At 66.4% G+C, this 114,212-nt stretch carries 107 protein-coding genes (2 of these 107 cut by a window edge); 62 read left to right on the top strand and 45 right to left on the bottom strand.

Annotation, left to right across the window (positions count from 1 at the left end):
- Both JWS14_RS14950 and JWS14_RS14945 read left to right on the top strand, forming a co-directional pair.
- On the top strand, positions 1–205 hold the 3' end of the coding sequence (locus JWS14_RS14950) for a PAS domain-containing sensor histidine kinase (RefSeq protein WP_206013632.1). The gene continues 1,301 nt to the left of window position 1, outside the view; the window shows 205 of its 1,506 coding nt (coding positions 1,302–1,506); its start codon lies off the left edge, out of view; its stop codon occupies positions 203–205.
- Between the two features lie 97 nt (positions 206–302).
- A complete protein-coding gene (locus JWS14_RS14945) occupies positions 303–572 on the top strand; it encodes a hypothetical protein (RefSeq protein WP_083395744.1) in 270 nt (89 codons plus the stop codon).
- A 74-nt stretch (positions 573–646) separates the two neighbouring features.
- Here the strand turns inward: JWS14_RS14945 and JWS14_RS14940 are convergent, their stop codons facing one another.
- The 8 genes from JWS14_RS14940 to styD form a co-directional block, all read right to left on the bottom strand.
- Complete coding sequence (locus JWS14_RS14940) at positions 647–2,356, bottom strand: amidohydrolase (RefSeq protein ID WP_206013631.1); 1,710 nt, start codon at positions 2,354–2,356, stop codon at positions 647–649.
- A 34-nt stretch (positions 2,357–2,390) separates the two neighbouring features.
- Positions 2,391–2,912, bottom strand: a complete 522-nt coding sequence (locus tag JWS14_RS14935) for a DUF5134 domain-containing protein (protein ID WP_206013630.1) — start codon at positions 2,910–2,912, stop codon at positions 2,391–2,393.
- Positions 2,913–2,920: 8 nt separating this feature from the next.
- A complete protein-coding gene (locus JWS14_RS14930; protein ID WP_206013629.1) occupies positions 2,921–4,360 on the bottom strand; it encodes an APC family permease in 1,440 nt (479 codons plus the stop codon).
- On the bottom strand, positions 4,353–6,311 hold the full coding sequence (locus JWS14_RS14925) for a primary-amine oxidase (protein WP_206013628.1): 1,959 nt from the start codon (positions 6,309–6,311) through the stop codon (positions 4,353–4,355). The genes JWS14_RS14930 and JWS14_RS14925 overlap by 8 nt, the downstream gene beginning before the upstream one ends.
- Before the next feature lie 169 nt (positions 6,312–6,480).
- Positions 6,481–7,050: a TetR/AcrR family transcriptional regulator gene (locus tag JWS14_RS14920; RefSeq protein WP_087559832.1), complete on the bottom strand. Its 570-nt coding sequence runs from the start codon at positions 7,048–7,050 to the stop codon at positions 6,481–6,483.
- Positions 7,051–7,102: 52 nt separating this feature from the next.
- Complete coding sequence (locus JWS14_RS14915; protein ID WP_072937012.1) at positions 7,103–7,423, bottom strand: DMT family transporter; 321 nt, start codon at positions 7,421–7,423, stop codon at positions 7,103–7,105.
- Positions 7,424–7,488: 65 nt separating this feature from the next.
- A complete protein-coding gene (locus JWS14_RS14910; RefSeq protein ID WP_009475608.1) occupies positions 7,489–8,604 on the bottom strand; it encodes an NDMA-dependent alcohol dehydrogenase in 1,116 nt (371 codons plus the stop codon).
- A 40-nt stretch (positions 8,605–8,644) separates the two neighbouring features.
- Positions 8,645–10,132 carry a phenylacetaldehyde dehydrogenase StyD gene (styD, locus tag JWS14_RS14905; RefSeq protein WP_206013627.1) on the bottom strand — a complete coding sequence of 496 codons (1,488 nt, stop codon included), beginning with the start codon at positions 10,130–10,132 and terminating at the stop codon, positions 8,645–8,647.
- 171 nt (positions 10,133–10,303) lie between these two features.
- On the opposite strand from styD, the gene JWS14_RS14900 reads away from it, so the two are divergent.
- A complete protein-coding gene (locus tag JWS14_RS14900; protein WP_012689757.1) occupies positions 10,304–10,969 on the top strand; it encodes a helix-turn-helix domain-containing protein in 666 nt (221 codons plus the stop codon).
- An 82-nt stretch (positions 10,970–11,051) separates the two neighbouring features.
- On the top strand, positions 11,052–11,639 hold the full coding sequence (locus JWS14_RS14895) for a cupin domain-containing protein (protein ID WP_206013626.1): 588 nt from the start codon (positions 11,052–11,054) through the stop codon (positions 11,637–11,639).
- 67 nt (positions 11,640–11,706) lie between these two features.
- On the opposite strand, the gene JWS14_RS14890 is transcribed toward JWS14_RS14895, so the two are convergent.
- The gene (locus JWS14_RS14890) at positions 11,707–13,062 is read right to left on the bottom strand and encodes an ammonium transporter (protein ID WP_206013625.1); all 1,356 of its coding nucleotides are present in this window, start codon (positions 13,060–13,062) and stop codon (positions 11,707–11,709) included.
- Positions 13,063–13,243: 181 nt separating this feature from the next.
- Between JWS14_RS14890 and JWS14_RS14885 the strand changes: the two genes are divergently transcribed.
- Positions 13,244–13,792, top strand: coding sequence for a HutD/Ves family protein (locus tag JWS14_RS14885; RefSeq protein WP_206013624.1), 549 nt, complete (start codon positions 13,244–13,246; stop codon positions 13,790–13,792).
- Positions 13,793–13,835: 43 nt separating this feature from the next.
- Here the strand turns inward: JWS14_RS14885 and JWS14_RS14880 are convergent, their stop codons facing one another.
- The 5 genes from JWS14_RS14880 to JWS14_RS14860 are packed head-to-tail and all read right to left on the bottom strand — an operon-like array spanning position 13,836 to position 17,288.
- Positions 13,836–14,411, bottom strand: coding sequence for a TetR/AcrR family transcriptional regulator (locus tag JWS14_RS14880; RefSeq protein WP_206013623.1), 576 nt, complete (start codon positions 14,409–14,411; stop codon positions 13,836–13,838).
- Positions 14,408–15,397 carry a heme-dependent oxidative N-demethylase family protein gene (locus tag JWS14_RS14875; protein WP_206013622.1) on the bottom strand — a complete coding sequence of 330 codons (990 nt, stop codon included), beginning with the start codon at positions 15,395–15,397 and terminating at the stop codon, positions 14,408–14,410. The genes JWS14_RS14880 and JWS14_RS14875 overlap by 4 nt, the downstream gene beginning before the upstream one ends.
- Complete coding sequence (locus JWS14_RS14870; RefSeq protein WP_206013621.1) at positions 15,394–16,371, bottom strand: PDR/VanB family oxidoreductase; 978 nt, start codon at positions 16,369–16,371, stop codon at positions 15,394–15,396. Before JWS14_RS14870 ends, JWS14_RS14875 begins: the two co-directional genes overlap by 4 nt.
- Positions 16,368–16,886 carry a dimethylamine monooxygenase subunit DmmA family protein gene (locus JWS14_RS14865; protein ID WP_241031344.1) on the bottom strand — a complete coding sequence of 173 codons (519 nt, stop codon included), beginning with the start codon at positions 16,884–16,886 and terminating at the stop codon, positions 16,368–16,370. The genes JWS14_RS14870 and JWS14_RS14865 overlap by 4 nt, the downstream gene beginning before the upstream one ends.
- A gap of 18 nt (positions 16,887–16,904) precedes the next feature.
- The gene (locus JWS14_RS14860; protein WP_072937021.1) at positions 16,905–17,288 is read right to left on the bottom strand and encodes a cupin domain-containing protein; all 384 of its coding nucleotides are present in this window, start codon (positions 17,286–17,288) and stop codon (positions 16,905–16,907) included.
- A gap of 318 nt (positions 17,289–17,606) precedes the next feature.
- Between JWS14_RS14860 and JWS14_RS14855 the strand changes: the two genes are divergently transcribed.
- The 6 genes from JWS14_RS14855 to JWS14_RS14830 all read left to right on the top strand — a co-directional run bounded on the left by JWS14_RS14855 (position 17,607) and on the right by JWS14_RS14830 (position 24,467).
- Positions 17,607–18,800: an NAD(P)/FAD-dependent oxidoreductase gene (locus JWS14_RS14855; protein ID WP_095862091.1), complete on the top strand. Its 1,194-nt coding sequence runs from the start codon at positions 17,607–17,609 to the stop codon at positions 18,798–18,800.
- Positions 18,801–18,845: 45 nt separating this feature from the next.
- Positions 18,846–20,207 (top strand): type III glutamate--ammonia ligase, encoded by a 1,362-nt coding sequence (glnT, locus tag JWS14_RS14850; protein WP_072937023.1) that lies wholly within the window; start codon positions 18,846–18,848, stop codon positions 20,205–20,207.
- Between the two features lie 24 nt (positions 20,208–20,231).
- The gene (locus JWS14_RS14845) at positions 20,232–21,128 is read left to right on the top strand and encodes a class II glutamine amidotransferase (RefSeq protein ID WP_206013620.1); all 897 of its coding nucleotides are present in this window, start codon (positions 20,232–20,234) and stop codon (positions 21,126–21,128) included.
- Positions 21,116–21,814, top strand: a complete 699-nt coding sequence (locus JWS14_RS14840; RefSeq protein WP_072937025.1) for a GltB/FmdC/FwdC-like GXGXG domain-containing protein — start codon at positions 21,116–21,118, stop codon at positions 21,812–21,814. The genes JWS14_RS14845 and JWS14_RS14840 overlap by 13 nt, the downstream gene beginning before the upstream one ends.
- A 10-nt stretch (positions 21,815–21,824) precedes the next feature.
- Complete coding sequence (locus tag JWS14_RS14835; protein WP_206013619.1) at positions 21,825–23,141, top strand: FMN-binding glutamate synthase family protein; 1,317 nt, start codon at positions 21,825–21,827, stop codon at positions 23,139–23,141.
- A 96-nt stretch (positions 23,142–23,237) separates the two neighbouring features.
- The gene (locus JWS14_RS14830; protein WP_072937027.1) at positions 23,238–24,467 is read left to right on the top strand and encodes an allantoate amidohydrolase; all 1,230 of its coding nucleotides are present in this window, start codon (positions 23,238–23,240) and stop codon (positions 24,465–24,467) included.
- Positions 24,468–24,673: 206 nt separating this feature from the next.
- On the opposite strand, the gene JWS14_RS14825 is transcribed toward JWS14_RS14830, so the two are convergent.
- Positions 24,674–25,528: a mycofactocin-coupled SDR family oxidoreductase gene (locus tag JWS14_RS14825; RefSeq protein WP_095862095.1), complete on the bottom strand. Its 855-nt coding sequence runs from the start codon at positions 25,526–25,528 to the stop codon at positions 24,674–24,676.
- 36 nt (positions 25,529–25,564) lie between these two features.
- The gene (locus JWS14_RS14820; protein WP_072937029.1) at positions 25,565–26,392 is read right to left on the bottom strand and encodes a mycofactocin-coupled SDR family oxidoreductase; all 828 of its coding nucleotides are present in this window, start codon (positions 26,390–26,392) and stop codon (positions 25,565–25,567) included.
- Positions 26,393–26,543: 151 nt separating this feature from the next.
- Here JWS14_RS14820 and JWS14_RS14815 point away from each other — a divergent pair, with 151 nt between their 5' ends.
- Positions 26,544–27,161 carry an acyl-CoA-like ligand-binding transcription factor gene (locus JWS14_RS14815; RefSeq protein WP_072937030.1) on the top strand — a complete coding sequence of 206 codons (618 nt, stop codon included), beginning with the start codon at positions 26,544–26,546 and terminating at the stop codon, positions 27,159–27,161.
- A gap of 79 nt (positions 27,162–27,240) precedes the next feature.
- Here JWS14_RS14815 and JWS14_RS14810 read toward each other — a convergent pair whose 3' ends face one another.
- On the bottom strand, positions 27,241–27,837 hold the full coding sequence (locus JWS14_RS14810; RefSeq protein WP_072937031.1) for a TetR/AcrR family transcriptional regulator: 597 nt from the start codon (positions 27,835–27,837) through the stop codon (positions 27,241–27,243).
- An 80-nt stretch (positions 27,838–27,917) separates the two neighbouring features.
- Between JWS14_RS14810 and JWS14_RS14805 the strand changes: the two genes are divergently transcribed.
- Both JWS14_RS14805 and JWS14_RS14800 read left to right on the top strand, forming a co-directional pair.
- Complete coding sequence (locus JWS14_RS14805) at positions 27,918–28,304, top strand: DUF1304 domain-containing protein (protein WP_206013618.1); 387 nt, start codon at positions 27,918–27,920, stop codon at positions 28,302–28,304.
- A gap of 25 nt (positions 28,305–28,329) precedes the next feature.
- A complete protein-coding gene (locus JWS14_RS14800; protein ID WP_206013617.1) occupies positions 28,330–29,334 on the top strand; it encodes an NADP-dependent oxidoreductase in 1,005 nt (334 codons plus the stop codon).
- Between the two features lie 53 nt (positions 29,335–29,387).
- Here JWS14_RS14800 and xylB read toward each other — a convergent pair whose 3' ends face one another.
- Genes xylB through JWS14_RS14780 form a run of 4 tightly spaced genes read right to left on the bottom strand, consistent with a single transcriptional unit; the run spans position 29,388 to position 34,183 of the window.
- Complete coding sequence (gene xylB, locus JWS14_RS14795; RefSeq protein WP_206013616.1) at positions 29,388–30,770, bottom strand: xylulokinase; 1,383 nt, start codon at positions 30,768–30,770, stop codon at positions 29,388–29,390.
- Positions 30,767–31,690, bottom strand: a complete 924-nt coding sequence (locus tag JWS14_RS14790) for a carbohydrate kinase family protein (protein ID WP_072937035.1) — start codon at positions 31,688–31,690, stop codon at positions 30,767–30,769. The genes xylB and JWS14_RS14790 overlap by 4 nt, the downstream gene beginning before the upstream one ends.
- Positions 31,687–33,168 carry a mannitol dehydrogenase family protein gene (locus JWS14_RS14785; protein ID WP_206013615.1) on the bottom strand — a complete coding sequence of 494 codons (1,482 nt, stop codon included), beginning with the start codon at positions 33,166–33,168 and terminating at the stop codon, positions 31,687–31,689. The genes JWS14_RS14790 and JWS14_RS14785 overlap by 4 nt, the downstream gene beginning before the upstream one ends.
- 10 nt (positions 33,169–33,178) lie before the next feature.
- On the bottom strand, positions 33,179–34,183 hold the full coding sequence (locus JWS14_RS14780) for an NAD(P)-dependent alcohol dehydrogenase (protein WP_206013614.1): 1,005 nt from the start codon (positions 34,181–34,183) through the stop codon (positions 33,179–33,181).
- Between the two features lie 150 nt (positions 34,184–34,333).
- On the opposite strand from JWS14_RS14780, the gene JWS14_RS14775 reads away from it, so the two are divergent.
- From JWS14_RS14775 to JWS14_RS14730, 11 genes are all read left to right on the top strand, one after another.
- Positions 34,334–35,356, top strand: coding sequence for a sugar-binding transcriptional regulator (locus JWS14_RS14775; RefSeq protein WP_072937038.1), 1,023 nt, complete (start codon positions 34,334–34,336; stop codon positions 35,354–35,356).
- A 52-nt stretch (positions 35,357–35,408) separates the two neighbouring features.
- Positions 35,409–36,734, top strand: coding sequence for an ABC transporter substrate-binding protein (locus tag JWS14_RS14770; RefSeq protein ID WP_072937039.1), 1,326 nt, complete (start codon positions 35,409–35,411; stop codon positions 36,732–36,734).
- Positions 36,731–37,696 (top strand): carbohydrate ABC transporter permease, encoded by a 966-nt coding sequence (locus tag JWS14_RS14765; protein WP_072937040.1) that lies wholly within the window; start codon positions 36,731–36,733, stop codon positions 37,694–37,696. The genes JWS14_RS14770 and JWS14_RS14765 overlap by 4 nt, the downstream gene beginning before the upstream one ends.
- Positions 37,696–38,574, top strand: coding sequence for a carbohydrate ABC transporter permease (locus tag JWS14_RS14760; protein ID WP_072937041.1), 879 nt, complete (start codon positions 37,696–37,698; stop codon positions 38,572–38,574). The genes JWS14_RS14765 and JWS14_RS14760 overlap by 1 nt, the downstream gene beginning before the upstream one ends.
- A 51-nt stretch (positions 38,575–38,625) precedes the next feature.
- Positions 38,626–39,711: an ABC transporter ATP-binding protein gene (locus tag JWS14_RS14755; RefSeq protein WP_072937042.1), complete on the top strand. Its 1,086-nt coding sequence runs from the start codon at positions 38,626–38,628 to the stop codon at positions 39,709–39,711.
- Positions 39,695–40,009 carry a 2Fe-2S iron-sulfur cluster binding domain-containing protein gene (locus JWS14_RS51735; protein ID WP_420855136.1) on the top strand — a complete coding sequence of 105 codons (315 nt, stop codon included), beginning with the start codon at positions 39,695–39,697 and terminating at the stop codon, positions 40,007–40,009. Before JWS14_RS14755 ends, JWS14_RS51735 begins: the two co-directional genes overlap by 17 nt.
- An 81-nt stretch (positions 40,010–40,090) precedes the next feature.
- Entirely contained in the window at positions 40,091–41,644 is a 1,554-nt protein-coding gene (locus JWS14_RS14750) for an AMP-binding protein (RefSeq protein WP_095862101.1), read from the top strand.
- A 610-nt stretch (positions 41,645–42,254) separates the two neighbouring features.
- Positions 42,255–43,001, top strand: coding sequence for a FadR/GntR family transcriptional regulator (locus tag JWS14_RS14745; RefSeq protein WP_095862102.1), 747 nt, complete (start codon positions 42,255–42,257; stop codon positions 42,999–43,001).
- Positions 42,998–43,753 (top strand): PDC sensor domain-containing protein, encoded by a 756-nt coding sequence (locus JWS14_RS14740; protein WP_206013613.1) that lies wholly within the window; start codon positions 42,998–43,000, stop codon positions 43,751–43,753. Before JWS14_RS14745 ends, JWS14_RS14740 begins: the two co-directional genes overlap by 4 nt.
- Before the next feature lie 321 nt (positions 43,754–44,074).
- Positions 44,075–45,406 (top strand): flavin monoamine oxidase family protein, encoded by a 1,332-nt coding sequence (locus tag JWS14_RS14735; protein WP_206013612.1) that lies wholly within the window; start codon positions 44,075–44,077, stop codon positions 45,404–45,406.
- Positions 45,407–45,464: 58 nt separating this feature from the next.
- A complete protein-coding gene (locus JWS14_RS14730; protein WP_072937046.1) occupies positions 45,465–46,814 on the top strand; it encodes an MFS transporter in 1,350 nt (449 codons plus the stop codon).
- A gap of 70 nt (positions 46,815–46,884) precedes the next feature.
- Here JWS14_RS14730 and JWS14_RS14725 read toward each other — a convergent pair whose 3' ends face one another.
- The gene (locus JWS14_RS14725) at positions 46,885–48,024 is read right to left on the bottom strand and encodes a PucR family transcriptional regulator (RefSeq protein WP_206013611.1); all 1,140 of its coding nucleotides are present in this window, start codon (positions 48,022–48,024) and stop codon (positions 46,885–46,887) included.
- Positions 48,025–48,291: 267 nt separating this feature from the next.
- On the opposite strand from JWS14_RS14725, the gene JWS14_RS14720 reads away from it, so the two are divergent.
- The gene (locus tag JWS14_RS14720; protein WP_074933878.1) at positions 48,292–49,746 is read left to right on the top strand and encodes an amino acid permease; all 1,455 of its coding nucleotides are present in this window, start codon (positions 48,292–48,294) and stop codon (positions 49,744–49,746) included.
- A gap of 65 nt (positions 49,747–49,811) precedes the next feature.
- Here the strand turns inward: JWS14_RS14720 and JWS14_RS14715 are convergent, their stop codons facing one another.
- Positions 49,812–50,207 (bottom strand): WhiB family transcriptional regulator, encoded by a 396-nt coding sequence (locus tag JWS14_RS14715; protein WP_206013610.1) that lies wholly within the window; start codon positions 50,205–50,207, stop codon positions 49,812–49,814.
- A gap of 193 nt (positions 50,208–50,400) precedes the next feature.
- Between JWS14_RS14715 and JWS14_RS14710 the strand changes: the two genes are divergently transcribed.
- Positions 50,401–51,078 (top strand): GntR family transcriptional regulator, encoded by a 678-nt coding sequence (locus tag JWS14_RS14710; protein ID WP_206013609.1) that lies wholly within the window; start codon positions 50,401–50,403, stop codon positions 51,076–51,078.
- A 148-nt stretch (positions 51,079–51,226) separates the two neighbouring features.
- Here the strand turns inward: JWS14_RS14710 and JWS14_RS14705 are convergent, their stop codons facing one another.
- A complete protein-coding gene (locus JWS14_RS14705) occupies positions 51,227–52,738 on the bottom strand; it encodes an aldehyde dehydrogenase family protein (protein ID WP_072937063.1) in 1,512 nt (503 codons plus the stop codon).
- Positions 52,739–53,062: 324 nt separating this feature from the next.
- On the opposite strand from JWS14_RS14705, the gene JWS14_RS14700 reads away from it, so the two are divergent.
- Positions 53,063–53,752, top strand: coding sequence for a GntR family transcriptional regulator (locus JWS14_RS14700; RefSeq protein ID WP_072937061.1), 690 nt, complete (start codon positions 53,063–53,065; stop codon positions 53,750–53,752).
- 428 nt (positions 53,753–54,180) lie between these two features.
- Complete coding sequence (locus JWS14_RS14695) at positions 54,181–55,545, top strand: MFS transporter (RefSeq protein ID WP_072937062.1); 1,365 nt, start codon at positions 54,181–54,183, stop codon at positions 55,543–55,545.
- Between the two features lie 251 nt (positions 55,546–55,796).
- Here JWS14_RS14695 and yddG read toward each other — a convergent pair whose 3' ends face one another.
- From yddG to JWS14_RS14680, 3 genes are all read right to left on the bottom strand, one after another.
- Complete coding sequence (gene yddG, locus JWS14_RS14690) at positions 55,797–56,855, bottom strand: aromatic amino acid DMT transporter YddG (protein ID WP_072937064.1); 1,059 nt, start codon at positions 56,853–56,855, stop codon at positions 55,797–55,799.
- Between the two features lie 342 nt (positions 56,856–57,197).
- The gene (locus JWS14_RS14685; RefSeq protein ID WP_072937065.1) at positions 57,198–58,118 is read right to left on the bottom strand and encodes a polysaccharide deacetylase family protein; all 921 of its coding nucleotides are present in this window, start codon (positions 58,116–58,118) and stop codon (positions 57,198–57,200) included.
- A gap of 68 nt (positions 58,119–58,186) precedes the next feature.
- Positions 58,187–59,077 carry a carbon-nitrogen hydrolase family protein gene (locus JWS14_RS14680; protein WP_206013608.1) on the bottom strand — a complete coding sequence of 297 codons (891 nt, stop codon included), beginning with the start codon at positions 59,075–59,077 and terminating at the stop codon, positions 58,187–58,189.
- Positions 59,078–59,203: 126 nt separating this feature from the next.
- Between JWS14_RS14680 and JWS14_RS14675 the strand changes: the two genes are divergently transcribed.
- Both JWS14_RS14675 and JWS14_RS14670 read left to right on the top strand, forming a co-directional pair.
- Positions 59,204–60,793: a GAF domain-containing sensor histidine kinase gene (locus JWS14_RS14675; protein WP_206013607.1), complete on the top strand. Its 1,590-nt coding sequence runs from the start codon at positions 59,204–59,206 to the stop codon at positions 60,791–60,793.
- A 5-nt stretch (positions 60,794–60,798) separates the two neighbouring features.
- A complete protein-coding gene (locus JWS14_RS14670; RefSeq protein WP_241031671.1) occupies positions 60,799–61,437 on the top strand; it encodes a response regulator transcription factor in 639 nt (212 codons plus the stop codon).
- Between the two features lie 78 nt (positions 61,438–61,515).
- Here JWS14_RS14670 and JWS14_RS14665 read toward each other — a convergent pair whose 3' ends face one another.
- The 5 genes from JWS14_RS14665 to JWS14_RS14645 form a co-directional block, all read right to left on the bottom strand.
- Positions 61,516–63,165: an AMP-binding protein gene (locus JWS14_RS14665; protein ID WP_206013605.1), complete on the bottom strand. Its 1,650-nt coding sequence runs from the start codon at positions 63,163–63,165 to the stop codon at positions 61,516–61,518.
- Positions 63,166–63,354: 189 nt separating this feature from the next.
- The gene (locus JWS14_RS14660) at positions 63,355–64,155 is read right to left on the bottom strand and encodes an SDR family NAD(P)-dependent oxidoreductase (RefSeq protein WP_095862116.1); all 801 of its coding nucleotides are present in this window, start codon (positions 64,153–64,155) and stop codon (positions 63,355–63,357) included.
- Entirely contained in the window at positions 64,152–65,129 is a 978-nt protein-coding gene (locus JWS14_RS14655) for an acyl-CoA dehydratase activase (RefSeq protein WP_072937074.1), read from the bottom strand. The genes JWS14_RS14660 and JWS14_RS14655 overlap by 4 nt, the downstream gene beginning before the upstream one ends.
- Positions 65,130–66,470, bottom strand: coding sequence for a 2-hydroxyacyl-CoA dehydratase subunit D (locus JWS14_RS14650; RefSeq protein WP_072937075.1), 1,341 nt, complete (start codon positions 66,468–66,470; stop codon positions 65,130–65,132). It lies immediately after the preceding gene.
- Positions 66,471–66,498: 28 nt separating this feature from the next.
- The gene (locus JWS14_RS14645) at positions 66,499–67,671 is read right to left on the bottom strand and encodes a 2-hydroxyacyl-CoA dehydratase subunit D (RefSeq protein ID WP_072937076.1); all 1,173 of its coding nucleotides are present in this window, start codon (positions 67,669–67,671) and stop codon (positions 66,499–66,501) included.
- A 161-nt stretch (positions 67,672–67,832) separates the two neighbouring features.
- Here JWS14_RS14645 and JWS14_RS14640 point away from each other — a divergent pair, with 161 nt between their 5' ends.
- The 11 genes from JWS14_RS14640 (at position 67,833) to JWS14_RS14590 (ending at position 79,524) form a co-directional block, all read left to right on the top strand.
- On the top strand, positions 67,833–68,930 hold the full coding sequence (locus JWS14_RS14640) for a CaiB/BaiF CoA transferase family protein (RefSeq protein WP_206013604.1): 1,098 nt from the start codon (positions 67,833–67,835) through the stop codon (positions 68,928–68,930).
- A gap of 59 nt (positions 68,931–68,989) precedes the next feature.
- A complete protein-coding gene (locus JWS14_RS14635) occupies positions 68,990–69,880 on the top strand; it encodes a PaaX family transcriptional regulator (protein WP_206013603.1) in 891 nt (296 codons plus the stop codon).
- Between the two features lie 51 nt (positions 69,881–69,931).
- Entirely contained in the window at positions 69,932–71,278 is a 1,347-nt protein-coding gene (locus JWS14_RS14630; protein ID WP_206013602.1) for a PucR family transcriptional regulator, read from the top strand.
- 216 nt (positions 71,279–71,494) lie between these two features.
- Entirely contained in the window at positions 71,495–72,604 is a 1,110-nt protein-coding gene (locus JWS14_RS14625) for an ABC transporter substrate-binding protein (protein WP_072937080.1), read from the top strand.
- A 4-nt stretch (positions 72,605–72,608) separates the two neighbouring features.
- Positions 72,609–73,499, top strand: coding sequence for a branched-chain amino acid ABC transporter permease (locus JWS14_RS14620; protein ID WP_072937081.1), 891 nt, complete (start codon positions 72,609–72,611; stop codon positions 73,497–73,499).
- A gap of 7 nt (positions 73,500–73,506) precedes the next feature.
- On the top strand, positions 73,507–75,153 hold the full coding sequence (locus JWS14_RS14615; RefSeq protein ID WP_206013601.1) for a branched-chain amino acid ABC transporter ATP-binding protein/permease: 1,647 nt from the start codon (positions 73,507–73,509) through the stop codon (positions 75,151–75,153).
- The gene (locus JWS14_RS14610) at positions 75,122–75,880 is read left to right on the top strand and encodes an ABC transporter ATP-binding protein (protein WP_072937083.1); all 759 of its coding nucleotides are present in this window, start codon (positions 75,122–75,124) and stop codon (positions 75,878–75,880) included. Before JWS14_RS14615 ends, JWS14_RS14610 begins: the two co-directional genes overlap by 32 nt.
- 47 nt (positions 75,881–75,927) lie before the next feature.
- On the top strand, positions 75,928–76,926 hold the full coding sequence (locus JWS14_RS14605; protein ID WP_206013600.1) for a DUF7064 domain-containing protein: 999 nt from the start codon (positions 75,928–75,930) through the stop codon (positions 76,924–76,926).
- Positions 76,923–78,155: a phosphotransferase family protein gene (locus JWS14_RS14600; protein WP_206013599.1), complete on the top strand. Its 1,233-nt coding sequence runs from the start codon at positions 76,923–76,925 to the stop codon at positions 78,153–78,155. Before JWS14_RS14605 ends, JWS14_RS14600 begins: the two co-directional genes overlap by 4 nt.
- The gene (locus tag JWS14_RS14595; RefSeq protein WP_206013598.1) at positions 78,152–78,697 is read left to right on the top strand and encodes a hypothetical protein; all 546 of its coding nucleotides are present in this window, start codon (positions 78,152–78,154) and stop codon (positions 78,695–78,697) included. The genes JWS14_RS14600 and JWS14_RS14595 overlap by 4 nt, the downstream gene beginning before the upstream one ends.
- A complete protein-coding gene (locus tag JWS14_RS14590; RefSeq protein ID WP_206013597.1) occupies positions 78,694–79,524 on the top strand; it encodes a 5'/3'-nucleotidase SurE in 831 nt (276 codons plus the stop codon). Before JWS14_RS14595 ends, JWS14_RS14590 begins: the two co-directional genes overlap by 4 nt.
- A gap of 3 nt (positions 79,525–79,527) precedes the next feature.
- On the opposite strand, the gene JWS14_RS14585 is transcribed toward JWS14_RS14590, so the two are convergent.
- Genes JWS14_RS14585 through JWS14_RS14565 form a run of 5 tightly spaced genes read right to left on the bottom strand, consistent with a single transcriptional unit; the run spans position 79,528 to position 84,880 of the window.
- Positions 79,528–79,686, bottom strand: a complete 159-nt coding sequence (locus JWS14_RS14585) for a hypothetical protein (protein ID WP_206016313.1) — start codon at positions 79,684–79,686, stop codon at positions 79,528–79,530.
- A complete protein-coding gene (locus JWS14_RS14580) occupies positions 79,683–81,119 on the bottom strand; it encodes an aldehyde dehydrogenase (protein WP_206013596.1) in 1,437 nt (478 codons plus the stop codon). Before JWS14_RS14580 ends, JWS14_RS14585 begins: the two co-directional genes overlap by 4 nt.
- A gap of 38 nt (positions 81,120–81,157) precedes the next feature.
- Positions 81,158–82,264, bottom strand: coding sequence for an NAD(P)-dependent alcohol dehydrogenase (locus JWS14_RS14575; protein ID WP_206013595.1), 1,107 nt, complete (start codon positions 82,262–82,264; stop codon positions 81,158–81,160).
- A gap of 59 nt (positions 82,265–82,323) precedes the next feature.
- Positions 82,324–83,553: an NAD(P)/FAD-dependent oxidoreductase gene (locus JWS14_RS14570; protein ID WP_072937089.1), complete on the bottom strand. Its 1,230-nt coding sequence runs from the start codon at positions 83,551–83,553 to the stop codon at positions 82,324–82,326.
- Between the two features lie 4 nt (positions 83,554–83,557).
- Positions 83,558–84,880 (bottom strand): cytochrome P450, encoded by a 1,323-nt coding sequence (locus tag JWS14_RS14565; RefSeq protein ID WP_072937090.1) that lies wholly within the window; start codon positions 84,878–84,880, stop codon positions 83,558–83,560.
- Positions 84,881–85,215: 335 nt separating this feature from the next.
- Between JWS14_RS14565 and JWS14_RS14560 the strand changes: the two genes are divergently transcribed.
- Entirely contained in the window at positions 85,216–85,536 is a 321-nt protein-coding gene (locus tag JWS14_RS14560) for a 2Fe-2S iron-sulfur cluster-binding protein (RefSeq protein ID WP_206013594.1), read from the top strand.
- A gap of 20 nt (positions 85,537–85,556) precedes the next feature.
- On the opposite strand, the gene JWS14_RS14555 is transcribed toward JWS14_RS14560, so the two are convergent.
- Complete coding sequence (locus tag JWS14_RS14555) at positions 85,557–86,528, bottom strand: helix-turn-helix transcriptional regulator (RefSeq protein WP_206013593.1); 972 nt, start codon at positions 86,526–86,528, stop codon at positions 85,557–85,559.
- Entirely contained in the window at positions 86,521–87,645 is a 1,125-nt protein-coding gene (locus JWS14_RS14550) for a LuxR C-terminal-related transcriptional regulator (RefSeq protein ID WP_206013592.1), read from the bottom strand. The genes JWS14_RS14555 and JWS14_RS14550 overlap by 8 nt, the downstream gene beginning before the upstream one ends.
- A gap of 249 nt (positions 87,646–87,894) precedes the next feature.
- Between JWS14_RS14550 and JWS14_RS14545 the strand changes: the two genes are divergently transcribed.
- Together JWS14_RS14545 and JWS14_RS14540 are read left to right on the top strand one after the other, a co-directional pair.
- The gene (locus JWS14_RS14545; RefSeq protein ID WP_072937093.1) at positions 87,895–88,674 is read left to right on the top strand and encodes an enoyl-CoA hydratase/isomerase family protein; all 780 of its coding nucleotides are present in this window, start codon (positions 87,895–87,897) and stop codon (positions 88,672–88,674) included.
- A 108-nt stretch (positions 88,675–88,782) separates the two neighbouring features.
- Positions 88,783–90,465: an AMP-binding protein gene (locus JWS14_RS14540; RefSeq protein ID WP_206013591.1), complete on the top strand. Its 1,683-nt coding sequence runs from the start codon at positions 88,783–88,785 to the stop codon at positions 90,463–90,465.
- A 64-nt stretch (positions 90,466–90,529) separates the two neighbouring features.
- On the opposite strand, the gene JWS14_RS14535 is transcribed toward JWS14_RS14540, so the two are convergent.
- Together JWS14_RS14535 and JWS14_RS14530 are read right to left on the bottom strand one after the other, a co-directional pair.
- Positions 90,530–90,946 carry a MaoC family dehydratase gene (locus tag JWS14_RS14535; RefSeq protein ID WP_206013590.1) on the bottom strand — a complete coding sequence of 139 codons (417 nt, stop codon included), beginning with the start codon at positions 90,944–90,946 and terminating at the stop codon, positions 90,530–90,532.
- Complete coding sequence (locus tag JWS14_RS14530) at positions 90,943–91,395, bottom strand: FAS1-like dehydratase domain-containing protein (RefSeq protein WP_206013589.1); 453 nt, start codon at positions 91,393–91,395, stop codon at positions 90,943–90,945. Before JWS14_RS14530 ends, JWS14_RS14535 begins: the two co-directional genes overlap by 4 nt.
- A 62-nt stretch (positions 91,396–91,457) precedes the next feature.
- Between JWS14_RS14530 and JWS14_RS14525 the strand changes: the two genes are divergently transcribed.
- Both JWS14_RS14525 and JWS14_RS14520 read left to right on the top strand, forming a co-directional pair.
- A complete protein-coding gene (locus JWS14_RS14525; RefSeq protein ID WP_206013588.1) occupies positions 91,458–92,633 on the top strand; it encodes an acyl-CoA dehydrogenase family protein in 1,176 nt (391 codons plus the stop codon).
- A 2-nt stretch (positions 92,634–92,635) separates the two neighbouring features.
- The gene (locus tag JWS14_RS14520) at positions 92,636–94,591 is read left to right on the top strand and encodes an AMP-binding protein (protein ID WP_206013587.1); all 1,956 of its coding nucleotides are present in this window, start codon (positions 92,636–92,638) and stop codon (positions 94,589–94,591) included.
- 74 nt (positions 94,592–94,665) lie between these two features.
- Here the strand turns inward: JWS14_RS14520 and JWS14_RS14515 are convergent, their stop codons facing one another.
- Positions 94,666–95,427, bottom strand: a complete 762-nt coding sequence (locus tag JWS14_RS14515) for a FadR/GntR family transcriptional regulator (protein ID WP_174705440.1) — start codon at positions 95,425–95,427, stop codon at positions 94,666–94,668.
- 117 nt (positions 95,428–95,544) lie between these two features.
- On the opposite strand from JWS14_RS14515, the gene JWS14_RS14510 reads away from it, so the two are divergent.
- The 14 genes from JWS14_RS14510 (at position 95,545) to JWS14_RS14445 (ending at position 109,637) form a co-directional block, all read left to right on the top strand.
- Entirely contained in the window at positions 95,545–96,624 is a 1,080-nt protein-coding gene (locus JWS14_RS14510) for an acyl-CoA dehydrogenase family protein (RefSeq protein WP_206013586.1), read from the top strand.
- A 72-nt stretch (positions 96,625–96,696) separates the two neighbouring features.
- Positions 96,697–97,863, top strand: coding sequence for an acyl-CoA dehydrogenase family protein (locus tag JWS14_RS14505; protein WP_005250871.1), 1,167 nt, complete (start codon positions 96,697–96,699; stop codon positions 97,861–97,863).
- Positions 97,863–98,612 (top strand): SDR family NAD(P)-dependent oxidoreductase, encoded by a 750-nt coding sequence (locus tag JWS14_RS14500; RefSeq protein WP_072937101.1) that lies wholly within the window; start codon positions 97,863–97,865, stop codon positions 98,610–98,612. The genes JWS14_RS14505 and JWS14_RS14500 overlap by 1 nt, the downstream gene beginning before the upstream one ends.
- Entirely contained in the window at positions 98,612–99,805 is a 1,194-nt protein-coding gene (locus JWS14_RS14495; RefSeq protein ID WP_206013585.1) for a thiolase family protein, read from the top strand. The genes JWS14_RS14500 and JWS14_RS14495 overlap by 1 nt, the downstream gene beginning before the upstream one ends.
- A complete protein-coding gene (locus JWS14_RS14490) occupies positions 99,805–101,043 on the top strand; it encodes an acetyl-CoA hydrolase/transferase family protein (protein WP_206013584.1) in 1,239 nt (412 codons plus the stop codon). The genes JWS14_RS14495 and JWS14_RS14490 overlap by 1 nt, the downstream gene beginning before the upstream one ends.
- A gap of 19 nt (positions 101,044–101,062) precedes the next feature.
- Positions 101,063–101,986, top strand: a complete 924-nt coding sequence (locus tag JWS14_RS14485; protein WP_072937104.1) for a hydroxymethylglutaryl-CoA lyase — start codon at positions 101,063–101,065, stop codon at positions 101,984–101,986.
- Between the two features lie 38 nt (positions 101,987–102,024).
- On the top strand, positions 102,025–102,783 hold the full coding sequence (locus JWS14_RS14480; protein WP_072937269.1) for an SDR family NAD(P)-dependent oxidoreductase: 759 nt from the start codon (positions 102,025–102,027) through the stop codon (positions 102,781–102,783).
- Between the two features lie 104 nt (positions 102,784–102,887).
- Positions 102,888–103,745, top strand: coding sequence for a 1,4-dihydroxy-2-naphthoyl-CoA synthase (gene menB / locus JWS14_RS14475; RefSeq protein WP_072937105.1), 858 nt, complete (start codon positions 102,888–102,890; stop codon positions 103,743–103,745).
- A 116-nt stretch (positions 103,746–103,861) separates the two neighbouring features.
- Complete coding sequence (locus JWS14_RS14470; RefSeq protein WP_072937270.1) at positions 103,862–104,647, top strand: enoyl-CoA hydratase-related protein; 786 nt, start codon at positions 103,862–103,864, stop codon at positions 104,645–104,647.
- A gap of 5 nt (positions 104,648–104,652) precedes the next feature.
- Entirely contained in the window at positions 104,653–105,624 is a 972-nt protein-coding gene (locus tag JWS14_RS14465; protein ID WP_072937106.1) for an EamA family transporter, read from the top strand.
- Positions 105,625–106,815 carry a CaiB/BaiF CoA transferase family protein gene (locus tag JWS14_RS14460; RefSeq protein WP_206013583.1) on the top strand — a complete coding sequence of 397 codons (1,191 nt, stop codon included), beginning with the start codon at positions 105,625–105,627 and terminating at the stop codon, positions 106,813–106,815.
- 84 nt (positions 106,816–106,899) lie between these two features.
- The gene (locus JWS14_RS14455; RefSeq protein ID WP_095862145.1) at positions 106,900–107,709 is read left to right on the top strand and encodes an enoyl-CoA hydratase/isomerase family protein; all 810 of its coding nucleotides are present in this window, start codon (positions 106,900–106,902) and stop codon (positions 107,707–107,709) included.
- A gap of 5 nt (positions 107,710–107,714) precedes the next feature.
- The gene (locus JWS14_RS14450; RefSeq protein WP_072937109.1) at positions 107,715–108,566 is read left to right on the top strand and encodes an enoyl-CoA hydratase/isomerase family protein; all 852 of its coding nucleotides are present in this window, start codon (positions 107,715–107,717) and stop codon (positions 108,564–108,566) included.
- A 36-nt stretch (positions 108,567–108,602) separates the two neighbouring features.
- Positions 108,603–109,637: a phosphotransferase family protein gene (locus JWS14_RS14445; protein ID WP_095862146.1), complete on the top strand. Its 1,035-nt coding sequence runs from the start codon at positions 108,603–108,605 to the stop codon at positions 109,635–109,637.
- 78 nt (positions 109,638–109,715) lie between these two features.
- Here JWS14_RS14445 and JWS14_RS14440 read toward each other — a convergent pair whose 3' ends face one another.
- Together JWS14_RS14440 and JWS14_RS14435 are read right to left on the bottom strand one after the other, a co-directional pair.
- A complete protein-coding gene (locus JWS14_RS14440; protein ID WP_206013582.1) occupies positions 109,716–111,095 on the bottom strand; it encodes an SLC13 family permease in 1,380 nt (459 codons plus the stop codon).
- A 35-nt stretch (positions 111,096–111,130) separates the two neighbouring features.
- Entirely contained in the window at positions 111,131–112,315 is a 1,185-nt protein-coding gene (locus JWS14_RS14435) for a flavin reductase (protein WP_257015661.1), read from the bottom strand.
- Between the two features lie 345 nt (positions 112,316–112,660).
- Between JWS14_RS14435 and JWS14_RS14430 the strand changes: the two genes are divergently transcribed.
- Complete coding sequence (locus tag JWS14_RS14430; RefSeq protein ID WP_241031670.1) at positions 112,661–113,440, top strand: IclR family transcriptional regulator; 780 nt, start codon at positions 112,661–112,663, stop codon at positions 113,438–113,440.
- 107 nt (positions 113,441–113,547) lie between these two features.
- On the opposite strand, the gene JWS14_RS14425 is transcribed toward JWS14_RS14430, so the two are convergent.
- Positions 113,548–114,212 carry the 3' portion of an alpha/beta fold hydrolase gene (locus tag JWS14_RS14425; RefSeq protein ID WP_095862150.1) on the bottom strand. The gene runs 208 nt beyond the window's last position, so only the last 665 of its 873 coding nucleotides appear in the window; its start codon lies off the right edge, out of view; it ends in the stop codon at positions 113,548–113,550.

Below are 114,212 nucleotides of genomic sequence, written 5' to 3'. Positions count from 1 at the left end.
CGAGGACCACGGCAAGGGTCTCTCGCACGTCCCGGACGGCCGAATCTTCGACGGCGCGTTCACGTCGAAGTCCACGGGCCACGGAATCGGACTTGCGCTGAGCCACCGCATCATCACCCGCCAGGGCGGGACAATCACCGCACGCGAGAACGATCCGCACGGGGCGGTCTTCACGTTCACGCTGCCGGTCGACCCGAACCGCTGAGCGACCAACACTCACAGGGTAAAGGTTTCTTGGATTCCGTTGAGCACGATCCGGTTCTAGCGTTATGGGAAACCCACCGCGGCCCCGGAGGTACCTCGTGGACTATTCGCATCACCACCGCACATTCCTGACCTGCTACGCCGACACCCACCGCTACGGCTGGCATCACGTCGACCTGTTCGTGCACGACGAGCACGGCAATGAAGTGAACTGGGTGCACTGGCAGGTGAGGGAGGACGGACCCGACGGCGCCGACGTAGCCACCGCGCGCGTCGAGCCGAACCTGCGGCGGACCACCGATTGGCAACGCGGAATCAGCGCCGACGGAAGCGAGTACTGGATCGCGGAGGCGGCCTGGGCGCAGTGACGTGCCCGGACGCCGAACGGCCGGTTCACCCACAGCAGTGGTGAACCGGCCGTTCGGATGTAGCGGTGTCGGGCCTACGCGACGCTCTCCGTGACGCGCTCGAACACGACCTTCCCACCCAGCACGGTCGTGACGACCTGCATCGCGGGTATGTCGTGCGGATCGATGGTCTCGAGGTCGCCGTCGAGGATGCACAGGTCGGCCACCTTGCCGACCTCGAGTGATCCCTTCCAGTCCTCGGCGAAGTCCTGCCAGGCCGCGTTGATCGTGTAGGTCCGCACGGCGTCGGCGAGCCCGATGGTCTGGTCGGGTCCGCTCACCGCGCCACTGGCCTTGCTTTCCCGCAGGATCATCGTCGAGATGCCCTGGCGCCAGTCGGGTGGTGTGACCGGTGCGTCGGAACTGCTCATCAGGTGCACCCCGGATTCGACGGCGCTGCGGTACGGCCACTCGTAGGCGGCGCGTTCGGTCCCGACCACCCCCACCTCGAGGTCGGCGATCGTCCACTTGATCGTCGGGTTCATGTTGACGCCGATATCGTTCTCGGCCAGTCGCTTCAGGGTGGCTTCGCTGATGAAGTCGCCGTGGATCAGGTAGTGCCGGGCATCGTCGCGGGGGTGCGCGTTCTGTGCGGCGATGATCGCCTCGGCGACGGTGTCGATGGCACGGTCACCGGTGACGTGCACACCGATCTGGTAGCCGGCCTCGTGACCGATGCGGACCATTTCGGTCACCTCGTACACCTGCCGCTCGTCGGTGTCGCCGCCGACGCACAGGGAGCCGCAGCCGCCGCCGACGTACTCCTCGTGCATCCACGCGGTCTTGCTCGGCGGGATGCCGTCGGCGAACACCTTCACCCCGAGAACCCGGAACATCCTCGGGTCCACCGTGTCCGGGACCTCGATGTCGGCGAGGTTCTTCCCGAAATCCTCGGCGGATCCGGACATTCCGGTGGGCAGGAGGAGCAGGTTCACGCGGGCGCCCAGTTCTCCGCGGCGGGCGAGGTCGGTGTACACTGACAGGCCCTCCGCGCCCATTGCACCGCCGGCGAGGGCTTCGCCGCCGGGGCCGATCGCGGGGTCGGTGAAGCTGGTGATCCCTTCGCTCTGCAGGATCGAGATCGCCGAGCGGAGTGCTTCCTCCCGGCGCTCCCGGGTGAGGGCCGGCAGAACCCGCTGCACGAGGGCCTGCGCCCCCTCCATGACGATGCCGGTCAGCAGGCCGTCCTCGCCGGTGGGCATGAGGCTGCCGGGCGGCAACGGGGTCGTCTCGTCCACCCCGGCGAGGGCGAGCGCCGCGCTGTTCACCCACGACGTGTGCCGGGAGAAGTCCTGCAGGAACACGGGATTGTCCGGGGACACCTCGTCGAGGTCCCAACGGGTCGGTGTCCGCCCGTCCTCGGTGAGGCATTCGTCGAGATAGCCGTCGTCCCAGCCCGTTCCGATGATCCAGGCGCCGTCCTCGGCTGCCGAGGCGGCCTCCCGCACGAGTTCGCGGACGTCGGCGATCGACCGGACGGCCGGGAACGACACGTCGAGCGACAACGGCGGCGTGTCGAGTCCGTAGGCGATGGCGTGCAGGTGAGAATCGTTGATTCCCGGGAGGATCGTCCTCCCACCGAGATCCGTGACCACCGTGTCCGGTCCGATCAGGGTTTCGATCTCCGCGTCGGTGCCCACCGCGTGGACGAGTCCGTCGCGGACCGCGAGGGCGGTGGCGATCGTGAAGTCCTCGTCGACGGTGAAGACCTTGCCGCGGGTGTAGACGGCATCGGCGTAACTCATCGGTTCCTCCAGGGTGCTGTCGGTGGGAGGGCGGTCAGACGGCCATCGGGGCCATGCCCAGGATCATCAATGCGGAACCCGCCGCCGCGGTCTTGACGCCGGAACGGCGTTCGCGGCGCGGGGTGGAGCGGAAGAGATACAGCGTCAGCAGTGCCCAGCACACGAGCACCACGAGAGGAAGCCAGCCGGTCGAGATTCCTGCGCCACCGTGATGGTGGCCGGAGGGTGCCGGCGCCGACGCCGCCGGGGCGGGAGCGGACATCGGCGCCAGGAGCAGCAGCACCCCCATCGCCGTGAGGTCGACCGCGCAGGGAACCGCGGTCCGGCGGTGCATGGTCTCGCCGGTGACGAACACGGCGAGCGCGATGAGGACGGCACCCCCCAGCAGGTGAATCCCTGCCGGCACACCGGGGATCATCATCGCGAACATGGACAGCGCCATCGCACCGTGCGCAATCTGGACCCGGCAGTCCGTTCCGTGTGCCCGCCACATCGGGACGAGGGCCCCGACCGCTCCGATGAACATCGCCGCGTGCACGGCAGGGATCTCGAACATCGTCGGACTCAGATCGTGGGGGTGAGTTCGCGGCTCTGTCCGACATCGGCCCGGCTCTGCCGGGTGACCCGGGCGACGACCAGTCCGGCGACGAAGAACAGTGCGATCACGGCGAGCAGGATGTCCGCGAGCAGTTCCGACCCGCCGATCAGGGTGGTGAAGTTGTCGAGCACCAACCAGGTGACGGCCACCAGACCCACGCATCCGAGCACGGGGGCGATGCGGGTGTGCCAGAGCCGGGTGTCCAGCCGGGTGCGGGCGAAGAACGCGATGATCGCGACGCTGGTGAGCACCATCAGCACCAGGATGCTCACGGTGGCCAGACCCGCCATCCAGGTGAACAGTTGCAGCACCGGGTCCGCGCCGGCGAGTGCGAACACCCCGACGACCACCGTCGCGGAGATCGTCTGGGCGATCGAGCCGACGTGCGGGGAACCGTGCTTGGGGTGGGTGCGGGCCAGTGCCCGCGGGGCCGCACCCTTGCGGGCCAGGGCGAACACGTACCGGGAGATGGCGTTGTGGAACGCCAGCAGCGCGGCGAACAGACTCGTGACCAGCATGATCGCCATGACGTCGGCGGCGGGTCCGCCCAGGAACTGCGCGGCGGCGGCGAACGTCAGCCCGGCAGGGTCGGCGGCGGCCGCGTCGGACACGTTGTCGCTGCCGAACGCGAGCACCACGGCCCAGCTGGCCAGGGCGTACACCAGTCCGATGACGATGACGGCGGCGTACGTCGCGATCGGGATCGTGCGCCGGGGGTTGCGGGCTTCCTCGCCGTAGATCGCGGTCGCCTCGAAGCCGATGAACGACGCGATCGCGAACATCAATGCGACACCGGGGGATCCGCTGAAGAACGACGTCGGGGTGAACGACGCGAAGTCGATGCCCGCGGCTCCGCCCTTCACCAGGACGCCGAACGACAGCGCGAGGATGATGCCGATTTCGAGGACGAGGAGAACCCCGAGCACCTTGGCGCCCAGATCGATGCTGCGGTACCCCAGCACGGCCACGAGAGCGATGAGGACCAGCGCCCACATCCACCACGGCAGGTCGGGTCCGCCGTACTGGACCACCAGCCCCTGAATGGTCGCGGCGGCCAGGCCGTACACGGCGGCCTGGATGGCGGTGTAGGTCAGCAACGCGAGACCGGCGGCCCCGAGTCCGCAGGATTCGCCGAGACCCTTGGCGACGTAGGCGTAGAACGCGCCGGTGTCGACCATGTGGCTGCTCATCGCCGCGTATCCGACGCTGAAGACGAGCAGAACCAGCGCGGCGATGAGGTAGGCGGTCGGGGCGCCCGCGCCGTTGCCGATCGCGATCATGACGGGCAGGGCGCCGCCGATCGCCGTGAGGGGAGCGGCGGCGGCGATGACGAGGAAGACGATCCCGACGACGCCGATGGATCCGCGCAGCTTGCCGGGTCCGGAACCCGTGGTGGTGTCAGACATGAGTGCCTCCGTCCGAGTGGCAGCTGCTGCCTCCGGTCGAGCAGTGCTTCGACGTCGTGCGGGGCACATCGAGAGAGGGGTTGCGGTCGAAGAAGCCGTTGGGCTTCAACGTGAATCCGGTGTAGTCGACGGGCATGATCGGCCAGTCTTCCGGGCGCGGGAAGTGAGTGAGACCGAACGTGTGCCACACGACGAGGTCCTCGTTCTCCAGATTGCGGTCGCCGGCCACGAAGCTGGGCAGTCCGGCGCCGCCGGCGTGCTGGTTCACGAAATCGCCTGCCGCGTACCGTTCCTTCTCGTCGAACTGCGTGACCCACAGGTGCTTGGTGGCGAACGTCGCCCGCGCAGCGATCGAGGAGTCGTCGTCGGCCAGCAGGATCGGCTGTCCCTCCGGGTGCAGTGCGTACGCCACCGGCTTGCCCAGACGGTTCAGCTTGTTCGGGTTGCTGATGTGCCACACGCGTCCGACGCTGTTGTCCGCGAGGCGCTGAGCCTCGGATTCCTTCGTCAGCGGTGTGCGCTCGAGGGTGAACGCATTGCCGTGCAGGTTCCCGGGGCCCATCTTCACCCGCTTGGTCTGCACTTCCTCGACGGAGTTGCGGTCGCCGTCGATCATCATGTCGAGGCGGGCGCTGAACAGGTGCTGGTGGTACGGGGCGCCGAGGCCGGGGGCGATCTCCGAGGCGTACGGGTAGTCGCCGCCCGGGTGACCCGACGTGAAGACGACGCCGGTGGCCTTGACCTCGAATTCGATGGTGCCGTCGAGGTAGAGGTACCAGAAGAAGCCGTAGTCGTAGTTGCCGATCGTGGTGAAGAAGGAGACGACCAGGCGGCGCTGGCGGCGCGTCTCGGCCGAGCCGGCCCACAGGTCGGTGTGCTTCCACAGCACGCCGAAGTCTTCCTCGTGCATGCACACCGCGTTCTTCAGCGTCTTGGGGCTGCCGAACTCGTCGGCGATGACGGCGTCGAAGTAGGTGATGTCGCCGACGCAGTCGCAGCCGAGTTCGAGGGCGTTCGCGTAGCGACCGACCATGTACTCGCCAGTGTCGAAGTAGTTCTGCCACGACCGGACCGGCGAGGGGTCGCCGTAGGGCACGACCATCTCGGCGATGGACGCGCGGTGGATGATCGGGCGAACCCGGTCGCCGTCGGCGAATCCGAGCTGATGGAGGACAAGTCCCTCGCGGGCGTCGAAGCCGACGCGGAACGACCACTTCTCCCAGTCGACGCGGTTGCCGTCGACGACGAAGCTGGGGCCCTCGGGCTGGGTGATCTCGATCGGCTTCTGGGTGGTGCGCAGCGGGCCGGTGACGGCGAGGTCGTCGAAGTTGCCCGACTCCTCGGGGATCGGGACGGCGCCGAGGTCGAGGACGTCGGTGACGGTCCGGTTCATGACGTCGACGAAGCCGACGAGCCCGTCGATCGGGTGAGCCCAGGCGTGGTCCTTCGGGTGGTCCTGGCGGAACGCGAGCCCGCGGAGGATCCGCTTGCCGGTCTCGCCGGGGTAGTCGAAGACGCCGGCCGAGAGGGGAGCGACCCGGACGTCGGCGACGTCGAGTCCGCGCGTGGCAAGTGCGGCGAGCCAGCGTTCGTCGGCGGACAATACCTGCTCGACGAGTTCGAATTCCTCGTCCAGGACCGGCATCTGACCGTCCCGGGTGGCGTCGAGGGTGACCGAGCTGATCACCGACCGCCGGGTCACGGACACCACGACATCCACGGCGTTCGGGGACGAGATGTCGTGCAGCAGAACGCGGAATCGGCGATCGGTCTCGTTGGTCTCGGCCGGGTACAGGGTCGACTTGTCCGGTTCCTCGAGGCCGACGTAGACGAATCTCGTCTGCTCGGTCAGCGCGTCGGCGGCCTCGAGGATCTCGCGGAGGGATGCGATCTCTTCGACGGTCGGCAGCGACAGCGGGTGGTCGATACGCGCAGGGGAAAGGGTGGGCATGTCGCGATCCTTTGGTTCTACGGGTGTTGAATAAAAAGCTTAGTGACGTACGTTACAGCCGAGGTGCCCTCGTGTAAACAGTGAGTTTCCGACCCGGACATACTGGGCGTCCGGTCAAAGGTGCGCTAACGGATTCCACAGCAACGGAATTGGACGAGCGTACGAAAATTCAGAGAGTGGTGACGAACCGCTCGAGCATCTCCAGCTGACGCTCCGACGACGTCTCGCCCGGCGTGAGGACACCCAGAATCTGCATGCCCATCATCATGTTGAGCAGTTGCTCGACCACGATGGTGACGTCGATGTCGCCGACGGTGCCCTCCTCGCGGGCCTGCTCGAGGAAGATCGCCATCTGCTCGCGCCAGCGGTCCATCGTCCGCCGGTTGGTCGCGGCCATCTGCTCGTCGTACATGGCCCGCGGCCACAGGGAGGCGGCGATCCGGGCCTCGAGGAGTTTCTCCTCGTTGATCGGCATCACCTCGCGGCACAGGATGCGCAGGGCGTCGAGGCCGGTCGCGTCGCCGAGCGCCTCGGTGATCCGGCGATCGGTGGCCTCGGAGATGTGCTCGTACGATGTCCGGAGGATCTCGTCCTTGCCGGCGAAGTAGTGGCTCAGGGCGCCGTTGGTGTACCCGGCCTCGGTGGCGATGTCGCGCATGTTCGCGGCCTCGATACCGCGGGCGGCGATCAGCCGCCAGGCGGCTGCGGTGATGCTTCGCCGACGTTCGTCGTGATCCACGAGCTTAGGCACGACGTGTACCTGCTCCACCAGCGATCATGCGACCACGGTATCAATGAGCTCCGCCGAGATTGAGCACGACCACTCCGGAGACGACGAGACCCAGTCCGAAGATCTTCGTCGCGGTCAGCGGTTCACCGAGGAATGCGGCCCCGATCGCGACGATCGCCGCCGTCCCGAGCCCCGACCACATGGCGTAGGCGATCCCGACCGGCACCGTCTTGACCGCCTGCGACAGGAACAGGAACGCGACGACGTACCCGGCGAGGCACCCGACCGTCGGCCACAGCCGGGTGAAACCCTCGGTGGACTTCAGCAGGCTCGTGCCGAACACCTCGGCGGCGATCGCGGCGAGCAGGAACACGTACGGCATGGGGACAGGGAACCATGCCGGGAGCGGTGAGGCGTGCAGCGCCCCACCGCTCCCGACGGTGCCGTCTACGAGTACATGATGACGCCGCGGACGTTCTCGGCCTTTCGCATGGCCTCGTAGCCGTCGTTGATCTGGTCGAGTGTGTATGTCCTCGTGATCATCTCGTCGAGCTTCAGCTGACCCTCCATGTACAGGCGGAGCAGATGAGGGATGTCGAACCGGATGTTCGCGTTGCCGAACCACGCCCCCTTGAGTGTCTTGCGCATCGCCGTCAGATCGAACAGGTTCAGATCGACGTCGTTCTGCGTGACGTCGCCGACCGACACATGGACGCACGTGCCGCCCTTCGCCACCAGGCTCATCGCCGGAGCGATGATGCGGCCACTCGCATTCGCGACGGTGATGAGCACCTTGTCGGCCAACTGGCCCCACGTCAGGTCCTGGAGGAGGGGGAGTGCCTCGTCGATGCTCGCCGCGGTGTGGGTCGCGCCGAAGATCTTGGCCTGCTCCCGCTTGAACTCCGAGGGGTCGACGACCACGACGTGCCGGGCACCGGCGAGCGCCGCGCCCTGAACCGCCCCGCACCCGACGCCGCCCATGCCGATCACCACGACGGTCTCACCGGCCTGGACGCCGGCGGCGTACACCGACGACCCCCAGCCGGTCGTGACGCCGCAGCCGACCAGCGCCGCCTTGTCGAGGGGAATGTCCTTCGTGATCTTGACGCACGAGGCCTCGTTGACCACCGTGTACGGCGAGAACGTCCCGATCAGGCACTGGATGGCAGCGTCCTTGCCGCGAACGTGGTGCCGCGCCGTGCCGTCCGAGATCTGCCATCCTTCGAGCAGGTGAGCACCCAGGTCGCAGATGCTGGACTGTCCGGTCGCGCACTGCCGGCACCGCCCGCACGCGGGGATGAATCCGAGTGCGACGTGATCGCCCTTCTCGACGCTGGTGACCCCCGGCCCGACCTCGAGCACGACACCGGCGCCCTCGTGCCCACCGATGAACGGGTAGTACTCGAGCGGCAGGCTGCCGTCCCGGACGTGTTCGTCCGAATGGCACATCCCCGACGCCGCCAACTGCAGCAGCACCTCCCCGTGCTTCGGCGGGTCGAGTTCCAGTTCTTCGATCTGCCACGGCTGACCGGGCTCCCACAACACAGCGGCCTGGGTCTTCATGGTTCCTGCTCCTGTCCGACGACGTCGATGGTGTACGGGATCAGAGAATGATGGTGACGACCTTCTCCTCGGTGTTGGCTTCGATTCCGGCCCAGCCGAGTTCGCGTCCGGTGCCACTGGTCTTCATGCCACCCCAGGGCAGGGCGGGATCGATGGGTGCCCAGCCGTTCACCGCCACCGCTCCGGCCCGGACCTTGCCGGCGAGGGTGTGGGCGTGGGAGACGTCGCGCGTCCAGATCGAGGCTGCGAGCCCGTAGTCGGTGGCGTTGGCGATCGCGATCGCCTCGTCGGTGGTGTCGAACGCGATGACGGTGCCGACGGGTCCGAAGATCTCCTCGCGCGCGATCTTCATGTCGTTGTTCGCGTCGGCGAAGATGGTCGGCTGGACGAAGAACCCGTCCCCGTCCGGGCGGCCACCGCCGGCGGCGACCCGGGCGCCCTCGCTGCGTCCGGCCGCGATGTAGTCGAGGACGGTGTCGCGCTGCTTTGCGTTGACCAGGGCGCCCATCGTGGTGGCCGGGTCGAACGGGTCGCCGAGAACCTGGGCGGACGCGGCGGCGGCGAGACCGTCGACGACCTGCGAGTACAGCGACCGGTGTACCAGGATGCGGGTGCCCGCGGCGCAGACCTCGCCCTGGTTGAAGAACAGTCCCATGGCGGTGCCGTTGATGGCGGCCTCGAGGTCGGCGTCCGGGAGGATGATCTGCGGGGACTTGCCGCCCAGTTCGAGGGTGGTGCGCTTGAACGTGTCGGCGGCGCGCTTGGCGATGATCCGGCCGACGCGGGGGCTGCCTGTGAAGCTGATCTTGTCGACGCCGGGGTGGGCGGCGAGTGCGTCGCCGGCGATCTCGCCGAGGCCGGGCACGACGTTGACGGTGCCCGCGGGCAGTCCGGCCTCCTCGAGGAGCGTCGCGAGGTGCAGGATCGACAGCGGTGCGTCCTCCGGCGGCTTCACCACCAGGGTGTTCCCGGCGGCCAGCGCCGGGGCGATCTTCCACGCCGAGATCATCAGCGGGGTGTTCCACGGGACGATCGCGCCGATCACGCCGACCGGTTCACGGACGGTGTACGAGTGGGTGGGCTGACCGAAGTAGCCGGCGGTCGGGATGGACTGGCCGGTGATCTTGTCGGCCCAGCCGGCGAAGTGCCGGAACGTGCCCGCGGCCATCGGGATGTCGAGCATGGTGGGCTGGCCGACGGGCTTGCCGACGTCGAGGGCCTCGAGCCGGGCGAGGATCTCGCCGTCGCGCTCGATGAGATCGGCGACCTTGTTCATGATCCGTCCGCGGGCGGCGCCGGGCAGTGATCCCCATTCACCGTTCAGCTGGGTGCGGGCGGCCCGGACGGCGTCGTCGATGTCCTGCCCGGTTCCGGCGGACACGTCGACGAGGGGGCGTCCGGTGGCCGGGTTCAGGTCCGTGAACGTTCCGCCGTCCGAGGCCGGACGCCACTGCCCGCCGATGAACAGCTGCGTGGCGGTTCCATCAGGAAGCCCTGTGGCACTGACGTTCTCGTGTACTGCGGTCATGGCGTCAACTCTCCCGGTGGTGTTGTGATGGCTGTCACAAGCATGCGGGCGAGGGGGTGGCGTCGTCTTGCACGCACGCGCATGCTTGTTGCTCGTATGCGCACCGATTCGGCGTCCGGGGCCGCTGAGTCGCAGTTTCCTGACAGTAAACAGCGCTGTTACGATGCGGACGTGACGACTCGACCCGAGACCGAGGTTCACCGCGACACGGGAGACCCCGCGCCCGTCGAGCGGGAGGTGCCGTCCGACACGCCGACCGGGCCCGATCTCGAGAAGGTGATCGCCAGGCAGGTCCGGGCGCTCCGCAAGGCCAGCGGGCTGTCCGTCGGGGACATGGCGGCCAAGGTCGGGATCTCCAAGGCGATGCTGTCGAAGATCGAGAACTCGCAGACCTCGTGCAGTCTGTCGACACTGGCGCGTCTCGCCGCCGGGCTCGACGTGCCGGTGACCTCCCTGTTCCGGGGTGCCGACACCGCCCGCGACGCTGTATACGTCGAGGCGGGCCACGGCGCGGTCATCGTCGGACGCGGCACCCGGGTGGGGCACCACTACGAACTCCTCGGCGCCCTGCGCGGGCAGCACAAGCGACTCGAACCGGTGCTGGTCACGCTCACCGATGCCAGCGAGACGTTCCCGCTGTTCCAGCACGCGGGCACCGAACTGCTCTACATGCTCGAGGGCGTCATGGTCTACGGGCACGGCGAGGCCGAGTACACGCTGCGGCCCGGGGACTCGCTGCTCCTCGACGGCGAGGGCCTGCACGGTCCCAACGACCTCGTGCGGTTGCCCATCCGGTTCCTCGCCGTCACCGCGTACCCGGACCATCACGAGGAGTAACTCCTCCGACCGCGTTTTCGTCCTTCCTCCACGCCGGGTGCCGGGCGTAGAGTGGCGGGTGGTTCGAAAGGTCGTGGTAGCAATGTTGGCGACAGTTCAGATAGCGTCCGGCGGAAAAGCGGCGCTGCCCTTCGATCCTGCCGAGCCGGTCTACCTGGCCACCGTGGGCGCGATCGGGCTCTATTATTTCGATTACGGCACCGATGCGCGGATGAACGCGGACGATCACGGCGACTTCTACGTCGTTCAGATCCCGCTGTCGGGCACGGCCAGAATGACCTGTGGCGCAGAAGAGTTCGACTCGACCATGTCGGTCGCGTCGATTCTGTCGCCGGGACGCCCCGCAAGCATGGAGTGGCACGAGGGGCAGTCTCAGCTGATCATCCGACTGGCGCGCGGCACCCTCGAAGAGCACCTGCAGGAAATTCTCGGGAGTCCACTCGATCAACCCCTACGATTCGAGCCGCAGATGGAACTCGCAAGCCCCGCTGTGCGCGGGTGGCGTGAGGCGGTCGAACTGCTCGAACACGAAGTCGCGAATCATGCAGCGATCACGGGCGATTCGGCCGCGATGGAGGAATTCGATCGAATCGTGCTCACTCAGTTCCTGTCCGCCCAGCCGAACAACTACAGCGACAGGCTTCGGAGTCTGGCTCAGAGCCTGACGTAGTCGGCGACGAAGGCAGGGCCCTGCCCGCGGAATGCTGCGGACAGGGCCTGGTCTGTGTGGCGCTGGATCAGGCCTTCGCGGGGTCTCCCACCGCTTCCGCGGTGATGGCTTCCGCGCCGAGCACCGCGTCTGCGCCGTGCTTGGATGCGCCGGTGAGGCCGACGGCGTCGAGCACGTAGGCCGTCTCGCCGTGGACGGATACGTCGAGGCCGTCGTATTCGCTGTCCTGGTCGGCCCGGATGCCCATGAACTTCTTCAGTGCCGCGGCGATCACCAGGGTGACGACGAAGCAGTAGGCGAGAACGGCTGCCACGGCGACGCATTGGCGCCACAGCACGTCGAAGCCGCCGCCGTAGAGGAGTCCCGCTGCGCCGTTGGGTGCGGTCGGATCCGCGAGGAACCCGATCAGGACGGTGCCGAGGATGCCGCCGACCAGGTGCACGCCGACGACGTCGAGCGCGTCGTCGTAGCCGAGCCGGTACTTCCAGGAGACCGCGAAGCAGCAGACCGCGCCGGCCGCGCCTCCGACGACCAGTGCGCCGAGGGGCGAGACGGCGCCGCAGGCGGGCGTGATGGCGACCAGGGCAGCGATCAGTCCGGATGCCGCGCCGAGCGACGTGGCCCGGCCTTCTCGCAGCTTCTCGACGGCCAGCCACGCGCAAATGCCTGCGCATGCCGCGGCGACGGTGTTGAGGATGACGACGGACGCGCTGTTGCCGGCGGACAGTGCCGAGCCGCCGTTGAACCCGAACCAGCCGAACAGCAGGATGCCGGCGCCGAGCATCGTCAGAGGAAGGCTGTGCGGGCGCGGCGAGACGGGGAACGTCTTGCGGGCCCCGAGAACCAGGACGACGGCGAGGGCGGCAACGCCGGCATTGATGTGCACCGCCGTGCCTCCGGCGAAGTCGATGGCGCCGAGGGTGTTGGCGATCCATCCACCGATCACCGATCCGTCCTCCGAGTCGAACGCGAAGACCCAGTGGGCGACGGGGAAGTAGACGAACGTGGCCCACAGTCCGGCGAACAGCATCCACGCGCCGAACTTCATCCGGTCGGCCAGTGCGCCCGAGATGAGGGCCACGGTGATGCCGGCGAACAACAGCTGGAATCCGGAGACCAGCGCGGGCGGCAGTCCGGGTTCGGCGGGGGCGTCCAGCAGCGCACTGGAGCCGAAGAACTCGAGCGGGTCGCCCAGGAGGCCGAGGCCGCCGAGGGAATTGCCGAGCACGGCCGAGTAGCCGAACACGATCCACAGCACGCCGACGACGGCGAATGCGCCGAACGTCATCATGGCCATGTTGAGCGTGTTGCGCACGCTGACCATCCCGCCGTAGAACATGGCCAGGCCCGGCACCATCAGGCTCACCGCCGTGAAGGCCGCCAGAATCCAGGCGGTGTCGGCCGCAGCGACTGCTTCGTTCATAGTCGTCCACCTTGATCGAGGATGGCGGGACACTCGCAGTGTCCGCCGATGGGAATCAATGTCTATCGTCAGTGAACCAAAGTGGAGATTGCGAAAATAGTGCGTTGCGTGACGAATGCGTTAAGTATGGATCTAATAAACAAAGTATCTTGTTAGTGAACTTGATGAGTGAGGAGGACTGGTGACAACAGCTCGCGAGGCACGCCTCATCCGTCGCGCGGATCGTCGCGTCACGCGGTGGGCCAACGGTGCGGGGACGACCGCGGAGATCGCCGCCGGTGCCGCGTCCCGGTGGCGGTTCAGCGTCGCGACGCTCGACGGGAGTTCGACGTTCTCGCCGTTCCCCGAGGTGGACCGCATCTTCACGGTGATCGGCGACCATCCGGTGTCCCTCGACTTCGGCGGTGGCCCGACCATGATTGCCCGTCTCGGCCCGACCCCCTTCGCCGGTGAGGACGGCCCCGTCTGCGTGGCGGCCGGGGCGACCGAGGCGTTCAACGTGATGGTCCACCGGTCCACGACTGCCGCCTCGGTGGAGGTCGTCGAGATCGGAACGGCGCTCGAGACAGCCGCGGGCGGGCGGGTGGCCGTCCTTGTGCTGGTCCTGAGCGGAGGCCTCACGACGGACCTCGGGCCTCTCGAACCCGGCGACTGCCTGCTCGTCGAACAGGGGTCCGTCCACCTGTCCGGACCGGCGTCGGTCGTTCTCGCCCAGATCCTCGACAGGTGAGCGGCAAAGTGTGCCGGGGCACACTTTGCCGCTCACCTGGGGGTCACCTCGCGGTCGAGAGAATCCGGCGCAGGCGCTCGATGGCGCGCTCGGTGGCGGGGCGGTCCTTCGCGACCAGCTGGTGCATGATGAAACCCTCGATCGCCGAATACACCAGCAGGGTCAGATCTTCGTCGGCGGTGATGCCCAGGCGGGTCAGTGCCTGGGACGTCGCCTCGATGTACGTGGCGTACAGCAGTTTCACGTGTGGGTCGAGGCGCGGCGTTCGCCGGGATTCGAGCATCAGCTCGTACTGGAAGACCTGTAGGTCGGGGTCGCGGGCGACGAGGTCCGTGAGGTGCTCGACGAAATGGTCGAGTGACGACCCGTCGGCGATGTCGGCGAAGACGCTCGCGCTCTTGTCCAGCGCGTACCGGAGTGCGGCGTCGACGAGGGCATCCGTCGACGCGAAACTCTGCCGGACTTCCGCGTCCGTGATGCCCGCCTCCGCGGCGACGGCCCGGACCGTCAGCCTGCGCAGACCGTCGCGGGCGATCACGGAGACTGTCGCGAGGACGAGGCCGAGAGCCACCTGATCGCTGCAGGGGACTGCCCGCCGCCGCCCGTCAGCCAGCGTCACAGTTCCACATCCCCGTGGGCGGCAAGCCATCTCATTCCGGGCTCGCGGGTGCGGCTGATGCCCTTGTATTCGGCCATGTCCACCGGCAGGTCCTCGAGGACCTTGTACAGCCGTGCACCCCACTCCGGGACGGACGCGACGTCGCGGAGCGGAAGCAGGTAGGTGCGGATGAGGAACATGACGGCGCCGGAGTGGGCGAGCCGGATCAGGTGCTGCACTTCGGTTCTCAGGAACAGTCGGTCGCCGACCTCGGCGAGCGGTCCGTCGGCGAGGGTGCGACGGTCCTTCCCCCACTCCGGATAGGTCTCGGTGGACGTGTCGAGTTTGCCGTCGACGGTCAGCGTCCAGTTGGTGCGCCGGTAGCTCTGGCGGGGTTCGAGCCGCATCAGGAAGTTGTGGGCGCGGGTGATGATCTTCTCGGTGTGGATACGCGGGACGGGGCCGTGGATCTCGAGGAAGCTCATCCCGACGTCGAATCCGAAGGACCAGTCCGCCGCGAACGTCACCAGTCCGGCATCGCCCCACAATGCGCCCTCGCGCTGATCGAGCAGCACGACGTCTTCCTGGATCTGGCCGCAGATGTACACGAGCGGCGGCGCCGGCAGCGTGGTGAGGTCGCCGAACACGAAGCTGTGCTCGATCCCGAGGAGGTCGTTCCGCCAGAACCAGGTGTTACCGCGACGTTCGAGGGTCATGGTGTCGGGGTATTCGGCGGCGAGGGTACGCATCAGGGTGAGCATGGCGTCCCACGCGGCGGGGACCATGTGCGGCAGGCACTGGTGCCGCGACGGGTCCGCGGTGAGGATGCGTTCGCGCTCGGCGAGTTCGCGGTGGTAGTGGTCGTCGATGGCGATGCGGGTGTCACCCCAGCTGCCGGCGACGGTGTCGGTGGGGTTCCCGGCGGGCTCGACGTTGGTGCTGTAGCGGTACTGGTCGCGGGGAAAGGGGAAGGGAAAACGCGCGGTACGCGAGTCGGTCGAGGTCACAGTTCCAGCTCCAATCGGTCTCCTACGGCCCGTGACACGCACGGCATGATCGAATCTCCGGACGCCTTCTCCTCGTCGGTGAGGTACAGGTCGCGGTGCTCGACCTCGCCGCCGCGGACCGACAGCCGGCATTCGCCGCACACCCCCTGGCGGCACAGGTTCGGGACGGCGATTCCCTTGTCCAGCAGGGCTTCGAGAAGGCTGGTGCCCGAGGGGACGGGGACGATCATCCCGGTGCGTCCGAGCTTGGCGGCGAACGGGTTTCCTTCGGGCAGCGGGCCCGCGCCGAACGCCTCCGAGTGCACCCGGCCCGGCGGCCAGCCGCATTCGCGGGCCCACTCCGCGACCGCGGCGATCATCGGCGCAGGTCCACAGGTGTAGACGTGGGTGCCGAGTGGTTGATCGGCCAGTGTCGGGACGAGGCGGTCCGCGAGTTCCCCGGGGGTGGACACCGTGACGAGCCGGTCGCCGCACAGCGCCGCCAGTTCGTCGGCGTGCGCCCCCTGACGGTCGCGGAAGGAGTAGATCACCTCGAACGAACGACCCCACTCGAGGGCGGCCCGCATGTGCGACAGGATGGGGGTGACGCCGATCCCGCCCGCGACCAGGATGTGGTGCCGCGCGTTGAGGATCGGCGCGAACGCGCTGCGCGGACGGCTCACCCGGACGGGCTGCCCAGGCCGGAGGTCGTGGACCCAGCGTGAACCGCCGTGGCCGTTCTCGTCGAGCCGGACCGAGATCGCGTAGTGGTCCGGCTCGATCGACGGCCCCGTCAGCGAGTACGAGTTGTGCCTGCCCTCGGACCAGTTCACCGCGATATGGCTACCCGGGGTGAACGTCGGCAGCGCGCGGCCGCCCGGGTCCGCGAGCACGACGTGCCGGACACCCGGGCACAGTAGTCGGGCCTCGCGCACCATCAGGGTGAGCGCGCCGGTAACACCCTCGCCCGCAGCCGTTTCGAGCACCATGGTCATGGCAGTTCCTCCGCATCGGCTCGGTAACCCAGGTACGCGCTGTGGCGCCGGGAGAAGTGGTAGTAGACGGTCAGCTCTTCGGAACACCCCGTGCACGGGGTCTGCCCGCCCACGGCCACCGGAACGTTCGGCGACGTCGTGTGGCAGTGCGCGCAGTACACGTCGCGCACCCCGGTGTCCCCGTCGCTGATCACGGCGGCGATCTCCGCGGGCAACGCGCCCGCGGAGATCAGGCGGGAGCGCACCGCCCCCACCGTCCGCTCGGAACCCGCCACCACGAATCGCCACCCGATGCGCGCTTCGGACAGCAGGTCGTCGAGCCCGGATCCGTCGACGTTCTCGACGGCCAGCATGCGAGTCGGTACCGGGGCGACCCGCTCGGACAGCTCGCGCGGCACTCGATCGCCGACCGAACCGTCCGAGACGAGCACGTAGCAGGTGACGAGAGCGCCGGCCGCCAGGTCGTCGACGGCCGAGTAGTCGGACCGCCACCGTGGGACGCTCGTCGACCTCATCGAGACGGCCATCGCAGATCAGGGCGCGAAGGAACGGTGGCCGACGAAGTAGGCCAGCGCGCGGTCGGGGGTGGTGAAGCGGATGCGCGACCCCTTGGGGAAGAAGATCGCATCCTTCGCCTTCGCCACCTCGACCTGGCCGGTGTCGAGGTTCTCCAGGGTGAATTCGCCTTCGAGGACGACCTTCATCTCGTCGTACGCGTAGTAGTAGTCGAGCGGGGCGTCGGTGCGCTGAAGTTCGAAGTAGCCGGCCGACATCTCGGAGCCGTCCGGGTTGGCGAAGACGTCGTCGATGTATCCCTTGGTGCCCGGGTACTCCGCGACCGGCATCTGCGGCAGGTTCTCGTGGAATCCGGCGGTGACGCGGAACGGGACGGCGGTGGGCTTGTCGGTCGTGGTCATGGAGTCTCCTGTGAGAGGCGATGAGGGTGATGAAGAGCGAATCCCCTGTGTGAAACTCGGGGTAGCAACAGGAAACCACATCGCATATTTCCACGGCGTAAATCTCGTCGGCGGTCCGGAAAGTGTGCAGTTCAGGACCGCATTATCCTGCCGAAGCCTCAGTTAGGCGGGAGATTTTGGTGATTCGGCCACAACATTGCCGTAACGCGATGGACATAGTAGAACTGTTTCATAGTGAACAACAGCGATTCATGAGGTGAAACGAACCGCTACTCAAGCCACCAGAGCCCGACCGTCCGGCCGAATGAAGGAAGCAACGTGACAGAGACAGCAAAGTTCGTGATCGTCGGTGGAGGACTCGAGGGTCTCGCCATCGCGTGGTCGCTCGCGGACCGCGGCGAGACCGACGTCCTGGTCCTCGAGCGTGACACCTTGTGCTCGGGCATGACCGGCAAGTCGTCCGGTGTGGTCCGGTGCCACTACGGGACGCCGTCGCTGGCGGCGATGTCCTGGTACGGCGTCGACATCTTCACCCGGGCCACCGAGATCTTCGGCGACGACATGGCGTTCCGTCAGTGCGGGTACGTCGTCGGCGTCGGCGAGAACAACATCGACCCGCTGAAGGCGAACGTCGCGATGATGCAGGGCCTCGGCATCGACGTCGACTACATCGGCCACGACAAGATGGCCGAGCTGTGGCCGGGGCTGCACCTCGACGACTTCGCCGCCTTCGCCTACGAGCCCCTCGGCGGCCGCGGCGAGGCGTACATGGCCGGCATGGCGTTCGGCGCGTCCGCCCGCAAGCTGGGCGTCACGATCCGCCAGAGCACGCCGGTGGCGTCACTGCTGCAGAATGCCGACGGCCGCGTCTACGGCGTGACCCTGGGTAACGGCGACGAGGTGCACGCCGAGCACGTGATCCTCGCGACCGGCCCGTGGGCGCCCGAACTCGGTGCCGGAGTCGGCGTCGACATCCCGGTGAAAGCCCAACGCGCGCAACTCGTCCTGATCGACCAGGGAGTTCCGACGCCGGAGGTGCCGGTGCTGTCGGACCTTGCCGGACTGCAGTACATCTGCCGCGAACCCAACGGCGAACTGCTCGTCGGCAACAGCGACCACGCCGCGCCCGAGTACATCGACCCCGACAAGTACAGCAACCGCGCAGACGACAGCACGATCGAGAAGAACATCATGAAGCTCGGCAACCGGCTGCCGGACATGCCGGACCCGCGTATCACGTCCTCGTACGTCGGGGCGTACGACGTCACCCCCGACTACAATCCGATCATCGGGCCCGCGCCCGTCGACGGGCTGTTCCTGGCCACCGGGTTCTCCGGTCACGGTTTCAAGATCTCACCCGCGGTCGGGCGCCTCGTCGCCGACATGCTGCTCGACGACGGCAAGACCACCCTCCCGAACGTCGAGCCGTCCGACTTCCGCTACTCGCGCTTCGAGGAGGGCGACCTCCTCTTCAGCTTGCACCCCTACGAGGGTGCCGGCGAGATGCGCTGACCCACAGACCACCTCACCCGTAGACCACCAGTTCAGGAGCTCCCCATGGCTGTCGACACTGCTGACGCGTTCACCGCGCAGAACATCGTGACATCCCCACCGCAGACCTTGTCCGAGGTGGCCCGGGCCACCGGAACCACCTTCATTCTCGCCCTGTTCGTCACCCTGTCCGGGAAGCCGTGCGCCAAACTCGTCCCGATCGAGGCCGTCGAGCAACTTCAGGACGACGGCGTGGGCTTCGCCGGCTACGCGGCCGGGCACATGGGGCAGGAACCCAAGGATTCCGATCTCGTTGCCGTGCCCGATGTCTCGTCGTTCACGCCGATCCCGTTCGTGAAGCCCGGACTCGCGATCGTGCACTGCGACCCCCACGTGGAGGGCACGCCGTGGCCGTATGCGCCGCGGGTGATCCTGAAGGAGACCCTGAAGAAGGCGGCCGAACTCGGCCTGTCGGTCAACGTCGGGGCGGAGATCGAGTACTTTCTCGTCAACCGCACCGGCGACGGTCCCCTCACCACCGCGGACACCGACGACGTCAGCCGTCAGCCGTGTTACGACGCCCGCGACGTCACCCGGATGTACGACCATCTCACCGAGGTGTCGCAGGCCATGAACACGCTCGGGTGGGGCAACTACGCCAACGATCACGAGGACGGCAACGGGCAGTTCGAGCAGAACTTCGACTACGCCGACGCGATGACCACCTCGGACCGGGTGATCACCGCCCGGTACCTGTTGTCGGTGATCGCCGAGAAGCGAGGCATGAAGGCCACGTTCATGCCCAAACCGTTCTCCGACCGCACCGGGTCGGGCATGCACCTGCACCTGTCGCTGTGGAACGACGGCGGTTCGGTGTTCCCGGACGGTGACGACCCCAAGGGGCTCGGACTGTCGAAGACCGCGTACGCGTTCATCGCCGGCATTCTGGAGCATGCGTGCGCTCTGCAGGGCGTGATCGCCCCGACGGTCAACTCCTACAAGCGAACCGGCGCCACCTCGACGAGCAGCGGCGCCACCTGGTCGCCGCGGTACGCCACGTACGGTGGCAACGACCGCACCCACTACCTGCGGGTGCCGGACAAGAACCGGGTGGAACTGCGCGGCGGCGACGGCTCCGCCAACCCCTACCTCGCGGCCGCCACCGCGATCGCTGCCGGCCTGGACGGCATCGCCCGCGACCTCGACCCCGGCACCCCCGGATCCGGCGACAGCCCCAGCGACATGCTGCCGATGACGCTGCTGCACGCCATGGACGCACTGGAATCGGATCCGATCGTGACGGGCGCCCTCGACGTCGCGGGCCCCGGCGTCGCCGAGTACTTCGCGAAACTCAAGCGCGAGGAGTTCTTCGCCTGGCACAACACCGTTTCCCCCTGGGAACTCGACCACTACCTGACAGCGTTCTGACAGACCTCCCGAAAGGAGACATCCATGTGTGGAATCGTCGGACTTCACCTGCGTGAGCCGTCCCTCTACCCACAACTCGGCGCCCTGCTCACCGACATGCTCGCGCAGATGTGCGACCGCGGCCCCGATTCCGCCGGCATGGCCATCTACGGCGACCGGACCTGGTCGCCGGAAGGGGAGTCGACGGTCTCCCTGCTCGACTGCCCCATCCCCGCAGCGGATCTCGCCGCGACGCTGTCGTCCACCCTCGACACGACGATCACCGGACTCGACCTGGACCCGACCACGATCCTGCACGGGGTCGTCGGCGCGGAGGATCTCGCCGCGGCTGTGCGCAGCGTCGTCCCCACGGCACGGGTCATCGGCTTCGGCAACGATCTCACCGTCCTCAAGGGCGTCGGGAACCCCGTCGATCTGGCGAACCGGTTCGGGCTGCCCGCCGCCACCGGCTGGCAGGGCGTCGCCCATACCCGGATGGCCACCGAATCCGCCGTCACCGCCGAGGGTTCGCACCCGTTCTCCGTCGGCCCCGACGAGTGCCTGGTGCACAACGGGTCCTTCTCGAACCACATGAGCATCAAGCACCAGCTCGAGCGCGACGGTGTCGTGTTCGACAGCGCCAACGACACCGAGGTCGGGGCGCGGTTCGTCGCCAAGCAACTCGCCGAGGGCGTCGATCTGGAGAAGGCGCTCCTGATGCTGAACGAGACGTTCGACGGCTTCTACACCCTCCTCGTCTCGACCGCCGACTCGTTCGCCGTGGTCCGCGACGCCATCTCCTGCAAGCCCGCCGTCATCGCCGAGACCGACCAGTGGGTCGCGATGGCCTCCGAATACCGCGCCCTGGCGAACCTGCCCGGCGTCGAGAACGCCCGAATCTTCGAGCCCGAACCGGAAGAGGTGTACGTATGGCACCGGTAGCCACCACCGAAGCAACTGTCCTGGACCTCGCGTCGTCGAGCACCCGGGCCGTCAACGAGCGGCTCACCTCGCCCGAGGCGCCGAGGACGGTCACCGTCACCGGCCCCCAGGGTGCGCACGCTCTCGCCTGCGGCCTCGACTCGGACATCGACGTCACGATCGAGGGCCACGTCGGCTACTACTGCGCCGGCATGAACCAGCAGGCCACCGTGACCGTGACCGGCAACGCCGGCGTCGGGGTCGCCGAGAACATGATGTCGGGGACGGTGCACGTCAAGGGCGACGCGTCGCAGTCCGCCGGCGCCACCGCCCACGGTGGGCTGCTCGTGATCGACGGCAATGCCGCCGCCCGCTGCGGCATCTCGATGAAGGGCGTCGACATCGTCGTCGGCGGCAACATCGGGCACATGTCCGCGTTCATGGGTCAGGCCGGACGTCTCGTCGTCCTCGGCGACGCCGGCGAGGCCCTCGGCGACTCGCTGTACGAGGCCCGGATCTATGTGCGCGGCACCGTCGCCTCCCTCGGCGCCGACTGCATCAAGAAGGAGATGCGCGAAGAGCACCTGACGGAACTGCGGGATCTGCTGGATCAGGCCGGTTTCGACGCCGACCCGTCCGAGTTCACCCGCTACGGCTCCGCCCGCAAGCTCTACAACTTCCACGTCGACAACGCCAGCGCGTACTAGGAGACCCGTCATGAACACCCCGAACCCGGCCCTGCGCGAATCGGCGACCTTCGACCGCGGCGTCATCTCCGAGATCCAGCGGGCCGCCGAGACCGGCATCTACGACATCCGCGGCTGGGGCGCCAAGCGCAGGCTGCCCCACTTCGACGACCTCCTGTTCCTCGGGGCGTCGATGTCGCGGTACCCGCTCGAGGGGTACCGCGAAAAGTGCGACACGGACGTCGTGCTGGGTGACCGCAACGCGAAGTTCCCGCTGCACCTCGACATCCCGATCACCATCGCCGGCATGAGCTTCGGTGCGCTGTCCGGGCAGGCGAAGGAAGCCCTCGGCCGCGGCGCCAGTGAGGTCGGCACGTCCACCACCACCGGTGACGGCGGCATGACCCCGGAGGAGCGGGGACAGTCGAAGAACCTCGTCTACCAGTACCTGCCGTCGCGGTACGGGATGAACCCTGACGACCTGCGCAAGGCGGACGCCATCGAGATCGTCCTCGGTCAGGGCGCCAAGCCGGGTGGCGGCGGAATGCTGCTGGGGCAGAAGATCACCGAACGCGTCGCCGGGATGCGCACCCTCCCCATGGGTGTCGACCAGCGGTCGGCATGCAGGCACCCCGACTGGACCGGTCCCGACGACCTCGCCATCAAGATCATCGAACTGCGCGAGATCACCAACTGGGAGAAGCCGATCTACATCAAGGTCGGTGCCACCCGCACCTACTACGACGTGAAGCTCGCCGTGAAGGCCGGCGCCGACGTCGTCGTCGTCGACGGCATGCAGGGCGGCACCGCCGCCACCCAGGACGTGTTCATCGAGCACGTCGGCATCCCCACCCTCGCCGCGATCCCGCAGGCCGTCCAGGCGCTGCAGGAACTCGGGGTGCACCGCAAGGTCCAGCTCATCGTGTCGGGCGGCATCCGCAGCGGCGCGGACGTCGCGAAGGCCATGGCCCTCGGTGCGGACGCCGTCGCGATCGGCACCGCCGCCCTGATCACGTTGGGAGACAACAGTCCCCGCTACGCGAAGCAGTACGAGGAACTCGGCTCCGCCGCCGGGTTCTACGACGACTTCCAGGCCGGGAAGGACCCCGCCGGGATCACCACCCAGGACCCGGAACTGTCGAAGAACCTCGACCCCGTCGAGGGCGGACGGCGGCTCGCCAACTACCTGCGGGTCCTCACCATGGAAGCGCAGACCCTGGCCCGCGCCTGCGGCAAGTCGCACCTGCGCAACCTCGAACCGGAGGACCTCGTCGCCCTCACCGTCGAGGCGTCCGCCATGGCCCGCGTGCCCCTCGCCGGAACCACCTGGATTCCGGGAGCCCTGTAGGCGGCTCCGCCACCCGTGCGCCTTTTTGGTAGCTGGAACAACCAGAAAGGCGCACGGGCGCGAAGCGCCTATTCCTACGAGTAGAGGACCCAATACATGACTTCGTTCGATTCGCTGTGGGCGACCATTCTCGATGTCGGTCAGCACAAGTCGACGCGCGGGTACCGCCGCTTCGCGTGGAACGACTCCGACATGACGCTGCGCGAATGGTTCGGCGACTGCGCCCGGCAGCGGGGGATGAGCGTCGAGGAAGACCGCAACGGCAACCTGTGGGCCTGGTGGATGCCGGAGGGATGGGACGGCGATCCACGCGACAGTTTCGTCACCGGATCGCACCTCGACTCCGTGCCTGACGGCGGCGCCTACGACGGACCCCTCGGGGTCGTGTCGGCGTTCGCGGCGATCGACCTGGTGCGAGAACGGGGCATCGTTCCGACGCGTCCGGTGGCGGTCACGGCGTTCTCCGACGAGGAGGGTGCGCGATTCGGTGTCGCCTGCGTCGGCTCGCAACTGTCCACCGGGGCGGTGACACCCGCCCGTGCACTGGCTCTGCGAGACAACGACGGCATCAGCCTCGGCGAGGCACTGATCTCCGCCGGCCGCGACCCACACCAACTCGGCGAGGACCCCGACCTCGTCGACCGCGTCGGCGTGTACGTGGAACTGCACGTCGAGCAGGGGCGCGCTCTGGACCTGATCGACAGCCCCATCGCCGTGGCCTCGTCGATCTGGCCGCACGGCCGGTGGCAGTTCGTGTTCTCCGGGGAGGCCAACCACGCAGGCGCCACCCGGCTCGTCGACCGCCGCGACCCGATGCTCGCGTTCGCGTCCTCGGTCCACACCGCACGGTCCGCCGCGGCGCTGCACGAGGCGGTCGCCACGTTCGGCAAGGTGCGGGTACTTCCCAACGGTGCCAATGCCATTCCGTCGGAGGTGCGGGCGTGGCTCGACGCCCGGGCCGCCGACGAGGAGACGCTGACGAAACTGGTGCAGCAGATCACCGCCGAGGCGCAGGCCTACGCGGCCGCCGACGGCATCGGTCTCGAGGTCGACGCCGAATCGGTGACACCGATCGTCGACTTCCCGCACGACATCCGGGAGCGACTGCGCCGGTCCCTCGCTCACCTAGGCGACATCCCCGTCCTCCCGACCGCGGCCGGCCACGACGCGGGGATCCTGTCGGCGAAGGTACCCACCGCGATGATGTTCGTCCGCAACCCGACCGGTGTGTCCCACTCGCCCGACGAGTTCGCCGAAGCCGACGACTGCAACCGTGGCGCGGAGGCGCTGGCGGACGTGATGGCCGACTGGGTGACCGCCACCTGACCCCCATGTGAGTGGCAAAGCGTGCCGGGGCACTCTTTGCCACTCACGTGCGGCGCGCCCCTCGGGTCAGGGACGTGCCGCACGTGCAGCACCAGTAGGCGATTCGGAACGCTATCCGACCACGGCGGCCGGGCTGCGCCGCGGCACCCTTCCTTTGTCGGCGGTGAGCGTGGCGGGGTTTGCCACCTCTCGCATCATCCTGCTCGCTATCTGACAGGTGCGGGATTCGAGCCGGTCAGCAGCAGGTGGCCGGCGTCGACGGGGATGGTCACGCCTGTCACCGACGCGGCGAGGTCGGAGTTCAGGTAGAGCGCAGTATCCGCGATGACCTGCGGCGGCATGAACGTCGTGCCCTTGAGGGCGTGGAAGTGATAGCCGCCCTCGATCATGTCGGCCTCGGTCCCGCCCTCGTGGCCGGCGAACATGTCCCAGGCGCCCTGGTGGTCGGTCATCGGTGTCTTGATCGCTCCCGGGTTGATCGAGTTGCACCGGATCCCGTACGGCGCCAGCTCGAGCGCAATGTTCTTCATCAATCCGATCACGCCGTGCTTGGCCGTGACGTAGTGCGCGTAGTTCATGCCCGGCTCCAGTCCGTTGACCGAGGACGTGATGACGATGGACCCGCTTCGGCGCTCGATCATGTGTGGTGCCACGGCCTTCGCGGACTTCCACACGCCGGTCAGGTTGACGCCCATCATCTCTTCCCAGTCGTCTTCGCTGAGCTCCCAGAACGGTGCCTGTGTCCAGATACCCGCATTGGCGATCAGGATGTCGATCTTTCCGAACGTCGAGATGGTCTGGGTGACTGCGTCGTCGAGTGAAGCCTGCGACCGCACGTCAACCTCGAACGACAGCGCCCGGCGCCCGAGGGCCTCGACCTGCGCAACCGTCTCGGCGAGGTCGGATCCGTCCGCCATCTTGTACGGCACGGTGCCCATCTGGGCGGCGATGTCGATGACCACGACGTCCGCGCCCTCGCGCGCCGAGGTTACAGCGTGCGCGCGCCCCTGGCCGCGTGCTCCACCGGTGATGAATGCGACCTTCCCGTCCAGCATTCCCATGATTACCTCCTGATTGATGGAACGATTTCGCTGCTGTCAGAGTTGTCCGCCGGCGTCGACGGTGTGCGTGGTGCCGGTGATGTACCGGCCGGCGTCACCGACCAGGTACAGCACCGCATTCGAAATGTCGATCGACTCCAGTGCGGGGACGGGAAGCGCGTTGAGCGTGAGCGCAGCTTCCTCGAAGTCGGCACGCGTGGGGTGTCCGAGATCCGGTCGGAAGAGCTGGTAGGTGGGCTCGTTGAGGATCATGTCCGTCGCCACCGTGGTGGGATGAATGGTGTTGACCCGGATGCTCTGCGGGGCGAGTTCCTGCGCGAGCACGCGCATGAACCCGATCAGGCCCGCCTTGGCGGCCGAGTAGTGCGCGGTGTTCGCGTTGGCTTTGAGGGCCGCGAGGGAACTGGTGATCACTACCGAGCCACCGCGTCCTCCGGCGATGATGTGGGGTACCGCGGCAACACAGGTCTTCCAGACGCCGGTGAGATTGACGTCGATCATCGTCGACCACGTCTGTTCGGACATTTCCAGCGTGGGCGCGGGTACCGAGATTCCGGCGTTGGCGAGCACGATGTCGAGTCGGCCGAGTTGAGCGACCCCGTCGTCGACGGCTGAAGTGAGCGCGGCGAGGTCCCGGACGTCGACTTCGGCGGTCACGATCCGGCGGCCGAGGGCCTTGACCTGGCGCGCGGTCTCGGCGAGATCGTCCGGGGTGGCCGTCGCATACGGCACGGTCTCCACCGGGCGGCAGACGTCCACCGCGATGATGTCCGCGCCTTCCCGGGCGAGGAGCAATGCGTGACTGCGTCCCTGGCCGCGTGCGGCGCCTGTGATGAATGCGACCTGATTCTCGAGTTGTCCCATGACAGTTGACCTTCCGGCACATGCGGCGCCGATTCGAGCGGCATCGCGTCGTATCGAGCAGGTTATGTCATGCGGTGACAAAACATCGCGAATTGGGTGATTCGGTTGGGAAGTCGTCCGCCGGGCACTCGGCCTTTGAGATCATCGACGCGTGACCAGGATCGGCGACCGAACCCCCGCACCCTCCGACCGCGGTGGGCGTCCCGCGGCGACCAGTGCGCACGAGCTGGCAGCGGTGGCGCAGCGGCTGTTCCTCACCCATGGGTTCGAGCAGACGAGCGTCGACGACATCGCCGCGGAGGTCGGCATCAGCCGCCGCACCTTCTTCCGCTACTTCCCGTCCAAGGCCGATGTCCTCTGGGTCGAGTCGGACGCCGAACTGGCCAGGCTGTGCGAACAACTCTCGGCCGGTCTGCCGGCCGAGCCGTACCGGACGGTCGTCGCACGCGCGGTGATCGGGGCCCTGCACGTTCCCGAAGACCAGCACGAGTGGGCGCGGCACCGGGCTCAGTTGGTGCTCAGCGTCCCGGCGGTGCAGGTGCACGCCGCGGCCCGGCACGCCGCGTGGCGTGCTGCGGCCACCGAGTTCGCCAGCGTCCGATCGGGGGAGCCGGCGACCGCACTGTTCCCGACAGCGGTCGGGTACGCGGTGGTGGCGGCGGTTCACACCGCGCACGAGTTCTGGCTCACCAACCCTGGTGTTGACCTCGACGAGGCCCTCGCCCGGTCGCTCGATCTCCTGCTGCCACCGGAACCCGCCACCCGGTGAGGTCGCCGCGCTCGACGACACGGCGCGCCACCGTGACCCCCATGTGAGTGGCAAAGCGTGTTCGGGCACTCTTTTCCACTCACGTACGGGAGGGGCGCCATTCCTCCAGCTGTTCGACGGCGGTGTTCGCGACCGCGACGGCCTCGTCGCGGTCGACCCGCGACAGCAGGAGGGCGCTGACGGACAGGGACGTCAGGAGCCGGGCTCGGTGCTGCAGGGTGGCGGCCGGGGCGTCGGGGTCGTGGGCGCGGAGTGCGTGGGTGAGCGCCCCGGACAGTTCACGCTGGTAGCTCTCGACGACGGACCGTTGCGTGTCGTCGTGTGCGGCGAAACCGGCGGCACTGTTGAGCAGCAGGCAGCCGCGACCGGGGGTTTCGTCGGGGAGGGAGGCGAGGGCGCCGGCGAGGCTGCGGTAGTAGCGCGAGGCGGCGTCGGGGCGGGTGGGCTCGTCGGTCAGGATGCGGAGCCGAGGGCGCACCACCCGGTCCAGGTAGTCGTGCACTGCGGCGTCGTAGAGTCCGCGTTTGCTGGTGAAGGCGTTGTAGAGGCTCGACCGATTCAAACCGGTGACGCGCTCGAGGTCGGGTATCGACGTGGCTTCGAAGCCCTTGTCCCAGAACAGGTCGCGGGCGCGGCCGACCACCTCGGCCGTGTCGAAGTCCTGCGTGCGCGGCATGACGATCCTCACTCGTGGTTGTGAAACGGCCATTTCAGTATATATTGAAATGGTCAGTTCAGAACGAGGAGGGATTTCGTATGGTCGCCGCGGGTCTTGTTCTTGCCGCACTCGCCAGTGCGCTGCACGTGTACATCTTCGTGCTCGAATCCATCCTCTGGACCGCTCCGCGCACCCGCGCGACGTTCGGGACCGGCGTCGAAGAGGCCGCCGCCACCCGGGAGCTTGCCTTCAACCAGGGCTTCTACAACCTCTTCCTCGCGATCGTGACGGCAGTCGGAATCGTCGCCGTCGCCATCGGCGCCACCGCGGTCGGATCGGCCCTCGTGTTCGCCGGCGCGGGCTCCATGCTGCTCGCGGCGCTCGTACTCCTGCTGTCGTCGCCCGACAAGGCTCGCGCGGCGATCACCCAGGGGACGCTGCCGCTGCTCGCCGTCGTCCTCCTCGCGCTCGGACTGGCGCTGTGACCTCAGAAGTATCGAAAGGAACACCATGCCGTCGAGCACCCAGATTCAACTGATCAACCGGCCGGTGGGCTGGCCCACCCAGGACGACTTCCGCACCGCCTCCGTCGAGTTGCCCGCACTCGGGCCCGAGCAGGTGCGCGTGCACAACGAGTTCGTCTCGGTCGACCCCTACATGCGCGGCCGGATGAACGATGTGAAGTCGTACATCCCGCCGTTCGTGCTGGGCGAGACGATGACCGGCGGGGCCGTCGGTCGCGTCGTCGAATCCACCGCCGCCACCCATCCGGGCGGCTCGGTGGTCGTCCACGACCTCGGGTGGCGCGACGTCGCGCAGGGTGACGCCTCGGCGTTCCGCGTGGTCGAAGAGATTCCGGGAGTGCCGATCTCGGCCTACCTCGGGATTCTCGGACTGACCGGGCTCACCGCCTACGTCGGCCTCGTGCACATCGCCCACCTGAAGGCCGGCGACGCCGTGTTCATCTCCGGAGCCGCGGGAGCGGTCGGGACCGCCGCCGGACAGATCGCGCGACTCGAGGGCGCGTCCCGGGTCATCGGATCCGCCGGGTCCGCGGAGAAGGTCGCGCTGCTGACCGACCGGTACGGATACGACGCCGCCTTCGACTACAAGCAGGCGCCGGTGCGCGAGCAGCTTCGCGGACTCGCGGGCGACGGCATCGACGTCTACTTCGACAATGTCGGCGGCGATCACCTCGAGGCCGCCCTCGACGTCATGCGCCCCGGCGGGCGGGCCGCACTGTGCGGCGCGATCGCGGCATACAACGCCACCGAGCGCACTCCCGGCCCCGACAACATGGTGAACATCATCAGCCGCGGTCTCACCCTCGAGGGCTTCACGCTCGGCAACTACACCCACGTGTTCCCCGAGTTCGCCGCCAAGATGGGACCGTGGCTCGCGTCCGGCGACGTGGTGCACGACGAGACCGTCGTCGACGGCATCGAGAACTCGGTCGACGCGTTCTTGCAGCTCATGCGCGGCGCGAACGTCGGGAAGATGCTGGTGAAGGTGTAGCCACCCGTGCGCGGCTAAGGAGTCCAGAGACTCGTTAACCGCGCACAGGCGCGTCAGCGCCTCACGGAGGAGTACCGCTCGCGGACGTCGGGTGCCGGGTCGGCCTCGAAGCGCCGGGTGGACGTCTGGCTCCACTGCGGCGGCTCCGGGGTCCCGGCGAGGGTCCAGGCCGCTTGACGGCACGCGCCGATCGCGACGTATTCCGCCGGCTGCGGCACGAGGACCGGCGCCCCGAAGATGGCGGGCGCGAGTTCACACAGTGCCTGTGAGCGGGCACCGCCGCCGATCAAGAGGATCCGACGCACGGTGACGCCCTGGGCGATCAGGTGGTCGATGCCTTCCGCCAGACCGCACAGCAGCCCCTCGACGGCCGCGCGAGCGAGGTGGGCGGGCGTCGAATTCGCCAGCCGCAGACCGTGAACGGAGCCGGTGGCGTCGGGACGGTTGGGGGTGCGTTCGCCCTCGAAGTACGGCACCATCACCAGGCCGCCGCTGCCGGACGGCGCCGACAGCGCCAGCCGCGACAGCTCGTCGTGATCGACTCCCAGTAGCGAGGCGGTCGCGTCGAGGACCCGGGCGGCGTTCAGCGTGCACACGAGCGGCAGCTGGCGTCCGGTGGCGTCGGCGAAGCCGGCGACGAAACCGCCCGGATCGTTCGCCGGTGTCACGGACACCGCGGACACGACGCCCGACGTTCCCACGGAGACGACGACGTCGCCCTCCTGGGCGTCGAGGGCGAGTGCTGCGGCGGCGTTGTCCCCGGTGCCCGGTCCGACGGCGGCACCCCAGCGGGTCTCACCGATCCGCTCGGCGGGCCCGGCGACACGCGGCACGGCGGCCGTGCGCCCCCGCAGCGCCAGCGACAGCAGGTCGGTCCGGTAGGAATCCGTTGCGGCGGAGAAGTATCCGGTGCCGCTGGCGTCGCCGCGGTCGGTGGCCAGGGTGCCGAGGTCGGATCGGCCGGTGAGCTGCCAGGCGAGCCAGTCGTGGGGCAGGCACACCGCGGACGTCCGGTCGGCGTTCGCCGGTTCGGAATCGGCGAGCCAGCGCAGTTTGCTGACGGTGATCGCGGCGAGGGGCACCACACCCACCGCATCCGCCCACGCGTCCGGACCGCCGAGGTCCTCCACCAGTTGCGTGGCGGCGCCGGCGGAGCGAGTGTCGTTCCACAGCAACGCCGGACGCACGACCGCGCCCGCGTCGTCGAGACAGACCATGCCGTGCTGTTGCGCGCCGACCGACACTGCGGCGACATCGTCCAGGCCACCCGCCGCGGCGATGGCGTCGTCGAGGGCCGACGCCCACTCGCGAGGGTCGACCTCGGTGCCGTCCGGATGCGACGCCCTGCCCTCACGGACGAACTCACCGGTGTCGGCGTCGCAGACCATCACCTTGCACGACTGGGTGGACGAGTCGATGCCCGCGACGAGTGTCATTGCCGCACACCCGCCGCGCGGTCCAGTGTCTCGCGGGTAGGGAGGTCCGCCCCGGCGCGCGCGACCGTGAGGCCCGACATCAGTACGGCGTTGTCGAGCACGTTCCGCAGTTCGTCCGGTTCGATCGCGTGGAGGGCGGCGCGGCTCTCCGCGCCGAGGAAGCCGTGCGACCAGAATCCGTCGAGGAGTCCGGCCATGAACGCGTCGCCCGCTCCGACGGTGTCGACCACCTCGACGTGGCGGGCCGCGACCTCGACGAGTCCGGCCGCGCAGACCGCGAAGGCGCCCTCGGCGCCCTTCGTCACCGCGACCATCGCCGGACCGCGCGACAGCCACGCGCGGGCGATGTCGACGGGGTCCCGATCGGGGTCGTACCAGCGGAGGTCCTCGTCGCTGACCTTGACGATGTCGGAGATCGACACGAGGTGCTCGATTCGCTCCCGGGCGCGCGTTTTGTCGGTGATCAACACCGGTCGCACGTTGGGGTCGTAGCTGATCGTCGCGGCGGCGCGCCGGCGTTCGAGCATGTTTGCCACCACATCGCAGCCGGGTTCCATCACGGCGGCAATGGAACCGGTGTGGACGAGCGACGGGGCGGATGCCCCGCTGGGGGAGGGGAGGTCCCACTCGATGTCGAACTCGTAGGTGGCGGATCCGGCAGTGTCGAGGGTGGCGTGGGCCGTCGCGGTTCGCTGCGCGGTGACGCTGCCGGGCGCGACGCTCACCCCCGACTGCTCGAGGTGCCGGATGATCGACCGGCCCCGTGTGTCGTCGCCGATCCGGGTGACGAATTCGACCGGACGACCGAGCCTGCCGAGGCCGACCGCGACGTTGAGCGGGCTACCGCCGACGTATTCGGTGGTGGCGCCGTCGCTCGCCGTGACGATGTCGATGAGGGCTTCACCGATGACCAGACTCATGACTGCACCTTCTCACGCAGAGCCTCGAGTGTCTTCCGTGCGCCGACGCCGTGCAGTGAGTCCAGCGCCCAGAGGTAGGCGGTGACGAAGCGCGGGTTGTCGGCCAGATCGCCGAAGACGGATCGGTTCTCGATGAAGGCCGTGGGGTTCTCGTGCTGGCTGCGCGCGATCGGGACGAGGGAGTCCTTCAACTGGTCGACGACGTCGATGGGTTGTCCGTCCTCGTCGACTCCTTCGGCGTAGCGGGCCCAGCTCGCCACGATCGCGGCCGACAGTCGAATGTGCCGGTCGGCCACCAGGTTCTCGCGGATCACCGGCAGCAGCCACTTCGGGATGCGGTCGGACGATTCGGCACACAGGCGAGCGACGGTGTCGCGGATCTCGGGATTGGAGAAGCGTTCGATGAGCGTGCGCTTGTAGTCGTCGAGGTCGACGCCGGGGACCGGCGCCAGGGTGGGTGTGGCCTCGTCGTCCATGTATGCGAGCAGGAAGTCGGCGAACAGCGGATCCTGTGCGACGTCGTGCACCAGTCGGTACCCGGCCAGGTATCCGAAATAGCAGAGGCCCTGGTGGCTGGCGTTGAGCAGGCGCAGTTTCATCAGTTCGTACGGTTCGACGTCGTCGACCACCTGTACACCGACGTCCTCGAATGCCGGGCGTCCGAGCGGGAACGCGTCCTCGAGCACCCATGACGTGAACGGCTCGGCTGCGACGGGCCACCGGTCGTCGACGCCGAAGCGCGACGACAGCGCCTCCGTCACCTCGGGGGTGGTGACGGGTGTGATGCGGTCGACCATGGAGTTGGGGAACGACGTCTCGGCGCGCATCCACTCGGCGAGGTCCGGGTCCTTCAACTCCGCGTACGCCAGGAACATCCGGCGCGCCACGTCGCCGTTGCCCTGAATGTTGTCGCAGGACATGATGGTCGGTGACGGCAACCCGCGCGCGCGGCGCCGGGACAGGGCCTCGACGACGAGTCCGAACGTGGTCCGCGGGACGGCCCCGTCGGTGAGATCGTGCACGACGTCGGGGTTCTCGGCGTCGAACTTGCCCGTGTCGTGGGTGAAGTTGTAGCCGCCCTCCGTGATCGTCAGCGAGACGATCCGGGTGGTCTCCGCGGCGATCTTCTCGATGACCGCCTCGGGGTCGTCGAGGGCGAGAAGATAGTCGACGATGGACCCGATGACGCTCACGTCCCAGGTGCCGTCCGGGTGTCGCAGCGCCAGCGTGTACAGGCCGTCCTGGGCGTCGAGGGCGTCCTTCATGCGCCGGTCACCGGGCAGCACCCCGACTCCGCAGATGCCCCAGTCGCGCGCCTGACCGCGCCGCAACAGGCGGTCGACGTACATCGCCTGGTGTGCCCGGTGGAATCCGCCGACACCGAAATGCACTATGCCCACGGTGATGTCGCCTCGGTCGTAGTTCGGCACCTGCACGGTGTCGTCGAACTGCTGCAGTGCCTGCGCGCTCAGTTGCATCGGTCTCTCCTCATTCCTGGACGCGTACGACGGCCTTGAGGCTGCCCGGCGTCCGGTCTGCGTTCAGTGCTTGTTCCGCCTCGGCGAGCGGGAATCTTCCGGTGACCATCGAATCGAGGTCGACGCGCCCGGACCGCGCCAGCGCGATCGCCGTCGGCCAGGTGTTGGCGTAACGAAACACCCCGGTCAGAACCAACTCTCGGTTCTGGATGGTCTGGACGGGCAGCGTCATCTCGGGGGCGCCCATGCCCACCAGGACAACGGTTCCCGCAGGCCGGACCGCCTGGATGCCGGCCAGTACCGCGCTCGGGGCGCCCGACGCGTCGACGAACGAGTCCACGTGAAGTCCCGCGACGTCCTGCTCGCGCGGGTCGAGCACTGCGGTGGCACCGAATTTCGCTGCGACGTCGCGCCGCCGGGGGTCGAGGTCGGAGACGACCACCTCGGTGGCACCGAACGCGAGGACCGTCTGCACCAGTGCGATTCCGATCGGCCCCGCACCTGCGATCAGAACCCGCGAACCCGCCGTCACGCCGGCCTTGCGGGTGGTGGCGATGGCCACCGACAACGGCTCGCACAGTGCGGCCGCGTCCTCGGACATCTCGTCGGGAATCGGATGCGCGAACGCCGAGCCGATGGTCACGTACTCGGCCAGCGCCCCGTCGATCGGCGGGGTGGCATAGAACTGCATGTGCGGGCACAGGTTGTAGAGACCGCGCCGGGATTCGTCGGTGTCCGGGTCGGGGCGCTGCGGTTCGATGGAGACTCGCTGCCCGATGCGCTCCGCCGAGACGCCGGCCCCGACACCCACCACGGTGCCCGACGCCTCGTGTCCCAGCACGATCGGCTGATCGACCACGAACTCGCCGATGCGGCCCTCGCGGTAGTAGTGGGCGTCCGATCCGCAGACGCCGACCGAGGCCACGCGGATCAGGACGTCACCGGGGCCTGGAGTGGGCACGGACCGTTCCCGGATTTCGATCGCGCCCGGCTCGACGAGCACGCTGGCACGCATCGTCCTGGGGATATCCGATGGGAGTGTTGTGTGGGTCACACTTCGATGCTAGCGTATTGAGCAGATGAACGCATAGTGATCATTTGCTCACGGCTTCTCGAGGCTCCGAAGACACACTCGACGGGCTCGGGATCATGGCGAGGAGAACCAGTGACGTCCCCCAACTCGACGGCCCCGACGCCGTCTCCCATCGCGGCACCACCGCCGTCCACGACGGAGGATCTGCGCCTCGCGTTGCGCGCCGCAACGTTGTACTACCTCGACGGAATGACCCAGGCCGAGGTCGCCACGCGACTCGGTGTCTCCCGCCCGACCGCGGGCCGGCTGGTGGCGCGAGCCCGTGCCCAGGGCCTGGTGCGCATCGAGGTGCAGGCACCCGCGCATCTGCGGGATGCACTGCGCTCGGACGAGGAGCGCGCGCTCGAGGAGAAGTACGGCCTCGTCGAGGCGGTGGTGGTCGCCGACTCCGTCGACGCCGCCGGTGCGATCGACGACCACAACAGCTTCGCCGGTGTCGGGCGCGCCGCCGCATCCCTCCTCGTCCGCCGGATCCGGGAAGGCGACACCCTCGGATTCACTTGGGGGCCCGAAACGGTCGCCGTCGCGCAGGGGCTGCCGTCCGGTGCGGCCACGTGCGCATCCGTCGTCCAGCTCGACGGCTCGGTGAGTGCGATCAACTATCAGACCGGAACGGAGTACGTCCTGGGTAGATGCGCAGAGCAGCTGCAGGCCAACACCGTTCGGCTTCCCGTTCCCCTGTACGCGGACGCATCGACCGTGGTATCCATGCGGGGCGACTCCGTCATCTCCAAGGCGCTCGAGGCGGGCCGGACTGCGGAGATGATGATGTTCGGCACGGGCGCCGTCTCCACGTCGACAACGTTGTTCGAGGGCAGCTTCATCGACACGGACATGCTGTCCGTGCTCACCGGCCTCGGCGCGGTCGGTGAAGTCGGTGGACGCTTCTACCGGCTCGACGGAACCGAGGTCTCCGGACCACTGGACGAACGGGCCATGTCCGTTCCTCTCGACGACATCCGCGCGTGCGAGGGATCGATCCTCGTCACCGGTGGCGTCGCCAAACACCAAGCGGCACTGGGTGCCCTCCACGGCGGACTGGCCAAGATGCTGGTTTGCGACATCGAATGCGCGCGTTGGCTGCTCGATCAGTAGCACCACGCAAGAGAGGTGAAGATCGGTGAAGAAACACAGGAAACCGGCGACGATGCTGGTAGCGGGGGCAGGAGCACTCTGCCTCACGCTCAGCGGATGCGCGGGCGCCGGATCGCTGGGCGCATCGGACCAGACCATCACCATCGCGATGGTCTCCAACTCGCAGATGCAAGATGCGCAGAAGCTCGCCTCGCAGTTCGAGGAAGAAAACCCCGACATCGACCTGAAGTTCGTCACGCTGTCGGAGAACCAGGCGCGCGCGAAGATCACGGCATCCACCGCAACCGGTGGCGGCGAGTTCGACGTCGTGATGATCAGCAACTACGAGACCCCGCAGTGGGCGCAGTACGGCTGGCTGAAGAACCTGTCGGAGTACGCCCAGGCGACGGAGGGCTACGACGAGGCCGACTTCATCCCCACCCTGCGCGAGTCGCTGTCCTACGACGGGAGCATGTACTCGGTGCCGTTCTACGGCGAGTCCTCGTTCCTGATGTACCGCAAGGACTTGTTCGAGCAGGCCGGAATCACCCTGTCGGAGAAGCCGACCTGGACCGAGGTGGCCGCGGCGGCGAAGCAACTCGACTCCGAGGACATGGCCGGCATCTGCCTGCGCGGCAAGCCCGGCTGGGGTGAACTGCTCGCACCCCTCGACACCGTCATCAACACGTTCGGTGGCCGCTGGTTCGACGAGGACTGGAACGCTCAGCTGACCAGCCCCGAGGTGGAACGCGCGGTCCAGTTCTACGTCGACCTGGTGCGCGAGTACGGCGAGCCCGGCGCCGCGACGAGCGGTTTCGGCGAGTGCGCCACGCAGCTCGCTCAGGGTCAGGTGGCGATGTGGTACGACTCGACGTCCGCCGTCTCCACGCTCGAGGATCCGTCCTCGAGCGCCGTCGTCGGCAAGATCGGGTATGCACCCGCGCCCATCGAGGTGAAGGACAACTCCGGCTGGCTGTACAGCTGGGCGCTCGGAATCCCCGAGAGCAGCGAGAACCCCGATGCGGCCTGGAAGTTCATTTCGTGGATGACCGACAAGCAATACATACGCACGGTCGGTGAGGATCTCGGCTGGGAGCGGGTGCCTCCGGGCAGCAGACTCTCGACCTACGAGATTCCCGAGTACAAGGAGGCCTCGGCGGCGTACGGACCGCTGACGCTCGAGGCGATCGAGAACGCGACCCCGGAAGCTCCCACCGTGCAACCGGTTCCGTACACGGGCGTGCAGTTCCTGGCGATCCCCGAGTTCCAGGATCTCGGAACCCGCGTCAGCCAGCAGATCAGCGCGGCGATCGCCGGCCAGCAGACCGTGCCCGAGGCACTCGCCCAGGCACAGCAGTACGCCGAGGTCGTCGGCGCGACCTATCGGGAGGAAAGATGACCACCATCGCCGAGAAACCCACCGCGGACGGCACCGCCGACCGGGTGCGGGAACTGCGGGAGGCCAAGGACGACAGCGTCTCCCGGGCCGAGGGCTGGCGTCGCCGGGGGCCATTGCTGCCCGCCCTGATCTTCATGATCGTGGTGACGCAGATTCCGTTCCTGTTCACGCTGTACTACTCGACGCAGTCCTGGAACCTGGTGCGGCCCGGTTCCCGCGAGTTCGTCGGGCTGCAGAACTACGTGGACGTGTTCAAGGACAGCCAGTTCCGTGAGGTCGCGGTCAACACCGTGATCCTGATCGTCGGGACCGTGCTGATCTCGGTGGTGCTGGGTCTGCTCCTCGCGCTGCTGCTGGACCGAGCGTTCCTGGGCCGTGGCATCGTGCGTACTCTGCTCATCACGCCGTTCCTGGTGACACCCGTCGCCGGCGCGCTGCTGTGGAAGACGACGATGTTCGACCCGGTGTTCGGCATCGTCAACTTCGTGCTCTCCCCGTTCGGGGTGGGGCAGGTCGACTGGGTCAGCAAGTTCCCGCTGGCCTCGGTGATGGTCAGCCTGGTGTGGCAGTGGACGCCGTTCATGATGCTGCTGATCCTGGCCGGACTGCAGTCGATGCCGCGCGACATCCTCGAGGCGGCCCGGGTGGACGGCGCCAAGCCGTTCGCGATGTTCCGCGAACTGACGCTCCCGCATCTGCGCCGGTTCATCGAACTCGGTGCCGTCCTGGGTGCGATCTACCTGATCAACACGTTCGACGCCATCTACATGATGACCCAGGGCGGGCCGGGCACCGCCAGTGCCAACCTGCCCTTCTACATCTATCAGCGCGCATTCCTCGGTTTCGACATCGGGCAGGCCGCCGCGATGGGCGTCATCGTGGTGATCGCGACCATCGTCGTCGCGACCCTGGCGTTGCGCCTGATTTTCAAGAGCTTTACCGGTAACGAGGAGGCAGCGTAATGAGTACCGACACTGCGGCGGCGCCGGTGGAGTCCACTTCCACCGCTCCGGAGACCAAGCGGGCGCGCAAGCACCGCAAGTTCAGCCCGTGGAGTGTGGTGGCGTGGATCGTGGCGCTCGGCTTCTTCTTCCCGGTGGCGTGGATGGTGCTCACCGCGTTCAAGCAGGAGGGCGACGCCTACACGACCCCGCCGAAACTGTTCTTCACCCCCACCCTGGACCAGTTCAAGGCGGTCCTCGACAGCGGCATCGGCACCGCACTGCTGAATTCGGCGTTCGCGACCGCCATATCGACGATCCTCGTGCTGGTGCTCGGGGTGCCGGCGGCGTTCGCGCTGTCGCTGCGGCCGGTCCGCAAGACGAAGGACGCCCTGTTCTTCTTCATCAGCACGAAGATGCTCCCGATCGTCGCCGCGATCATCCCGCTGTACGTGATCGTCAACGACATCGGACTGCTCGACAACATCTGGGCGCTGATCATCCTGTACACGGCGATGAACGTACCCATCGCGGTGTGGATGATGCGTTCGTTCTTCCTCGAGGTTCCGGGCGAACTGCTCGAGGCCGCCAGCATGGACGGCGCGAGCCTGTGGACGTCCGTGCGTGAGGTGATCCTCCCGCTCGTGTCCCCCGGTATCGCGGCGACCGCGCTGATCTGCGTGATCTTCTCGTGGAACGAATTCTTCTTCGCCGTCAACCTCACTGCCGTTCAGGCGCAGACCATTCCGGTGTTCCTCGTCGGATTCATCACCGGTGAGGGCCTGTACTGGGCCCGGCTGTCGGCGGCGGCGACGCTGGCGGCGCTCCCGGTCATCCTGGCTGGTTGGGTCGCGCAGAACAAACTGGTTCGCGGCCTGTCCTTCGGCGCGATCAAATGATCACCCCGGCAACCACTTCCCCCACCGTTAGTACCCACCTGAGGAGCAATCATGGCTGACATCGCGTACAAGGGCGCCTCCTGCCTCTACGAGAACGCCGACACGCTGGCGGTCGATTCGCTCGACCTCGACATCGAAGACGGCGAGTTCATCGTCCTCGTCGGCCCGTCGGGTTCCGGCAAGAGCACGGCGTTGCGGATGCTCGCCGGCCTCGAGGACATCGACGAGGGCACCATCGAGATCGGCGGCAAGGACATGGTGGGGGTGCCGTCGAAGGATCGCGACATCGCGATGGTGTTCCAGAACTACGCCCTCTACCCCAACAAGACGGTGGGCGAGAACATGGGATTCGCGCTGAAGATGCGCGGGGTCGGTGTGGAGGAACGGAAGAAGAAGGTGGCCGATGCCGCCAAATTGCTCGACCTCACCGACTATCTCGACCGTAAACCCGGCAAGCTGTCCGGAGGTCAGCGTCAGCGGGTGGCGATGGGCCGCGCGATCGTGCGTGAGCCGCAGGTGTTCTGCATGGACGAGCCGCTGTCGAACCTCGACGCCAAGCTGCGCGTCCAGACCCGCACCCAGATCGCGGCGCTGCAGCGCCGGCTCGGCACCACCACCGTGTACGTCACCCACGACCAGGTCGAGGCCATGACCATGGGTGACCGGGTAGCCGTCCTCAAGAACGGCAAGCTGCAACAGTTCTCGGCTCCCACCGAGCTGTACGATCGCCCGAAGAACGCCTTCGTCGCCGGTTTCATCGGTTCGCCTGCAATGAATCTGATGACCATGCCCATCGTCAGCGACGGCGTGCGCCTCGGGAACTCGACGCTCCCGCTCGAACGCGAGCAGCTGTCGACGCTGCACGCGGCCGGCCTGGAGACCGTGACGGTCGGCGTGCGGCCCGAGCAGCTCGAACTGTCGACCGGGGAGGGCGGCATCGAGGTGATCGTCGACCTCGTCGAGGAGCTCGGGAGCGAATCGTACGTCCACACCCACATCGCCGGGGACGGCACCCAACTCGTCGCCCGGTCGTTGACCCGCACCCCCGCCCGGCTCGCCGACACCGTCTCACTGCGCAAGCGAGACGGAGCGGTGCACCTGTTCCACCCGGAGACGGGGGATCGGATCGGGGACTGACGTCGGGTTCCGGATTCGCCGTGCGGGCAGGGAAGTAAGACTCCCGCGCCCGCACGGCGATGCGCGCTTCGACCTCGAGGGCTACGACTCGCATCTCGACGCACACCTCGGCACAGGCAAAGATGTAATGACCTCGTGTGAGGAGGACACATGCAGAACATGCGAAGTTCGCGGCGTCGTCGGCGTGCCCGACCCCCGCGGAAGCGCCCATGCCGACTCCGAGCCGGGCCGGAACCCCCCAGCGGGGATGCAGTACGTCTCCGACACCACAGGTCGACACTGGTCTTCGAATGCGTAAAGAGGAACCTGCCCTCGTCCGGTAGCGACACCAGGGCAGAACCCTGGCATCACCGGCGTACGAACATCCGTAGGAGGAGTTGTGTTTGTCCCGTTCAGTGTCAACGATTTTCTCGACCGCGCGGAGACCGTGTACGGGGACAGGATCGGTGTGGTCGACGAACCTGACCAACCCGCCCCGTCCCAGGGGTCGCTGACCTACGCCGAGATCGCCGACCTGGCCCGCCGCCAAACCGCCAAGCTCGATGAACTCGGCATCGGCGCCGGTGAGCGGGTCGCGATCGTCAGCCACAACTCCAGCCGGTTGATGACCTCGTTCTTCGGGGTCAGCGGTTCGGGCCGGGTGCTGGTCCCGGCCAACTTCCGGCTGCGCCCCGACGAGGTCCGGTACATCGTCGAGGACTCCGGTGCCCGCGTCCTCTACGTCGATCCCGAACTCGAGGACGCGCTCGCGGAGGTCGACTGCGAGCACAAGTTCGTCCTGGGCTCGGACACCGACCTCTACGCCGCTCCCGGGGCGGTGCCGCAGCCGTGGGAGCCGGACGAGTCGGCCATCGCCACCCTCAACTACACCTCCGGGACCACCGCCCGCCCGAAGGGTGTGGAGATCACCCACCGCAACATCTGGGTCAACGCGGTCACGTTCGGGCTGCACGCCGGGATCGGTGACCGGGACGTGTACCTGCACACGCTGCCGATGTTCCATTGCAACGGCTGGGGTCAACCGTTCGCGCTGACCGGCGTCGGCGCCCGGCACATCGTCCTGCGCAAGGTCGACGGCGCCGAGATCCTGAGGCGGGTCCGCGACCACGGGGTCACGGTGCTCTGTGGGGCGCCGGCGGTCGCGTCCGCGGTCCTCGAGGCCGCACAGACCTGGGAGGGCGAGATTCCCGGCCGGGACCGGGTGCGGATCATCATGGCCGCTGCGCCGCCGCCCACGACGACCGTCGTGCGGGTCGAGGAGGAACTCGGTTGGGAGTTCATCCAGATCTACGGTCTCACCGAAACCTCCCCGCTGCTGACCGTCAACCGCACCCGCGCTGAATGGGACGACCTCGACCCCGAGGACCGCGCGGCGAAACTGATCCGGGCCGGCGCCCCGGCGCTCGGTGTCCGGCTGCAGATCGAGGAGGGCGAGGAAGGCGCGGGGGAGGTGCTGGCCCGCTCCAACGTCGTGATGGAGGGCTACTGGAACAAACCGGAGGAGACCGAGAAGGCGCTGGCCGGTGGCTGGTTCCACACCGGCGACGGTGGCGTCGTCGGCGACGATGGATATCTGACCATCGCCGACCGGAAGAAGGACGTGATCATCACCGGCGGTGAGAACGTGTCTTCGATCGAGGTCGAGGACTGCCTGTTTTCCCACCCGGCCGTGTCCGAGGTGGCCGTGATCGCGGTGCCGAGCGAGAAGTGGGGAGAGACGATCAAGGCCCTGGTGGTCCTGACCCCCGGCACACCGTCCGACAGCGGCACGGAGGCGGAGTTGATCGGCTGGTGCAAGCAGCATCTGGCCGGGTACAAGGCACCGACCTCGGTGGAGTTCCGCAGTGAGCTGGCCCGCACCGCCACCGGCAAGCTGCAGAAGTTCAAACTGCGCTCCCCGTATTGGGACGGACACGCACGTCAGGTCAACTGACATCGAGTTTTCAGTGTGGAACGTACCGGCCGTGCAGGTCGATACGTCTCAATTCCTGGGTGGAGGCGCCGCTGCGGTGGCGGACGATGGATGTCATCGAGGGCGGAGTTCTCCTGCCCCGCGCCACCGAGGGCACATCAGACCCCAGCCGGCCCCACGTCAGGCCGGCCAGTGGGCCAGCACGCGCTGCTCGAGCTCTTCCGGATAGCCCTGCTCGAACGAGGAGTTGACTTGTCACCCGCACGACGACCGACGGCAAGCAGGTGAGCGCGCGCGGATGCGACCACTGGGAGTTCCGGGACGACAAGATCGTCCGCAAGGACTCCTACTGGAAGATCGTCGACGCCCCCGCCTAGGACGGCAGCCGGGCTGCGCGGAATACCCCGTGTAAATCACTGCCTTCGATACTCGCTCAGCCGCACAGCCGAATCGACTTCCTGTGCGGCTGGGCGTCCCATTGGGTGGGGCGAGCCCGGTCGAAACCGGGCAGCAGGTACGGTGAGAGAAGATAAAGTATAGTTATGATGTTTAAGCGTGGGGTGGAGCCTCGGCGGACGCACCCTCCGGCTTCGTCAGACTCTCATCCGTCCTGAAGTGCGTTGGCGGGGATATGAATTCTGTGGAGAAAGACGTCTTCTCTGTCGATCTCGGTCGAGTGCGGGACGACTCCGTCTCGAAGTTGGTCGACGGCGTCGTGCATCAACTGGAGATGACGATCGCGGTCGGCCTGCTGGCCGGCGGGGAACGGCTACCCACGGAGGCCGAGTTGGCCGCCAAACTGCAGGTTTCGACGGTGACGTTGCGGCAGGCTCTGACCGTACTGAGGGACCGCGGTCTGATCGAAACCCGGCGAGGCCGGGGCGGGGGGAGCTACGTCCGCGACTTCGGCACCGCCGACCGCGAACGGGCGGACGCGCAACTTCGCACGACGAGTGCGGAGAAGTTGCGGGACCTCGGGGACTTGGTGGGGGCGTTGACGGGCGCGGCAACCCGCCTTGCGGCCCTGCGCGCTTTGCCCGAGGACGTCGATCGGCTGGAGGATCTCGCACGGAATTTTGCCGAGGCCACTCGTGCGGACGTTCGACGCCGCGCGGACAGCCGCTTCCACATCGAACTCGGCGCCGCGGCGCAGTCGTCGCATCTGACGACGTTGATCGTCCAGGCGCAGGCCCAGGTGGCCCCGCTGCTGTGGGACACGGACGTGCTGGATCCGCACGATGCGATCCGCGAGCACAGTTTGATCGTGGAGGCCATCCGCAATCGTGATCCCGACGCCGCACATCGCCATGCGCTGGAGCATTGTGCACGAGAAACCCGCGTTCTGGTCGATCGTCACCTCGCGTTGGCGGCGACGTGAAGAACGAGGACGGCCGCCGGCCCGCGCAGCTTCCGGATTTGGATCGGCTGACCGCAGAGATCACCAACTATCTGCGCGTGACACTGGACAGCCTCACTCGTGTGCGTGCCGACATGCGCGAGTTGCTCGATCGCGTCGAGCGGGACGGGCGTCGACCCGCCCGCTCCGATCTCGGCGGAATCCGCGAGAGTCTGCAGGCGTGTCTACGGAACCCCGAGTACGCGGTGGATCGCATCGGCGTGGCCACCGCCGTGGACTATCTGACGGACAGCCCGTACTGGATGGAGTGGTGGGGCTACGACGACCACGGGGATCTCGAGTTCATCGGCCACAGCGTCAACCCCGGACAGGTGTCCTTCTACGACTACTCCAGCCGGGGCTGGTTCTCCATTCCTCAGACCTGCGGCACCCCTGCCATCATCGGACCGTACGTCGACTTCGGCGGTATCGACTCCTACAGCTACACGGTCACGATCTCGGTGCCGGTCATCACTGCGGGTGGTTTCGCCGGCGTCGCGGGTGCCGATGTTCTGGCGCATCGGTTCGAGCGTTTCCTGTTCACGGGGGACCGGGGCCGAAGTCCCGTCGTTCTGGTGAATGCGGACTTGCGCGTCATCGCCTCCACGACGTCCGGATACCTACCCGGGGACCTTCTGCAACCGGACGACGTCACGTCGTGGTCCACGTCGGAACTGGCCGCGGACCTCTTCCCGAACGGCAGAAGCTGGCAGTTGGTGTCGCCTCTGCCCTGATCCCGGGGCCTCGGATCCGCGGTTACCCGTGTCCGGTAGCCCCTGACCTGGCACTTCGCGCTAGAACTTTAAAAAGTGAAAATATCTTCTATTGCTTATAGACTCTCCTTGTGCCACGATGATGTGGCGGGCGTCACAACTCCTGCGGCGCGCGGGACTACCGCCGGCGGTGGGAGCGAGCCTGGGCAATCGCCAAAGACGTTGTGACGCATGCAGCTTTGTGGACGTCCGCCGCCGTTGTCGGATTCCCAACTTCGAGGTCGAGCAAGTTGGCCTTCGCTGCAGCAGTCAACTTCACTACTTCGGTTTCAGGAGACATGCATGTACGACGTGATCGTCGTTGGTGGCGGTACAGCGGGAGTGGCCACGGCCTACTTTCTTCGAGACCTGAAATTGGATATCTGCGTGCTCGAGGCAACCGGTGAAGTGGGAGGAAGGTCGAACACGGTAGATCTCGCGGGGGCGAGTGCGAACTCCGGTGCACTGTTCATCTACAGGAACACCCGGACCGAAGAACTTGCCACCGAACTCGCGCTCGACGTCGTACCGTTCGAACCCGCGACGTACGGAATCCATGTCAACGGCAAGACGATCGTCGCCGAGACCAACGAAGACCTCGTCGCACGTCTGGATCTGACCGACTCCGAAAAGGCGGAGTTGAGCGAATTTTTCGACAGTGCCCTGCTCGAATACAACGAGCACACGAGCAACGGCGTGCTGGACCAGGACGATCAGGGTCTGGCTACCGAGACGATCGCCGACCGGCTCAGCGGACTGCAACCCGGCGTACGTCAGATCATCGACGCCGCTCTGCGCGGCGGGGCTGTCGGAGACCCGGCCAAGCTGTCGGCGAAGTACGCCCTCCGCTACTTCGCGAGCTACCTCGCGCGAGAGAAGCGCAACCGATCCTTCGCGCTCGGCGGCATGCAGGCCATCCCCAGGGCGATGCACGGCCACCTGCCTGCGGACACCGTTCGGTTCGACACCGTGGTCACCGGTGTCGCCTTCAAGGACGAGCAGGACGCTTACGAGGTCAGCTTCACCGGCCCGGAGGGAGTGGGAACACTCCTGACCCGTCATGTCGTATCGACGCTGCCTGCCCCTCTGGTTCCCACCGTCTTCAGTGATCTACCGACATGGAAGACCGACGCGCTCAGCAGCTTCGACACTCCCGGCAGCACCACGCTCAATATCGTCGCCGATATCGACGGCCTGTCCGGCATCGAAGACTGGGCGTTCATCGTGACCGCCGGAATGCCGTTCGACGCGATCATCAACCCGACCCCGGGCCGGGTAGGACCCAACTGGGCCGCGGGCAGAGTGCAATTCACCTGCTACGGGAATTCCACCGGGTTCCAGCCGGGGTTCGCCGAAGACGAGGCCCGCGTCGCCGACTGGGTGGAGAGCTTCTTGACCGTTGCGCCGCAGCTCAGAGGAAGGATCACCGGCGTTCACGCACGCACCTGGGAACACTGCTTTGCGCTACTCGGACCCGATCGCGCCGCGAATCTGGGCGAACTCCAGCGATCGGTGGGCTCGATCCACTTCGCCGGGGACTACACGTCCGAGACCGCGGGGACCCACGGGGCGTACACGGAAGCAGAACGTGTCGCTTCCTTGATCCGGGCCTCCGTTGCCTCCTCGAACAATTGACCGACGCTCGCCGGCCCGACACCGACTTCAGAACACCATCACTGACGAGGAGCTCGTTATGACGACGATCAACCCTTTGGACGATGCGCCACTGTCCAGATTCCACAAGAAGCTAGCGCTGTTCTCCTCGGGCGGACCGTTTCTCGACGGCTACGTCTTGTCGATCATCGGTGTCGCGATGGTGCAGTTCGCGGATCAGTGGAGCCTGTCGTCCGTCGAACAGGGCCTGGTAGGTGCCTCGTCGCTGATCGGAATCTTGCTGGGCGCCTATGCCGGTGGATGGCTGACCGACAAGTTCGGACGTGAGATTCTGTTCACGATCGACCTGGTCGCCATCATCGTGTTCTCCGTGGCTCAATTCTTCGTCCAAGACGTCGTGTGGCTGATCATTCTGCGCCTGCTGATAGGTATGGCCGTAGGTGCGGACTATCCGATCGCCACCTCCCTGCTGACCGAATTCACGCCGCGCAAGTACCGGGGTCCGTTCCTCGGCGCGTTCGTCGCGATGTGGTTCGTCGGCGCCGCAGCTGCTTACGTCGTCGGAGAATTCCTGGCACGAACGGGACACGAAGACGCGTGGCGTTGGATGCTGGCCAGTGCCGCAGTGCCTGCGACTCTGATCGTCCTCGCCCGGGTCGGAACACCCGAGTCCCCCCGCTGGCTGGCGAACAAGGGAAAGATCGACGAAGCGAACGAAGTGATGCGGAAGGTCTACGGACCCACCGTCAGCATCGCAGACCTCCCGAGGGAAGACGGCACCGTCAGCGTCAAGGATCTCCTGCGATCGGGATACGGAAAGCGGATGGCTTTCATCACGCTGTTCTGGACCTGCTCGATCGTGCCGCTGTTCGCTGTCTACGCGTTCGCACCCGCCATCCTCGGGGCACTGAAGCTCGAAGGCGATGCAGCACACTTCGGGTCGGCCGTGATCACGATCCTGTTCCTGGTCGGATGCGTCGTCGCGCTGCTTCTGGTGAATCGGATGGGCCGGCGACCCCTCCTCATCCACAGCTTCCTGTGGTCCGGACTCGCTCTCCTGATCCTCGGACTGTTCCCCGAAGCACCGAGCGTGATCATCATGGCGCTGTTCGCGATCTACGCGGTGGTCATCGGCGGCAGTCAGATCCTGCAGTGGGTCTACCCGAACGAGCTGTTTCCCACTGAGATCCGGGGTTCCGCGGTAGGAATGGCCTCCTCGCTCAGTCGCATCGGCGCCGCGGTCGGCACGTTCCTGGTGCCGCTGTCGCTCAGCGGTATCGGCATCGGCCCCACGATGCTCATCGCGGCCGCCATCACCCTCCTCGGCGCGGTCTTGTCACAGGTCATGGCACCGGAGACCCGCGGAATGGCACTGACGGAAAGCGCCGCACTGAGCACCACCACACGCACGACGCTACCTACCGCCTGACTCCCAGCCGGCAGGGCAGAGACGATTCGCAGGTACCCGGGCGCTCACCGAGCGTCCGGGTACCTCACGGCTACGAGCGATTCGACGTTCCCGGACCCCCGACGAGCCTTCCCAGCGCGAGGCCGACGTGCAACTCCAAGCGGTCCTGGCCGATCGACAGATCCAGCGTCGTGAGTTCCTGAATTCGACGTAGCCGGTAGTAGAGGGTCTGCCGATGAATGCTCAGAGCATCGGTCGTCGCGGCAATGTCGCCACCATTGTCGAAGAAGGTCTCCGCGGTGGAGAGAAGGTCTCGGTTCCGGTGCTCGAACAGCGCCCTGACCGCAGGGGTGATGACCGCTTCGGCGATGAGCTCCGCGGATGCGATTGCGGCCAGCCGATACACGCCGAGCTGATCCCAGTACGCCACCGGCCCCTTGGAGGGCTCGAGTGCGATGACGTCGAGGCACAGCCTTGCCTGCCGCCAACTCTTCCTGGCATCCCGAAGGTCCGAGTAGGTTCCCCCGACTCCGACGACGCTTCCCTCGGCGGTGTAGCTGTCGACAGCTGAGCGAAGTGCAGCAGACGGTGAATCACGGTGCGTTACAAATACTGCCGTGAGTCGTCCCATCGGCACCGCGGTGACGCCCGGCCGTCGATCGATCGCGTCGTGGTCCGTTGCGAGCATCGTGAATTCGGCGTCGGACACGTCGCCCGACGCCCGGAGATGCTCGGCGGCAGCCGAAGACCTGTCCGGATCGCCTTCGAGCAGGTCCGCAAACGCCCCTGCCAGGTGTCCGTTCCCCGATGCGTCGGCGGCGAGCAGCGCGCCCGCCTGGGCCGCGAGCGGCATCAATTCTTCGAGTTCATGGTCGGAGATCGATGCGTCGTCGTCCGGCAGGACGAACACGAACCCGTACGTTTTTCCTCCGTGCCGGACGGGGAGGCAGATTCGTGCCTTCGAGCCGGTATTCCTGTTCGCCGGTGTTCGAACCGGCCTGGTGGCGTAGGTGATTCCGCAATCGACGATCCAGTTGCGGGTGTCCGCATCGGTCGCTTGCCTGACGACCGACTGTGAGTGATCTTGTGACATTGCGATCGACCGGGCACTGTACGCGATCATCTCGAAATCGCTGTCGAGCAGCACTACGGACGCCCCCAGGTGCCGGCGCGTGCGTGCCATGAAGTCGTCGACGCTCGCAATGGCAACACCCCGGCCGATCTGATTCATAACTAATATATTAACATGCGGCCAGTTTGTTGATCATCCATATGTCTGACGTACACCTGCATACTTCTGGCATCTGTCGATAGTCGCGGAGCACCTCGGGGGTGTTATATGGATCACATCCAGACACGGGACGTGATCATCGCCTGGGCGGATGCGTTGCTGCCGCCAGGTTTGATCGAAGTCGCTGGGCGAGTGGAAGTCTCGCTCGGCGGATGCGGACAGACCTCCCCGCGTCCACGTGTGTCGAATCGATCGTGAGAGCTGCCGATGTCTGATTTGGATAAGAACCCGTCACCCGCCCTGCAGAAGAGCCTCAAGCAACGTCACCTGACGATGATTGCTATCGGCGGCGTCATCGGCGCCGGACTGTTCGTCGGTTCCAGCGCGCTGCTGAACTCCTCGGGCCCCGCCGCAATCTTCTCCTACGCGATCACCGGTCTCGTAGTCATTCTCGTCATGCGCATGCTCGGCGAAATGGCCGTGGCAGACCCGTCGACGGGGTCCTTTGCCGGATACGCGCGTAAGGCGTTCGGGCACCGCGCGGGTTTCACCACCGGGTGGCTGTACTGGTTCTTCTGGGTAGTCGTCGCCGGGGCCGAGGCCGTGATCGGCGGAAAACTCCTGCAGCGGTGGATAGATCTCCCCTCGTGGCCCATGGCGGCGGCGTTGCTGCTCGCCATGGTCGCCACCAACCTTCGGTCGGTGCGCAATTTCGGTGAGTTCGAGTACTGGTTCGCCGGCATCAAGGTCGCCGCGATCATCGCGTTCCTCGCAATCGGGGCGTGCTTCGTGGTGGGCCTGTGGCCGGGGCACAGCGCGGACGTCTCCAACCTGACCGATCACGGGGGATTCGCACCGAACGGATGGACGGTCGTTCTCTCCGGTGTCGTCGTCGCGGTCTTCTCCATGGTCGGCCCCGAGATCGCCACGATCGCGGCGGCAGAGTCCGAAGAACCCGAGAAGTCGGTTGCCAAGGCCGCGAACTCCGTGATCGGCCGTGTCGGAGTGTTCTATCTCGGCTCCGTCCTTCTCCTGGCGATCATCGTCCCCTGGACTTCCATCAAGGTCGGCCAGTCGCCCTTCGTCGACGCCTTGAACGTCATGGGTATCCCGGGCGGCCCGGACATCATGAACGCGGTGGTCCTGGTTGCGGTGCTGTCCTGCCTGAACTCGAGTCTCTACACCGCCTCGCGCATGATGTTCGTGCTGGCCAATCAGGGCGACGCACCGCGTTCGGTCGCTCGGGTGGACAAGAACGGAGTTCCCCGCGGGGCGCTGCTGGCCGCGTTGTGCGTCGGGCTGGGCTGCGTTGCGCTCGACTACTTCTCGCCGACGACGGCGTTCGCGTTCATCGTCAACGCGTCGGGCGCCACCATCTTGATGGTCTACCTGATGATCGCGCTCTCCCAGATCAAACTCCGGTCAATGCTCGGCCGGGAGAAGGCCCGCGAACTCCGCTTCAAGATGTGGCTCTTCCCGTACCTCTCGATCCTCGGGGTCGTCGGTATCCTCGCGGTCTTGATCTCGATGTTCTTCGTCGAATCCACGCGATCGCAGATCTCCCTCAGCCTGGGTGCCCTCGCCGTCACCCTGATCGCATACCAGGCTCGGCGCAAGTTCGGCCCCGGGCGTACGCCGGCCGGTTCCGTCGAAGGCGGAAACATCGATAAGGAACCAGACTTCGACACCGAGGCGTCGTACGCGCTGCCGAGCGACCGGTAGTCGCGGGATTCCTCTGGGCCGGAGCACGCTGCTCCGGCCCAGAGACATGCGCTACGTGACCCCGCCTAGTCTGCTGCGTTCTCGGAGGGCTCTTGCCGTCCGGGCCTCGGGTGGCGGGAGGATACGGTCAGACGTCGTGCGGCGCTTCCGGTTGCGGTGCTCGGTCGGGGCTGCTGCCGCGGCGTGCGGGCGGTCGAGAATCGGCGATCGGCCTCGGTCGCGCCGCCCCAGATCCCGTACGGCTCACGAACTGTCTGGGCGTACGTGTGGCACTCGGACACGACCGGGCAGGAGTGACAGATCTGGGTGACGAACTCTTCGCGATAGCGTCGAGCCTGCCGTGTTTCGCCCTCGGGGGAGAAGAACAGGTCGGTGTCCATGTCTCGGCAGCGGGCATGCAACTGCCAGTCCCACATTTCCGTCGAGGGTGCGTACGGGTGCGCTGTCAGAGACGCGCTCATGACTTCTCCGCTTCTATTCGGTCTTTCACGCTATCGATGACCGTAGCCGGGATCACACCCACCCGTCAATGGATTCGATCTGTGATCACAAGGGATGCTAGGGTGGGTGTAACCGTCGGTGACCTCTCTCCGGCGATCTCGCCACAACTCGGAGGTCCTCATGGGCAGGCCGAATACTCTCGTTCTACGGGAGATGAAAACGACTCCACCGCACAGTTCTTCGTCGAACTTGCTTGCGGACCGGGTATACGAGACCCTGCGCGGGCACATCGCGCAGGGTCACTGGGCGCCGGGGACGCAGCTGCGGATCCGGGAGGTCGCCGCGTTGGTGGGCACCAGCGTGATGCCGGTCCGGGAGGCGTTCCGGCGGCTCGAGCAGGCGGGTCTGATCGTCACGGAGCCCTACCGGGGAGCGTCGGTGCGGGAGTTGAGTATCGACGAACTCGAATACGTGTACGACGTGCGCATCATGCTCGAGCCCGATGCCGCGCGCCGGGGCGCCGTCCTGGCCGACGACGCGGCCGTCGAGACGATGAGACAGCACTGGCGGCTGCTGGAGAGCGCGGCTGCGCACGGCGACATCGCAGGAGCCGTCGCTCAGGACGAACTGCTGCTGTCGGCGTTGTACTCCGCCGGAAACAATCCGGTTCTCACCGGGCTGATCCAGGGCATGTGGGACACCTGCCGCCCCTACAAGAACCTCTGGGTGCGCGACGCCGTCGGGCACGGACTGTCCCGGTGGAGCTATCTCGCCGACCTCGTCGCTGCAGTCGAAACCCGCGACGGCGACAGCGCATTCCGCATTCTCGAGCACGTGTGCCGCACTTCTCGCTCCACCGTGCACGGAATTCTCGATCCGCTATCCACCTGATTTTCCGAGCACATCGACGGACCGCCACGGGATTTCACCGCTGGAACCCGGATCCAGGCACGAGCGTGCCGCCCACACGGATGACCGTATGGGCGGCATGGCAGGACTCGATCGGCACCGTCGACGTCGGTTCGTGGTGCCGATCGAATCAGCGACTGTGGTTGTGCATGACGTGCTTGGTGCGGGAGTAGTCGTCGAGGGCGTAGATCGACAGGTCGCGGCCGTAACCGGAACCCTTGAATCCACCCCACGGGACCTCGTTGGCCAGCACCAGGTGTGAATTGACCCAGACGGTACCGGAATCCAGCCGCGCAGCGATGTCGTGACTGCGGCGCGCGTTCTCGGTCCAGACCGACGCGGACAGGCCGACGGGTACGTCGTTGGCGCGGCGCACGGCCTCGTCCTCGTCGGTGAAGGTCTCGACGGTGACGACGGGTCCGAAGATCTCCTCACGGGAGCACTCGGCGCCGTCGGGGACGTCGACGAGCACCGTCGGTGCCACGAAGTAGCCGGTACCGGCCAGTGCCGTTCCGCCGATGGCGACCCGGATGCCCTGCTGGGCGGCGCGATCGAGGTATCCGACGACGCGATCGAAATGAGCCTTGGAGACCAGGGGCCCGATCTCGATGTCGTCCCCGGAGCCGGGTTCGCCGATGGCGAGTTCGCGGACCTGAGCGACGAAGAGTTCGACGAACTTGTCGGCGACCGACTCGTGGACCAGGACGCGGCACGCCGCGCCGCATTCCTGCCCGGAATTCCAGAAGCTCGCGACCCGCAGCGATTCAGCTGCCTCCTCGAGGTTGGCGTCGGCGAAGATCACGACCGGCGCCTTGCCGCCGAGTTCGAGGTGGACCCGCTTGAGGGTCTCGGCGGCGCCGCGGGCGACGGCGCGGCCACTGCCCACCGACCCGGTGAGGGCGATCATGTCCACGTCCGGGTGCTCGGCGAGCCGGGCGCCGACGACCGAGCCGCGGCCTGTGACCACGTTCAGCACTCCGGCGGGCAGCAGGTCGGCGACGAGTTCGGCGAACTTCAGGGTTGTCAGCGGGGTCTGCTCCGACGGCTTGATCACCAGGGTGTTGCCGGCTGCGAGGATGGGGGCGATCTTCCAGGCGGCCATCAGCAGGGGGTAGTTCCACGGGGTGACCACTCCGACCACTCCGAGGGGTTCGCGCAGGATCACCGACAGGTGGTTCTCGACGTAGTCGCCGGCGGCCATGGACGTGGTCGCGCGCAGAGCGCCGGCCATGAAGCGGAAGGTGTCGATGGTGCCGTCGACGTCGTCACGGGAGACGGCCAGGGGCTTTCCTGCGTTCGCGGATTCGAGCCGGGCGAGCAGGTCGGCGTTGGCTGCGAGCCGGTCGGCGATCTTGTGCAGCACCTCCGACCGCTCCTTGGGTACCACGCGTGCCCAGGCTTCCGCGGCCGCTGCGGCGGCGCTCACCGCACGGTCGACGTCCGCGGTGGTGCCTTGCGGGATCTGGGCGATGACGTTCTCCGCGCTGGGGTCGATCACATCGAACACGTCGCCGGGAGCAGCATCGTCGAAGGCGCCGTCGACGAAATGCGAGGTAGGGGGAAGATCGGCCGCCGTGATCAGCGGCGCCGAGCCGGGTGCACGGCGTACCGTCACGTCCTCGACGGGAGTAGAGATGGACATCAGAGGTACCTCCATGATCGTGGAACTCGAGCTGCAGGCCCGGTCCGTTGTGGATCCCGGGCCGATTACGGCGGGCATGAATAGTGCGGGTGCAATGGCGTGTATTCGGGGATCGCCTGAGGTGGGCGTGCTGCTGCGGCGTCTGCGTCTCGCACCAGACTAAAATGTAATCACAGATCACACAAGGGTGAGGCTGTTTTCGGTCGCCCGAAAACGCCCGGAAAGCGCCATGTGCTGCTGCTGCTCCGACAGCGCGTATTACCGATCCGAGGTCGCCGGCCGCCGGGGGAGGTCCGATCGCCGGTTAATATGTGATCTGTGGTCATGTCCAAGCGCGCCGAGCCGACACTTCTGACCGATCAGGTCTACTCGATGATTCACGAGTCGATCATGAACGGTGATCTGCCTGCCGGTGCCCGCCTGCGCGTGCGTGATCTCGCCGAGCAGGTGGGAACCAGCGTGATGCCGGTGCGCGAGGCGATCCGCCGACTCGAGGAAGCCGGCCTGGCCGAACGCGTGCCCCACCGGGGGGCGGTGGTCAAAGGCCTGACCCTCGCCGAGTTGGTGCACGTCTACGACGTGCGCCGGCTGCTCGAGGTGGAGGCCGCCCGGCTCGGCGCACAGCGGATCAGCGCCGAGGACTGCGACCGGATGCAAGCCGAGTTCACGCTGATGCGCGCCGCCGTCGACGAGGGACGCGTGGTCGCCCTTCTCGACCACGACGAGGCCCTGTTGTCGATCCTGTACGAGGCCGCCGCGAATCCTGTTCTTCTGCAGACGATCCGCAACCTGTGGAACCACTGCCGGGCCTACAAGATCGTGGGCGCGCAGGGAAGCCTGGACTCCGGGGGAGACGACCCGCTGTGGCGATTCCAGGAGCGCCTCGTTGCTGCTGCCCGGGATCGCTCGGGTGAATCCGCGGCCGCGGTCAACGAGGAATCGCTCCTCGACGCGACCGACCGCATCAAAGCGCTCCTGGCGACCGAGCAGGCCGCGTCGGCAGACGCCGGCTAGCGCGAAACACACCTCTACGCCGTCGGCGCGAATCGCCGTCGAGGAGTGCACCCTCGGGCCGGTATGACCCCCGAGTAACCACGGCCGGAAGGTCGCACCGCCGAAGGTGGTGGGCCCGCGGCCGGGTGAGCGATCGGCTGTCCCGCTGTGTCATCGGGGTGGAAGCACGCCCAGGGGTTGTGTGATCTGTGATTACATATTATTGTTCTGTGACGAGACGCACATCACACCAGCGGGTGCGGGAAGTAGTGAACGAAGCCAGCTCGTATCGCCGGGTCGCCGGCACGGCCTCGGGTCGAGAATCACGTGTTCTCGAATCGCTATGTGTCTCAACAGGAATTGAATCAACATCCGACCACCTCGATATCGCCACCGAGGAATGCCGCATCAGGTCCGGGTCGGCAAGGTATGTCAACAAGGAGTCCGAGATGACGACGACCAACCCGTTGGACGACGCGCCACTGTCCACATTTCACAAGAAGTTAGCGGTGTTCTCCTCGGGAGGGCCGTTCCTCGACGGTTACGCCCTCTCGATCATCGGTGTCGCGATGGTGCAGATCTCGGGCCAGTGGAACCTGTCGTCGGCCGAACAGGGCCTGATCGCCGCGTCCACGCTGATCGGCATCCTGCTCGGCGCCTTTGCCGGCGGTTGGCTGACCGACCGCTTCGGCCGGGAGGTCCTGTTCACCCTCGACCTGGTTGCGATCATCGCCTGCTCCGTGGCGCAGTTCTTCGTGGAGGGCGTCGTCTGGTTGATTGTTCTGAGGCTGCTCCTGGGCATGGCCGTGGGTGCGGACTACCCGATCGCCACGTCACTGATGACGGAGTTCGCGCCGCGTAAGTACCGTGGTCCGTTGCTGGGTGCCTTCGTCACCATGTGGTTCGTCGGAGCGGCGGCAGCGTACGTCGTCGGCGAGGTCCTGGCGCGAACCGCCGGAGACGACGCGTGGCGTTGGATGCTCGCCAGTGCCGCATTCCCCGCAGTATTGATCGTCGTGGCCCGGGTCGGCACACCGGAGTCGCCCAGGTGGCTGGTCAGCAAGGGGAAGATCGACAAGGCCAACGAAGTGCTGCTCAAGGTCTACGGTCCCGGTGTCACCGTCGCCGACCTTCCTGCGGACGAAGAGACCAACGTCGGCGTCAAGGAACTCCTCCGCTCCGGCTACGGCAAGCGGATGGCCTTCATCACCCTCTTCTGGACCTGCTCGGTGGTTCCGTTGTTCGCCGTCTATGCCTTCGCCCCGGCCATCCTCGGTGCCCTCAAACTCGAGGGCGACGCCGCACACATCGGATCCGCCGCCATCACCATCCTGTTCATGGTCGGTTGTGTCTTCGCGCTGTTGCTGGTCAACCGGATGGGCCGGCGCCCGCTGCTGATCCACAGCTTCGTGTGGTCGGGTCTGGCCCTGCTGCTGCTGGGAATCTTCCCCGGAGCGCCGAGCGCGATCATCATGGTTCTCTTCGCCGCCTACGCGGTCCTCATCGGCGGCTCCCAGATCCTGCAGTGGGTGTACCCGAACGAGCTGTTCCCCACCGAAGTCCGCGGTTCCGCAGTCGGATTGGCGTCCTCGCTCAGTCGCATCGGCGCTGCGATCGGCACGTTCCTGGTGCCGCTGTCCCTCAGTAGCCTCGGCATCGGCGTCACCATGCTGATCGCTGCCGGCGTCACCCTCTTCGGTGCCGTGATCTCCCAGATGTGGGCACCCGAGACCCGGGGGCTGTCCCTCTCCGAGAGCGCCGGGCTCGGTCAGACGGCCAAGTCGCCCGCCCCCGCGGAGACGATCTCCGTGTAGCAGAACCCCGGCACTATTCTCGTGTGCCTCATGGACTTTCCCGGCAGTGCCGCACCGTACAGGCCGGCACTCGACCGGCGAACGCTTGCTGCGGGATTCGGTGTCTCTGCGGTGACAGGGCATACGGCACCACTCCGACGGTCAACTTGCGAGCAGTCGGGAAGGCCTATCGCTTCGCCCTGACGACCAACGTCACCGAGCCATCGTCGCGGACGGCGACGATGGCTCGGTGACGTAAAGGTCAGCGACAGTCAGTGGGTGTCGATCGCGTCGGCTTCGTGCTTGCGCCGGCGAATTTCCAGCGCGCTCGGGCCTCGCGACGAGTGACGTCGACCGCTGACGCGCACTGACGCACGATCCCGCGGTCGTTCCTCTGTGACGGTGCTGTCGGACGTCGCCGGTGCTGGAGGAGTAATTTCGCCGGCCTTCTTCGGTTCGCGCGTTGCGACCCAGCACACCGTTGCTCCGACGCACACGATCGCGGTACCGACCCAGAAGGTGACTCCGAGCGCGGTAGCCAACATCAGCGAAGAGAACGCAGCCGACAGTACCGGTGTGAAGTAGGAAGCGGCAGCGAGCAAGGTCATGTTTCCGTGAAGAATGCCCACATTCCACAGGGCATAGCCGAAGCCGATGGCGCATGCCGCTACCAGTGTCGCTACCACCCCGGTCAGCGTCAGGTGGAGGGGTTCGGTGTCACTGAACAGGTACAGGACCCAGAACGATGCTGCGGTGAGCATGAAGAACGGAGTAATCCCGTTGTTGCCCTTGGCGAACAGCTTTGTCACGGTGCAATACGCGGACCAGATGACGGCACCCAGGAGTGCGAGGGCGTAACTGAGGGGATTCGTGCGAATGTTCTCGATGGTCCCGGGCAGGTCGAGTCCGGCGTCACCGCCGAGGACCAGTGCGATCCCGGCAATGGACAACCCGATGCCGGGGATGAACAAGAGCGAGGATCTCTGACCGGTGAACAGGATGGCGAACAGGACTGTCAGGCACGGCCACAGGTAGTTCACGATGCCGACCTCGATCGCCTGGCGCGCGTCGGTTGCCAGTCCGATCGCGAGAGCGAAGCACACTTCGTATCCGGCGAACATCAGCGCACCGGTCAGCAGATAGACGCGGTTGAACTCGCGAAGTTTGGGCCACCCGACGGTGAGGAACAACAAAACGGAGCAGCACGTGTAGATCATGGCCGCGCCGCCGATGGCGCCGAGACTCTCGGTGACCAGTCGGATCATGCCGACCATGGTGCTCCACAACACAATCGCTGCCAGGCCGGCCAAGGTTGCGTTCCGGCCAGTCATCGCCACTCTTGCCAAGATGATCCTCCTTCGTGCTGAGCTCAGGGATTGTCGAACCCGAACACCGTGACGTGCAGGCGAGGAGGGAGTTCGTCCCGCGGCACACCTGAGAGGTCTGTGGATCGAGTTGTCGTGGGCACCACGAATCGGCGTACATCGGCGCGAGGGAACCCGACCGTTACGCGATTCTTACCTGAATGTAATCTGTGATCACAAAATTGACAAGGTGACGTGCGCCGCAGTGGTCGGTAGGCGTGCAACCTGCAGGAATGATCAGCGGTGGCCATCACGGGAACGCCGTGTGGCCCGCTCGGGGAGCGGGCCACACGGAACTCTCGGTCGGAATCAGAAGTCGGGGTAGTAGCTCGGACGCGGCGCCGTGGTCCGAATGTCGGGAAGCTCCATGTTCCGCTTGTCCTCCTCGTCATCGACCCAGCAGTCGGCGATCTCGTCGGTGGTCGCGAACCAGACACCGTCGTGGGACACCATGTGCTCGATCAGCTTCTGGTACCACATCATGTGATGGGCCTGGCCGACGATCTGCGGATGCACACACGAGACGAACGCGGCACCCTCGACGTTCTGATAGCCGTAGTCGAAGATGTCGCGCCAGCGTTCGAAGACGGTACGACTGTCCTGCTGGCCGGCCTGTACTCCGGTGATGCAGGCGAGTGGCGGGAAGTCGTCGAGGTACCAGCTGACCGGCAGTTCGAGGACGTGGCTCGCCTTGCCGGGCTTGTTGCCGTTCTCCCAGTCGATGGCCCACCGCTGCGGACGGTATGCCTCGAGGTCGCGGCCCATCAGGGAGGAGTCGTACTTGAACCCCATCTTCTCGACGATGTCCAGGGTGTTGTCGGAGTAGTCCCAGTACGGCGAGCGATACCCCGTCGGACGAACACCGAGTTGCTTGTCGAAGGTGGCGAAGGCACGCTCGACCAGCTCCTCCTCGGTCCCGGCGTCGATCAGGGTGGGGTTCTCGTGGAAATACCCGTGGTGGCCGAACTCGTGACCCTTCTCGGCGATCTGTTCACATTCCTTCGTGAACGTGTCGACGGTGTGCCCGGGCGTGAACCAGGTGGTCTTGATGTCGTAGCGGGCGTAGAGATCGAGTAGGCGCGGGACGCCGACCTTGGCGCCGAACTCGCCGCGCGACATGAAGGACGGGCTGGGTTTGTTGAACCCGCCCAGCCAGAGTGACTGTGCGTCGAAGTCGGTTCCGAGATTGACTGCAATCTTCTTGCCCGCGGGCAGTTCGAGATGACCCATTGTCGCTTCTCCTGATATCGGTTGCGTGCTTGTGGTGGGGTGAGGCTCGTCGAGATCGGCGGAGCGTCCTAGCCGAGCTGGCGTGCGGTGGTGTGTGAAGGCCAGCGGCGGTAGGACTCCACGCGCCGGCGGCGATCCTGGAACGTGGTCGCGGCACCGTCGAGACGGTTCTGGCGCAGGACATCGAGATCGACGACGCCTGTGACGACATTCTCGGTGTTCGCTACGGGCGCTTGCGCCACGACCCCGGAGGGGGTCCACGGGAGGTCGCAGGGCGAGAGAATCGAACTCTGGGTCCACCCGCTGGGGATGGGGCCACCGGGTGCGCCGCCGGTGGCGCAGTGCGCGAAGTAGACCTGGTTCTCGATGGCGCGGGCCTGCGCGCAGTGCCGCACCCGCCAGTACCCGTACTCGGTGAAGGTGTACGACGGACAGAGAATTATCTCCGCGCCCTGTTCGGCGAGCGACGACGCACATTCGGGAATTTCGGTCTCGTAGCAGACGTTGAAACCGACCGTGGCGAACGGAAGTTCGAAGACGTCCATGTCGTCGCCCTCCCTCGTCGACCAATCCGCCTCCGCAGGAAAGATATGCGTCTTGCGGTGCTCGTACTGTTCCCCGTCGGGGCCGAAAATGTATGCGATGTTGTAGTATCCGTCTTCGCGATATTCCAGGTGCGATCCCGCCGCGATGAATTGATTGCGCTTGCGCGCTTCCGAACTGAACAAAGAACGGTATTCCCGGGTGTAATCACCGATACGCGTCAATTCGGTGACCGGATCGTCTTGCCACGAATCGGCGATGGTGAACAACTCCAGCGTGAACAACTCCGGGAAGAGAACCAGGTCGCTGCCGGCCGCCTGGTCGAGGAGTCCCCGTGAATGGTCGGCGAACTCGTCGAAACTACTCACCGGACGGATCGCGAAGCTCGCGGCGGAAATTGTGATCGAATCTGACATTGAACCCTGCCTCGGTTGTGACGACCATTACGGATGCATTCACGCTAACGACGAACGCGCCGTAAGGCGGCTAGACCTGGGCTAGCCATATGGCTAGCGACGCGAATCTCCGTAGTATTCGATGACATGGTCGGTCTCCCGGAAGATTCGCCTCGGTGGAAGCTCTCGATGCTCGCGGAGGAGCTCGCCGAGCCGCTGCGGCTTCTCCGTGTCTCGATGAAGGCGCGTGAGGCCGTCATCATCTACGCACCGAGTGGCGGGCCCCTGCGGGTGATTGCATCGGAGCCGTTGGGCAACTCGGTGTTCACGTCGGAGGAACCCGTGCGCAGCAACATCCAGTGGTCACCTGTCGCGGCCACGGCCCGGCACGTGCGGCTCACGTCGTTGATGCGCCCGGTCTCACTCGATTTCGACCGTGCACTGATCCTCCCGTTCGCGGACGGTCACGGGCACGGCGAGGTGATCCTGGGGTCGGCGGCCGCACTGGACGCGGAGACGCTCGCGACAGTCCGGCGATTTGCTCGGGATATCGACGCGCTCCGTACTCGTGTCCACGAGACCAGGCATCGCGACCTCGACCGTGCCTACCGGGTTGTCGCGCGCGCGGCAACGTCCGACGTCTCACTGGACCGCGTTTTCGACATCACTCTCGCCGCCGCGCGCAATCTGCTCGAAGGAGATGTCGCGTATCTGTCGTTGCCGGTCGATGACAATTACTTCGTCTTCACTCGAACGCTGGGGATCAACACCGACCCGTTCCGTGATCTCCGGGTCGGGTCGGGCGAGGGGCTCGGCGGGGCGGCGCGTGAGACCGGGCACCCCATTCGTTCGCTGAACTACGAGGAAGATCGCAACCTTCGCGCCGCCATGCGCGAGGAGACGCGTGGCGAGGGAATCAACTCGGCACTGGCGGTTCCCGTCCGTGACGGCGGCAACGTCGAGGCGGTGCTCTACGTCGCGAGCCGGCGGCCGCGCGCGTACAGCGAAGACGACGAACGCGTACTGGCGGATTTCGCGAACGCGGCACTGCTGGGTCTGGACCGGTCCAATCTGGACGAGAGCCGGCGGGAGGTCGTTCGAGACCAGGAACGTGCCCGGCTCGCGCAATCACTCCACGACGATCTGGTACGCCGGTTGACCCAGATCGGTTTCGCGGCAGAGGAACTCGAATACCAGTCGACCGGTGACAGTCGATCGCGTGCAGCGTCCATCAGCGCGAGTTTCGACGAGTGCATGTCGTTGGTGCGTGACGAACTGCGTCACCTCCTGCAGAGCGAACGGGCGAGTGAGTGCACCCTCGAAGACGTCGCGGAGCGAGTGTTCGCTGTGCCGAGTGTGTCGGGCATGAGCCGAACTGCCGACTTCTCGTCGGGCGGTGTCAGCGGGGCGGGCATGCACGTGCGGGTGCCTGCAGACATCGGCGAGGCGATGTGCAAGGTGGGCCAGGAAGCTGTCTTCAACGCCGAGAATCATTCGAAGGGAGACCGATGTTCGATGTCCTTCGAGGTCCACCCCGGGGTGTGCGTCATGTCGGTGAGCGATGACGGTCGATCCTTCGACGCACACGAACCCTTCGAGGGCCACTACGGAATCGAGTTCATGAAACGTGAAGCGCGCAAGGTCGGCGGCGAGGTGAGGTTCGATCGCACCCCGTCGGGAGGACTGTCCGTCACGGCCAGCTTCCCGATCGGCTCCGATCAGGCGGTATCAAGTTGAGCGACGTGCCGGAACCGCGCCGGATCGGTGTCTTCTCGATCGACGACCACGAGATAGTCCACGCCGGCCTCGAGCGGTTGGCGGAGAGGGAACCCGACTTCGTCTTCCTCGGAGCAGCGGCAAGTGTCGCGAGCGCGGAGAAGGACGCCCTGCGCTGCTCCCCGGATATCGTCATGCTGGACCTCTTCATCGGCGAAGAGCAGGGGTGGTCGTTGTGCCGCGACCTACTCGCCGCCTCGCCCACCACCAAAGTGGTGTTCTACACCGGATACGGCAATGCCCAACTCGTGGACCGGGCAATGCTGTTGGGCGCATCGGGATACATCCTCAAAGCGGCGAGCATGTCGGCGCTCCCCGACATGCTGAGAACAGTCGTCCGCTCCGGCCAGTACATCGATCCCGCACTCCTGAAGGAGTGGGTGGACGCACGCCGGGTAACCACCGAGAAACCGGCGTTCAGCGAGCGCGAGCTCTCGATCGTGACCATGATCGCCGCCGGGCTGGACAACTACGCCATCGCGGAGCGCATGAACCTCACGTTCCACACGGTGAAATTCCACATCGGGAAGATGCTCAAGAAGACCGGAGAATCCAACCGCGCCGGGCTGGTTCGCTACGCCAAGGAGCGGTTCCTCCTCGAGTAGGGCTGTACCGGAAGGTCGCCAGTTGACCGGATTGCCGGTCGACTGGCGATAGATCCGTCGCGGAGTAGGTTGTAGGTGTCAGCTGTTGGGCAATGGCTCCGGAGCCGGCTGGGTCGCGAGATCTGCGGCGGTGAGCGCTCCGGACGCAATTTCCTGCTGCACACGGAATTTCTGGATCTTCCCGGACGGTGTCATGGGGAGTGTGTCGGTGAAGTACCACAGCGACGGCGTCTTGTGGGCGGCGATTCGGTCGCGACACCAGGCTTTCAATTCGGTCGGGTCCGGTGGATTGGCGGGGTCCGCCGGTCGCACGACGGCGCCGATCTGCTCGCCCCATCGGGTGTCCGGAACCCCGACAATCGCAACTTCGGCCACGTCGTCGTGGCGGAACAGCAGTTCTTCGATCTCGCGCGGATAGATGTTCAGGCCGCCTCGAATGATCATGTCCTTGAGGCGGCCGGTGATGCGGAGGAAGCCTCGTTCGTCCATCGTCGCGAGATCACCCATGTGCAGCCATCCGTCGGCGTCGATGGTGGCGGCGGTTTCGTCCGGCATCTCGGAATAGCCGAGCATCGTCTGGTAGCCGCGACAGCATATTTCACCCTGTTCACCGATCGGGACAATCTCCTGGGAGACGGGGTCGATGATCTTCACTTCCAGTTCCGGCAGCGGCTGTCCCACCGTGGTGGCCTGATCGGCCGGATCGTCGGTGACTCGGGTCTGGCTGATGACGCCGTGCATCTCGCTCTGCCCGAACAGGATCGTGACTTGGCAGTCGAGTTCGTCGAGCACCCGTTCGACGAGTGCCTGGGGAACTGCTGCCGCACCGGACAGTACGGTGTGGAGGCTCGACAGGTCGCGTGTTCCACGGTCCGGGTGCTCGAGAAGCGCGATGAGCATCGTCGGAACCATCAGCGAGTGCGTTCCGCGGTAGGCCTCGAGCATCTCGAGCATGAGCGCGGCGTCGAAGCCGGGTAGCACCACATAGGTCCCGTGTGCCGCGAACGTCCCGAGTTCGGTGACGGCACCGCCCCCGATGTGGTACATCGGCATTGCGTTGACGCAGACGACGTGGTCCACCAGCCCGGCCCGCTCGAACACGAACGTGGCTTCGTTGACGATTCCTTTGTGATGCAGCAGTGCACCTTTGGGGAAACCGGTGGTTCCGGAGGTGTATTGAATCTGCACCGGGGCGGTGGGTGCGACAGCGGGAAACTCCAATGCCGGATCGCCGGTCGCGATGAAGGACCGCCACTCGCTGGGTGCGATCACCATGCGGAGTTCGGGGAGCGACGGCCGTACTTCCGTCAGAAGTGCCGTGAGGTCCGCGCCGCGATAGGTATCCCGGTAGAAGAGTCCGACCGAGCGGGACTGGCGGAGGATGTACTCGAGTTCGTGGGCGCGGTAAGCGGGGTTCACGCCCACCACCACCATCCCGGCCATCGCGATCGCTTGCTGGAGGATTACCCACTCTGCACTGTTGGGCGCCCAGATTGCGATCCGGTCTCCGGGCGCGAAGTGGGCCAGCAGTGCTCTGGCTACCATCTCGGTGTCGGCGAGGAGTTGACGGTAGGTCCACTCTCGCCGATCGGCTGGATCGGGAGTTCCGTCGACCAGGGCGAGGCGGTCGGGTTCCGCCGACGCGGCCTCTCGCAGCAGGTCGCCGACGGTGATGTCGCGGACGCCTGAGCTCGGTGTCGCCGGCCAGAGAGACTTTTCGAGGGGCATGATGCAATCCTGCCTTCGGACTGTGCGGGGTGGGGGGAGTTGGTGGAGCGAGAGGTGCTCGTGACGAGGAAGCCGGAGTCGGCTGTGAGGTGGTGTCTCAGTCACCACGCAATGTAATACATATGTGGAGCTGATCGCTATGAATCCGTCAAAATAGTGTGGACGAGCTGAGGCGCGGCACTCGATCCCTCACCCTGCCGAGATGCCACCATTCGGGCTGACCGCTTGCCCGGTGATCCGACGGGCCTGAGGGCTGCACAGAAACAACACGAGGTCCGCCACGTCGACCGGCTCGGCGACCCCCAGTGACGCCAGTCCGGCGGCCTTCGCGAAGAGCTTGGCGCTGAACGGCTCGGCCATGACACGGTCGTAGGCGCCGGTGTCCCGGATGAGCGACGGCGTCACCGCGTTGACGCGGATGCCGTCGCGCTTGGCCTCCATCGCAAGGGTTTTGGAGAACATCACGATGGCCGCCATGGCCGCGCCGATGACGGATTCTCCCGGGGTCGGATGCTTCGCCGCGTCGGAAGCTATGTTCACGATCGCGCCGCCGTGCTTCGCCCGCATGTGTGGAAGTACGGTTCGGCACATATTGATCGGGCCGAGCGCCTGCTGCAGCAGGATAGCGGGAACATCTTCGGGGAGCGTGTCGTGAAACAGCTGGGGCGTGAACGCGCTGACCGTGCTGTTGATCAGGATGTCGGCCGGTCCCAGCGAGGCCGACAGTTCCTCGGTCACCCGCGCGGCCTCGGCGGGGTCGTTCACATCGCCCGCCGCGAAGAAGGCCCAGACACCCGAAGCGAGTGTTCGAATCTCCGCCGCTGCCTTCTCGCCGCGTTCGGTGTTGCGGCCGACCAGACCGATGCGCTGGGTGCCCGCCCGGACCAACTGGCGGGCGACCTGCAGGCCTACTCCGCTCGTCCCACCCACGATGTAGACGGTCGCCTCGGACAGGTCCGGTACCCAGACTTCGGGTGTGTCTGTTGTCATCGGATGTTCCTCTGCAGTTCGAGGGGCACCGGTTCGCCGGTGCCCGAATGGGAATGGCCGGGCCTGCCGTCGCAGTCCTGGCAGTGCGGCGTTCCGCCCGACAGGCTCGCCCGGAATTGTTCTTCGGTGGCGGCGTCGGACGACGTCGGCGCCTGAGCGGTGCCCGCGTAGTCGTCGCGGGCCAGCAGTCCGGCGCCGTACGCGCCCGCGATCTGTGGCTGATCGAGTAGTTCCACCGGGTGGCCCAGCGCCCGCGAGACGTGAAGCCGGGCGGCCGGGTTCTTCGCCACTCCGCCCGTCATCACCGTCGGTGTCGCCTTGCCGACCTGTGCCACCAGTCCGAGTGTGCGCGCCGCGACCGCTTTGTGCACGGACGCGGCGATGTCCGCCTTCTCGCGGCCCTGCGCCAGTAGTGAGATCACCTCGGTCTCCGCGAACGTGGCGCACATACTGCTGACCTCGAGGCCCTCGGAACCGGCGAGCGCGAGTTCGCCGACTGCGTCGATGTCGACTTCCAGTGCCCGCGCGAGCACGTCGAAGAAGCGGCCGGTCCCGCTCGCGCACCGGTCGTTCATGGCGAACCGTTCCACGAGGCCGTCGTCGTCGACGATGATGGCCTTGCTGTCCTGTCCGCCGATGTCGATCACCAGCCGCACACCCGGGTGCAGGGCTGCGGCGCCGCGGGCGTGGCAGGTGATTTCGGTGAACGTCCGGTTCGCCCCGGGGACCAGTTTCCGCCCGTAGCCGGTGCTGATGGTCCGCCGGATGTCGGATTGCGCGACACCGGCGGCCGCCATCGCCCCGTCCATTGCGCGCGCGACCGCTTCGCGGCTCACGGCTCCCATCTGGACGACACTCGATCCGCGCAGGGCGCCGTCCTGGTCCACGACGGCGGCCTTCGCCGTGGTGGACCCGAGGTCCACGCCCATGACGAACCAACCCGGCGTTGTCTTGTCTGCGGAGGTGGCGGCCATCTAGATCACGGACTTCATCCGTTGTACGTCGATGGCCTCGAGCATCGCCTCCAGTCGACTGTCGAACAGTTCGTCGTTGTAGAACGACGCGTCGGCGACGTCGCCTTCGAAGAAGAACGACTTGACGCCGCGCTCCGTCTCGGCAGCGCGGGCGAGCATCGTCTGCGGGTTGGTCATCGCCCGGCACGTCCGCGTCGAGTGGAACGCGATCCCGTCGATCGCGTATTCGTCCAGCCGGCGGAGCAGGAGTTCCTGCAGGTTCTTCAATCCGTGGTTCAGTGGGCAGAGCAGGTAGTGCTGCGCCATGCCCAGGAGCGGGTTGTCCACGTCGATGAGCTGCGGCTCCTGCCAGAAGGATTCGTGGGTGTAGCGGCCGGCGACGACGGCGACGTCGTATTCCGCGAACTTCCGGGTGAGGAAGCCGAGCTTGTTCCAGTTCATGATGCCGTCGAAGTACACGCGGTAGCGTTCGTCCGCGACCGCGCTGACCCCGTCGGTGACCCGCTGCTGAATTTCGGCCTTCACGCCGGCGAAGTAGTCGACCAGCGCCTGATTGCCGGGCAGGAAGTTGATCGGGGCGATGCTCGCGACCCAGTCCCAGTAGGTCGCAGGCGTGGGTGCCTGCGTGCAGAGCGCCATTCCTTCGAGGCGCAGCTCGGAGGCCCGTTTGATGTAGGACATGCTCTCGCTGAGTCCATCCCAGTCGAACGGTCTCCCGGTCTGGTATTCGAGGAAGGTGATGAGCTCGCGCAGCTGCCCTTCGACGTACTTGCTCACCTCGGTCCACTCCTCGCCCCGCATGTACCCGGCGTCGGGTTTGTTGCCCCACAGCATGGGGATCGAGACGTTGAACAGCGGGAGCTTGCGATCGAATACCCGGTACGTCATCGCGTCCCATTGCTGACCGGTGCTACATCCGGCGTAGCCGTTGACGAAGAAATCCGGGGCAGGCAGTTTGCTCGCCAGTTCCTGCTGGTCGACCATGCCGACCACGCCGGTCTCCCGGTCTGCGGCGGTTTGGTGCGTCAGCACCGCGCAGCCGAGATGTGTTCGCGCATAGGAGCAGAGCTCACCGATGTAGCCGTACTCGGCGCCGGCAGCCTGGGCGGGCCCTTCGAGGTGCTGGGCGGCCAGTCGGGCGGCGAACGCCTCGCCGTGGCACCACTCCAGGCCCGCGGCCTGGAACAGCGGGTTCAGTGCGGCGCCGTTGTACCAGACGACGTGCTTCCCGCGCTCCTTGGCGGTGAAGATGTTCTCCCAATAGTCGGCCACCAACTTGCCGCCGGCCCGCGTACTCGACAAGCGGCGGGTCTTTTCCTTGCTGATCTCTTCGATCGCCATGGCGAACTCCTCTGAGTGAAAGTCGAATTCAGGACGGGACGGGTGCGAGCTGACGGCGAATGCGCTCCACGAAGGTCTCGATCTTGGTGCGGAGTGTCTCGACGGGGTTGCCTTCGTGCTCGGTCTCGAGGAGCAGCAGCGGTATCCCGCGCGCGTCGAGCGCCTTGCGTAACTCCGGGTAGTAGAGCATGTGGGGTTCGCAGAACTTCGCCATCAAGACGACGACACCGTTCGAGCGGCTCCTCTCGAGTGAGTCGATCAGGTAGGTGTCCCAGTCGACCCCGACGGTGACCCGTGTCGGGCACGGGGCGTTGTCGTTACGGTCCAGGTACCACACCGACAGCGCCTCCAGCGGGTCGCCGTGCTCGGGTACGTCGGTCGAGATGTACCGGAAGCCGGTGTACAGGTCGTCGTCGACGACGATCACTCCGGATTCCTCGATCACATCGAGGACCTCGGGGCGCGGGGCGTGGCAGAAGTGACCGGAGAGATGCAACCGCACCAGATCGCCGGGTGCGTCGGCATTCGGATCGAGTCGGACGAGAAGACCGTTCAGGGCGGCGTTGTGTTCATCGATGTCCATCACCATGCTCGACTTCACCAATACCTGCATGTCGCTCGCGGTGATACGCGCACGGCCGGTGCGCCGCAGGTCGTAGAGTTCCCGGAGCAGGCGACGATTCGTGTTGAACAGCCGAATGCTCTCGGCGAGCGACTCGTCCGTGATCGTCGTCCCGACGACCCCCTCGATCTCGTGCTTGAGTTCGTGCACACGGCCCGCGACCCGCGGCTTGGTCCACGGATCGTCCATCGCGCTGGTGAACTGCGCGAAGTGCACCGGTTTCTCCGGCCGCGCCCAGCGGATCACGTCGACGGCGCCGAGGAGTTGCACGCAGTGATCGGCGGCGACGAAGCCGTCGAAGACGTCGAGTTCACCGACTGCGGCCTGATCGGCGACGCTCCGCGTGTAGCCGCAGTAGAACTCGGCAAGCAGGTTGCGGCCCTCCGTGATCGGGGTGCGGCTTTCCTGGACGATCACCGGCAACGCACCGGCGGCGTGCACGATCTCGGAAGGAAAGTTCATCGGAAAGGAACCGATCACGCGGTTTCCGTTCTTCGTTTTCCATGCCTGCGCGTAAGTGACCGGGTCATCGGCCGCCGCTCGCAGCGACGACATGACGGTCGGATCCAGTTCGTTCACATCCAGCCCTTCGACTTGGTGGACGGATACACCGCGGCGACTGACGAACTGCGCCGCGGCGACCTGACTTGAGATATTACGTTATTGGATAGATAGTATCCATAGTTGTCAAACATTGGTTGTGGGGAGAACCCACGCCGTCCGTTGTTCGGAGGCTCCTGATGAAACATGTGCTCGATGGATTGCGGGTCGTCGAACTCGCCGGGATCGGCCCGTCGCCCCACGCCGCGATGCAGCTCGCGGACCTCGGCGCCGAGGTCGTGCGAATCGAGCGTCCGGGGGGTGTGACGCAGTTGCTGCCCGTGGACAAGGATGCGGGACTGCGTAATCGGCGCTCGGTGAGTGCCGACCTGAAGGATCCCGCCGACCTGGCAAGGATCCTGAAGCTCGTCGACAAGGCCGACGTCCTCATCGAGGGCTACCGGCCGGGTGCGGCGGAGCGACTGGGCATCGGTCCCGACGTGTGCCGTCAGCGGAACCCTCGGCTCGTGTACGCCAGGATCACCGGCTGGGGCCAGGACGGCCCGCTCGCGCCCTATGCCGGGCACGACATCAACTACCTCGCGCTCACCGGTGCGCTGAACGCCATCGGACGGGACGGTGAGAGGCCACTCGCACCGCTCAACCTGGTCGCCGACCTGGGCGGCGGTTCGATGCCGGCGGTCACCGGTATTCTCGGCGCCCTCTACGCGAGGGAACAGACCGGTGTCGGAGACGTGGTCGATGTCGCGATGGTCGACGGGGTGAGTGCGCTCATGACGATGTTCTGGACACTCACCGAGAACGGGCTGTGGTCCGATCGGCGCGGGACCAACGTCATCGACGGCGGGGCGCCCTTCTACGACACGTACGAGTGCGCCGACGGCCGGTACATCGCGGTCGGCGCAGTTGAGCCCGCCTTCTATGCGCAGCTACTGACCGGACTCGAACTCGACCCCGCGGGTCTGCCGGACCAGTACGACGAGTCGGCATGGTCGGCGCTCCGGAAGACCTTCGCCGACGTCTTCGTCACGCGCAGCCGAGAGGAGTGGGTGCAGGCGTTCGCGCACCTCGACGCGTGCGTGACGCCGGTGCTGGCCCTCGCCGAGGTGCCGGATCACCCGCACATCGCCGCGCGCAACACGGTCGTGACCGCGTTCGGTCAGCGTCAGCCGGCGGCGGTGCCACGCTTCGCCGAGGCACCACCCGCAACCTATGCGTCGCCCCGCACACCCGGCGCCGACACCGAGGCGGTCTTCCGGGACTGGGGTGTCGAATGACGATCGCTGACCGGGGCCTCGAGGGGTGTTGTGGCAACGGGCTGACGTGATGCGCGACGATGGCACTTATGTCTCACTCGAAGCCGTCCGACTCGAAACCGGAGTCCGCCCCCGACAAGGAAGTGGCGTCGACCGGAAGCGCGCGGTCGGTCCTCGTCACCGTGCTCGGCGAACTCGTCGAACCGTACGGACAGCCGGTGCGGACGGCCGCGCTTCTCTACGTCCTCAAAGGGCTCGGGTACGGGGAGCATGCCGCCCGGCAGGCGATCGCGCGCACAGGATCCGCAGGTCTGATCGCCGCCGGCCGGAACGGACGCGAAACGCAGTGGACGTTGACGGACAAGGCGCATCGGCTCTTCACCGAAGGTGAACTGCGTGTCTTCTCCACCGACGTGGACACCACGCAGTGGGACGGCAGGTGGCTCGTCGTGAACGTGCCGATTCCGGAGTCTCACCGCTCGACCCGCAAGAAGCTCTATGCCGCGCTGCGGTGGGCCGGGTTCGGGAATCCGACACCCGGCGTCTGGGTCACTCCCCACGTCGACCGTGCCGCGGAAGCGGAACGAACCATCGAGTCTCTCGGATTGACCGCCAATACGGTCTCGTTCGTCGGGACGCTCGCCGTGCCCGGGATTCCCGAGAGCGAACTCGTCCGCCGTTCATGGGATCTGGAGGCCGCCGAGAAGGAGTACGACGAACTGCTCGACCGCTTCGATGCGCGAACCTTCCAACCGGGCGACGAGTTGCTGTTCGCGCACCTCCAACTCGCGGACGCGCTACGGCGCATGCCCTATATGGACCCCCGTCTGCCCGAGGTGCTGCTGCCCGACTGGCGCGGGCTGAAGGCCGCGCGGCGGCTGCGAGACCTGCGCGCGGAGTGGACCCCCACCGCGCACGCGCAGTGGCGTCGGATCGCCGGTCTCGACGTACCCGCCGCTCAGGTGCCGTAGGCGGTTTCGGGGACCTTTCCATGTTCGGTCCAATAATTTACAGTGTGGTCTGTGGCACACAGGGCGAAGCAGGCAGGGAACGGGTCGTCCGCATTACGGCCGGGCGGCGAGCCGGAGTCGGCTGCCGATTCCCGAGAGGAGACGCCGGCCTCGTTGTCCTGGAAACTGAGACTGGAAACCACGCTTGCCGACCGCGCGGCAGCGGTCGGGACACTGTCCTGCCTGATCAGTGCTCTGTCCGACATGCTAGAGGCAACGGTATTCCTGATAGGTCCCGCCGGGCAGGTGATCAGCCGGGCCGTCCCTCCGGGTGCTTCGTCTACCGCGATCCCCACGCTGGAGCGGCTCGAGTCGCCGGAAGGACCGGTAGCCGCCGGCGCGGCTGCCGGCGTTGTGCGAGTGGATGGTGGGCGGACGGGTGGCCGCGACTACATGCTCGGTTCGGTTGTCGACGGCGACCACCTCTTCGGATGGGTAGTCACCCCGATCGAAGGATCCGTGTCCGTTGCACATGTGCAGTGGGCCGTGGACCGGGCAGTGGTCCACCTGACGGCCGAGTTCGTCTCCCAGCGGCGGATCGCCCGCGTGGCCTGGAATGCACGTGCGAACCTGGCGCGGCAGATGGTTCGGTCGACTACCTACGATGCAGATCTTCGGGCTTGCGCGGAGTACCTCGGCGTCGATCTGGCCGCGGACCGGGTCATCGCGTTCGTCCTGGAACGGGGCCGGTCGTCGGGTTCGGCAGTCGATGCGGGCCGCCTCGGTGATCTGATCGCCGAAGATCTCGACGTCGACATCCTCACGATTCGTGGCACCGAGGGCGTCATCCTCTCGATCGAGGCGCCGGCAGGGGTCGGGAATGCGACGGTGATCGCGCGCTGCAAGGCGGCAGTCAACAAGGGCCTCGACCGGATGGGTGACCGATTTGCCGTTGCGGGCATCTCGTCGGTGACCCGGCCCGGTCAGCTCCGACGGGCATACCGGGAGGCATTCGAGGCTGCCCGGTGCCTTGACCGATACCCCTCGGAATCGAACCGCGCCATCGCCTGTGACGAACTCGGGCCTGCACGATTACTCGTAGCGAACAGCAACGAACAGTCCGTTCGGATGTACGTGTACGACGTTCTCGGGGATTTACTTGCGGGGGGAGTGTCGAACAACGACCTTCTCCGTACCCTGCAGGAGTTCTTCGACAGTGGACGGAGTGTGCGTGACACCGCAGTGCGGTTGGATGTGCACGAAAATACTGTGCGACACCGACTGGGGCGGGTGCACGACATCACCGGTCTCGACGTGGCCGCAAACTCGAACGATCAGCTCAGTGCCCAGACTGCACTGTTGATTCTCCGACTGCAGGGTCACCACGCGGTGCCGGGCTTCGACCGGGTAGCGCGTTGAACGTGAGGCAGATTCGAGGGAGCTGAACCCCTCCTTGTCGACTTCTCCAATGCGGCGACGTGAGTCCGGGCCGAAGTTCTTGACCTTCGAATCGACGACGGCTTTAACTGGCGCCCAGCGTGTTCCAACTCACATGCTTCGGAGTACGAATAGCAAGGAGTCCCTATGCGATCCGTCAACTGGACGAGAAAGCGACGACTAGCGGGTGCAGCCGCGATGGTTGCTGCGCTTCTGGCACTCACCGGATGTGGCGGCCCGGCTGGTGACAACTCTGGTGCCGTCCGGATTGGGCTCCTCGCCAATCTCACCGGTGACGCGGCGATGTCGTTCGGCAAGCCCTTCGAGCGAGGATTCGAACTCGCTCTGCACGAGGCCGAACCGATACTGGACGAGTCCGGTGTATCGATAGAGGTCCTCACCGAGGATGCCAAATCGGCCGTACCATCGGCGGTAACCGGGTACAACAAACTCCGTCAACAGAGTGTGCCGCTCGTTGTCCAGGACTCGCAGAGCCCACTCGGTCAAGCGGTGGCGCCCCTGGCGAACGAAGACCGGATCACCCTGGTCAGCGGGGCCGGGAGCGCATTGGAGAACTCGGGCGGGTACTCATTCCGATTCACCGATCTGAGCACCCCCACGATGTCGGTCGGCAGTCGCCTGGCCGAGGAGGGCCACACCCGTATCGGTCTGGTTGTGGCCGGCGACAATCCATCCTTCACCACTCTGGCGGAGGCAACCGAGAAGGGGCTACCGGCCGGATTTGCATCTCGGCAGGAGGTTTCGTCCCAGGACACCGACTTCTCCGCTGTGCTGGCGAATCTCAGGCGGGATCGCCTCGATGCCGTGGTTCTGTCGGTCCTCCCGGCCCAGGCCGGAAATCTCATCCTCCAGATGAAGAACGCCGGTGAATTCGAGCACGTGAAACTGATCGGAACGGTTGCGATCAGCGGTGAAACCTACACGGTGGCCCGGGACTCGGCCCGAGGCTTCGAGTTTCCGCAGGTGTGGGCTCCTGGCGGAACCAATCCCACCGCCTTCGAACGACGGTACACGGAGAAGTACGGTGAGGTCCCCACTGCCTACGGTGCCCTGGGTTATCAGGTCGGCTGGACGACAGTGGCTGCCGTGATCCAGGCAGAGAAGAGTGGAACCGTGGACGGTAGTGCTCTGCGTGATCTCCTTCCCGCTGCCTCGACTTCGGACCTGGTGCGAGAACACGGGATTCTCGGGCTCGAAATGACTGCGGACGGTCTCGCGATCTCGAGCGGGGTCATGGCCACGTTCGCAGACGGAGGAGCCATGGTCCTCGCCGGATCGGACGGGTGAATCCATGGACTTCCTGCTTCAGCAAACCGTCAACGGGATCGTTCTCGGCAGCGTATATGCCCTCTATGCATCGGGTTTCGGTCTGGTGATGGCAAACCTCCGGATCTTCCACGTCGCGCATGCAGCGGTGTTCACCTGGGGAGCAATCTTCGCCTGGGAGCTCACATCACGACTCGGCTGGTCCCTCCTGGTGGCCTTGCCGGTCGTCGCGGTGCTGGCGGGATTACTCAACGTGCTGGCCTACTTCCTGCTGATCCGCCGTGTCCTTCATCGCCGGGGCGGCGAGATGGCCGCCTTCATCTCCTCGATGGGCGGCCTCATCGTGCTCGTCGAGCTGGCACACCACCACCTCGACGGTGCCGTCGTGCGAATGAACGCCGACGCGTTCACCAGTGCACCTCTGTCGATCGGCCCGGTTCGGATCACCACCCTGCACCTGATCATGGTGTGCCTGGTGCTCGTCATCGTGGCCGTGACGAGTTGGCTACTCGCCCGAACGGAGCTCGGCCGGGAGATCCGCACCGTCGCTTTCGACAAGGACACCGCCGCGATCCTCGGCGTCAACGTGGATCGCGTCAGCGCCGGAGTGTTCTTCGCGTCAGGCGCCATGGCGGGTGTCGCCGCGTCGTTCGTCGCCATCGCGTTCAACGTCATCGATGCCGGACTCGGCTCGACCTACCTGGTGATCGCGCTCGGAGCCATGGTGGTCGGCGGCTTCGGCAGTGTCGGCGGCATGCTCGTCGGCGGTCTGGTCATCGGGATCGCGTCCACCTATGCGACGGGGTACCTGTCGAGCACCTATCGCGATCTCGTCGTCTTCGTCTTGATGCTCCTCTTCCTCGCTCTGAGGCCCGAAGGTCTGTTCCGGACCCGCGCAGAACTGACAAGGGTGTGACCCGACCATGACAGAGTTCTTTTCGATCTTCGGTGCGTACGACTTCGTAATCAGGGACGGAATTGTCCTCTCACTCGTTGCCCTGTCGCTCTATGTTGTGCTCAGCGCCGGAATCTTCGCTGTGCCCCAAGTCGGTTTGATGGCTGTCGGGGCGTACGTCTCGGCTGTACTTTCCGTCGACGCAGGGGCCCCGTTCGTGGTCTCTCTCATCGGGGGGACGCTCGCATCCGGATTCGTCGCCCTGTTGCTGGCCGGTCTGTTGCACCGGCTCAACGGCATCTACCTGGCCATCGCGAGCATCGCGTTCGCGGAAATCGTGCGGGTGGCGGTGCTGAATCTGCCACTGACCGGGGGCGCACAGGGCAAGGTGGGCATCCCACGAACCACGACCGATCTCGTGATCTGCATCGTGGTCGTCGTCGCCGTTGCGGGTCTCATCGCACTGAAGCGTTCGCGATTCGGGCTCGCGATCAGTGCCATGCGGGAGGACTCCCTCATGGCGAGCCACCAGGGAATCGACGTCGTCCGCTACCGGACCGCGTTGTTTGCGCTCTCGGGGATCCTTGCGGGAGCCGCCGGTGCCCTCCACGTCCATATGTCGGGCTTCGTGGAACCGGGCCAGTTCAGCTTCGAACTACTCACCCAGCTACTTGCAATAGTGGTCATCGGAGGGACGGTGTTCGTCACCGGCTCGCTCGTCGGCGCCCTCGTTATCATCGGCCTGCCCGTCGCCTTGACCGGTCTTGCCTCGTATGAGGCACTGGTCAACGGCGTGCTGATCGTGCTGATCGTCGCCTTTGCGCCGAGCGGAATCCTCGGGAGTCTCCGCTCGTGGTGGCCGGTCCGCAGCAGTCCCTCCCCACCGGACAGCGCGGACGAGACATCCGCGGAGCGGGTGCTCCCACTCGGGCGGGACGACGGGCCCGCAGGCGACACCGTCCTCGAGGTGCGAGATGTGGTCATGTCATTCGGGGGTCTGCGCGCGCTGGACGCTGTCAGTGTCGAAGCACGATCCGGGGAGGTACTCGGCATCATCGGCCCGAACGGGTCGGGAAAGACGACTCTCCTGAACGTGTTGTCCGGCGTCTATCGTCCGGAGAGCGGAACCGGCACCTTGCTCGAGCACGACTTCTCCGAACTCTGGGGTCACCCACACGTCACGGCTCAGTCCGGGCTCGCCAGGACTTTCCAGAACATCCGACTGATGGACGAGGAGACTGTGTCGACCAACGTCCGGCTGGGCATCGCGCGGCGTCCGGGCGTCGATGTGCACGAGCGGACCCGAAATCTGCTCACCGAAAATCGTCTCGACTGGGCCGCCGACATCCCGGTGGGCAGCCTGCCGTACGGGGTGCGACGACGGGTGGAGATCGCGCGTGCCCTTGCACGAGAGCCCCGCGTACTACTGCTCGACGAACCAACCGCAGGTATGAATCCCACTGAGCGGCAAGACGTGTTCGACACGATCTCGGACATCAGATCGCGTGGTGTCGCTGTGATCGTGGTGGAGCACGACGTGGCGATGATGCGTTCCTTCTGCGATCGGCTCGTCGTATTGGACTTCGGCAGGAAAATCGCCGAAGGCAAACCCGATAACGTACTCGATTCCAAGGAGGTCATCCGTGCCTACATCGGATCCGGTTCTCTCGCTTGAGGATGTCAGCATCTCCTACGGGCACGTATCTGCGGTCACGGATGTGACGCTGACACTGTACGCGGGGGAGACCCTCGCTCTCATAGGTCCGAACGGGGCAGGCAAGTCGACGTTGCTCCGCGGAATCACCAATCAGGCCCGTAAGGGCAACGGCAAGATTCGCTTCGGCGGACGGGACATCTCCTCCACTCCGACGCACCGGATCACCCGCGCCGGGATCGTCCATGTCCCCGAGGGCCGCCAGGTCGTGGCGCCACTGACCGTCCGGGAGAACCTGCAGCTCGCGGCACATGCAGCGGGACGCTGCCCCCGACGGGAAATCGAAGCCTCGATAGACCGTGTCCACGAACTCTTCCCGCCCCTCGCGCGCTTGCGCAATACTCCCTCCGGCCTACTCAGCGGCGGCGAACAGCAGATGGTTGCGATCGGACGGGCGCTGATGGCGCGACCCGCGGTGCTGCTGCTCGACGAGCCCAGCATGGGGCTGGCCCCGGTCATGGTCGAGGTGATCTACGAATTCCTCGGCGAACACCGGGACGCACTCGGTGGGGCAGCCGTCCTTCTCGCCGAGCAGAGCCAGATCGCGCTCCGAGTCGCCGACCGCGCAGCGGTCCTGTCCCGTGGCCGGCTGGGCTTCGTCGGGCCGAGCTCCCAGATGGACGAATCCTTGATCGCCGAAGCGTATCTCGGCACCGGCCGGACTGCCGGTGTGCCGGAAACGGCCTAGTTCCAACACTGTCCATTCCACAACCGCACCTATCGAGGAGAACCACGATGATCACAGATGCAGACTCAGAGTTTCATCCCAGGGACCCGGACGATCGGACCTGGACCGAGACGATGTTCCTGCCATTCGCCATCCCCGATGAGGGCATCTTCGGCAATGTGTACGTTCTCGCCCGCCCGAATGTCGGAATTGCCACGTCGTCGATCCTCATCGGCAAGGGATTCTGCACACAGCCGTACGAGATCGCATTCACCGATCCGCAGGTGCACCTGCCCTGTCCCGAATCCTTCGCCAAATTCACGCTGGGGAATGGGCTCAGCGTGAACGCTCCGACACCCAAGGAGTACGACGTCAGCTACGAGAACGCACTGGGTGCGTGCTCACTGGACCTGTCGTTCCGGGCATTGCACGAGCCGTTCGATCCGGGCGATCCCGAGCAGAATCCGCTCCTCGCGGCGGACCGGAGTACGGGGGACAGTCGACACGGTGACGAATGGGAGAACGGCCATTTCGAGGTGAAGGGGCACATCACCGGAAACCTCGAGCTGCGCGGCAAGAAATACAAGGTTGATTGCTACGACGGGATGGACCACAGCTGGGGCCCCCGTACGGAGACAGGTACCCGCTCGGTGGCGTGGGTATCGGTGAACTTCGGGCCCGAACTGGCCGTTCACCTCGCCGTCCTGATCGACCTGCGGGACGGTCAGGTCAGATACGAGAAACTCCGGTTCGGTTTCGTCGTGGAGAACGGTGAGGTCCATCCCGTGGTGGACGCCGACATCCGGGCCGAACACACGCAACTCCTGGCAATCAACAATCACATCCGGATCACCGATGTGCGAGGAAAGGAGTACGAGTTCTTCGGCACGGCGATCTCGAGCCACCCCTGGTACAACTTCAACCCCTCCCACGTCAGTTATCAGGGGGTCTTCCGCTACCACTGGGGTGACAAGGTGGGATACGGGGAGATGGCCGACATCTACGGGTTGGACTATCTGGCAGAGCGGATGTCCAGCCACGGCCGTGCACGGGGGCTGAACGCATGAACGATCACGACCTGACGTGGGGTCTCGACTTCGACGACCGCGACGACCCCTCACCGGATTTCATCGACGCAGTCCGTCGGGAGTACCCGACGGAGCGTGAGGTCGACACGATGCTCACACGCAAGATGAGCCGCCGCAAAGGCCCGTCGTATCGCCGCCCGGATCTCGCCGAGATGGCCAAGATCCTCGACGAGTTTCTCGGCCACGAACTCGGTTCGTCCAACTTCGAGATACGAGATCTGCACTGGTTCACCGGGGGAGTGTCGAAGATCCAGATCGGTTTCACACTCGACCGTGACGATCCCGCGGGGCGCCGTCGGTCGGAACATCTCGTGCTTCGGATGGACCCCAGTGAGGGATCGAATGCGACGAGCCGCGCTCGAGAGCACGAATTGTTGACTCTCATGAACGGTGTGATCCCGGTGCCGAGACCGCATTTCCTCGACGCCGAGGGGGAATGGTTTCCGGAACCGGCGCTGATCTACGAGTTCGTGGAGGGGGTCACCAAACCTCGGGCCACGGGGACCGGGCGGATCAGTGGTCTCGGTACGGATTTCGGGCCGGACCACCGGAGGGTGCTGGCACCTCAGTACCTCGACCACCTGTCCAAGATCCACAACACCGATGTCTCGGACCGGTCGTTCACTCATCTGCAGGTTCCCCGCACCGGTTCCACCGAGTCGGCGGAATGGATGGTCCACCATGCGCTGCGCTGTTGGGAAGAGGACCGGGGCGAGGATTCCCCGCTCATGGAGATCACGGCGAACTGGCTGGTGAGCAATCTTCCCACCCTGGATGTCGCCGGTGTCGTCCACGGCGACTTCCGCAGCGGTAACTTCCTTTTCGACGAGGAATCCGGTCGGATCCTGGGTTGGCTGGACTGGGAGCGTGGCCTCATCGGTGACCGGCACCGTGACCTGGCGTGGATCACTCTCCCCACGATGGGCCATTACGACGCCGACGGCCGCTATTTCGTGTGTGGCCTCATCCCTCTGGACGAGTTCTTCGATCGATACACCGAGGTCTCCGGTCTCACCGTCGATCCGGAGCGGCTGCGGTTCTACCAGATCCTGAACTGCTTCACCATCATCGTGTCGACGATGGCGTCCTCCTACCGCATCGCCCGGCTGGGGAAGTCACACCAGGACATCCTGCTCACCCGTGTGGAGGGACTGGTCCCGGTGATCTCTCGCCAACTCATCACGCTCCTGAAGGGGAAGAACACATGATGGACCACAGTGAGAACACCCTCCGTGCTGCGATCAAGTCGCTGCGTGACACCGTCGCGCCGGCGGTCGACCCGCTGGATCCGCAGGCAGTCGAGCAGCTTCGACTGACGATCGATTTCCTCGAATTCCTGCGGACCCGCGTGTACGACATCCATGCCCGGCAACGCTACGAACTGGGCCGCCAGATGGACATCGCACAGGCCCTTCTCGACGACGCCGCGCTGATCTCCCCGGATGTCGGCGACCGACTCACCCGCGCCGTATCCGATGCGCGATCCGTCCACGCCGATGCGGACGCACATACCCAGGATCTGCGCGCGTCCTCGCAGAAACTCTGGGCGGTCGTGCGCGGTGTCCTCAGAACCGCCCGGCAGGCGCCTGAAGACGTCCGCGAACGAATCAGCACCCGAGTGATCGGGGGAATCGAGCCTCTGGTCGAGATGGAAAGTGCGTGGTATCTCCCGTTCGGGTTCGAACCCGATCCCGGATCGGTTCCGCAGTTGGAGGAACTCCTCGACCGTGCCTCCTCTGACGCCCGATGAGAATCCTCGTCACAAATGACGACGGCATCGAGGCGGCCGGACTGGCGGCACTCGCTGCCGCAGCTGGGGGCGGCGGCCGCGAAATCGTGGTCGTCGCTCCCAGCGCCGAGTCCAGCGGCAGCGCGTCCAGCCTCGGCGTGATCCGGGACAGGAATCGAGTGACGGTGTCGGTGCCCGGCGACGAATGTTTCGCTGGAATCGAAGCCTATTCCGTGGACGCGCCACCTGCGCTCGGGGTCCGGGCCGCCTGCAGCGGGGCATTCGGGTGGAAGCCGAATCTAGTTGTGTCGGGGATTAATCCAGGCTTCAATACCGGCCGGCTCGTACTGCATTCGGGGACGGTCGGCGCCGTGCTCACGGCCGCATCCCTCGACGTCTGTGCTGCGGCATTCAGTACCGAAGCGCACTCGGTGCTCGGTCTTGACACGACCAGTCGGGTAGCCACAAGTGTCATCGGCGGACTGGTCGATGCCGGGCTGCCACCGGTCGCGGTGAACGTGAACGTGCCCGCGCTTCCGTTCCAGGAACTGAGAGGCCTGCGTTTCGCCGATCCAGGCACCGTGAGTTGCGATGACGTCGCCTTCGACTTCGAAGGCAATAGTCTCGCGCTGCGCAGGCGGCGGAATCCGCCGCCTTACGACGACCGATCGGACGCTGACCTCGTCGCCTGTGGCCTGATTTCGGTTACGGTGCTCGCACTCCCCTGGAGGACGGACACGAATGCCGAAAGCCGTGTCGTGGCAGCCATCGAGCGGCGTTGGATCCTCGCTAGTGCATCGTGCGAACGCACGAATACGACCTCCGCCTGTCGGGGCGCGCGGGTGTGAGTTTCACGGTGCACAGTTCGTCGAGCCGCCGCCGAAGGGTGCCCATTTGATCGCGAAGTCGAGCATGGCGAGTTCTTCGTTGGTCACCGGCGTCTTCCGTTCTCTCGTGTGGAAGTGGGTGCGGCCGTGCGTGGTGTCGCACGGCCGCACCCGGGGGGTCATCGCACGTCGAGGTAGATGCTCTTGAGCTGCTGGTAGCTCGCGAGGCCCTCGGGTCCGAGTTCGCGGCCGAGGCCGCTGTTCTTGATGCCGCCGAAGGGGGCGGTCGGATCGTTGGAGTAGCCGTTGATTCCGACTGTTCCGCTGGCGATGCCCCGGGCGAATTGGGCGCCGCGTTCGGGGTCGGCGGTCCAGATGGAGCCGCCGAGGCCGTAGTCGGAGTGGTTGGCGATCGTGACGGCTTCGGTCTCGTCGGTGTAGGGGATGACCGACAGGACGGGCCCGAAGATTTCTTCCTGGGCGATCGTGTGGCCGGTCTCGACGTCGGCGAAGACGGTGGGTTCGACGAACCATCCGTGTTCGGCGTCGGCGGGTCTGCGGCCGCCGGTGGTGACGCGGCCGCCGTCCGAGCGGCCTTTCTCGATGTATCCCTCCACCCGGTCGCGTTGCCGGGACGACACGAGCGGTCCCATCTGGGTCGTGTCGGACAGCGGGTCGCCGACCGACAGGCCCTTGGCGAGGTCGGTGATGGTGTCGACGATCTCGTCGTAGCGGGAGCGGGGTGCGAGGACGCGGGTGCCGAGCCAGCAGATCTGCCCGTTGTTGAGCAGGGTGGCGGCGTAGAACGATTCGATGTTCGCGGCGAGGTCGGCGTCGTCGAGGACGACGGCGGCGGACTTTCCGCCGAGTTCGAGGGTGACGGGGCGCAGAAGTTCGCCGCAGGTGCGGCCGATGGCGCGTCCGGCGCCGGTGGAGCCGGTGAAGGAGACCTTGTCGATCCCGGGGTGGGCGACGAGGTAGGCGCCGAGGTCGCGTCCACCGGGGACGATGTTGACCACACCGGCGGGGAGTCCGGCGGCGATGGCGGCTTCGGCCATCAGGAACGCGTCGAGCACGGTTTCGGGGGACGGTTTGAGGACGACGGTGCAGCCGGCGGCGAGGGCGGGGGCGAGTTTGAGGAATGTGATGGCCTGCGGCACGTTCCACGGGACGATGGCGCCGACCACACCGATCGGGGAGCGGGTGACGAGTGTGGAGCCGCCGAGCATGCCGGGCCGGATCTCGTCTTCCTGCTTCGCCGCCATGTCGGCGTAGTAGCGCAGCAGGACGGGTGGGAACCCGCCCTCGAACTGCCGGGCGAGGGTGATGGGCATGCCGTTCTGGCTGCTGACCCGGGTGGAGGTGTCCTCGGCGCGGGATTCGAGTTCGTCGGCGAACCGGTTCAGCACCTCGGCGCGTTGGGCCGCGGTCCACGACGCCCACTCGGTGAGCGCGGCGCGGGCGGCGTCGACGGCGTCGTCGATGTCGGTTTCGGTGCCCTCCGGCACGGAGCCGATGCGCTGCTCGGTGGTGGGGGAGATGACCGGGATCGTCGAGTCGCCGGCGGGCCGGGTCCATCCGCCGCAGATGTAGAGATCGGGGTAGTCGATCGTCATCGGGGTGTCCTTCTCAGAAAGGTTCGGTGGTGGGGTCGTCAGTCGTGCAGGAGCACGGGTTTGAGGACTTCGCCGCGGTGCTGGGCGTCGATCGCGTCGTTGATCTTCGCGAAGGGGAAGGTGGTGACGAGTTTGTCGAGCGGGAACTTCCCGGCCTTGTACAGCTCGACGAGTTCGGGGATGAACTCGTCGGGGACGCTGTCGCCCTCGATGATTCCGGTGATCGTCAGCCCCATGGCGAGGGAGTTGATGATGTTGAGCGGCACCGAGGCTGCGGGGTCGGCGGGTACGCCGATGAGGCCGATCTTGCCGTGGAAGGTCATGGCGCCGACGAGTGATTCGATGACGGCGGGGACGCCGGAGGTGTCGATCGCGTAGTCGACGCCGGCGGGGATGATCGCGCGGACCTGCTCGGCCAGCGGACCGGCACCGGGGTCGATGACATGGGTGGCGCCGAGTTCGAGGGCGAGGTCGCGGCGCGACTGGTGCGGTTCGACGGCGATGATCGTGGCGGCGCCCTGCACGACGGCACCCATGACGGCGGCCAGTCCGACCGATCCGGCGCCGGCGACGAGGATCGCGGATCCGGGTCGGCAGTCGAGGGAGCGCATGACGGCGCCGGCGCCGGTCTGGATTCCGCAGCCGAGCGGAGCCAGAAGTTCGGCGGGAACGTCGACGGGAACCTTCACGACGTTGCGTTCGAATGCGAGGCTGTAGGTGGCGAACGAGGACTGCCCGAAGAACAGGCCGGTCAGGGACTCGCCGTCGGTGGTCGACAGCGGACCGGTACCGTCTTCGCGGACTCCGTCGTAGGCGAGGTGCATGAACTGGTGGCAGTAGGAAGGGGCCCCGGTGGTGCAGGAGGGGCAGGTTCCGCAGCTGTTGAAGGTGATGGCGACGCGATCGCCGGCGGCGACCTTGGTGACACCGTCGCCGACTGCGCGGACGAAGCCGCAGCCTTCGTGGCCGAGTACGGCGGGCAGCGCGGTCGGGAGGGCGCCGTCGCGTGCGGCGAGGTCGGTGTGGCAGATGCCGACCGCTTCGATTTCGACGAGTACCTCGCCGGCCTTCGGTCCGTCGATGGTGATCGTTTCGAGCGAGAACTCGGTGTGGGGTTCTCTCGCGACTGCTGCGAGTGCTTCCATCGTCAATGACTCCATGTCTGTGGGGGCCGGCCCGAGAAGGACCGGCGTGGATCGAATGCTCAGAGAGCGGCTTCCCGCAACGGCGTCGCGGGATCGGCGAGGGCGGTGCGGTCGACCTTGGTGCGATTTCCGATGAACTTCTTTCCGGCCATGAATTCGCCTGCGGCATTCACGGTCTCGACGGCCACCGGTATCCCGTCGCTGTCGAGATGGAACAGTGCGAACGAGGTGGCGGAGGCATCGCCACGCAGGATCGGCTGCGTGTCCGGCCCGATCATGCCCGCCATCTTCATCTTCAGATCGAACTGATCCGACCAGAACCACGGCACCTCGTGCGGTGGGAGCGGGGCGCCCATGATGACCGCCGCCGCCTGCTTCGCCTGCTCGACCGCACTCGGAATGCTTTCCAGCCGCACCATCTTCCCGAGCGTGTCGTGCAGCCGATAGGTCACGTCCCCGATCGCGAGAACGTGCGGATCGCTGGTGTGGGCCGACCCGTCGACGACGATTCCGGCGAGGCACTCGAGGCCGGACTCGCGTGCCAGCGCGTCGTTCGGGATGGCACCGACCCCGACCAGGACGACGTCGCAGGCGATTTCGGTTCCATCACCGAGTTCGATCCCGGCGACGCGGCCGTCGGAGCCGGTGATTCCCCGGACCTCGGCCCCGGTGAGAATGCGGGTGCCGCGGTTCCGGTGGAAGTCGGTGAGTGCCGTCGACAGTTCCCGGCTCGCCACCCGGGCCAGCACCCGGTCCTCCCGTTCGATCACCGTGACGTCGCATCCGCGGGCGCGGGCCGACGCCGCGACCTCGAGTCCCACGTACCCACCGCCGATGATGGCGAGCGCCGATCCGGAGTGCACGGCCTCGCGGAGCATCGTGGCGTCGGCGAGGGTGCGGAGGCTGAGCACACCCTCGAGATCGCTTCCCGGGAGCGACAGCGTCCGCGGCGCGGCGCCCGTCGCGAGCACGAGTGTCGTGTACTCCAGCACCGTTCCGGATACGGTCGTCGCGGTTCGCGCGTCCCGGTCGATGCGGCTGACCGGATCACCGAGCAGCGTGTCGATCTCGTTGTCGGCGTAGAACGATTCCGGTTTGAGCCACTGCACGAACTCGTCGTCGGCGTATTTCTTCGACAGCGGCGGGCGGTGATAGGGCGGATGGGTCTCGTCCCCGCACAAGACGATGCGACCGCCGAACTTCTGCTGCCGCAGCATGCCGGCGAGAGTGCCGCCGGCGTGCCCGGCCCCGACGATCACCACGGTGGGTGACGCATGTGACGTGACCATGGTGTTACCGGGTGAACGCGATCTGGACGGGCATGTTCTTGAGCCCGCCGACGAAGTTGGTCTGGATCATCTTCGTGTCGTCGGCGAGTTCGAGGGACTCGATGTGGGGGAGCAGTTCCTCGAACATGATCCGCAGTTCGAGCTTCGCCAGGTGCTGGCCGATGCACATGTGCGGGCCGTAACCGAAGGCGATGTGCTTGTTGGGCCTGCGGGTGATGTCGAAGGTGTCGGGGTCCGGGATGACGTCCGCGTCGCGGTTGCCCGACTGGTACAGCAGCATGAAGCGGTCGCCCTTCTTGATGTCGCGGCCGCGCAGTGTGTAGTCCTGCGTCGCCTGACGCATGAAGTGCTTCACCGGCGAGGCCCAGCGCAGCGATTCGTTGACGATGTGCGGGGCGAGCGCCGGATCGGCCTTGGCCTTCGCGAGGAGCTCCGGGTTGCGGCCGAGTTCGAGCATGCCGCCGGCGAGGGTGCTCGAGGTGGTGTCGTGACCCGCGGTGGCGATGGCGATGAAATAGCCGTAGGCCACCTCGTTCGGGTAGTACTCGCCACTCTCGTTGCGTGCCACCGAGATGATGGTCGCGAGATCGTCGCGGGGGTTGGCCCGCCGGTCCTGCAGCAGCCTTTCGAAGTAGGCGTAGAAGTCCTGAATCGTGGCCACCCACTGCTTCGCGGCGGCGTCCGGGGTGAGCGGTTCGACGTCCTCCCGCGCGGCATCGGGATCGGCCGTGCCGAAGAACTCCTGCGTGAGGGCCATCATGCGGGGCTCGTCCGATTCCGGCACCCCGAACAGGCTCATGATGACGTGCAGGGGGTAGTGGAGGGCGAAGTCCTTGACGAAGTCGATCCGGCCGTCCGTCTTCAGAAGCCGGGCGACGGCAGCCTTCGCGAGGTCGCGGATGGTCGCTTCCCACTGGGCGAGGTTGGTGGGCCGGAACCAGTCCAGCGCGATGTCCTTGATCGCGGTGTGCTCCGGCGGGTCGAGGTAGGTGAGAGTCTCGAGGATGCGGAGGCTGCCGTTGTTGATGCTCTTGGTGAACTGATCGCCGGCCTGGTTCGCCAGGATCGGGTTGACGGAGCCCTTGTCCTCGGCGCCCGCACTGGTGAAGATGTCGGGCTGACGCTCGATCTCCATGATGTCGGCGTGCTTGCTCACCAGCCAGATGGGGTCGTACCCCTCCACCATGGCACGGCCGAGGGGATTGTTCTCGCGCAGCCAGCGGTAGGCCTCGAACAGTGCGTCGTTGTCCCGGTGTCCTTCGGGTAGAACGATCTGACGGGCGACGGTGTCCGGAATAAGTTCCGTGACCTGCTCTGTAGTGCTCATCGATTCCCCTTCGTGGTGCAGTGTGGTGCGGCGCCGAACGTCGCGGCGCCCTCGCCGACTGGAGTGACTTCAGCCTGTCAGCCACAGGAGTGAGGGGCATCACACCATCGATCGAAAGTTGTCCACCTAACGGGGGATGTGTGCCCGGTCACCCCAGCGCACATCGGGGTCGCCGGGGCAAGGATCACCCCACGGGAGGGGGGTAATCAGTCGAAGTGGTGATGTGCCCGGCCAGTGACCGGCGACACAATTTTCGGTACCGAGAACGCGGCCGGACCTTCGCTACGGCATGACGGCCGCGCAGAAGTTCACCGGTCAACCTGAAGGAGATCACCATGCCCACCGTCGTGTACCAGCTTCCGGACGGCTCGACGTCGTCCGTCGACGTTCCCGCCGGCCAGAGCGTGATGGACGGGTCGGTCCGCAACAACCTTCCCGGCATCGTCGCCGAATGCGGCGGTAGCTGCTCGTGCGCCACCTGCCACGTGTACCTGGAGAACGATTCCAGTGCGGCATTCGGCGAACCGACGTTGGAGGAACAGGACCTCCTCGAATTCCTCGACGGAGTCCAGCCGTGCTCGCGTCTCGCCTGCCAGCTCGTGCTCACGCCGGACGTGGACACCGTCACCGTGACCGTGCCGTCCTCGGACGCCTGAGAGGCCTTCCACCGGCCGCGTTACCGGGTGCCGGCCTGATACTTCGCGATCAGTTCGGCACGGTTGGTGGCACCGAGTTTCCGGAGGATGCGTTTCACGTGCGACTTGACCGTGTCGATGGTGATGACCAGTTCCTCGGCGATCGCCGAGTTCGACGCCCCGGTGAGAATCAATCGGACGACGTCGGATTCGCGGTCGGTCAGGGGGTCGAGCAGGCGCTGCTCGGCGGCGTCGCGGTCGGCCTGCGCCGGGGCGAGTTGGGATGCGCCGCGGGGAGGCGCCGTGTCGACGTCGGTGTCGCCGGCCCATCGCCTGGCACTGTCGTGCAGGAGCGCGCTCTGGCGCTCACGGCGCGATTCCAGGCCGACTCGCTCGAAGCACCCGCCGAGCACTTCGGCGAACACCCCCAGTGCGCGGCGGCGGATGTCATCCACAGGTGTGTCGATGTGCACGAGCGCGGCGGCGCCGCCACCGACCAAAACCGGAACGGTCGTGAAACCGTTGGTGCCCAGCAGTTCTTGCAGTGCGGCGGGTACGTCGGTGCCGACTCTGACCGTGTTCGTCGCGAGCGCCTGTTCCTCCGGCGAACCGTCCGCGACGTCGAATTCGGCCGGTGGTGACGGCATCGTGCCGGGGTCTGCGCTGAACCAGGTCACGGGAACGATCCGGTCCCCGTCGAGGCGGGACAGGACAGCCCTTTTCGCAGAGCACAATTCCGCGACACATTCGCATGCGCGGCGCATCAGTTCCGCGCTCGAGGCGGCGTCGTCCAGTGCTCGGACGGCGCGATCGATGCGCGTCGCGATCGCACCGATCTCGGCGGTCCGGTTCGCGTCGGCGGCGTTTCTGCGGTCGAGGAGGTCGACGAGGCGTCTCCCGAGTTCGGTCGACTGTGCCGGGTCGGCCACCCGCATCTCGGTCAGGACGTCCGCGATGGCGCGATCGAGTTCGGTGTCCGTGGTGTTCTCGTCGGGGTGGGGCGCGTCAGCCACCGGACACCGTCTTGGCGTTGGCGCACAGCGCCGCCACCTCGGCCCGCGTCGAGACGCCGAGTTTCTTGAAGATCCGCTGGACATGGGATTTGACGGTGCCGTCGGAAATGCACAGGCGACGGGAGATGGCCGCATTGGTCGCTCCCGTCGCCATCAGTGTGAGCACCTCGCGCTCGCGAGCGGTCAAGGTGTGCGCGCGGGGCACGACCGGCGCCTGCGACGTGTCTTCCCCGCTGTGCGCGCCGGAGCGGGGGAGGTCGCACGTGGCGAGTTCCGGCATCGTCAGGGGCTGCTCGAGGTGTCGCAGTGCCTGGGTGAGCCGCTGGATCTCGGCGTCGACGTGCTCGTTGCGGGTGTGGATCTGGCGACGCAGGTCGGCGCGCTCCTTCGACGAGGCGCACGCGCCCGCCAGTACTCCGACGATGTGGACGTCGGTGTCGGACAGGCTGTCGCTCTGGCGGTCGACGTGGATCATCGCCACCGCGCGGGCGTCGACGACGATGGGAACCGCGAGGTATCCGGCGGGCCGCGACAGATCGATGAGGGGTCGGTACGTATGCCGGTAGGTGTCGACGCCGTCCACCGCGTAGGGCCGGCGGCGCCGGACGAGTTCGGCCTCGCGGGGGGCCTCGCGCAGCGAGATCTCGCGTCCGTCAATGGCCGTGATGAGTTCGTGGAAGTCCCCTGTCAGTTCGGGGTTGACGGCTAGCGCGACGGGAGACCAGGTGGAACCGCGGACCACGGAGAACATCGCCTTGCCGTATCCCAGGCTCGTGCACAGTTCCTGTGTGACGACTTCGGCGATGCGGTCCGAGCCGGTGTCGAGCGCACGCACGACCCGCTGTAACGCCTCGAACTGGGCAGTGTGCACGCGCAGTCGGCGCGCGATGTCGTCGCGGCTCGCGGCGTCGAGTCGCGTCACGAGTTCCGCGAGGCGCAGGGTGTGCTCGGGGGAGGAGACACCTTCACGCAGCTTCCGGGCCGCGAACGCACGGATCACCGTGAGGTCGGGCTCGCCGTCCGCCAGCTGGATCAGGTTCGGCTCGCTCCCGAGAAGCTCCTGCAACTCTGCGACTGCCTGCTCGGCAAGCTCGAACGAACTCGTCGAAATGACCACTCACCACTCCTTGCGCCGCGGCCGCCGCACGGATGACGACGACACCGTCGCCCATTCCTGTGACGTAACGCACAGTATAGGAGGTGCCACCTGGGACGTTTCCGCGCCGTCAGCGACCTCACTCCAATGTATATGGTCAGTCCAAATACGTCACGCGTTCCGCGAAAGTGATGCGGACAGGTTCTTGTCGCGGATACCGTCGTCGTACTAGGGTCGAATGGTAAGACCAAAATCGAAAGGATCGGCCCTATGGCGCACCCCGTGCGATACGACGTCGACGAGCACATCGCCGTCCTCACTCTCGATCGCCCCGAAACCCGCAACGCGCTGTCCGACGACGTGCTCGACGAGCTGCTCGCCGCACTCGAACGTGCGCGCGGGGACGACGACGTGCGGGTTGTTGTGCTCGCGTCCTCGCACGAGAAGATCTTCTCGGCGGGCGGCGACCTCAAGGCGTTCGCGAGCGAGACGCCCACGATCGTCAAATACGCCGGTCTGGATCGCTTCCCGCGGCTGTATCAGCTCATCGGCGGTCTCGGGAAGCCGGTGATCTGCGCGGCGGGCGGCGACGTGCTGGCCGGTGCGTTCGGTCTCGCGCTGGCGTGCGATTTCGTGCTCGCCAAGGAGTCGGTCCGGTTCGGGTGCCCGGAAATCAACGTCGGCGTCTTCCCGTTCATGATTTCCGCCCTCATCTACCGGAACGTCGGGCGACTCAAGGCGAACGAGCTGATGATGTACGGCGAGCTCATCACGGCCACGGACGCACTCGAACTGGGGCTCGTGAACCGCGTGATCCCGGACGACGACTTCGAGACGGAGGTCCGCGCGTGGGCGCGGCGGCTCGCCGGCAAATCGCCGCTGCTCATGCGGCTGGGCAAGGAGGCGATCAACAACACCCGGGACATGTCGCTGCCGGATGCACTCACGGCGCTGCAGTCCCAGCTCGCTCTCGCGTTCACGACCGAGGACATCGTCGAGGGCGTCACCGCGTTTCGCGAAAAGCGTTCTCCCGTATGGAGCATGCGGTGATCGCCGGACCGGGAGCTCGTTGCGATTTCGGTCCAACCATTATATTGTGAGGGCCAACACAGAGTTTTCTATTCCCTCTTCACATCTGCGCACAGAGGAAGGCTTCCCATGGCGTTCGCATCGGTCACCGATCGCTATTCGGACGAACAGATCCGAGAGTTCTATGCCACCGGGCAGTGGCACCGCGACACCTTCTTCGACATGCTCGAGGCTCAGGTCGCCGAGCGGGGCGACCGTGTCTTCCTGACCGACGACACCGGCGGCGGCATCACCTTCCGGGAGTTGCGCGACAAGGCGCTGAGTCTTGCGGTGGGCCTTCGGCGCCACGGCATCGCCGCCGGCGACCGCGTGTCCGTGCAGGTTCCGAACTGGATCGAATTCGCGATCATCGCCGTCGCGCTGTCGCGACTGGGCGCCGTCCTGGTGCCGATCATGCCGATCTACCGCCGCGACGACGTCGAGTACATCCTCGGTAACGCCGGTGTGCGGCTGGCGATTACGCCGCAGAGTTTCAAGAAGTTCGACTACGCCGGCATGTACACCGACATCCTGGGTGCCGTCGAGTCGCTCGAGGATGTCGTCGTCGTCCGCGGGAGCGGCGAACTCCCGCATCGTGCGGTGTCGTTCGAGTCGCTGTTCGCGGACATCGGCCCCGACGAGGCGATCGACGAACTCGGGCCCGGTGTCGGTCCGGACGAGCCGTTCGTCATCGTCTACAGCAGCGGCACCACGTCCCGTCCCAAGGGCTGCATCCACACGTTCAACACGTTCGCCTGCGGATCCCGTCTGCTGGCCAAGGGGTTCGCGTACACGCCCGACGACGTGCAGTTCGGCCCCTCCCCGATCACCCACACCACCGGCCTGGTCACCAGCATCGTCCTCCCGCTCATGCACGGGGCGGCGTCGCACCTCATCGAGGTGTGGGAGCCGGTCCGGGGCATGGAACAGATCAAGGAACGCGGCTGCACGGTCGCGGTGAGTGCCACGACGTTCCTGCAGATGGTCATGGACGTCTACGACCCCGCCGTGCATGACATCGGCACCATGCGGTTGTGGGTGGCGGCCGGCGCCCCGATCCCCGCCAGCTTCGTCACGAAGGCGGCCGAATTGTTCCCCGGCCTGCAGGTGCTCAGCCTGTACGGCCGTTCCGAGAATGTCACGACCACCATGTGCACGGTTGACGACGAGCCCGAGCGGTCGCTCACCTCGGACGGTCGTCCGCTGCCGTTGCAATCGGTCAAGATCGTCGACGAACTCGGTAACGAGGTTCCGCGCGGCGAGGAGGGCGACGTCGCCTACAAGGGCGCCATGCACATGCTCGGGTATCTCCACAATCCCGAGGAGACCGCCAAGCTGTTCACCCCCGACGGCTACTCCCTCTCCGGGGATCTCGGCCGGATGGACGAGGACGGCTACGTGCGGGTCACCGGCCGGACCAAGGACATCGTGATCCGCGGCGGCATGAACATCAGTGTGCGTCAGGTCGAGGATCTCCTGGCCGCTCATCCCGCCGTCCGCGGTGTCGCGGCGGTCGCGATGCCGGACGAGCGCCTCGGGGAGGCGGTGTGCCTCTACCTCGTTGCCGCGCCCGGGTACGGCGACGTCACGCTCGAGAAGATCAAGGCCTACCTGCTCGAGCAGGGGGTGGCGATCCAGAAGGTTCCGGAGCGGCTGGAGATCGTCGAGGCGCTGCCGACGACGGCCACGGGCAAGATCCAGAAGAACGTGTTGCGCGCCCAGATCGCGGCGAAGATCGAGGCCGACCGGGAACGGGCACAGGCCGTCAGCTGATCGAACAAGGAAGGGGGCGAAGCCGATCGGCTTCGCCCCCTTTCGCATTGTTCGACAAGGGTGATCAGGTCGAGGCCACCACGACCGTCGCCGATCCGGTGACCACCGGGCCCTTGTCTCCGGAGGCGACGAGATCGAGCGTTGCGAGCGACTCGCCCTCGGTCTCGTCGATCGACACCACCGTGCCACCCAGGGTCAGCGTGTCGCCGAGGAAGACCGGAGCGACGAACCGGACTCCGAAGGAGCGCACATGCTCGACACCGAACGTGTCGGACACCCAACCGGCCAGGATCCCGGCCTGCATCTGACCCATCGCGATGACGCCCGGAAAGCCCGACGTGGCCACGAAGCCGGGATCGTGGTGCAAGGGGTTGAAATCGCCTCCCGCCCCGGCGAACCGGACGATGTCGGTCTGGGTCACCGGACCGACCACCCGGACGTCCGGAGTATCGCCGACGCGTACCTTCGCCGGTGTTCTCATCGCTGCTCTCCTCGTTCGATCAGGACTTCCTCGAGCCGGACCACGGGCTCGCCGCCGGTGTCGACGTACTCGGTCTCGAGGGTCACGACGCGCATCGTCCCGCCGCGCTTGCCTTCTCGCAGCTCGTCGGCCACGACGCGGCGGGTGCCGACCACGTGGTCGCCGGCGGTGAGCGGTCGCAGGTACGTCCACGTGACCGAACCGACCACCACCCGGGCGAGGGCCAGGCCCAGCGAGTCGACGAACGCGCGCTGGTCGCGCTGGTGTCCGGCGACGACCGTGTGCGTGAGAGTGGCCGGCACGTCGCCGAATCCGGCGTCGCGCGCGACGGCCGGATCCGTGTGGACGGGATCGGTGGTGAACGTGGCGCGCGTGAATTCGCGGATCTTGCCGCGTTCGACGTCGTATTCGACGCGGTCGACGACGCCGGCGGGGAGTGGGTCGGACATCCGGGCCTCCTTTTTGGACTGACCTATAGTATCATTGAGCCTAAATTCGTGAGGAGGGTGCAATGGAGCTCGCTGATTCCCCAGACGAGGCCACATTCCGTGCAGAAGTCCGGGAGTGGGCCGAAAAAGCGGTCCCGACGCTGCCGTGGCCGGAACCGGTCGATCTGGTCGACAAGGTGCCGTTCTGGCAGCAATGGCAGCGGCTGCTCTTCGACGCCGGCTACGGCGGGATGTCGTGGCCGGAGGAGTACGGCGGCCAGGCCGCCGACCCGATCCGCAAGGCCATCTTCACCGAGGAGATGGACCGGGTGGGCGCACCCGAGCGCCTCAACACCATCGGTGAGGACTTCGCCGGCCCGACCATCATCGACTTCGGGACACCCGCACAGAAGGAACGGTTCCTTCGACCGATCCTGGCCGGTGACGAGATCTGGTGCCAGCTGTTCTCGGAGCCGGATGCCGGGTCCGACCTCGCCTCCCTCCGCACCAAAGCCACCAAGGTGGGCGGGGGCTGGAAGGTCAACGGGCAGAAGATCTGGACCAGCCGCGCGCACATCGCCGCCCACGCCATCCTGCTCGCCCGCACCGGTGGCGGTCCGCGGCACAAGGGCATCACGTACTTCCTCGTCCCGATGGACAGTGAGGGAATCACCGTGCGACCGCTCGCGCACATGCTCGGCGAGGCGGAGTTCAACGAGGTATTCCTCGACGACGTGTTCATCCCCGACGACCTCGTCGTCGGCGAGGTCGACGGCGGCTGGAAGGTCGCGATGGGCACGCTCGCCTACGAGCGGGTGGCGATCGCGACGGGCCGCGTCAACACCAAGCGTGCCGTCGACGACATCGTCTCCGACATCGCGGGAATGACCGACGACGCCGGTCGTCCGCTCGGCGAGGACCCGGTGATCCGGCAGAAGGTCGCCGATCTCTACGGCCGGGCCCTCGTGCACTACCTCATCGGTCAGCGCGTCATCACCCTCGCGGCCAACGACGGCCCACCGGGGCCGGTCACGTCCATCGGCAAGCTGTTCTTCTGCCCCCTCGTCGAGGAACTCGCCGACTTCCGGCTGTCCCTCGAGCCGGTGGGCGGGCAATTCGCCCTCGACGACGAGCCGCAGAAGACGGCGCGGTGGCAACGGCTCGCATATCAGGCCCGCGGCACCGCCATCGCCGGCGGTTCCACCTTCATCCAGCGCAACATCGTCGCCGAGCGCATGCTCGAAATGCCGAGGAGCTGACCGTGTCCGACTACACCTGGCGCCCCACCGACGAGTACGTCGAGAACGCCAACGTCACCCGGCTCGCCCGCGCCCACGGACTCTCGGGCCTGGGTGAACTCCGCGCCCGCTCCGTCGCCGACGTGCGGTGGTACTGGGATGCCGTGGTCCGCGACCTCGGTCTGCCGTTCCGATCGCCGTACCGCGAGGTGCTCGACACCTCACGCGGAATCGAGTACCCGGAGTGGTTCGTCGGGGGCACGTCCAACGTCGTCGACGCGTGTCTGGAGCGGTGGCTCGCCGATCCCGCGGTCGCCGACCGGACGGCCGTCGCGCACGAGGCCGAGGACGGCACGGTCCGCAGTCTCTCGTATCGCGAACTCGCGGCGGACGTCGAGCGGGCCGCGGCCGGACTGCGGGAACTCGGCGTCGGCAAGGGCGACGCCGTCGCCCTCTACCTGCCGATGATCCCCGAGGCGGTCGTGTCGGTGTATGCCGTCGCGCGGCTCGGTGCGGTGCTGGTTCCGCTGTTCTCCGGGTTCGCTCCGAGCGCGATCGCGTCCCGCATCCAGGACGCGGACGCCAAGGTGGTGATCGTCGCGGACGGAACGGTCCGCCGGCGCAAGTCCGTCACGATGAAACCGGCCCTCGACGACGCGCTGGCCTCGTGCCCGACGGTGCAGTCGGTCGTCGTGGTCGAGAACATCGGCGTCCCAGTCGATTCCACGGATCGCGACATCTCCTGGGGCAAGCTCCTCGGCAACGCCGGTGACCCGGGCCGGGTGGAGGCGATGGACGCGGGCGAGCCGTTCGCGCTGGCGTACACGTCCGGTACCACCGGCAAGCCGAAGGGTGCCGTCCACACCCACGCCGGGTTCCTCGTGAAGACGGCCAGCGAGGTCGCGTACTCGTTCGATCTGAAGCCCGGCGGCGTGTTCTGCTGGATCACCGACATGGGCTGGATCATGGGCCCGCTGTCGATCATCGGCACCCACGCCAACGGTGGAACCCTCGTGCTGTACGAAGGTTCGCCGGACGTGCCGGACACCGACCGGTTGTGGCAGCTCGCACAGCGTCACCGGGTGACGATGCTCGGTGTCTCACCGACGCTGATCCGTACCCTGCGCGGACGGGACACGGACGTCGCGGCACGGTACGACCTGTCCTCCGTGCACACGATCGGGTCCACCGGCGAGCCGTGGGACCCGGACTCGTACGAGTGGCTCGCGCGGGACGTGTTCGGCGGCCGGGTGCCGATTATTAACTTCTCCGGCGGCACCGAGGTCGGCGGCTCGTTCCTTGCACCGTATCCGGTGGAGCCGATCCACAGCTGCTCGCTGGGCGGTCCGTCCCTGGGTATGGACGTCGACGTCGTCGACGACGCGGGACGCTCCTTGCGCGGGGAACAGGGCGAACTCGTCTGCAGGCAACCGTGGCCGTCGATGACGCGCGGGGTGTGGAAGGACGAGGAACGCTACCTGGAGGCGTATTGGTCCACGTTCCCCGGCATGTGGCGGCACGGCGACTACGCCCTCGTCGACGACGACGGTCAGTGGTACATCCGCGGCCGATCGGACGACGTCATGAACGTGGCGGGAAAGCGTCTCGCGCCCGCGGAGGTCGAGGCCGTACTGACGGCGCACCCGGCGGTGTCGGAGGCGGCGGCGGTCGGTGTCCCCGACCCGAAGAAGGGCGAGGCGGTCTGGGCGTTCTGGGTTCCCCGCGCGGACACCGACACGACGGACATCTCGGCCGAACTGGTCGCCAGCGTTGCCGCGGAACTCGGGAAACCGTTCGCGCCGAGCGCTGTTCACCGGGTGTCGCGCCTGCCGAAGACCCGGTCGGCGAAGATCCTGCGCCGAGCGGTGCGGGCCGCCGCGCTCGACATCGATCCCGGGGACCTGTCGGGTGCCGAGAACCCGGAGGCCGTCGACGAGATCCGCGCAGTGGTGGCGGGGGCAAGCAACGCAGCGTCGTGAGTACAACGAAGGCCCCACACCGCACGGTGTGGGGCCTTCGTCGTCGAAGCAGGAAAGAAGCAGAAAAAGGAAAGCTATTCGTCGAGCGGAATGTCGGTGCGCTGCTCGAAGTCCTTGATCGACTCGGCGTACGAGTGGACGTGCCTGCTCATGCGTCGTACCGCGGCCTCGGCGTCCTTCTCGCGAATTGCCCTGGTCACCGAGCGGTGCGCCTTGACGGTGATCTCGCGAACCTTGTCGTCGATGAATCCTTCGTTCTCGGTCGCGGCGTAGATGGCCCGCGAGAGCGAGATCATGAGACCTGACAACAGTTCGTTGTGGCTGGCGCTCGCGACGGCGACGTGCCAATCGATGTTCGCCTGAAGGAAGTCGTCGAGTTTGTCGCCTGCTCCGGCGATGTCGTCGTTGGCGGCGTCCAGTCGGGCGAGATCCTCATCGGTGCGATGGCGGGCGGCGAGTTGTGCGCAGAACGGTTCGATCGCCTCGCGGGTCTCGAGCAGTGCGGCGAGGCGGATCTGACGACCACGGATGAGCAGTGCCACCGTGTCGGCCATGGACTGTTCACCCGGTCGCTGAACGAAGGCGCCACCGGCCCGGCCCGCCTTGATGCGGACGAGTCCCTGTACTTCGAGGATTCGCAGGGCCTCGCGCACCGTGGTGCGGCTCATCTTCGTCTGGACGACGAGTTCGCGCTCCGGTGGCAGCGGTGTGCCCTCGACGTAGTCCCCGCTGAGAATGCGCTCGCGCAGTTCGTTGGCAAGGACGTCCGACGCCTTCGGTACCTCCATCGGTGTCAACTGAATGGAGGAACGTCCGTTCCGGGTGGTGTTCGGCACGGCTGGTGGCATGGCTCCCCGCCCTCTCTGGTCTAACGGTCAGACCTAATATACCATTGGGTTCTCGCTGCACTTGTCTTGCAGCCTATTCTTCGTCTCATCGAGAGGACCAGTTGTATGCGCTGGGAACTGTCAGAAGAGCAGGAAATGTTCACCGAAGCCCTCGACGGCTGGCTCGGACGGTTCGCCGCTCCGGCGAATGTCCGCAAGTGGGGTGAATCGGGAGATCCTGCCGAATTCGAGCAGAAATTCGTCGAGGAGGGCTGGTTCTCCGCCGGTCTCGACGAGAAAATCGGTGGTCAGGGCGGTGGTCTGCTCGAACTGGCATTGACTGCCGAGGCGCTGGGCCGGTACGCCGCTCCGGCGAGTGCCTGGACCGCGTCGGTTCTCGCGGCACCCATGCTGCCCGTCGACGTCGCCTCCGACGTGCTGGCCGGAGGTGGGTTCGCCGCGGTTGCCGTCGACGCGACCCGTCCGTTCGGCGTCGCCGACTCGGTGCGCGCCGACGAGACCGGCGCACTGACCGGTCGCGTCGCGACGGTGCTCGGCGCCGAACGGGCGAAACTGCTGGTCGTCCCCGCGACGGACCCCGACGGAACCGCCGCCCTGTACCTCGCGCGCGTCGGCGACCCCGGCGTCGCGGTCGAACCGCGGCGCCTCCTCGACCCGTCCCGTGCGGCCGCGGACGTCCGGTTCGACAACGCCGCCGGACAGCGTCTCGACGTCGACGCGGCCACCGCGCTCGAGGACGCGGGGCTGCGAGCGGCCGTGCTCGTGGCCGCCGACTCGCTCGGGGCGATGGACCGCATGTTGCGGCTCGCGGTGGATTACAGCAAGCAGCGCCACCAGTTCGGCGTCCCGATCGGGTCGTTCCAGGCTGTGAAGCACGCTGCGGCAGGCATTCTCGTCTCCGTCGAGGCGGGACGTTCCATCGCCTACTACGCCGCGGCGTCGGTCGATCTCGGCCTCGCCGACCGTGCAATCCACGCCGCGGTCGCCAAGGCGCAGGTGCCGCGAAATGCGGTGCGGGCGGCGGACAGCGCCCTCGTGATGCACGGCGCGATCGGCTACACGTGGGAACACGATCTGCACCTCTACTACAAGCGCGCCAAGCTCGACGAGAAGTTGTTCGGGGGCCCGGGCGTGTGGAACGAGCGCCTGGCGCGGGATCTGCCCCTGTTGCCCGCCGCCGGGTGATTCGCCGTTGACTTTTTGGTCTGTCCTTTAGTAACTTAAGTCCAAACGGAACCAACGACGACGGGACGTGCTGTGGACTTTGATCTGACCGAGGATCAAGCGACGATCCGAGATGCGGTGCGAGAGCTGGCCGGCAAGTTCGACGAGCAGTACTGGGTGGAGAAGGACAGCGAGCACGAGTTCCCCACCGAGTTCTACGACGCGTTCGCCAAGGGCGGCTGGCTCGGCATCACCACGCCCGAGGCGTACGGCGGGCACGGTATGGGAATCACCGAGGCCTCGATCCTGCTGGAGGAAGTCGCCGCTTCCGGCGCCGGCATGAACGGCGCGAGTTCGATGCACCTGTCGATCTTCGGAATGCACCCGGTGATCGTGCACGGCTCCGAGGAACTCAAGCAGCGCACCCTTCCGCGGATCGTCGACGGCGACCTGCACGTCTGCTTCGGTGTCACCGAGCCCGGCGCCGGCCTCGACACCACCAGGATCACCACCTTCGCGCGGCGTGAGGGCGACAAGTACATCGTCAACGGCCGCAAGGTCTGGATCTCCAAGGCGATGGAGTCGGAGAAGATCCTTCTCCTCACCCGCACCACGAAGTTCGAGGACGCGAAGAAGAAGACGGACGGTCTGACGCTGTTCCTCACCGACCTGGACCGCTCGAAGGTCGACATCCGCCCGATCAAGAAGATGGGGCGCAACGCGGTCACGTCGAACGAATTGTTCATCGACAACCTCGAGATCCCCGTCGAGGACCGCGTCGGCGAGGAAGGCAAGGGCTTCAAGTACATCCTCGACGGCCTCAACCCGGAGCGCATGCTCGTCGCATCGGAGGCCCTCGGCATCGGCCGGGCCGCCCTGCGCCGCGGCGTCCAGTACGCCAACGAACGTGAGGTGTTCGGCCGCCCCATCGGCATGAATCAGGGACTGCAGTTCCCACTCGCCGATTCGCTGGCCCGACTCGACGCCGCGGAACTCGTCCTGCGCAAGGCGACGTGGCTCTACGACAACGGGAAGCCCTGCGCCCGCGAGGCCAACATGGCCAAATATCTCTGCGCCGACGCCGGTTTCCAGGCCGCGGACCGCGCACTGCAGACCCACGGCGGCATGGGCTACTCGGAGGAGTACCACGTGGCCCGGTACTTCCGCGAAGCCCGCCTGACCAAGATCGCCCCGCTCAGCCAGGAGATGGTTCTCAACTACCTCGGCGAGCACGTCCTCGGCCTTCCCAGGAGCTACTGATGTTCGAACTCACCGAAAAATCCGCCCTCGTGACCGGTGCCGGCAGCGGCATCGGTGCCTCGGTCGCGCAGGCCTACGCGCGAGCAGGCGCGGCCGTGCTCGTCACCGACGTCGACGGCGAGGCCGCTGCGGCCGTGGCCGCGGAGATCACCGCGGCCGGCGGTTCGGCGAAGTCCGCGGCCCTCGACGTCCGCGACGGCGACGCGGCCGCCGCGGCGGCGGAGCAGGCCGCCGCCCTGAACGGCGGCACGCTCAACATCCTGGTCAACAACGCCGGCGCCATCGCGCCCGCAATGTTCCCGAACCTCGAAGAAGACGACTTCCGCCGCATCGTCGACATTCACCTCGTCGGCAGTTTCGTCTGCAGCAAGGCCGTCCTCCCGTACCTGCCCACCGACGGCAGTGGGCGCATCATCAACGTGACCTCCGCGGCCGGCCTGGTGGGCACCATCGGGCAGGCCAACTACGGTGCCGCGAAGGCGGGCATCATCGGTCTCACGAAGTCGCTGGCGCGGGAACTCGCCAAGAAGCAGGTGACGGTCAACGCGATTGCGCCGCTCGCCGCCACCAAGATGACGGAGAACATCCGGAGCAACGAAAAGCTCGCCGCCAAGACGCTCGCGCGGATCCCGTTGGGCCGCTGGGCGGAACCGGACGAGATCTCGTCCAGCTTCGTGTTCTTCGCGTCCGACGGCGCGGCGTACATCACGGGCCAGGTGCTGCCCGTCGACGGCGGGACGGTGATCTGATGGCCGAGAAGCGCAACCCCTTCCAGCGTTCCGCCCGCGAGGTGATCATCGCGGAAGCAGCGCGCACCCCCATGGGCAAGTCGCACCCCGACCGCGGCTGGTTCCGCGACACCCATCCCAACGACATGCTCGGCGCGGTGTACACGGAACTGATCCGCCGCAGCGGGCTGGCTCCGGCGACGGTCGAGGACCTCGTGATCGGGTGCACCGCACCGTTCGGCGAGCAGTCCCGCAACATCGGCCGCAACGCCTGGTTGCAGGTCGGCTACCCGCCGGAGGTCCCGGCCGTCGTCCTGGACCGCCGCTGTGGATCCGCCCAGACGGCTGTCGAGATGGGCGCCGCCCTGGTCGGCTCCGGTACCCACGACGTCGTCGTGGCCGGCGGTGTCGAACACATGGGCCACGTGCCGATGAACTCACCGGCCAAGATCTCCGAACTGTACGGCGACCCGTGGCCGGAAGCGCTGCGCGACCGGTACGACTTCGTGAACCAGGGCGAGAGTGCCGAACTCATCGCGGACCGGTGGGAGATCTCCCGGCAGGAGATGGACGAGTTCGCCGTCCGCTCCCATCGTCTGGCGACCGAGGCCATCGAGGCGGGCCGTTTCGACGCCGAGATGATCCCCCTCGATCTTGCGGGCGAGACCCGGTCCACCGACCAGACCATCCGCCCCGGCACGAGCCTGGACAGCCTGGCCGGGCTGAAGACGGTGTTCCGGGAGAACGGCCGGATCACGGCGGGCAGTTCGTCGCCGATCTCGGATGGGGCGGCCGGTGTGCTGCTCGCTTCCCGCGAGGCCGTCGACGCGCACGGACTGCGGGCCCGGGCCCGGATTCTCGATCAGACGACCGTCGGGGTGGACCCGATCATCATGCTGACCGGTCCGATCCCGGCCACCCGGAAGTTGCTCGACCGCAACGGAATGAGCATGAACGACATCGATCTCTTCGAGGTCAACGAGGCGTTCAGCTCGGTGGTTCTGGCCTGGGAGCGGGAACTGAAGCCCGACATGGACCGGGTCAACGTCAACGGCGGTGCGATCGCGCTCGGTCACCCCGTCGGCGCGACCGGTGCCCGGCTCATCGCCACCATCGTCGCGGAACTCGAGCGGCGTGACGCCGAAATCGGTCTGGTGACCATGTGCTGCGGCGGCGGCCTGGGAACGGCGACCCTGATCCAGCGGATCGACTGATGATCGACCTGACGCCGCACATCCGGCCCGGCGACGGAATCTGGTGGAGCCAGACGAGCGCGGAACCCACCCCGCTCGTCCACGCCCTGCTCGACCAGGTTTCGTCGATCGGCCCGGTGCGGGCATTTGTGGGACTGACCTGGAATCGGCGGTTGACGAGCGAACTGCCCGACGAACTCTCCGTCGTCTCCTACGGTGGCCTCGGCGAACTCCGCCGCCTCGCCCGACTCGAGGTCGTGCCCTGCCATTACGGGGCACTGCCGCGGCTGTTCGCCGAACGGCGGCTCCCGTGCGACGTCGGGTTCGTGCAGGTGTCACCGCCGGACTCGGCCGGGAACTGCTCGCTCGGGGTCGGTGTCGACTACATCGCGGACGCCCTCGACCACACTCCGGTTCTCATCGCCGAGATCAACCGGCGTATGCCCGTCACGCTGGGCGCACCACGTATTCCGTTGTCGCGGTTCGCCGCGGTAATGGAAACCGACCGGCCGTTGCTCGAGGCGCCGGACCGTGAGCCCGCCGCGGTGGAACGGGCGATCGCGCGGAACGTCGCCGATCTCGTGGCGGACGGAGACACGATCCAGATCGGCGTCGGGACGCTGCCCGCCGCCGTCCTCACCGCTCTCGAGGGTCACAAGGACCTCGGGATGCATTCCGGCATGATCTCCGACGCGGCGCTCCGACTGATCGACCGGGGCGTGCTGACCGGGGCGCGTAAGGAGATCGATCCTGGGCTGCACGTGACGGGCGCCGCGCTCGGAACGGCGGCACTGTACGACCGGCTGCCCGGTCTTCCGGTGGCCTTCCGCCCGGCGAGCTATACCCATGCGCCGCAGGTTCTCTCGCAGCTGCGATCGTTCGTGTCGATCAACTCGGCGATCGAGGTGGACCTGACCGGGCAGGTCGGCGCGGAACTGCGCAACACGACCTACGCCGGTGCCGTCGGGGGTCAGGTGGATTTCTCCCGGGCCGCGGCGATGACCGGCGGCCGCTCGATCATCGCGATGCGCGCGGATTCGCGAGGGGAGTCGACGATCAAGACTGCTTTGGAATACGGCGCGGTCACCACCGCCCGCGCCGACGTGGACTTCGTGGTCACCGAACACGGTGCCGCGGCACTGCGCGGATGTTCCCTGGGCGAGCGTGCGCGGCGCATGATCGCCGTGGCGGCACCCGACCACCGCGAAAGGCTGGAATTCGATCTCGAGGAGTACGACCTTGCATCCGCAACGGAGTGAGGGGAAAGGAGTCAACGCCATGGCACGTCCGCAGCGGGTCCAGATCCGGGAGGTCGGACCGCGTGACGGCTTCCAGAACGAACCGGAGCACATCCCGACCGACGACAAGGTGCGGTTGATCAACGCCCTCGGGCGGGCAGGGTTCACCCGGATCGAGGTCGCCAGTTTCGTGCGGCCGGACGTGATCCCGCAGTTGGCCGACGGCGTCGAGGTCCTCGAGCGCATCGAGGTGCCCGACGACACCAAACTGATGGTGCTCGTCCCCAACAGCAAGGGCCTCGACAACGCACTGAAGGTGCGCGACAAGTTCCACGAGGTCGCAATCTTCGTCAGCGCGTCGGAGACCCACAACAAGAAGAACGTCAACCGCACCGTCGACGAGACGATGGCCGACAACGACGTCATGGCCAAGCGGATCGTCGCCGAGGGCCTCGACTGCGCCGCGGTGATCGCGACGTCGTTCGGCTGCCCGTTCGAGGGCAAGGTCGAGTTGGGACGCGTGCTGGACCTGGCCGAACGGTTCGCCGAGGCCGGCGCCACCGAGATCGGATTCGGCGACACCACAGGCATGTGCAACCCGGCATACGCGTCGGAATTCTTCGCCGCGGCGCTCGACCGGCTGCCCGGCGTGGAGGTCACCGCGCACTTCCACAACACGCGTGGCCAGGGCCTCGCCAACGCGTACGCTGCACTCGAAGCAGGTTGCGCGAGCTTCGAATCGAGCTTCGGAGAGCTGGGCGGCTGCCCCGTTCCGGCAGGCTCGACGGGCAATATCGCCACCGAGGATCTGGTGAGCATGTTCCACGAGATGGGAGTCGAGACGGGTCTCGACCTTCCGCGGGTCATCGAGGCCGCGCGCGAAGCTCAGACAGTGCTCGGCCGCAAACTCACCAGTCACTCGATCGTCGCGGGCCCCATCGAATGGGCCGCGAGCACGCGCTGACCGCTTTCCCCCACGAACACCACAAGACGGAGAAGAACATGAGTAATCGAGTCGCATTCGTAACCGGCGGTGCACAGGGCATCGGCAAGGGCATCTCCGACGCCCTCGGGGCAGCGGGCTTCCGCGTCGCGGTGGCCGACCTCAACCTGGAGGTCGCCGAGGAGACCGCCGCCGGCATCCGCGACGCCGGCGGCCAGGCGATCGCCGTGCCCGTCGACGTCACCGACACCGCGTCCGTGCAGGCCGCGGTGAAGCAGGTCGCCGAGCAGTTCGGCCCGGTCGAGATCGTCGTCAACAACGCCGGCTGGGACGACTTCATGCCGTTCCTGAAGACCGACGAGGCGTTCTGGGACCGTATCCTCGACATCAACTTCAAGGGCCAGCTGCGGGTCATCCAGGCGACCGTCCCGGGCATGGTGGAGCGCGGCTTCGGCCGGGTCATCAACATCGGTTCGGACGCCGGCCGCGTCGGCTCGTCGCTCGAGGCCGTCTACTCGGGCGCCAAGGGCGGCATCATCGCCTTCACCAAGACCCTCGCCCGTGAGATCGCGACCAAGGGCGTCACCGCGAACACCGTGTGCCCCGGCCCGACCGACACCCCGGCGCTCCGCAAGTTCGCCGACAGCTCGGGTCAGGAGGCCGACAAGGTGATCGGAGGCATGACCCGCGCCGTGCCGATGAAGCGACTCGGGAAGGCGGAGGACATCGGTGCCGCGGTGGCGTACTTCGCCTCCGATGCAGCAGAATTCGTCACCGGACAGACCCTGTCCGTCAGCGGTGGTCTGACGATGTCCTGACGGCATATCCGTTCGGAAGGTGCGGCCCGTTTCCGGGCCGCACCTTCGTCGTTATGCGGGCTCCGTTGATAACGATCGTTTGCGCGTGTGCCTATGATCGCCTCATGACGAACAATAGTGATACAACGGATTTCGTGTCCTGGACGGCAGTCGGTGAGTTCGAGGACATCCGATACGAGCACAGCGGCGACGGGATCGCGAAGATCACGATCTGCCGTCCGGAGGTGCGCAACGCGTTCCGTCCGCAGACGCTGATGGAAATCTCCGAGGCTCTGGTCGATGCCCGTGAGGACTCCTCGGTCGGCGTCATCGTGCTGACCGGTGAGGGTCCCGACGCGTTCTGCTCCGGCGGCGACCAGCGGGTGCGCGGCGATACCGGCTACCTCACCGAACCGGGGAAGGCGGGAAGCGTCGGCCGGTTCCATGTCACCGATCTGCAGATCCAGATCCGGCGTCTGCCGAAGCCGGTGGTCGCCATGGTCGCCGGCTACGCGATCGGCGGCGGCCACATTCTGCACCTGGTCTGCGACCTCTCCATCGCGGCGGATAACGCCCGGTTCGGTCAGGTCGGTCCGAAGGTCGGGTCGTTCGACGGTGGCTACGGTGCGGGATTGCTCGCCGAACTCGTCGGGGTGAAGAAGGCCAAGGAGATCTGGTTCCTGTGCCGTCAGTACGACGCACAGCAGGCGCGCGAGATGGGGCTGGTCAACACCGTCGTCCCGCTCGCCGACCTGGAACGGGAAACCGTGCAGTGGTGCCGCGAGATGCTCCAGCTGTCGCCGTTCGCGCTGCGGCTGATGAAGGCGAGCTTCAATGCCGCCGAGGACGGGATGGCCGGCATTCAGCAGCTCGCTCACGACGCGAATTTGCTGTTCTACTCGACCGAGGAGGCGAAGGAAGGGCGCGAGGCGTACAAAGCGAAGCGGCGCCCCGAGTTCGAGAAGTTTCCGCGGCGGCCCTGATCTTCCATTTCGGTCCGACAATTAGTATGGTTGGGTCAATACCTCATGTGAGTGGCAAAGTGTGCCCGCGCACACTTCGCCGCTCACATGGGACTGGACCGAACAGGATGGTGTGCATGTCGGAAACCGCAACGCCCGCAGTCGCGTGGAGCGACGTCGACGCCGGCGTCATGACGATCACGCTGCAACGCAGGCCGGCGAACGCGCTCGGGCTGCCGATCATCGACGGCCTGAACGCGGCGCTCGACGCAGCCGACGCCGATGGATCGGTGAAGGTGATCGTCGTCCGCTCGGACATTCCGGGCTTCTTCGCGGCCGGCGCCGACATCAAGCACATGTCGTCCGTGGACGCGGAGTCCTTCACCGCGTACGGCGATCGACTCCGTGGGGCGCTCGACCGACTCGCGTCCGCCGACCGCATCTCGATCGCCGCGGTGGACGGCCTCGCACTCGGCGGCGGCCTCGAACTGGCAATGGCCTGCACCCTGCGGGTCGGCGGGGCGGACGCGAAGTTCGGGCTGCCCGAAGTCAAGCTCGGCCTCATCCCCGGAGCCGGTGGAACGCAGCGACTTCCGCGTCTCGTGGGTCGTGGTCGCGCCCTGGACATCATGCTGAGTGCCCGGCAGGTCCTCGCCGCCGAGGCGCATGCGATCGGACTGATCGACCGACTCGTCGACGCCGGTACCGCCACCGATGCAGCGCAGGCGCTCGCGGCCGAGCTGTGCACGATGTCGCTGCCCGCGCAGCGCGCCGTCATCCGCACGGTCGACGCGTCGTTCGACACCCCGCTCGAGGAGGGCTTCCGGTTCGAGGTCGCCCAGGAGCAGGACCTGTTCGAGAACGGAGAGGCGAAGGAGGGCATCACCGCCTTCCTCGAGAAGCGCGCTCCGCGATTCTCCTGAGCGTCGTGACGTCGGGGCGTGCCGGGAGGGGTGCGATCGCGCTGGCCCTTTTCCTCGTCTATGTGATCTGGGGATCGATCTATCTCGCGATCCGCCTGGTGATCGACGAGGTCCCTCCGCTCGGCTCGATGGGTGCGCGGTTCCTCCTTGCCGCTCTGCTGATGGCCGCCTTCCTGGCCTGTCGCGGTGGCCGGCGGCGGCTGCGCCTCACCTGGCGGGAAGCGGCAGGCGCTTCGTTCCTGGGCGTGCTGCTACTCGCCTGCGGAAACGGCCTGACCTCGGTCGGCCAACTGCACGGCGTGCCCTCCGGGGTGACGGCGCTCCTCGTGGCCATGGTGCCGCTGTGGATCTGCATCTACCGCACGCTGTCCGGTGACCGTCCACGGGTTCTCGAATTGGCCGGCGTCGGTGTGGGGCTGGTCGGTCTCGCAGTCCTGGTGCTGCCGCACGGTGGTGAGCACTCGGGACTCCCGCTCGTCGGCGTGGCGGTCATCGTGTTGTCCAGTGTGTCCTGGTCGTTCGGGTCGTGGATCAAGCCCCGAATCTGGCTGCCTCGTGACGTGTATGTCAGTGCGACGTACCAGCTTCTGGCGGCCGGTGCGGCCATGACGCTCGCGTCGGTAGCGACAGGGGAACGGCTGCACGGTGACATCGGACTCCGCGCGTGGGGCGCGTTCGGCTACCTCGTGGTCTTCGGCTCGATCGTCGGCTTCACCGCGTACGCGTGGCTGCTGCATCACGCCCCGCTGTCGCTGGTCGCCACCCATACGTATGTGAATCCGGTGGTGGCCGTGGCGCTCGGGTCGGTGGTCCTGTCCGAGCCCGTCACGCCCGTCCTCGTCATCGGGGGAGCGGTCGTACTGCTTTCGGTCGTACTGGTCGTCAGTGCACACGCCGGGCCGCGGCGTCGGGGGTATTCCTCCGTGAACGATTCCAAGGTATTATTATCAGACCAAAGATCGACAGGAGGTGGGTAGATGGTGCGGGACGACTCGAAACGCTCGTTCACCGGGCCGCTGTCGGGCTTGAAGGTGATCGAAATCGGTTCGATCGGGCCGGGTCCGTTCTGCGCCATGCTCCTTGCCGATCTGGGCGCCGACGTGATTCGAGTGGATCGCGCCACGGGTTCGGGACTGGTGGGGCCGAATGCTGACTTCCGGAAGGAATTGCTGCACCGCGGACGTCGCTCGCTCGCCGTCGACCTCAAGCATCCGGACGGCGCCGCGGTGGTGCTCTCTCTCGTAGCGGACGCAGACATCTTGATCGAGGGCTTCCGACCCGGGGTCGCTGAGCGACTCGGCATCGGACCGGACGACTGCGCCGCACGTAATCCCGGGCTGATCTACGGCCGCATGACCGGTTTCGGTCAGGACGGACCGCTCGCTCAGCACGTCGGCCACGACATCAATTACGTCGCGCTCAGTGGTGCCCTGTCGTTGATCGGACGCCACGGCCAACCGCCCACCCCGCCGCTCAGTCTGATCGGCGACTTCGGCGGCGGGGGAATGCTTCTCGCGATGGGCGTCCTGTCGGCGCTGTTCGAGAGGCAGCGCTCGGGACTCGGACAGGTGGTCGACGCCTCGATGGTCGAGGGGTCCGCACTCCTTGCGACACCCTTCTTCGGGTTCGCGCAGACGGGAACGTGGAACCCTGAACGCGGCACCAACATCGTCGACAGCGGTGCGCCCTACTATGACGCCTACGAGACCGCGGACGGTAAGTGGTTGGCCGTCGGGGCGATGGAACCGCATTTCTACGCCGACCTCGTTGCGCTGCTGGAGTTGCCCGGCGATCTTCCGGAGCAGAATGACCGCTCGCAGTGGCCGCAGATGAAGAAGATCTTCGCGGACGCCGTGCGCGGCCGCACGCTCGCAGACTGGCTCGAGGCGGGCGAGGGGCTCACACCCTGTATATCGCCTGTTCTCGAGGTCGACGAGGCGCCGTCGCACCCGCATCATGTCGCCCGAAAGGCATTCGTCGACGTCGACGGTCTCGTCCAACCGGCGCCGGCGCCGCGCTTCAGCCGCACCGCGGCCGCAGTAGATCGCCGTCCGCCGATGCCGGGCGAACATACCACCGAGATCCTGACCGACTGGGGGATCGACCCCGGCCGTGCCGCCGAGTGGCTGCGCTCGGGTGCTGTGCGCGAGGCCGCCGCGGAGACCTGACCTGCCGGACCATCGGCGTCCGGACCACCACCAAAAAACTTGCGGCGACCACCTGGGATCGCCGAACTGAGAAGGAGTGACCTCGTGACCGAGCCCACGACATGGGAGACGTTCACGCTCGACCGGCCGGAACCCGGCATCGCCGTCGTGACGTTGAATCGCCCCGAACGAATGAACTCGATGACGAACACCATGTTCGTCGAACTCGAGAGGGTTGCGCTGCAACTGGATCACGAACACGACCTCCGCGTCGTGATCCTCACCGGCGCAGGCAAGGCGTTCTGCGGCGGATTCGACCTCGACGACGCCGACGGTTTGTCGTCGATGACGCCGATGGGCATGCTGGACCAGCAGGAACTGGCCGCGCGGGCTCTCTCGGCGATCCGCAGCATCCGGGTCCCGGTGATCGCCGCAGTCAACGGTGCGGCCGCCGGTGGCGGGCTGTCCCTGTCCCTCGCCGCCGACATCCGGATCGGTTCGCCGGCGGCACGGTTCAACGCGGCGTTCGTGCGGATCGGACTGTCGGCCGGCGACCTGGGGGCGTCGTGGCACCTGCCCAAGCTCATCGGTCCGGCGCGCGCCGCGGAGTTCGCTTACACCGGCCGCTTCATCGAAGCAGTCGAGGCGGAGTCCCTCGGACTGCTCAACGCGGTCGTGCCCGCCGAGTCGCTGCTCGACGAGGCGCTCGCGATGGCCCGCCTGATCAGCGCGAATTCGCCTGCCGGAGTCCAGCTGTCGAAGCGTGCACTCCACGCGAACATGGAAGTGTCCTCGTATGCGGCGGCGCTCGAACTCGAGAACCGCGGTCAGGCGCTGCTCACTCGTGGCGACGACATGCCCGAGGCGCTGGCCGCGTTCAAAGAGAAGCGCAGCCCGAAGTTCACGGGAAGGTGAGCCAGATGACGCAGACCGAAGTGCGGGAGAATACGGCGGTGCTGAGCAACTACGAGCCGCCGCAGCTGGAGACCCTCACCCTCGAGGTGCTCGACGGCAAGATCGTCGTCCTCACGATCAATCGGCCCGAGCGGATGAACTCGATGGTCGTGAAGATGTTCGAGGAGTTCAACACCGTCGCATACGCCCTGCGCGACACGGACGCGCGGGCGCTGATCATCCGCGGTGCGGGCGATCGCGTGTTCTGCGCGGGCTTCGACCTGGACGAGATCAGCGTGATCACCGAAATGGGTGTGCGTGAATTCCTCAGGTTCCAGGAGACCGCGACCGGTGGCCTCGCGGCGCTGCACCACCTGCCTTTCCCGGTGATCGCCGCGATTCACGGTGCGGCGTCCGGGGGCGGGCTGTCGCTCGCGCTCGCCTGCGACATCCGGCTCGTGGCGCCCACCGCGAAGTTCAATGCGGCGTTCGTCAAGGTCGGATTGTCCGTCGGGGAACTTGGCACGTCGTGGCAGCTCACCCGGCTCGTCGGGCCCGGCCGGGCGGCGGAGATCGCCTACACTGCGCGTTTCGTCGGTGCGGAGGAAGCCGCCCGTATCGGATTGGCGAACCGGGTGGTGCCGAGCGAGGACCTGTTCGACGAGGCAGTCGCGGTGGCCGAGGCGATCGCATCGAACTCGCCGGGCGGCGTCCGGATGTCGAAGCGTGCGCTGCAACGGAACCAGGAAGTGACGTCGTATGCGGCGGCACTGGAGTTGGAGAACCGGGGGCAGGCGCTGCTCACCCGGTGCGCCGACATGCCGGAGGCGCTTGCGGCGTTCAAGGAGAAGCGGGCGCCGCGCTTCACCGGCCAGTAGGAATCAACGAATGACGAGATGGATGGAGGCGAGCGCATGACCTGGGAATGGACTCCCGATACGCTCGGTGCGCTGGAGGCGTTCCTGCGCGAGCGCGGGATCACCGAGGGTCCGCTCACGACCGCGGGGATCGGTGACGGACATTCCAACCTGACGTTCCTCGTGTCCGACGGGGTCCGTCAGGTGATCGTCCGCCGCCCGCCGCCTCCGCCGATTCCACCGGGCGCCCACGACATGCTGCGGGAGGCCCGTCTCGTCGGCGGCCTCGCCGGGAGCGGCGTGCCGGTGGCGGACGTCCTCGCCGTCGGCCAGACCGGTGAGGTGCTCGACGTCCCGTTCTACGTGATGGACTACGTCGCCGGACCGGTGGTCACCACCGAGACCCCGTCCGCGCTGAGCGCGCCGGCAGACCGCCGCCGGATCGGGGAGGCGTTGATCGACACGCTCGCCGCACTGCACGCGGTGGACTGGCAGGCCGCCGGCCTGGGCGACCTGGGCCGCCCGGAAGGATTCAACGAACGTCACCTGCGCCGCATGGGCAGGCTGGTCGCGGCCGAGGACGGGACACCGCCGCCGGAGTTCGCGGACATCGACGCGTGGCTCGGCGCCAATGTGCCTGCCGAATCGGGTGCGGCGATCATCCACAACGACTACCGCATCGGCAACGTCATCCTTGCTCCCGACTCGCCGGGACGCATTGCCGCAGTGCTGGACTGGGAGCTCGCGACGATCGGCGACCCGCTGTTCGATCTCGGCTATTTCCTCGCGTCGTATCCCGTCGAGGGGGAGGAACGCACACCGACCGAGGACCTCGGTACGGCCGTCCTCGAGGACGGATACCCGACCCGGGACGAACTGGCTCAGCGGTACGCGGCCGCCACCGGCGCCGACCTGTCGAACCTGAACTGGTACACGGCACTGGCCCTGTGGAAACTGGCGGTCCTGTACGAATACGGGCGGCGCCGCGCCGTCGCCGGCGTCGGCGACCAGTACTACCGCGACGAGGCACTGGTGCGCTCCTTCCTCGACGCCGCACACCGGACGGCGGGATTGGCGCCGTCGGTGGTCTGACGACGAGGGTGACCAGCGACCGTGCGGTCGGGGGCGTTGTTCTGTTTCGCGACCCGGGCCAGCGCACCTGAGGTCTCGTCACATACCCGGAACCACGAACGCGGAGATCGTGATGATGGGACCGGCGATGATCATGGTGAATCCCCAGGCAAGCATCAGCTTGGTCAGCTTGGCCCGCTGGCCCGGCTCGGCGTTGGCGATGCACGTTGCTCCAGGTGAGGAGAAGGGCGTGCTGTCCACCAGGTTGGAAGAGATGGCTATGGCGGCAATCAGACCGAACCCGGGAAGCCCACCGATCGCGATCACCGGTACCGCCAGGGGGATCAGCGCACCGAGGATGCCCGTGGTCGATGCGAACGCGGAGACGAAGGCCGCAACGAGGCACAGAGCGAAGGCGGCGAGCAGCGGGGATCCGACCGACTCGGCGGCGTGTCCGAGAAGTTCGACCGTCCCGATCCTCTGCATCACGCTGACGTAGGTCAGAATCCCTCCAACCAGGAGGATCGTCGACCAATCGATGCCCTTGACGGCCTCTCGCGTCCGCGTCGGGTCGAGCATCGAAATGATCAGAGCCAGCGCAAGGGCGAGAACCCCGACATCGGATTCGATGTCCAGGAACATGAACAGGATGACGAGCCCCATCAACGCCGCGACCGCGAACAGGCACACGAGCTGATACCGGGAAAGCTTGGTGACGCTGATGTCGTCGTCGGCCCGTTCCGGCGTAGCGGTGGCGACGGCTGTCGGTGCACGATCGGGTTGCGATGCGGACGCACCTGTTCCTCCGGGAGAACTCAGCGGCCCGCCGAGAGGCCACGTCGGGACCGCCCCATCTTGGTCGCCCGGCGCCGTCGCCGCCTTCTCCCGATGTCGCAGTCCCAGCGCAACGAACGCGGCTGCGAAGAGTGCGAGATTGATCCCGAAGGCAGCGCCGAACAACAGCCACGGTTGGGGCTCGATGCCGTTGTCGGCTGCGACTCCGTTGGCGATGATTCCGAACAACGAGGTAGGAGCGAAGCCCCCGGCTCCTCCGCCGAGGACGATTGTCAACGCCATCAGCAGGGGATGCAGTTTGTGCTTTCCCGCGAAGATCATGGCTATCGGCGCCAAGGCGAGGGAGGTCAGCGAGGAGCCCATGGAACCGAGGATGGCAGCAAGGAAGAAGAACACCCAGGGGATTGCGAAGACATGTCCGCCCACCAGAGCGAGGGTCTTTTGGACGATCCAATCGATCACGCCGGAATCTCTCACGATCGCGAAAAGATACGTAATTCCGACAAGCAGGATGAGCAGGCTGACCGGAAATCCCGACATGACCTCCTTTATCGATTGGCCGGCCAGGAGTACGCCCACCCCGAAGGCGGCTACCAGGGCCAGGACCCCGATATGAATGGTCTTCCAGGTGCCGATCAGGATGATTGCACCCAGTACCAGCAGAGAGAATATTTGAATACCCATTGTTCGTTCCTCGAGTCGGAGAAGGGCGGGTTGCGTCAGTGCGAGATGATTTCGACCTGCAGATCGGACGTCCCGGCACCGTCGTGTGTTCGGTAGATCGCTTGGATTTCTCGGGCGGCTTCCATGAGCTCGTCGGCCAGCGCGAACAGCTCTGCACCGGTCATGGACTTGTTGAGCTGGCCGAGCCGCAGTGCAGAACGCACGCGCCCGTCCTCGTGATGGACGGGAACGACGAGGGATCCGACGGTGTAGAGCGATCGGCGTGTGATCGGGTCGGGTGAGTAGTACTCGGTCGACTTCGCGACGGCCGAGAGGATTTTCCGCTCCTCGGCCGGTGTGTAGGTTCCGGTGGTGAAGTTACGGAAGGCCTGATGAAGGGCCAGGTCGCTGTAGATTCCGCTTGCCGTCGCTGACGCCGACCACCCCTGGTCCTGGACCAGGCGAAGCCTGTCAAGGAGTCGCCGCGCGGTTGCTTCGCTGCGGTCTGTCCGTCTGTCGATCCAGCGGTCGGCGAAGTCTTGGGAGTTGAACGCGGCGAACACGTCGCCGACCGGCGGTACCAGCGGCATCCGAAGGCCGAGCCTGCGGGCGTTGGACACGTTGGGGCCGGTAGCTGCGCCGACGACGGCCACGGCTTCGTTGCCGATGGTGACGATGCTGGAGCATTCGGCGTCGTGTGCGTCGGCGAGGCGCTCGAGCACCGGGCGGGCGAGCTCGGCGTCGCGGACACCGAACCTGATGTCGTGATCGGGGATCGAAACGAGAGACTTGGGCGCGAATCGTCCGTAGCCACCCTGGAAGTGCAGGAGCGGCGGTACGGATCTGGACACACCGAGGGACTCGACCTTACCGAGGACGATCCAGTGATCGCCCGCCTCCACTTCGTCGACGACGCCGCAGTCGATCCATGCGATGACATCGCTGAGAATCGGGAGCCCGTGCGGTGAGGGGTCCCACCGCCAGTTCGAAAATCGTTGTTCTGCAGAAGCTCTCATGAATTCGCCGCAGCGCTGCTGCTGGTCTGCGGCCAAGATGTTGATGCAGAAGCGTTTGGCCGGCTTCATCCTCGACCATGTGTAGGAGGACTTCATCGGCATGAAGGACACCAAGGGTGGGTCCATCGAGACCGAGCTGAACGTCCCGACAACCATGCCGATGGGGTCACCGTCTTCGGACAAGCTCGTCACGAGTGAAACGCCTGTCGGGTGGTGACCGAGCACTTCCCGAAAGTCATCCGCTTCGACCACGTCGATCCCCTTCGTTACCCGCGGCTCTCGTTCGGCCCTGCGGTCTGCTGCGCAACACTAGGGGCGTAAATGTGAGCCTGACCACCACCGGGTTTCAAAGGGTGGAAAAAACTTTGAGGCTTGCGCCCGAGCCTCTTCAACCGAAATGCTGTGTCCTATATTCAGGTACCCCTGAACTACTTTCTTGAAGGCCCGCTCGTCGAGTCGGGAAGGACAAAGATGTCCCACAATCGCAGCTACCCGTGGAATCCAGGTTGGGGAGAACCGACCGACCCGGGTCGGCCCGGTCCGGACCCTCGCGCCGGCGTGCCCTTGGACATGGTCGAGATGACCTCGGTGGAGAAAGCCGTCAGCGTCCTGGACTCCTTCCGTGGCGAACTTGCCTCCCTCGGAGTCACCGAGGTAGCCGAGGCCAACGGGCTACCGAAGTCGACGACCTATCGGCTGCTCTCACACCTGGTGGCGAGCGGCATGCTCGAACGAGACGGACTCAAGTACCGGCCGAGCTGGCAGATCTTCGAACTCGCCCAGAGCTCGATTCTCGGCCGGATGGATGGACCGCCTGCGCTGGCGTTACCTCTGATGACCGAGTTGTACGTGGAGACACGTGGGGTGATCCACTTCGGCGTGAGGCGCGGCAATGAGGTCATGATCGCGCAGAAGATCTACGGCTTGGATTCGGTGGCAATCCCGACTCGGATCGGCGCGCGCCTGCCGATCACCACCACCGCATTGGGCAAGGCACTGTTGGCCGAACAGATACGTAAGGAAGGTCGACGGGCGGTACCGGCAACACCGTTCCCCCGTCTGACCAGGAACTCCAAGGTTGCCCCCCAACTTCTGGTCGACCAGCTGGCCCGGACCAGCGCCATGGGTTACACCGTCGACCTGGAAGAAACGATCCTGGGCGTGAGCTGCGTCGGAGCGCCCGTGATGCGCGGCCAGCGCCCGGTCGGGGCGCTCTCGGTGTCCGTACGAAGCCATTCCTTCGATGAAGCGAAGCTTTCCAAGCGGGTTGTCCGGTACGCACGATTGTTGTCGGACATGCTGGTGTCCGCAGAGGAGGAAGAAGACGACGATGCTCCTCCGAACCCATAGTCGACGGTCCACCGGCGGGTTCGGTGTGGTCCACCTGTAGACATCGGTGTGACCCGACGATGGATCTATCGTCGGGTCACCTGGTCCTCTGTCCGGAAGTCAGCAGGTCATCGGCTGAGAACATCTTCGCGGGGCAACTCGACCGTCTTCGCACCCACAAAGCCGGAGACCAGTTGGTTGAACTCGTCGGCGTGCTCGATCTGGGCCCAGTGCCCACATCGATTGATCATCACCAGGCGCGAGTCGGGGATGGTGGTGCACAGCTTCAGTCCGTTTTCCCAGTGCACAACACGGTCATCTCGCCCGTGAATGATCAACGACGGCACCGAAATAGTGGCGAGTTCGGCATCGGTGGCACGGTGCGGTCGGTCCTTGCCGATACCCGAGATGAAGTTGGCCAGATGCTCCGGGTTGCTCTTCGCGTTCCGAGATCGCTCTTCGGCAAGCGCGTCGCCGGCGTGCGCGGGGTCGTAGGTCATGATGTCGACGAGGGCGCGCATCGATTCCGGAGACGGATCTCGGTAGGCCCGCTGGAGGACCTTCAGTCCCTCGGTCGGTCCGTCACCGGGCCCGAACAGCTTCGCGCCCCCTCCTCCGGCACCCATGGTGACCAGGTGCGTCACGCGCTCGGGTGCGGTAGCTGCAACCTTGAGGCAGGTCGCACCGCCCATGGAGTTGCCGATGAACGCGGCGGAATCGATGCCGAGTGCATCGAGGAACTCAACCGCGGTTCGGTGATGGCACCGATCCTCCGGACCGACCGCGGCGGAGC

Source organism: Rhodococcus koreensis (assembly GCF_017068375.1).
In the GTDB taxonomy this organism is placed as follows: Bacteria; Actinomycetota; Actinomycetes; order Mycobacteriales; family Mycobacteriaceae; genus Rhodococcus_F; species Rhodococcus_F koreensis.
The sequence above is the reverse complement of the archived record's forward strand: the minus strand, read 5'-3'. Positions and strand labels throughout refer to the sequence as shown.

What these genes read in the sequence shown, in the direction of transcription:
- JWS14_RS14940 (WP_206013631.1), bottom strand. Translation starts at nt 2,356, where the DNA reads ATGAGTTACGCCGATGCCGTCTACACCCGCGGCAAGGTCTTCACCGTC.
- JWS14_RS14935 (WP_206013630.1), bottom strand. Translation starts at nt 2,912, where the DNA reads ATGTTCGAGATCCCTGCCGTGCACGCGGCGATGTTCATCGGAGCGGTC.
- JWS14_RS14930 (WP_206013629.1), bottom strand. Translation starts at nt 4,360, where the DNA reads ATGTCTGACACCACCACGGGTTCCGGACCCGGCAAGCTGCGCGGATCC.
- JWS14_RS14925 (WP_206013628.1), bottom strand. Translation starts at nt 6,311, where the DNA reads ATGCCCACCCTTTCCCCTGCGCGTATCGACCACCCGCTGTCGCTGCCG.
- JWS14_RS14915 (WP_072937012.1), bottom strand. Translation starts at nt 7,423, where the DNA reads ATGCCGTACGTGTTCCTGCTCGCCGCGATCGCCGCCGAGGTGTTCGGC.
- JWS14_RS14910 (WP_009475608.1), bottom strand. Translation starts at nt 8,604, where the DNA reads ATGAAGACCCAGGCCGCTGTGTTGTGGGAGCCCGGTCAGCCGTGGCAG.
- styD (WP_206013627.1), bottom strand. Translation starts at nt 10,132, where the DNA reads ATGACCGCAGTACACGAGAACGTCAGTGCCACAGGGCTTCCTGATGGA.
- JWS14_RS14895 (WP_206013626.1), top strand. Translation starts at nt 11,052, where the DNA reads ATGTTGGCGACAGTTCAGATAGCGTCCGGCGGAAAAGCGGCGCTGCCC.
- JWS14_RS14890 (WP_206013625.1), bottom strand. Translation starts at nt 13,062, where the DNA reads ATGAACGAAGCAGTCGCTGCGGCCGACACCGCCTGGATTCTGGCGGCC.
- JWS14_RS14870 (WP_206013621.1), bottom strand. Translation starts at nt 16,371, where the DNA reads ATGACCATGGTGCTCGAAACGGCTGCGGGCGAGGGTGTTACCGGCGCG.
- JWS14_RS14865 (WP_241031344.1), bottom strand. Translation starts at nt 16,886, where the DNA reads ATGAGGTCGACGAGCGTCCCACGGTGGCGGTCCGACTACTCGGCCGTC.
- JWS14_RS14860 (WP_072937021.1), bottom strand. Translation starts at nt 17,288, where the DNA reads ATGACCACGACCGACAAGCCCACCGCCGTCCCGTTCCGCGTCACCGCC.
- glnT (WP_072937023.1), top strand. Translation starts at nt 18,846, where the DNA reads ATGGCTGTCGACACTGCTGACGCGTTCACCGCGCAGAACATCGTGACA.
- JWS14_RS14845 (WP_206013620.1), top strand. Translation starts at nt 20,232, where the DNA reads ATGTGTGGAATCGTCGGACTTCACCTGCGTGAGCCGTCCCTCTACCCA.
- JWS14_RS14840 (WP_072937025.1), top strand. Translation starts at nt 21,116, where the DNA reads ATGGCACCGGTAGCCACCACCGAAGCAACTGTCCTGGACCTCGCGTCG.
- JWS14_RS14835 (WP_206013619.1), top strand. Translation starts at nt 21,825, where the DNA reads ATGAACACCCCGAACCCGGCCCTGCGCGAATCGGCGACCTTCGACCGC.
- JWS14_RS14830 (WP_072937027.1), top strand. Translation starts at nt 23,238, where the DNA reads ATGACTTCGTTCGATTCGCTGTGGGCGACCATTCTCGATGTCGGTCAG.
- JWS14_RS14825 (WP_095862095.1), bottom strand. Translation starts at nt 25,528, where the DNA reads ATGGGAATGCTGGACGGGAAGGTCGCATTCATCACCGGTGGAGCACGC.
- JWS14_RS14820 (WP_072937029.1), bottom strand. Translation starts at nt 26,392, where the DNA reads ATGGGACAACTCGAGAATCAGGTCGCATTCATCACAGGCGCCGCACGC.
- JWS14_RS14810 (WP_072937031.1), bottom strand. Translation starts at nt 27,837, where the DNA reads ATGCCGCGCACGCAGGACTTCGACACGGCCGAGGTGGTCGGCCGCGCC.
- JWS14_RS14805 (WP_206013618.1), top strand. Translation starts at nt 27,918, where the DNA reads ATGGTCGCCGCGGGTCTTGTTCTTGCCGCACTCGCCAGTGCGCTGCAC.
- JWS14_RS14800 (WP_206013617.1), top strand. Translation starts at nt 28,330, where the DNA reads ATGCCGTCGAGCACCCAGATTCAACTGATCAACCGGCCGGTGGGCTGG.
- xylB (WP_206013616.1), bottom strand. Translation starts at nt 30,770, where the DNA reads ATGACACTCGTCGCGGGCATCGACTCGTCCACCCAGTCGTGCAAGGTG.
- JWS14_RS14790 (WP_072937035.1), bottom strand. Translation starts at nt 31,690, where the DNA reads ATGAGTCTGGTCATCGGTGAAGCCCTCATCGACATCGTCACGGCGAGC.
- JWS14_RS14785 (WP_206013615.1), bottom strand. Translation starts at nt 33,168, where the DNA reads ATGCAACTGAGCGCGCAGGCACTGCAGCAGTTCGACGACACCGTGCAG.
- JWS14_RS14780 (WP_206013614.1), bottom strand. Translation starts at nt 34,183, where the DNA reads ATGCGTGCCAGCGTGCTCGTCGAGCCGGGCGCGATCGAAATCCGGGAA.
- JWS14_RS14770 (WP_072937039.1), top strand. Translation starts at nt 35,409, where the DNA reads ATGCTGGTAGCGGGGGCAGGAGCACTCTGCCTCACGCTCAGCGGATGC.
- JWS14_RS14765 (WP_072937040.1), top strand. Translation starts at nt 36,731, where the DNA reads ATGACCACCATCGCCGAGAAACCCACCGCGGACGGCACCGCCGACCGG.
- JWS14_RS14760 (WP_072937041.1), top strand. Translation starts at nt 37,696, where the DNA reads ATGAGTACCGACACTGCGGCGGCGCCGGTGGAGTCCACTTCCACCGCT.
- JWS14_RS14755 (WP_072937042.1), top strand. Translation starts at nt 38,626, where the DNA reads ATGGCTGACATCGCGTACAAGGGCGCCTCCTGCCTCTACGAGAACGCC.
- JWS14_RS14745 (WP_095862102.1), top strand. Translation starts at nt 42,255, where the DNA reads ATGAATTCTGTGGAGAAAGACGTCTTCTCTGTCGATCTCGGTCGAGTG.
- JWS14_RS14735 (WP_206013612.1), top strand. Translation starts at nt 44,075, where the DNA reads ATGTACGACGTGATCGTCGTTGGTGGCGGTACAGCGGGAGTGGCCACG.
- JWS14_RS14730 (WP_072937046.1), top strand. Translation starts at nt 45,465, where the DNA reads ATGACGACGATCAACCCTTTGGACGATGCGCCACTGTCCAGATTCCAC.
- JWS14_RS14725 (WP_206013611.1), bottom strand. Translation starts at nt 48,024, where the DNA reads ATGAATCAGATCGGCCGGGGTGTTGCCATTGCGAGCGTCGACGACTTC.
- JWS14_RS14720 (WP_074933878.1), top strand. Translation starts at nt 48,292, where the DNA reads ATGTCTGATTTGGATAAGAACCCGTCACCCGCCCTGCAGAAGAGCCTC.
- JWS14_RS14715 (WP_206013610.1), bottom strand. Translation starts at nt 50,207, where the DNA reads ATGAGCGCGTCTCTGACAGCGCACCCGTACGCACCCTCGACGGAAATG.
- JWS14_RS14710 (WP_206013609.1), top strand. Translation starts at nt 50,401, where the DNA reads ATGAAAACGACTCCACCGCACAGTTCTTCGTCGAACTTGCTTGCGGAC.
- JWS14_RS14705 (WP_072937063.1), bottom strand. Translation starts at nt 52,738, where the DNA reads ATGTCCATCTCTACTCCCGTCGAGGACGTGACGGTACGCCGTGCACCC.
- JWS14_RS14700 (WP_072937061.1), top strand. Translation starts at nt 53,063, where the DNA reads ATGTCCAAGCGCGCCGAGCCGACACTTCTGACCGATCAGGTCTACTCG.
- JWS14_RS14695 (WP_072937062.1), top strand. Translation starts at nt 54,181, where the DNA reads ATGACGACGACCAACCCGTTGGACGACGCGCCACTGTCCACATTTCAC.
- yddG (WP_072937064.1), bottom strand. Translation starts at nt 56,855, where the DNA reads ATGACTGGCCGGAACGCAACCTTGGCCGGCCTGGCAGCGATTGTGTTG.
- JWS14_RS14685 (WP_072937065.1), bottom strand. Translation starts at nt 58,118, where the DNA reads ATGGGTCATCTCGAACTGCCCGCGGGCAAGAAGATTGCAGTCAATCTC.
- JWS14_RS14680 (WP_206013608.1), bottom strand. Translation starts at nt 59,077, where the DNA reads ATGTCAGATTCGATCACAATTTCCGCCGCGAGCTTCGCGATCCGTCCG.
- JWS14_RS14675 (WP_206013607.1), top strand. Translation starts at nt 59,204, where the DNA reads ATGGTCGGTCTCCCGGAAGATTCGCCTCGGTGGAAGCTCTCGATGCTC.
- JWS14_RS14665 (WP_206013605.1), bottom strand. Translation starts at nt 63,165, where the DNA reads ATGCCCCTCGAAAAGTCTCTCTGGCCGGCGACACCGAGCTCAGGCGTC.
- JWS14_RS14660 (WP_095862116.1), bottom strand. Translation starts at nt 64,155, where the DNA reads ATGACAACAGACACACCCGAAGTCTGGGTACCGGACCTGTCCGAGGCG.
- JWS14_RS14655 (WP_072937074.1), bottom strand. Translation starts at nt 65,129, where the DNA reads ATGGCCGCCACCTCCGCAGACAAGACAACGCCGGGTTGGTTCGTCATG.
- JWS14_RS14650 (WP_072937075.1), bottom strand. Translation starts at nt 66,470, where the DNA reads ATGGCGATCGAAGAGATCAGCAAGGAAAAGACCCGCCGCTTGTCGAGT.
- JWS14_RS14640 (WP_206013604.1), top strand. Translation starts at nt 67,833, where the DNA reads ATGAAACATGTGCTCGATGGATTGCGGGTCGTCGAACTCGCCGGGATC.
- JWS14_RS14635 (WP_206013603.1), top strand. Translation starts at nt 68,990, where the DNA reads ATGGCACTTATGTCTCACTCGAAGCCGTCCGACTCGAAACCGGAGTCC.
- JWS14_RS14625 (WP_072937080.1), top strand. Translation starts at nt 71,495, where the DNA reads ATGGTTGCTGCGCTTCTGGCACTCACCGGATGTGGCGGCCCGGCTGGT.
- JWS14_RS14620 (WP_072937081.1), top strand. Translation starts at nt 72,609, where the DNA reads ATGGACTTCCTGCTTCAGCAAACCGTCAACGGGATCGTTCTCGGCAGC.
- JWS14_RS14615 (WP_206013601.1), top strand. Translation starts at nt 73,507, where the DNA reads ATGACAGAGTTCTTTTCGATCTTCGGTGCGTACGACTTCGTAATCAGG.
- JWS14_RS14605 (WP_206013600.1), top strand. Translation starts at nt 75,928, where the DNA reads ATGATCACAGATGCAGACTCAGAGTTTCATCCCAGGGACCCGGACGAT.
- JWS14_RS14600 (WP_206013599.1), top strand. Translation starts at nt 76,923, where the DNA reads ATGAACGATCACGACCTGACGTGGGGTCTCGACTTCGACGACCGCGAC.
- JWS14_RS14595 (WP_206013598.1), top strand. Translation starts at nt 78,152, where the DNA reads ATGATGGACCACAGTGAGAACACCCTCCGTGCTGCGATCAAGTCGCTG.
- JWS14_RS14590 (WP_206013597.1), top strand. Translation starts at nt 78,694, where the DNA reads ATGAGAATCCTCGTCACAAATGACGACGGCATCGAGGCGGCCGGACTG.
- JWS14_RS14585 (WP_206016313.1), bottom strand. Translation starts at nt 79,686, where the DNA reads ATGACCCCCCGGGTGCGGCCGTGCGACACCACGCACGGCCGCACCCAC.
- JWS14_RS14580 (WP_206013596.1), bottom strand. Translation starts at nt 81,119, where the DNA reads ATGACGATCGACTACCCCGATCTCTACATCTGCGGCGGATGGACCCGG.
- JWS14_RS14575 (WP_206013595.1), bottom strand. Translation starts at nt 82,264, where the DNA reads ATGGAAGCACTCGCAGCAGTCGCGAGAGAACCCCACACCGAGTTCTCG.
- JWS14_RS14570 (WP_072937089.1), bottom strand. Translation starts at nt 83,553, where the DNA reads ATGGTCACGTCACATGCGTCACCCACCGTGGTGATCGTCGGGGCCGGG.
- JWS14_RS14565 (WP_072937090.1), bottom strand. Translation starts at nt 84,880, where the DNA reads ATGAGCACTACAGAGCAGGTCACGGAACTTATTCCGGACACCGTCGCC.
- JWS14_RS14560 (WP_206013594.1), top strand. Translation starts at nt 85,216, where the DNA reads ATGCCCACCGTCGTGTACCAGCTTCCGGACGGCTCGACGTCGTCCGTC.
- JWS14_RS14545 (WP_072937093.1), top strand. Translation starts at nt 87,895, where the DNA reads ATGGCGCACCCCGTGCGATACGACGTCGACGAGCACATCGCCGTCCTC.
- JWS14_RS14540 (WP_206013591.1), top strand. Translation starts at nt 88,783, where the DNA reads ATGGCGTTCGCATCGGTCACCGATCGCTATTCGGACGAACAGATCCGA.
- JWS14_RS14535 (WP_206013590.1), bottom strand. Translation starts at nt 90,946, where the DNA reads ATGAGAACACCGGCGAAGGTACGCGTCGGCGATACTCCGGACGTCCGG.
- JWS14_RS14530 (WP_206013589.1), bottom strand. Translation starts at nt 91,395, where the DNA reads ATGTCCGACCCACTCCCCGCCGGCGTCGTCGACCGCGTCGAATACGAC.
- JWS14_RS14525 (WP_206013588.1), top strand. Translation starts at nt 91,458, where the DNA reads ATGGAGCTCGCTGATTCCCCAGACGAGGCCACATTCCGTGCAGAAGTC.
- JWS14_RS14510 (WP_206013586.1), top strand. Translation starts at nt 95,545, where the DNA reads ATGCGCTGGGAACTGTCAGAAGAGCAGGAAATGTTCACCGAAGCCCTC.
- JWS14_RS14500 (WP_072937101.1), top strand. Translation starts at nt 97,863, where the DNA reads ATGTTCGAACTCACCGAAAAATCCGCCCTCGTGACCGGTGCCGGCAGC.
- JWS14_RS14495 (WP_206013585.1), top strand. Translation starts at nt 98,612, where the DNA reads ATGGCCGAGAAGCGCAACCCCTTCCAGCGTTCCGCCCGCGAGGTGATC.
- JWS14_RS14490 (WP_206013584.1), top strand. Translation starts at nt 99,805, where the DNA reads ATGATCGACCTGACGCCGCACATCCGGCCCGGCGACGGAATCTGGTGG.
- JWS14_RS14485 (WP_072937104.1), top strand. Translation starts at nt 101,063, where the DNA reads ATGGCACGTCCGCAGCGGGTCCAGATCCGGGAGGTCGGACCGCGTGAC.
- JWS14_RS14480 (WP_072937269.1), top strand. Translation starts at nt 102,025, where the DNA reads ATGAGTAATCGAGTCGCATTCGTAACCGGCGGTGCACAGGGCATCGGC.
- menB (WP_072937105.1), top strand. Translation starts at nt 102,888, where the DNA reads ATGACGAACAATAGTGATACAACGGATTTCGTGTCCTGGACGGCAGTC.
- JWS14_RS14470 (WP_072937270.1), top strand. Translation starts at nt 103,862, where the DNA reads ATGTCGGAAACCGCAACGCCCGCAGTCGCGTGGAGCGACGTCGACGCC.
- JWS14_RS14460 (WP_206013583.1), top strand. Translation starts at nt 105,625, where the DNA reads ATGGTGCGGGACGACTCGAAACGCTCGTTCACCGGGCCGCTGTCGGGC.
- JWS14_RS14450 (WP_072937109.1), top strand. Translation starts at nt 107,715, where the DNA reads ATGACGCAGACCGAAGTGCGGGAGAATACGGCGGTGCTGAGCAACTAC.
- JWS14_RS14445 (WP_095862146.1), top strand. Translation starts at nt 108,603, where the DNA reads ATGACCTGGGAATGGACTCCCGATACGCTCGGTGCGCTGGAGGCGTTC.
- JWS14_RS14440 (WP_206013582.1), bottom strand. Translation starts at nt 111,095, where the DNA reads ATGGGTATTCAAATATTCTCTCTGCTGGTACTGGGTGCAATCATCCTG.
- JWS14_RS14430 (WP_241031670.1), top strand. Translation starts at nt 112,661, where the DNA reads ATGGTCGAGATGACCTCGGTGGAGAAAGCCGTCAGCGTCCTGGACTCC.